89 protein-coding genes, 2 pseudogenes and 1 riboswitch (2 of these 92 running past the window's edge) are annotated in these 115343 nt (G+C 49.6%); of the genes and pseudogenes, 71 read left to right on the top strand and 20 right to left on the bottom strand.

The genetic code is table 11. The features are described 5' to 3' along the window. Both AC6RNO_RS09710 and gtfA read left to right on the top strand, forming a co-directional pair. Positions 1-704 carry the 3' portion of a PfkB family carbohydrate kinase gene (locus tag AC6RNO_RS09710; protein WP_497105392.1) on the top strand. It extends 253 nt beyond the left edge of the window, so only the last 704 of its 957 coding nucleotides appear in the window; the start codon falls outside the window, past its left edge; the stop codon is at positions 702-704. Positions 705-715: 11 nt separating this feature from the next. Continuing rightward, on the top strand, positions 716-2185 hold the full coding sequence (gene gtfA / locus AC6RNO_RS09715; RefSeq protein WP_497105316.1) for a sucrose phosphorylase: 1470 nt from the start codon (positions 716-718) through the stop codon (positions 2183-2185). A gap of 153 nt (positions 2186-2338) precedes the next feature. Here the strand turns inward: gtfA and AC6RNO_RS09720 are convergent, their stop codons facing one another. Continuing rightward, positions 2339-3922, bottom strand: coding sequence for a nucleotidyltransferase family protein (locus tag AC6RNO_RS09720; protein ID WP_497105317.1), 1584 nt, complete (start codon positions 3920-3922; stop codon positions 2339-2341). 357 nt (positions 3923-4279) lie between these two features. Here AC6RNO_RS09720 and AC6RNO_RS09725 point away from each other — a divergent pair, with 357 nt between their 5' ends. From AC6RNO_RS09725 to AC6RNO_RS09775, 11 genes are all read left to right on the top strand, one after another. Continuing rightward, on the top strand, positions 4280-5071 hold the full coding sequence (locus AC6RNO_RS09725; RefSeq protein ID WP_488434164.1) for an ABC transporter permease: 792 nt from the start codon (positions 4280-4282) through the stop codon (positions 5069-5071). Positions 5072-5074: 3 nt separating this feature from the next. Next, positions 5075-5878, top strand: a complete 804-nt coding sequence (locus tag AC6RNO_RS09730; protein ID WP_488434165.1) for an ABC transporter permease — start codon at positions 5075-5077, stop codon at positions 5876-5878. Positions 5879-5888: 10 nt separating this feature from the next. Continuing rightward, positions 5889-6872: an ATP-binding cassette domain-containing protein gene (locus tag AC6RNO_RS09735; RefSeq protein WP_497105318.1), complete on the top strand. Its 984-nt coding sequence runs from the start codon at positions 5889-5891 to the stop codon at positions 6870-6872. A gap of 200 nt (positions 6873-7072) precedes the next feature. After that, the gene (locus AC6RNO_RS09740) at positions 7073-8287 is read left to right on the top strand and encodes an aminotransferase class III-fold pyridoxal phosphate-dependent enzyme (RefSeq protein WP_497105393.1); all 1215 of its coding nucleotides are present in this window, start codon (positions 7073-7075) and stop codon (positions 8285-8287) included. Between the two features lie 20 nt (positions 8288-8307). Next, positions 8308-9540, top strand: coding sequence for an FAD/NAD(P)-binding protein (locus AC6RNO_RS09745; protein WP_497105319.1), 1233 nt, complete (start codon positions 8308-8310; stop codon positions 9538-9540). Beyond that, on the top strand, positions 9537-10217 hold the full coding sequence (locus AC6RNO_RS09750) for a nucleoside/nucleotide kinase family protein (RefSeq protein WP_474682105.1): 681 nt from the start codon (positions 9537-9539) through the stop codon (positions 10215-10217). The genes AC6RNO_RS09745 and AC6RNO_RS09750 overlap by 4 nt, the downstream gene beginning before the upstream one ends. A gap of 9 nt (positions 10218-10226) precedes the next feature. Continuing rightward, the gene (locus AC6RNO_RS09755; protein ID WP_488434167.1) at positions 10227-10904 is read left to right on the top strand and encodes an HAD family hydrolase; all 678 of its coding nucleotides are present in this window, start codon (positions 10227-10229) and stop codon (positions 10902-10904) included. 22 nt (positions 10905-10926) lie between these two features. Further along, positions 10927-12156: an ATP-grasp domain-containing protein gene (locus AC6RNO_RS09760; RefSeq protein ID WP_497105320.1), complete on the top strand. Its 1230-nt coding sequence runs from the start codon at positions 10927-10929 to the stop codon at positions 12154-12156. 34 nt (positions 12157-12190) lie between these two features. Beyond that, a complete protein-coding gene (locus tag AC6RNO_RS09765; protein ID WP_497105321.1) occupies positions 12191-13756 on the top strand; it encodes a class I tRNA ligase family protein in 1566 nt (521 codons plus the stop codon). A gap of 61 nt (positions 13757-13817) precedes the next feature. Then, the gene (locus AC6RNO_RS09770) at positions 13818-14693 is read left to right on the top strand and encodes an ATP-dependent Clp protease adaptor ClpS (RefSeq protein ID WP_474682109.1); all 876 of its coding nucleotides are present in this window, start codon (positions 13818-13820) and stop codon (positions 14691-14693) included. 173 nt (positions 14694-14866) lie between these two features. Then, positions 14867-16099 carry an aminopeptidase gene (locus AC6RNO_RS09775; protein WP_488434170.1) on the top strand — a complete coding sequence of 411 codons (1233 nt, stop codon included), beginning with the start codon at positions 14867-14869 and terminating at the stop codon, positions 16097-16099. Positions 16100-16326: 227 nt separating this feature from the next. Here AC6RNO_RS09775 and AC6RNO_RS09780 read toward each other — a convergent pair whose 3' ends face one another. Next, entirely contained in the window at positions 16327-16635 is a 309-nt protein-coding gene (locus AC6RNO_RS09780; RefSeq protein ID WP_497105322.1) for a hypothetical protein, read from the bottom strand. Between the two features lie 159 nt (positions 16636-16794). Between AC6RNO_RS09780 and AC6RNO_RS09785 the strand changes: the two genes are divergently transcribed. The 6 genes from AC6RNO_RS09785 to AC6RNO_RS09810 all read left to right on the top strand — a co-directional run bounded on the left by AC6RNO_RS09785 (position 16795) and on the right by AC6RNO_RS09810 (position 23204). After that, a complete protein-coding gene (locus AC6RNO_RS09785; protein WP_474682112.1) occupies positions 16795-17403 on the top strand; it encodes a DedA family protein in 609 nt (202 codons plus the stop codon). An 89-nt stretch (positions 17404-17492) separates the two neighbouring features. Continuing rightward, positions 17493-18719: a histidine kinase gene (locus tag AC6RNO_RS09790; protein ID WP_497105323.1), complete on the top strand. Its 1227-nt coding sequence runs from the start codon at positions 17493-17495 to the stop codon at positions 18717-18719. Next, positions 18716-19363, top strand: a complete 648-nt coding sequence (locus tag AC6RNO_RS09795; RefSeq protein WP_497105324.1) for a response regulator — start codon at positions 18716-18718, stop codon at positions 19361-19363. Before AC6RNO_RS09790 ends, AC6RNO_RS09795 begins: the two co-directional genes overlap by 4 nt. A gap of 147 nt (positions 19364-19510) precedes the next feature. Next, positions 19511-22615 (top strand): efflux RND transporter permease subunit, encoded by a 3105-nt coding sequence (locus AC6RNO_RS09800; protein WP_497105325.1) that lies wholly within the window; start codon positions 19511-19513, stop codon positions 22613-22615. 24 nt (positions 22616-22639) lie between these two features. Next, complete coding sequence (locus AC6RNO_RS09805) at positions 22640-22909, top strand: hypothetical protein (protein ID WP_497105326.1); 270 nt, start codon at positions 22640-22642, stop codon at positions 22907-22909. Positions 22910-22970: 61 nt separating this feature from the next. Then, entirely contained in the window at positions 22971-23204 is a 234-nt protein-coding gene (locus AC6RNO_RS09810; RefSeq protein WP_497105327.1) for a hypothetical protein, read from the top strand. A 35-nt stretch (positions 23205-23239) separates the two neighbouring features. Here the strand turns inward: AC6RNO_RS09810 and AC6RNO_RS09815 are convergent, their stop codons facing one another. Beyond that, on the bottom strand, positions 23240-24847 hold the full coding sequence (locus tag AC6RNO_RS09815) for a response regulator (protein WP_497105328.1): 1608 nt from the start codon (positions 24845-24847) through the stop codon (positions 23240-23242). 3 nt (positions 24848-24850) lie between these two features. Beyond that, positions 24851-26527, bottom strand: a complete 1677-nt coding sequence (locus tag AC6RNO_RS09820; RefSeq protein WP_497105329.1) for a histidine kinase — start codon at positions 26525-26527, stop codon at positions 24851-24853. Between the two features lie 188 nt (positions 26528-26715). Between AC6RNO_RS09820 and AC6RNO_RS09825 the strand changes: the two genes are divergently transcribed. The 12 genes from AC6RNO_RS09825 to AC6RNO_RS09880 all read left to right on the top strand — a co-directional run bounded on the left by AC6RNO_RS09825 (position 26716) and on the right by AC6RNO_RS09880 (position 41698). Further along, positions 26716-28362: an extracellular solute-binding protein gene (locus AC6RNO_RS09825; protein ID WP_497105330.1), complete on the top strand. Its 1647-nt coding sequence runs from the start codon at positions 26716-26718 to the stop codon at positions 28360-28362. A gap of 16 nt (positions 28363-28378) precedes the next feature. Then, positions 28379-29479, top strand: coding sequence for a cellulase family glycosylhydrolase (locus tag AC6RNO_RS09830; RefSeq protein ID WP_497105331.1), 1101 nt, complete (start codon positions 28379-28381; stop codon positions 29477-29479). Positions 29480-29558: 79 nt separating this feature from the next. Further along, a complete protein-coding gene (locus AC6RNO_RS09835; protein ID WP_474682122.1) occupies positions 29559-30473 on the top strand; it encodes an ABC transporter permease in 915 nt (304 codons plus the stop codon). A gap of 18 nt (positions 30474-30491) precedes the next feature. After that, complete coding sequence (locus tag AC6RNO_RS09840; protein ID WP_474682123.1) at positions 30492-31367, top strand: carbohydrate ABC transporter permease; 876 nt, start codon at positions 30492-30494, stop codon at positions 31365-31367. A gap of 110 nt (positions 31368-31477) precedes the next feature. Further along, positions 31478-31615 (top strand): hypothetical protein, encoded by a 138-nt coding sequence (locus AC6RNO_RS09845; protein WP_497105332.1) that lies wholly within the window; start codon positions 31478-31480, stop codon positions 31613-31615. Continuing rightward, positions 31612-32265: an MFS transporter gene (locus AC6RNO_RS09850; protein WP_497105333.1), complete on the top strand. Its 654-nt coding sequence runs from the start codon at positions 31612-31614 to the stop codon at positions 32263-32265. Before AC6RNO_RS09845 ends, AC6RNO_RS09850 begins: the two co-directional genes overlap by 4 nt. 56 nt (positions 32266-32321) lie before the next feature. Then, positions 32322-33155, top strand: a complete 834-nt coding sequence (locus AC6RNO_RS09855; RefSeq protein ID WP_497105334.1) for a helix-turn-helix domain-containing protein — start codon at positions 32322-32324, stop codon at positions 33153-33155. Positions 33156-33243: 88 nt separating this feature from the next. Continuing rightward, a complete protein-coding gene (locus tag AC6RNO_RS09860; RefSeq protein WP_497105335.1) occupies positions 33244-36078 on the top strand; it encodes a family 78 glycoside hydrolase catalytic domain in 2835 nt (944 codons plus the stop codon). Between the two features lie 30 nt (positions 36079-36108). Continuing rightward, positions 36109-37110, top strand: a complete 1002-nt coding sequence (locus tag AC6RNO_RS09865; RefSeq protein WP_474682127.1) for an alpha/beta hydrolase — start codon at positions 36109-36111, stop codon at positions 37108-37110. A gap of 12 nt (positions 37111-37122) precedes the next feature. Then, positions 37123-39399 (top strand): glycoside hydrolase family 3 C-terminal domain-containing protein, encoded by a 2277-nt coding sequence (locus AC6RNO_RS09870; RefSeq protein WP_497105336.1) that lies wholly within the window; start codon positions 37123-37125, stop codon positions 39397-39399. Positions 39400-39428: 29 nt separating this feature from the next. Next, the gene (locus AC6RNO_RS09875) at positions 39429-40625 is read left to right on the top strand and encodes a cytochrome P450 (RefSeq protein ID WP_497105337.1); all 1197 of its coding nucleotides are present in this window, start codon (positions 39429-39431) and stop codon (positions 40623-40625) included. Between the two features lie 302 nt (positions 40626-40927). Further along, the gene (locus AC6RNO_RS09880; RefSeq protein ID WP_497105394.1) at positions 40928-41698 is read left to right on the top strand and encodes a glucose 1-dehydrogenase; all 771 of its coding nucleotides are present in this window, start codon (positions 40928-40930) and stop codon (positions 41696-41698) included. 73 nt (positions 41699-41771) lie between these two features. On the opposite strand, the gene AC6RNO_RS09885 is transcribed toward AC6RNO_RS09880, so the two are convergent. Next, on the bottom strand, positions 41772-42995 hold the full coding sequence (locus tag AC6RNO_RS09885) for a cytochrome P450 (protein WP_497105338.1): 1224 nt from the start codon (positions 42993-42995) through the stop codon (positions 41772-41774). A gap of 275 nt (positions 42996-43270) precedes the next feature. Between AC6RNO_RS09885 and AC6RNO_RS09890 the strand changes: the two genes are divergently transcribed. The 5 genes from AC6RNO_RS09890 to AC6RNO_RS09910 all read left to right on the top strand — a co-directional run bounded on the left by AC6RNO_RS09890 (position 43271) and on the right by AC6RNO_RS09910 (position 48874). After that, positions 43271-44296, top strand: coding sequence for a substrate-binding domain-containing protein (locus AC6RNO_RS09890; RefSeq protein WP_497105339.1), 1026 nt, complete (start codon positions 43271-43273; stop codon positions 44294-44296). Positions 44297-44707: 411 nt separating this feature from the next. Continuing rightward, the gene (locus AC6RNO_RS09895; protein ID WP_497105340.1) at positions 44708-46024 is read left to right on the top strand and encodes an extracellular solute-binding protein; all 1317 of its coding nucleotides are present in this window, start codon (positions 44708-44710) and stop codon (positions 46022-46024) included. Between the two features lie 11 nt (positions 46025-46035). Further along, positions 46036-46902, top strand: coding sequence for an ABC transporter permease subunit (locus AC6RNO_RS09900; RefSeq protein ID WP_497105341.1), 867 nt, complete (start codon positions 46036-46038; stop codon positions 46900-46902). Between the two features lie 17 nt (positions 46903-46919). Continuing rightward, positions 46920-47741, top strand: coding sequence for a carbohydrate ABC transporter permease (locus AC6RNO_RS09905; protein ID WP_474682134.1), 822 nt, complete (start codon positions 46920-46922; stop codon positions 47739-47741). Between the two features lie 44 nt (positions 47742-47785). Further along, positions 47786-48874: a Gfo/Idh/MocA family oxidoreductase gene (locus AC6RNO_RS09910; protein WP_497105342.1), complete on the top strand. Its 1089-nt coding sequence runs from the start codon at positions 47786-47788 to the stop codon at positions 48872-48874. A gap of 43 nt (positions 48875-48917) precedes the next feature. On the opposite strand, the gene cntE is transcribed toward AC6RNO_RS09910, so the two are convergent. Then, positions 48918-50135, bottom strand: coding sequence for a staphylopine family metallophore export MFS transporter CntE (gene cntE / locus AC6RNO_RS09915; protein WP_474682136.1), 1218 nt, complete (start codon positions 50133-50135; stop codon positions 48918-48920). A gap of 196 nt (positions 50136-50331) precedes the next feature. Here cntE and nikA point away from each other — a divergent pair, with 196 nt between their 5' ends. The 12 genes from nikA to AC6RNO_RS09975 all read left to right on the top strand — a co-directional run bounded on the left by nikA (position 50332) and on the right by AC6RNO_RS09975 (position 63055). Further along, positions 50332-51951: a nickel ABC transporter substrate-binding protein gene (gene nikA / locus AC6RNO_RS09920; RefSeq protein ID WP_497105343.1), complete on the top strand. Its 1620-nt coding sequence runs from the start codon at positions 50332-50334 to the stop codon at positions 51949-51951. A 19-nt stretch (positions 51952-51970) separates the two neighbouring features. Further along, on the top strand, positions 51971-52915 hold the full coding sequence (gene nikB, locus AC6RNO_RS09925; protein WP_497105344.1) for a nickel ABC transporter permease subunit NikB: 945 nt from the start codon (positions 51971-51973) through the stop codon (positions 52913-52915). Further along, positions 52912-53754 (top strand): nickel ABC transporter permease subunit NikC, encoded by an 843-nt coding sequence (gene nikC, locus AC6RNO_RS09930; protein WP_488434189.1) that lies wholly within the window; start codon positions 52912-52914, stop codon positions 53752-53754. The genes nikB and nikC overlap by 4 nt, the downstream gene beginning before the upstream one ends. A 5-nt stretch (positions 53755-53759) precedes the next feature. Further along, a complete protein-coding gene (locus tag AC6RNO_RS09935; protein WP_497105345.1) occupies positions 53760-54590 on the top strand; it encodes an ATP-binding cassette domain-containing protein in 831 nt (276 codons plus the stop codon). Positions 54591-54638: 48 nt separating this feature from the next. Then, a complete protein-coding gene (gene nikE, locus AC6RNO_RS09940; RefSeq protein WP_497105346.1) occupies positions 54639-55448 on the top strand; it encodes a nickel import ATP-binding protein NikE in 810 nt (269 codons plus the stop codon). A gap of 164 nt (positions 55449-55612) precedes the next feature. Further along, positions 55613-58048 carry a nitrite reductase large subunit NirB gene (nirB, locus tag AC6RNO_RS09945; protein WP_497105347.1) on the top strand — a complete coding sequence of 812 codons (2436 nt, stop codon included), beginning with the start codon at positions 55613-55615 and terminating at the stop codon, positions 58046-58048. A 13-nt stretch (positions 58049-58061) separates the two neighbouring features. After that, positions 58062-58400: a nitrite reductase small subunit NirD gene (gene nirD / locus AC6RNO_RS09950; RefSeq protein ID WP_474682143.1), complete on the top strand. Its 339-nt coding sequence runs from the start codon at positions 58062-58064 to the stop codon at positions 58398-58400. Between the two features lie 157 nt (positions 58401-58557). Further along, complete coding sequence (locus tag AC6RNO_RS09955; RefSeq protein ID WP_497105348.1) at positions 58558-59598, top strand: hypothetical protein; 1041 nt, start codon at positions 58558-58560, stop codon at positions 59596-59598. Next, entirely contained in the window at positions 59585-61774 is a 2190-nt protein-coding gene (locus AC6RNO_RS09960; protein WP_474682145.1) for a molybdopterin oxidoreductase family protein, read from the top strand. Before AC6RNO_RS09955 ends, AC6RNO_RS09960 begins: the two co-directional genes overlap by 14 nt. Next, entirely contained in the window at positions 61752-62315 is a 564-nt protein-coding gene (locus AC6RNO_RS09965; protein ID WP_488434194.1) for a 4Fe-4S dicluster domain-containing protein, read from the top strand. The genes AC6RNO_RS09960 and AC6RNO_RS09965 overlap by 23 nt, the downstream gene beginning before the upstream one ends. A gap of 25 nt (positions 62316-62340) precedes the next feature. Then, on the top strand, positions 62341-62877 hold the full coding sequence (locus AC6RNO_RS09970) for a Rieske 2Fe-2S domain-containing protein (RefSeq protein ID WP_488434195.1): 537 nt from the start codon (positions 62341-62343) through the stop codon (positions 62875-62877). Continuing rightward, complete coding sequence (locus tag AC6RNO_RS09975) at positions 62867-63055, top strand: hypothetical protein (protein WP_497105349.1); 189 nt, start codon at positions 62867-62869, stop codon at positions 63053-63055. Before AC6RNO_RS09970 ends, AC6RNO_RS09975 begins: the two co-directional genes overlap by 11 nt. A 167-nt stretch (positions 63056-63222) precedes the next feature. On the opposite strand, the gene AC6RNO_RS09980 is transcribed toward AC6RNO_RS09975, so the two are convergent. From AC6RNO_RS09980 to hemG, 3 genes are all read right to left on the bottom strand, one after another. After that, a complete protein-coding gene (locus AC6RNO_RS09980; RefSeq protein ID WP_497105350.1) occupies positions 63223-64956 on the bottom strand; it encodes a polysaccharide lyase family protein in 1734 nt (577 codons plus the stop codon). Positions 64957-65482: 526 nt separating this feature from the next. Then, the gene (locus AC6RNO_RS09985) at positions 65483-66796 is read right to left on the bottom strand and encodes a NarK family nitrate/nitrite MFS transporter (RefSeq protein ID WP_497105351.1); all 1314 of its coding nucleotides are present in this window, start codon (positions 66794-66796) and stop codon (positions 65483-65485) included. A gap of 91 nt (positions 66797-66887) precedes the next feature. Further along, positions 66888-68342 (bottom strand): protoporphyrinogen oxidase, encoded by a 1455-nt coding sequence (hemG, locus tag AC6RNO_RS09990; RefSeq protein WP_497105352.1) that lies wholly within the window; start codon positions 68340-68342, stop codon positions 66888-66890. A 195-nt stretch (positions 68343-68537) separates the two neighbouring features. Between hemG and lpdD the strand changes: the two genes are divergently transcribed. Continuing rightward, complete coding sequence (gene lpdD, locus AC6RNO_RS09995; protein ID WP_497105353.1) at positions 68538-68882, top strand: prenylated flavin chaperone LpdD; 345 nt, start codon at positions 68538-68540, stop codon at positions 68880-68882. Positions 68883-69454: 572 nt separating this feature from the next. On the opposite strand, the gene hcp is transcribed toward lpdD, so the two are convergent. Beyond that, on the bottom strand, positions 69455-70747 hold the full coding sequence (gene hcp / locus AC6RNO_RS10000) for a hydroxylamine reductase (protein ID WP_488434200.1): 1293 nt from the start codon (positions 70745-70747) through the stop codon (positions 69455-69457). A 219-nt stretch (positions 70748-70966) separates the two neighbouring features. Next, positions 70967-71809 (bottom strand): helix-turn-helix domain-containing protein, encoded by an 843-nt coding sequence (locus AC6RNO_RS10005; protein ID WP_497105354.1) that lies wholly within the window; start codon positions 71807-71809, stop codon positions 70967-70969. A 120-nt stretch (positions 71810-71929) separates the two neighbouring features. On the opposite strand from AC6RNO_RS10005, the gene AC6RNO_RS10010 reads away from it, so the two are divergent. The 4 genes from AC6RNO_RS10010 to AC6RNO_RS10025 all read left to right on the top strand — a co-directional run bounded on the left by AC6RNO_RS10010 (position 71930) and on the right by AC6RNO_RS10025 (position 75601). Next, positions 71930-72955 carry an acetylxylan esterase gene (locus AC6RNO_RS10010; RefSeq protein WP_497105355.1) on the top strand — a complete coding sequence of 342 codons (1026 nt, stop codon included), beginning with the start codon at positions 71930-71932 and terminating at the stop codon, positions 72953-72955. A gap of 24 nt (positions 72956-72979) precedes the next feature. After that, positions 72980-73912, top strand: coding sequence for a pectinesterase family protein (locus AC6RNO_RS10015; protein ID WP_497105356.1), 933 nt, complete (start codon positions 72980-72982; stop codon positions 73910-73912). Positions 73913-73975: 63 nt separating this feature from the next. Further along, positions 73976-74053, top strand: a riboswitch (ZMP/ZTP riboswitch). A 68-nt stretch (positions 74054-74121) separates the two neighbouring features. Next, positions 74122-74991, top strand: coding sequence for a tetrahydrofolate dehydrogenase/cyclohydrolase catalytic domain-containing protein (locus tag AC6RNO_RS10020; protein ID WP_497105357.1), 870 nt, complete (start codon positions 74122-74124; stop codon positions 74989-74991). Next, positions 74978-75601, top strand: a complete 624-nt coding sequence (locus tag AC6RNO_RS10025; protein WP_497105358.1) for a cyclodeaminase/cyclohydrolase family protein — start codon at positions 74978-74980, stop codon at positions 75599-75601. The genes AC6RNO_RS10020 and AC6RNO_RS10025 overlap by 14 nt, the downstream gene beginning before the upstream one ends. Before the next feature lie 124 nt (positions 75602-75725). On the opposite strand, the gene AC6RNO_RS10030 is transcribed toward AC6RNO_RS10025, so the two are convergent. The 3 genes from AC6RNO_RS10030 to AC6RNO_RS10040 all read right to left on the bottom strand — a co-directional run bounded on the left by AC6RNO_RS10030 (position 75726) and on the right by AC6RNO_RS10040 (position 80358). Further along, complete coding sequence (locus AC6RNO_RS10030; protein WP_497105359.1) at positions 75726-78047, bottom strand: ATP-binding protein; 2322 nt, start codon at positions 78045-78047, stop codon at positions 75726-75728. A 445-nt stretch (positions 78048-78492) separates the two neighbouring features. After that, the gene (locus tag AC6RNO_RS10035; protein WP_474683836.1) at positions 78493-78816 is read right to left on the bottom strand and encodes a helix-turn-helix domain-containing protein; all 324 of its coding nucleotides are present in this window, start codon (positions 78814-78816) and stop codon (positions 78493-78495) included. A gap of 441 nt (positions 78817-79257) precedes the next feature. Continuing rightward, positions 79258-80358 carry a DNA-binding protein gene (locus AC6RNO_RS10040; protein ID WP_497105360.1) on the bottom strand — a complete coding sequence of 367 codons (1101 nt, stop codon included), beginning with the start codon at positions 80356-80358 and terminating at the stop codon, positions 79258-79260. A 310-nt stretch (positions 80359-80668) separates the two neighbouring features. Between AC6RNO_RS10040 and AC6RNO_RS10045 the strand changes: the two genes are divergently transcribed. Further along, positions 80669-81946, top strand: a complete 1278-nt coding sequence (locus AC6RNO_RS10045) for a hypothetical protein (protein ID WP_497105361.1) — start codon at positions 80669-80671, stop codon at positions 81944-81946. 114 nt (positions 81947-82060) lie between these two features. Continuing rightward, complete coding sequence (locus AC6RNO_RS10050; protein ID WP_497105362.1) at positions 82061-82636, top strand: stalk domain-containing protein; 576 nt, start codon at positions 82061-82063, stop codon at positions 82634-82636. 141 nt (positions 82637-82777) lie between these two features. Here AC6RNO_RS10050 and AC6RNO_RS10055 read toward each other — a convergent pair. After that, positions 82778-82939: pseudogene (locus tag AC6RNO_RS10055) on the bottom strand (Replication termination protein); the annotation flags it as partial. Positions 82940-83799: 860 nt separating this feature from the next. Next, positions 83800-84012 (bottom strand): annotated as a pseudogene (locus tag AC6RNO_RS10060) (geobacillin-26 family protein); the annotation flags it as partial. A gap of 155 nt (positions 84013-84167) precedes the next feature. On the opposite strand from AC6RNO_RS10060, the gene AC6RNO_RS10065 reads away from it, so the two are divergent. Beyond that, on the top strand, positions 84168-84833 hold the full coding sequence (locus AC6RNO_RS10065) for a hypothetical protein (RefSeq protein WP_497105363.1): 666 nt from the start codon (positions 84168-84170) through the stop codon (positions 84831-84833). Positions 84834-85359: 526 nt separating this feature from the next. Here the strand turns inward: AC6RNO_RS10065 and AC6RNO_RS10070 are convergent. The 4 genes from AC6RNO_RS10070 to AC6RNO_RS10085 all read right to left on the bottom strand — a co-directional run bounded on the left by AC6RNO_RS10070 (position 85360) and on the right by AC6RNO_RS10085 (position 90301). After that, a complete protein-coding gene (locus tag AC6RNO_RS10070) occupies positions 85360-87492 on the bottom strand; it encodes a stalk domain-containing protein (RefSeq protein ID WP_497105364.1) in 2133 nt (710 codons plus the stop codon). 198 nt (positions 87493-87690) lie between these two features. After that, positions 87691-88014: a DUF6262 family protein gene (locus tag AC6RNO_RS10075; RefSeq protein ID WP_497105365.1), complete on the bottom strand. Its 324-nt coding sequence runs from the start codon at positions 88012-88014 to the stop codon at positions 87691-87693. A gap of 670 nt (positions 88015-88684) precedes the next feature. Then, positions 88685-89776, bottom strand: a complete 1092-nt coding sequence (locus AC6RNO_RS10080; protein ID WP_497105366.1) for a DNA-binding protein — start codon at positions 89774-89776, stop codon at positions 88685-88687. Between the two features lie 270 nt (positions 89777-90046). After that, a complete protein-coding gene (locus AC6RNO_RS10085) occupies positions 90047-90301 on the bottom strand; it encodes a hypothetical protein (RefSeq protein WP_474682165.1) in 255 nt (84 codons plus the stop codon). A 259-nt stretch (positions 90302-90560) separates the two neighbouring features. Between AC6RNO_RS10085 and AC6RNO_RS10090 the strand changes: the two genes are divergently transcribed. The 15 genes from AC6RNO_RS10090 to helD form a co-directional block, all read left to right on the top strand. After that, positions 90561-91943 (top strand): MATE family efflux transporter, encoded by a 1383-nt coding sequence (locus AC6RNO_RS10090; protein ID WP_497105367.1) that lies wholly within the window; start codon positions 90561-90563, stop codon positions 91941-91943. A gap of 1320 nt (positions 91944-93263) precedes the next feature. Then, a complete protein-coding gene (locus tag AC6RNO_RS10095) occupies positions 93264-96266 on the top strand; it encodes a DUF2252 family protein (RefSeq protein WP_497105368.1) in 3003 nt (1000 codons plus the stop codon). Positions 96267-96738: 472 nt separating this feature from the next. Continuing rightward, positions 96739-98031: an extracellular solute-binding protein gene (locus AC6RNO_RS10100; RefSeq protein ID WP_497105369.1), complete on the top strand. Its 1293-nt coding sequence runs from the start codon at positions 96739-96741 to the stop codon at positions 98029-98031. Positions 98032-98140: 109 nt separating this feature from the next. Continuing rightward, entirely contained in the window at positions 98141-99007 is an 867-nt protein-coding gene (locus AC6RNO_RS10105; RefSeq protein ID WP_488434209.1) for a helix-turn-helix transcriptional regulator, read from the top strand. A 37-nt stretch (positions 99008-99044) separates the two neighbouring features. Continuing rightward, complete coding sequence (locus AC6RNO_RS10110) at positions 99045-99962, top strand: carbohydrate ABC transporter permease (RefSeq protein ID WP_488434210.1); 918 nt, start codon at positions 99045-99047, stop codon at positions 99960-99962. Continuing rightward, on the top strand, positions 99962-100777 hold the full coding sequence (locus tag AC6RNO_RS10115) for a carbohydrate ABC transporter permease (RefSeq protein ID WP_488434211.1): 816 nt from the start codon (positions 99962-99964) through the stop codon (positions 100775-100777). The genes AC6RNO_RS10110 and AC6RNO_RS10115 overlap by 1 nt, the downstream gene beginning before the upstream one ends. A gap of 8 nt (positions 100778-100785) precedes the next feature. Further along, positions 100786-103323, top strand: coding sequence for a hypothetical protein (locus AC6RNO_RS10120; protein ID WP_497105370.1), 2538 nt, complete (start codon positions 100786-100788; stop codon positions 103321-103323). Beyond that, on the top strand, positions 103314-104399 hold the full coding sequence (gene bglB / locus AC6RNO_RS10125; RefSeq protein ID WP_497105371.1) for a beta-galactosidase BglB: 1086 nt from the start codon (positions 103314-103316) through the stop codon (positions 104397-104399). The genes AC6RNO_RS10120 and bglB overlap by 10 nt, the downstream gene beginning before the upstream one ends. Positions 104400-104638: 239 nt before the next feature. Next, a complete protein-coding gene (arfA, locus tag AC6RNO_RS10130; protein WP_497105372.1) occupies positions 104639-106153 on the top strand; it encodes an arabinosylfuranosidase ArfA in 1515 nt (504 codons plus the stop codon). Between the two features lie 2313 nt (positions 106154-108466). Further along, complete coding sequence (locus tag AC6RNO_RS10135) at positions 108467-108784, top strand: c-type cytochrome (protein ID WP_488434215.1); 318 nt, start codon at positions 108467-108469, stop codon at positions 108782-108784. 64 nt (positions 108785-108848) lie between these two features. Continuing rightward, the gene (locus tag AC6RNO_RS10140; RefSeq protein WP_497105395.1) at positions 108849-110846 is read left to right on the top strand and encodes a sulfatase-like hydrolase/transferase; all 1998 of its coding nucleotides are present in this window, start codon (positions 108849-108851) and stop codon (positions 110844-110846) included. A gap of 139 nt (positions 110847-110985) precedes the next feature. Next, the gene (locus AC6RNO_RS10145) at positions 110986-111762 is read left to right on the top strand and encodes an ABC transporter permease (RefSeq protein WP_488434216.1); all 777 of its coding nucleotides are present in this window, start codon (positions 110986-110988) and stop codon (positions 111760-111762) included. Further along, positions 111759-112550 carry an ABC transporter permease gene (locus AC6RNO_RS10150; protein WP_474682179.1) on the top strand — a complete coding sequence of 264 codons (792 nt, stop codon included), beginning with the start codon at positions 111759-111761 and terminating at the stop codon, positions 112548-112550. The genes AC6RNO_RS10145 and AC6RNO_RS10150 overlap by 4 nt, the downstream gene beginning before the upstream one ends. Before the next feature lie 68 nt (positions 112551-112618). After that, positions 112619-113590, top strand: a complete 972-nt coding sequence (locus AC6RNO_RS10155; RefSeq protein WP_474682180.1) for an ABC transporter ATP-binding protein — start codon at positions 112619-112621, stop codon at positions 113588-113590. A gap of 53 nt (positions 113591-113643) precedes the next feature. Then, positions 113644-115343 carry the 5' portion of an RNA polymerase recycling motor HelD gene (helD, locus tag AC6RNO_RS10160; RefSeq protein ID WP_497105373.1) on the top strand. Its footprint extends 574 nt past the window's final position, so only the first 1700 of its 2274 coding nucleotides appear in the window; its start codon is at positions 113644-113646; the stop codon falls past the right edge of the window.

Below are 115343 nucleotides of genomic sequence, written 5' to 3' on the forward strand. Positions count from 1 at the left end.
CGGATATCGATACGGATCTGATCCAGCGGGTCGATGATTCAACGAGTATGGTCGTCTTAACTAAGAGTGTATCTACGCCGATTCCGATATTTTATCGAGGTGCGGATTATCAATTAGCTTATACATCAGGGCTGGAGGATATCGTGATCAACTCCAAAATCGTCCACTTCTCCTGTTGGCCCATATCGAGAGTGCCGTCCCGTTATGCGATCGAAAGCGTGATGGATACGGTAAGAAAGCACGGTATTTTGATCGGTTTCGACCCTAACTATCATCCGATGATATGGCAAAAGGGCGAGAATGGAATCGACTATGTAAAATCAATGATCGGAAAAGTTGATATTGTCAAGCCTTCGGAGGATGATGCAGAGAGATTGTTTGGGAAAGCGTCTCCTGAGCGTTATCTCGAACATTTCTTAGAGCTGGGTGCTAAGCTGGTTATTTTGACATTAGGGAAGGAAGGCGCCATCGTTTCTAACGGAAAAGAGACGATTGTATTCGACTCTTTGGCTACTCAGGTTGTGGATACTACGGGAGCTGGCGATGCATTCTGGTCAGGATTTTATGCGGCGCTCGTCAAAGGTTATCCGTTGAAACAAGCTCTTTTCCTGGGATTTGCCGTCAGTGCCTATAAATTGGAGTATACCGGAGCCATCGTGGATTTACCGCATCTCGAGGTTATCAAAGAAAAATACGGATTATAGGGGACTATTGTATGCCAGTAAAAAACCAAGTGCAGCTAATCACGTATCCCGATTCTTTGGGGGGCGATCTAAAGGTGCTGAAACAGGTGCTCTTTCAACATTTTTCCGATGTATTTAAGGGGGGCGTTCATATTTTGCCTCCTTTCCCGTCTTCCGGAGACAGAGGATTTGCCCCGCTTACCTATCTGGAAATTGAACCGAGCTTCGGCACATGGGATGATATTAGAGCTATTGGAGAACACTTTGATATATTGGTCGATGTGATGGTCAACCATATTTCGAGGCAGTCCGAATATTTCCGGGATTTCCTCAAAAAGGGTCGTCAATCGGCATATGCCGACTTTTTTCTAACTTTGGATAAAATATGGGCGGACGGCAAGCCGGTTCAAGAAGACATTGCCGGCATGTTTCTGCGCAGACCAGTTCCTTATTCGACTTTTACCATTGAAGAAACTGGTGAGGAAGAGAAAGTATGGACGACGTTCGGCAAACAGGACCCATCCGAACAGATTGATCTGGATATCTGTTCGGATCAAGTAAAGCAATTGCTGAGCGATATTTTTAATAATTTCAAGCAGCAGAATGTCAAGATCGTACGTTTGGATGCAGTCGGATACATCATAAAGAAACTGGGAACAAGCTGTTTTTTTGTCGAGCCGGACATCTACGAATTCCTGGATTGGATTATGGATGTTGCGAAATCGATGGATATCGAATTGCTGCCTGAGGTTCACGCACATTATTCCATTCAGTACAAGCTTGCAGAACATGGCTGCTGGATTTACGATTTTATACTGCCGTACACCGTGCTTGATGCTTTGATCAATAAATCAAATGTGCATCTTTACAGCTATCTGAAGACTCGGCCTGAGAAGCAGTTTACTATGCTGGATTGTCATGATGGTATACCTGTTAAGCCTGACCTGGACGATTTGATCGATACGAAAGAAGCTAGAAAATTGGTTGAGCTGTGCGTGGAAAGAGGCTCGAATCTTAGTCTCATCGTATCGGAAAAACATAAGGCCGCGGACGGCTTCGATGTCCATCAAATCAGATGTTCTTATTATTCTGTGCTCGGTTGTAACGACGACGCCTATTTAGCGGCAAGAGCCATTCAATTTTTCGTGCCGGGAATCCCCCAAGTCTACTATGTCGGCCTGCTGGCGGGAGAAAACGATTTGGAGAGTGTAAAAAGAACCGGTGAAGGCAGGGAAATCAACCGCCATAACTTCAGCCTGGAGGAAATCGAGCAGTCTCTTCAAAAAGATGTAGTTCAAAGACTGATTAAACTCATTAGATTTAGAAACGAATATGCTGCTTTCAATGGACAATTCACCGTTTTACCCTCGGCGATAAACGAAATTCGGCTTGCCTGGGAAAAGGATAATCAAAATTGCCGGCTTTCGATCGATCTGAAGACCTATAGGACTATTATTGAATTCACTGGGGAAAGCGGCGAGGCAGTTCAATATGTCGTATAAAAACCAAGGGCCGTGCTCGCGCAGAAATGCCGAGGCCGTTTATCAAAATCGCGACTGACTAAATGAAGCAGCCTGGATAAATCAAAGTCTTGATTTGTCCAGGTTTTTCGCTGTCCACGTATGGTTTAGCGCGGTACCATGGATATATGCCTTTTAAACGATTTCGAGGATCGGAGGATGATTCCAAAACTCTTTTTCGTACGGATTTAATGTGACCCAATGATATACAGAATCGAGAATCTCATGTTTAATAGCAATGCCGTAGCCAACCATACGTGTCCCGTTACTGCAAACCTCAGTTGGCAACATGTGGAACGGAAAAGCTACTTCGACTTCGTTCGTTTTATGAAATACCCTGATGGACATCCCGCTGTCTTCCTGGACGGCTAAGATCCCGTCAATGCTTTTAAATGCAACATAATATTTAACTAATTGCTCATTGTTGTTAGCATCATTATCTACTAAGAATAATGCAACTTCATGATTGTCGAGTTGAGAATACAAATCTTCTCCGATACGGATTTTAAAAATTAACTGATCTGAAGCGTGTGCAATATTGTAGCTTAAATCATAGTTCTTATTGTTGGGTACAGGCGATGGCGAACCAAATTGTCCGTATTTTACTCGATACGGATCGGTAAAGTTTATGTTCTTAGTGCTGAAACAGCGGCTCCGCGTTATAGAAACAAGTTCTTTCGCTCGTGAATTGTAATCGAGGAAAAGTCTCGTTTTGAAGTCGGTTAGCCAATCAATTCTATATCTCTTGGCGGAGGCAAATTCATCCGAAAATAAGCCGGCAACCTGAGCAAGTGTTTTGCTTTCAAAGATGGCAGACAGGTATTTTAATATAGTTTGAACTTCAACAAACATGTCGTAATGGATTGCCGATTGTTTAACATGTTCCCAGTCGAGTTGAGGATACTTCTCTATAAACAAGAACACGTCGACGCAATTTTTTAAAGACGGTTTATCAGAATACCACTCTTCGGCATCGTCGTAGAGATTTTCACAAAGGCCAAGAAAAGTATGTTCCAGATCAAAGGTTGCACACTCAAAATTATCAAGAACTATGTTTCGAGAGCTTTCAATAAAACTCATGATATGAGGGGAACGCACGGTTTTGTGGAGATACCTTCCTAATTCAACTTCAAGTGTTTTCGTCAGATTACCTGAAGAGATGTTCTTAAAATAACCGTAAAATTCGTGATGGTTATCGTCCTTTAATAAAGGAAAAGGTAAATAGCGGTAGTCGTTATCGTCAACTATTTCCCAGTAATTTTTCAGTCCGCATGCAGGCAGATAACCTAAATTTCTTAAGAGTGCGTCTGCTTTTTCAACATCGGTTTCACGAATAATGAAATCTAAATCTCCAACCTGCCTAGCGTATAGATCATTATAAACCAACTTCGATACTGCAAACCCTTTCTGGAGCACTATTGTTAAGTTCTCTGCTTTAGCCACTTGCGTGATCAAAGATAACTCTTTAAGATAAATGTCTATCTCCTCTTGATGTTTACTGTATTCTACCTGCCACTCTTCAGGAGCTACTTGGCACACAAGATTGTAAACTAGCGGGAATACCTTCTGGTCCTTAGATTCTTGTAAAAGAAGCGCCCAATCAATTCCGCTGAAAGGATCCGCTTTTTTAAAAAAAGCCTCGTTCCGAACATTACAAATGATGTCCAAAAGTAAGACATGTTCTTTCTTTGCAAGGAACTTACGCCCAAATTCTAACATGTTAATTCTCCTCCTATCTATTTATGAAATTCGTAAAAGTGCTTAGTTGTTGACTCCTTATTTAAATGGATTTATTACGTTTTACAATACAATTACCCTGAATGAAATGTCAATATTTGATTTACATGGATTTAAATGCGATTTCATTTAAGTAAGAATATATAATTTTTAGGGATAATTCTATAGTATTGTGGGTTTCAATTGATAACCATTTTTAATACAATTAAAGCGTTTCCAAATGATGGTAATACTTCAAGAGTGAATAATGATTATTTATGATACCGCTGTCATTTGGGTTTTAACTGGATTGGGGAAAGTTAAAACTCGGTTTTGAAATTTATAGAGTGAGGTATTGAGATGGCACTGTATATTGAATTTTTCAAGAAGGCTTTTCAAGAACGGTATGCTTTTCGTTTTAATTTTTACATCACAATTTTCGCAAGCATTTTGCTAATGGTAATTCAAATTAACGTATGGACTGCATTGTATGACGATAAGGAAAATATAAACAATATAAACTTTGGTGAAATGGTTAGTTACATCATTATTGCAGCAATCGTTGTAACATTAACGAGATCGGGCGCAGGGAAGAAAATAGCGGAGAGAGTCGAGAACGGTAGCATAATACTGGATTTAATGAAACCTGTTAACTTCAAGAGATACTTATTCTCTGAGGATTTGGGGACGAATGTTTTCCAGACAGTTTTCGTTACAGTACCGGCTATAGTGGTTACGTGGTTATTTTTTGATATTTCTCTATCCGGGATTATCGAGAATACGATATTGTTCCTAGTCAGCCTCATGTTAGGGATAGTTATAGCATTTCATATTCATTACATCTTTGGCCTGTTTGCTTTTTGGCTTGAAACTTCTTGGTACATTCCATTTTTTATAGGCGCTTTGTTCGAGTTGTTCTCAGGATCGATTGTGCCGTTGTGGTTTTATCCGGAGTGGTTATTCAACATTTGCCAGGTGCTGCCATTTCGGTTCATTTTTTTTGAACCAATATCGATTTTTTTAGGGAAGTACGGGATACATCAAACGTTTACCATTCTTCTTATGCAATTGGGGGTGATAGCGGTCACTACTCTCATCGAGAAATATGTGTGGTTCAAGGTGCAAAAAAAATTGGTAATTCACGGGGGATGACATATGCATTATGCCCATTTATATCTTGAATACATTAAATTAAGGGTAATGGGGGTAGCCGAATACCGAAAGGCATTTATTATGGGGGGACTTGCCCAATTTGCATCATATGGGGCGGAATTTCTGATCATTTGGATCTTGGTCGACAAATTCCAATCCATCAATGGTTGGGGGGCATACGAAGTTTTGTTATTGTTTTCCTTAAATTTATGTTCATACTCGCTAGCCGGTTTTTTCTTCTTCAATCCTACAACCCAGTTAAGCAATATGGTAAAAAACGGTTCGTTCGATGAAGTGTTAACAAAGCCGCTGAATAGTTTCGTATATCTGGTGTGTCGGGAGTTCAATAGTGCATATGTTAGTCACTTTATACTCTCCGTCGGTGTGATCATCATCTGTTTCAATAATATGGAGCGTACATTAACGGGAGGAGATTTACTCTTCTTAACCGTTGTTATTTTGAGCGGTGCTTTGATTCAAGGAGCCGGGTTAATTGTAACTTCGGTGCCATCGTTTTGGATTGTCGAGACGCAAGGTTTGCGAGAAGTTCTTTTCTTTCAACTAAAGAATTTTATTCGCTATCCTATCACCATTTACAACAAGACAGTTCAGGTGATTCTAACCTTTATCCTGCCTTACGCATTTATTAATTTTTATCCGGCGCAATACTTTATTTCTAAAGGCGATTATCTTTTTTTTAATCCATACATCCAATATTTATCACCTATAGTAGGGATTGTATGTTTCGTGCTGGCTTATAAATTTTGGTTTATTGGGGTCAATCATTATAAAAGTACAGGTTCTTAGGGGGAAAATCATGATAGAAGTCAGCAATGTGACAAGGGAATTCAGAGTATTCAAACGTGATAAGGGGTTTGTTTCATCCATAAGATCTATCATATCCAGGAATTATGAAGTGAAGAAGGCTGTAAACAATATTAGCTTTAATATCCAAGAGGGCGAGCTGGTTGGATATATCGGAGCAAACGGTGCGGGAAAATCGACTACGATTAAAATGCTTGCTGGAATTCTCGTTCCTACTTCGGGTTTGGTCAAAGTCAATGGCAAGGAGCCGCACCAGAACCGGAAGGAAAACGCAATGAATGTCGGGGTCGTTTTTGGCCAACGATCGCAATTATACTGGAATCTCCCAATGGAAGAAACATTCGATCTGTTTGCGAAAATATACAAAATCAATCCGAAAGTGTTCCGGAACAATATTGCGTATTATGTGGATTTACTGGAGATGGAAGAATTCTTAAGAACGCCGGTGCGACAATTGAGTCTTGGTCAAAGAATGCGTGCCGAGCTAGCGGTAGCCTTATTGCACGAACCAAAAGTACTTTATTTAGATGAACCTACGATCGGTTTGGATGTAGCTGTTAAGGCTAAAATTAGAACCTTTATTAGGCAAATCAACAAAACAAAGAAAACGACGGTTATTCTAACCACACACGATATGAAGGATATCGAAGAAGTATGCAACCGAATCATTACGATCAATAAAGGCGAAGTCATATTCGACGGGACTGTCACCGGATTCAAGAATAATTTTAACCCGGGCCATGTGCTTACGGTCGACCTGGACGATCAACGCAATAAGTTGAACGACGATAGACTAAAGCTGCTCCAAGATGAGGGATTAAGGAAAAGTTTCTTGTTCAGTAAAAATGAATTGTCGGTTGCCCAGGCGATCTCGATTATCTCGAGCAGTTACGAAATTAAGGATATGCAACTGAAAGAACCGGACATTGAGGAGGCGGTAAAATTCCTCTATGCTGCAGCAGCCAAAGAAAACTAATTATAAAATCGAATCTTGCTCTCATTAGCGGAAAGAGGTGTGCTTTGTGAGCGAGCGGCACCATATCCAATTCATGCAAAGGGAGGAAACCAATAATGGATACCCATACAATGGAGCTGTTGGAATCTAACGGAGAAGCGGCAGAGAATGGTTTGTTGGAGTTAAACGAGTATTTCTTTACTCCAACCGATGATGTAATTATGGTGGAAGGTCGTGGAATTTATTTAACGGACAATAACGGTAAATCGTATATCGACTGCGCGTCCGCGACATTTAACTTAAGCCTCGGGTACAGCCACCCTGAAGTCATTGAAGCGGTAAAGAATCAGGCTGATAAGTTGATTCATGTGACATCCAGTTACATGACGAAACCTGTCGGTGAGTTAGTAAAAAAATTAATCGATGTTAGTCCGGAGGGATTGACGAAGGTACATTTAAAGGTGTCGGGAGGGTCCACCGCCAATGAGGGCGCGATCAAGATGGCTCAACACTATTCTGGAAAAACAGATGTGATCTCCTTGTTTCGCTCTCATGTAGGGCAAACCATTTATACCATGTATGCATCTGGGAACTCATTCCGGAAAGAGCCTTTTAGGCTGGGTCAACCCGGTATCGTACATGTTCCGCCGGCCTATTGTTATCGTTGCTTTTATAACCAAAGACCGGAAACTTGTGGAATGTTGTGCGTTGAGAGAATTAATGACTTTATTGATTATGCGAGTTCAGGGCAGGTATCTTCCATCATCGTTGAACCGATTTTAGGGAATGGAGACAATATTACACCGCCGCCGGAATATTTCCCAGCGTTGCGCAAGCTGTGCGATGAAAGAGGAATTGCTTTAATCTTTGACGAGATTCAAACGGGAATCGGGAGAACGGGGTATATGTTTGCAGCCCAATACTATGGTGTAGTCCCGGATATTATTACTGTAGCGAAAGGTCTTGGCGGGACAGGCTTTCAGGTAGCAGCGATTATCTCGAAACCAGAGTACTCTACAATGGAAGGACACCATCATTCCTTCACTTATGGTTCAAACTTGATATCGGCGACTGCTGCGCTAAAAACTTTAGAAATTATCGATAATGCCGAGTTCCTCCGGAACGTCACCAAGACCGGTGAATATATTATGGGACGCCTCATGAGGTTAAAAGAGAGATATTCCGCTATTGGCGATGTTCGTGGTGTCGGGCTCATGATCGGGATCGAAATCGTCGGCGACGATGGCATTCCTGATGAGAAGCTTACAAATTACCTTAAGAAAAAAGCTTTTCATCATGGATTAATCATGAGAACGTCTAGGTATGGTTTCGGAAACGTATTGAAAATTCGCCCGCCGTTAACAATTACCATGCAAGAAGCGGAAGAGTTGTGCGATCGATTTGAAAGCTGCTTATACGAGGTTCTGGGCACTTAGTAGCCGAAAAGGAGAAGAATATGAATTCGACAATTCCAAATTTCGATCTAGCCATCGTTGGAGGGGGATTTCGGACATCGACATTTCTCGCATCCGCCCCAGAATTATTGAATTACCGTATTTCTATAGTAGAGAAGGAGCGCTCCCTTGGACCAGGTGCATTCGGTAATTATATGGTTACAACTTCTTCAATTGGCGCAAGCCTTTTTAAAGAATTAAGTTACCGGGGACCCTTTAAAGTACTCTCCGATAATTTACAAGTCAGGTCTGTTGCTCAAGCTACGAAACCCGTCAATACGGATGTGTTGGCTGCTGCACTTCATGAGATCGGACGAGTGATTAACGATAGCTTAGGAGGTTCACCCGCTGTTCGACTAGGGACGCTTGTGAAAAAAATCGAAATGGATCAGCTCGATGGCCCCGTAAGATTACACACAGACAGTGGGGAAATACTTGAAGCCTCGCATGTGCTATTGGCGACGGGTAGAACGGAGCGGCCCCATGCAGAACTAGAAACGTGGCGTCATAAAGTTTGGTCCTCAAGCATAGTGATTAGCGCTGCATATCAAGAGAACCTAAGTAAGGTACTGCTGCGTCTGCGCGACGAACCGATTGTTATTGCGGGAAGTTCTCACAGCGCAATGTCTGCGACACGGGTGTTACTAGATCTCGCCATGAAGCTGGAAAATGAGCACAAGGAGTATCGCCGCCCTCCGATTGTTGTCCTGCAACGGAGTTTAGCTCGACTTATGTACCAATCCGTGGAAGAAGCGATCAAAGAACAGGTGTCAGGGCGCGAATACCTTTTTAATTCGTCCAGTGATGTATGTCCAGTTACCGGAATCGTCTTCAGGGACTCCGGATTACGTCACGGGTCGAAGGAACTGTATTGCGATTTGTGGAACGACAATATTCCGGGGGCAAGAATCCAGCAAATCAATAAATTAAGCGATGCATCCGACGTACTGGACGGAGCTGGGATCATTGTTCAAGCGCTTGGTTATCATGGTACGGCACCTGATATTTATGTTTCAAACGAATTGGTACGTTCTACGGATTCAGTCAAACGGCTGGAAGCCGATGAAGAGGGGGCAGCCGTAATTGGACAAAGGAAGTTTGGCAACCTATCTGTGTTGAGAGTTGAACCCACGCCCCGCAACCGTCGCGACAATGCCGCATACGGCAACGGATTGTACAGTCGATTGGCCAATCGTTTAGAGCTAGCCATTCATGACGGGGGGAGTCTTGGGTGATTACCGACAGCCGAAGGAGATTCCTTGGAGAGCTGAGTGATATCATTCGTAAGAATCGGATGCCTGGGAAACCATTGATTGTTGGAATTACGGGCGTTGATACAGCTGGGAAAACTCAACTAGTGAAAGAACTGGCGGAGGTATTGGGGAAGGGACATAAAGTACAAGTTGTACACGTAGACAATTTCCATAATGAAAAGTCCGTTCGTTACAACCCCACTTTATCGGAACCGGAACAATATTTTAGAAACAGTATTGACTTTAAACGTTTGGCTCAAGAAGTGTTAGATCCAATCCGTAGGTTAGGAAGGTTGGAAACGACTTTAATCCATTTGGATCTCCCCACGGATACATGGACGTTGCAATGTAAGTACTCGGTGTCCCCTGATACCATCGTACTCTTGGAAGGGGTATTCCTCTTCCGTCCGGAAACCAGATCGTATATTGATTTTTTTGTATACCTGGACATCCCTGAGGATGTCGTAATGAAGAGGGCACGGTTACGGGATGTACCGGTACAGGGAGAGGAAGTTCTTCGGAAGTATGACAGTAAATACTTTCCGGCTCAACGTTGCTATATAAATAAATATCGTCCTTACGAAAATGCTGATGTGGTTGTCGATAATTCGGATTGGAGAAATCCACGATTCAAGCTCCGGTTAAGAATTGACGATTAGGGGGCTAATATGCAAAACAGACGTATTCATGCCGTTGTGTTTGACTTATGGAAAACCTTAATTCCGCTCCCCGAACCAATTAAAACCTATGCTTTCTTAGAGACTTCGCGAGTTCTTGGCATCGCTCCCGATGTATTCAGCAAAAATTGGGAGGAAACCCGAAATCGGCGCGAGACGGGGGATCTGCTCGAGTATCTTCATTGGCTCAATGAACAAATGGGGGCAAAGTGGAGTAAAGATAAGATCATGGAGGCCATTCGCGTACGAAAACAAGTCCACGGTTTATCGTTTCAAACACCGGATGTCGACGCGTTCACGGTTCTAAGCACATTGCGTTCGCAGGGCGTAAAAACGGCTGTTGTGTCCAACTGTAGCAGTGATGTCAAAGAATTATTAGCCGATTCGAAGTTGGCCCCGTTACTTCATCAAGTGGTATTGTCCGCTGAAATCGGGATTATGAAGCCTGATGTTAAAATTTTCTCGTATGCAGCCAACCGGCTCGGAGTAGAAAATGCCCATTGCTTGTATATAGGCGATGGGCACGATAAAGAGCTTGAAGGAGCTGCTCGGGCAGGGATGCATCCAATATTGCTGGACAGGAACGACGGGAATCAATGGGACGGTGATCGAATTACATCTTTATTATCGGTACTTGAGATTGTTGATGGAGTCAGAACGAGCAACTAAGAAAATTATGAGGTGATGTCCAATGAAATCGATTTTGGTTACTAACACCAGTAATAAAGTCCAATCGGAGGTACTTCTTGCTCGACCGGACCTACAAGTGACATTCGTGACGGAAGGGCGCTTTGTTGATATGTACCCTTCGGGTATTGATGTTGTTGTTGTAGAGGATCTAAACAACCCCTCCGGAACCATGGAAGCTCTCATGAAGCAGAGGGAGTGTTCTCAATATTCTGCCGTAGTTTCTCTTTCTGAACGTGCAGCGCCCGCCGGAGCATATATGCGAACTTATCTTGGGTTGGCAGGACCATCATTTGAAACGGTTCTCAACTGTACGAACAAATATACAATGAAGCGCCGATTTGCTGCGGCCGGATTGCCTACGGCGGATTACTTCCTTGCAAGCACTCCTAGTGGTGTGGCCGAAGCCGGCAAGAAGATTGGTTGGCCGATTATAGTTAAACCGGTAATCGGGGGAGGAGCCGATCAGACGTTCGTTTTTGCAACAGAAGAAGAGCTGTTATCTTCATCCGGACAAGAGTATCTCAATCGGCTACATGCTCCCTCATCGACTTCAGCTAAGAGGTTTCCTGTAATCGTTGAACGTTTTTTGCAGCTTGAGGAAGAGTATCATTGCGATGGATATGTTGAGGATGGCTGCGTAGTATACGTCCAAATATCGCGTTATGTTCGACCGGTTCTTGATTACGCTTCCGAAATTCACGGTTCCTACACGATTGAGAGCAGTGATCCGATGTTTTCTTTTCTCCAAGACATGCATGCACGTACAGTTGCTGCGGTGGGGTTGACGAACGGAGTGACACATTTTGAAGTACTCAAAGCGGCAGATGGGGTATTTGCCGGGGAAATTGCATGTCGTCCCGGCGGCGCCGGAATTCGTAGAATGCTTCAGCTCCATAGCGGATTTGACTCATGGGCGGCACATATCACTGCTTCTCTCGGCGAGAAGTACACGTGGGAGTCAAACGATCTTCGATATGCCGGAAAGCAAATTGCCGAACTGCTGCTGCCGACCCAATTGGGGACTATAGCATCAATCAGTACGCCGGAAGACTTTGCATCCGTACCCGGATTAATCGAGGTCGACATGAAAGTAAAACCGGGTGATGTGGTAACCGGTTTAATAGATTCTTCTGCCATATGCGGATTAGTGTTTGCTCAGATATCCGGTCAGCAAGATCTTGATCTGGTCATAAAGAAAATAAGTGAGTCCTTTCATATACAAACTTGCTAGAGTTAAATTATGTGAAAGACAGGAGGGGAAATAAGTGAATCGTAACGTATTAATTGTCCCCATGCAGCCGACCCCAAACGGGCGGCTGCATATTGGTCATGGAGCGGGAACGTATTTACGTGCGGATACCCTTGCTCGTTCACTTCGATTGCAAGGGTATAGCGTGCGGGTCATTACCGGAAGCGACGTTTTCGAAAATTGGGTGCTGGCTGAAACCCTTCGAGACGGGAAAGATCCGGATACGGTTTGTGATCTATATCATAAAGGAATTCAGCAAGATCTTAAGCTCTTGAATATTCGGTTAGATACTTGGATCGATCCTCGCGCGGAGTCGCACTTTGCCGGCTATTTGGACACGCACGAGAAGACGCTTCTTACATTGCAGAACACGGGCAATGCCACTCTCGTAAGCGAACGAGTGCCATACTCGGCAGAAACGGGAGACGCGATCATCGGGACATGGATTGCAGGGAGTTGTCCTTATTGCAACAAGCCTTGTGGAGGAAGTTCATGCGTGTACTGTGGCGCACACTTCCAACCTGAAGAGATCGTTCAACCAAGATCTAGGTTAGACAATAGTACATTGGAATGGAGAACGATAGAAAGTTGGTTCGTAACGCCAAATGAGCAAACAAATATCATTGAATCGCTGAAGCGTTCCGGCGTTCGACCGATTTGGATGCAAGCCGCCGAACGTTATCTTTCCCTCAGGAAGGGGCGTATCAGACTAACCGGCCCCGGAACATGGGGAATTCGCAGCAATTTAGTTCCCGAAGGTTTCGTTCTGTCCAATCCGTATTATTTATACAGTGTATACTGCGGGGAAGTTTACAAATTGCTCGAAGGAACGGAGGTAAACCCGTTCATGTCCAATAGCAACGTGACTACGATCGGCGTTTTCGGTAACGATAACTCTACTCCGGGCCTTATCGCCCCGCACGTGATTTCCCAAGGAACAGAAGGTTTGTATAAACCTTTCGATTATACGCTTGTAAATGGAATGCTCTTTCTTGAAGGGGAGAAATGTTCGACGAGTAAACGCCACGGTATTTGGATTAAGGAAATTCTTGATCCTGAAACGGAGATTTCTTCCGATGAAATTCGATATTTTTTGTCGCATACTTCGCTCGATACTGGCGCGGCCGATATTAAAATTACCGATTTTATCGATTCGGTAATGTCATTCCGACAGTGGTGCGTTCACCGTCTCGATGCTGCGCTTGAGACTGTCCGTCATTCTGAATCGTTTATGTATAGCGACCGGATTGCGAATGCAGTGGCCGAGCAATCCGAATCACTTTTTCCCGGCAAATTTGATTTAAAAGCAGCAACTGTGATTCTGGATAACTGGATGCAAGACGGAAGCATGGACCGACGCGAATGGCTTCTTGGCTTACCGCTATTAGGAGCCCCCATTATTCCAACCATCTCAAGCCAAGTTTGGAGACAGCTAGGCCTGGACGGGGAGCCGTGTGTTGAAGTGGCCAAGGGGCGAGCGATTCGACTCGAAGCGTCGCGATTGGTAGAATTCCCCGATAAAAAGGAATTAACCGAAACTTCGTTGCGCCCGTTCATCCATCTCGCGGGGATCCATACATAAAGGTGTCTTGTCCGGCGTGATAACTTTTTACAAATAACCATAATTATGTGGGGTGAAGATAATGGCAGTGAACGAGAATAATGGGGACCAATCCGATAGAATTCCCCTTCTTGATAGCGTGTCATTTATTTTGATTAAGCCTGACGGATTAGACAACCCTCTATTACTTGAAGAATTGGAGCTGCAAATTAAAGATGCTGAACTAGAAGCAATTCGAAAATTCGATGTCAAGTTCACGAGAGGCGATTTAGATATGCTTTGGCCTAACTATGCAAATTATCCAATAACAATGCAGTTATTGCATAAGTACCTGGCCGAGAAGCTGCTAACCATGAGAATCCTTATTGGTGCTGATGCAATCCAAAAAACCAAGAAGATTAAAGATATTATCAGAAAAAAGTTTTCGCTTGGTGCCTTTGCAAATTGCATCCATACCCCCGCGGATCTGGAAGAACTTAAATTTCAACTAACGTTCATCGCGCAAAAACCAAACGTAAGCTTGGAGCTGGCCTCGGACATCCTAATCTTCGATCCTCCCAAACAAGAAATCCTACCTGGTCTCTGGGGGCGTATGACAAAGTTAGGCGAAAGTGAATTCGAACGAGTAGTCTTGAGTGTATGGAAAACGATTTCAACAAAGCGTTGGGCGGAAATAGCTGTACCAAGCAATGGTGAGTTTAATGTGATGCTAGTAGACGATGACTGCAATGGTATCGATTACGTTACATCTTGTCTCTGTGAGGTTTTTCCGGAATTGCCTCCCGAGAAGGCGATCGTCACTGTCCTGGAGGTCGATCGAACCGGTGGGGTGACGGTGTATTCAGGCAACAAAGAAGATGCGGATTTTATTGCCGGGAAGTTAAAAGATCATAAGCTTGAGACGAAAATAAGGAGAAACGTGAAAGGGAGCTTCAGGTCGGATGTATTAAACATTTAAATCAAAAATCATTGAGTTAAACAATTTTTTACCACATAAGAATGTTTAAGTTCTTTACAGCACTAAAGCGTGAAGAACAGCCTTCTTATTGGCGAATAAACCTACCTCTAAACGCGGTCGCTCATCTTCGAAAGGCCTCGATAGAGGTTTATCTCATAGAAGGTTGGGTGTATATGTCTGCTTTTTACAATAAATTAAAATCGTATGCGGAAATCGTTATACGTCTAGGGATAAATGTTCAATATGGCCAAAAGGTAGTAATAGATGCGCCAATAGTGGCGGCTGAATTTGTCCGTCTCCTGGTTGAATGCGCATATGATTTCGGTGCCGAATCGGTCGATGTTGAGTGGAGCGATAGCGTGGTCCACCGTACCAAATTGTTGCGTTCCTCTACTGCATCATTGGAAGACTATCCAATTTGGAAATCACAAGGTTATACGGATAGGGCAAGACAGGGGGCGGCCTTTATCACGGTTCAAGCGCCACAACCCGGAATGATGAAGAACGTACCTACTGAGCGCGTCGCTTTATTTCAACGCACGAGCGGTCGCGCTCTTCAGGAATATCGGCACTATCGCATGACCAATAAAGTAAGTTGGGTTGTGGTTGCTTTGCCGACCCAAGAATGGGCGAAGCAGGTATTTCCCGCTTTACCTGAGGAGTTAGGCTTGTCGAAGCTATGGGAAATCGTCTTCCGAGTTACCCGTGCGGATCAAATTGATCCCATAGGGGCTTGGAATGCGCGGATTAAGGAGATCCAGGGGAAATTACTGCAATTGAATAATGCAAAATACCGCCAGTTGCATTTTACCTCACCCGGGACTGATCTTACAATTGAACTGCCGATGGATCATATGTGGATCGGTGGAGGAAGTACGACAGAGAAGGGGAATTACTTTATGCCTAACGTTCCGACGGAGGAATGCTTCACAGCGCCTTTACGTACAGGAGTGAATGGTAAAGTGCGGGGCACGAAAACGCTGTATCATGGCGGCAAACTTATCAAGGATTTCGAGATAACGTTTAAGCAAGGTAAAGTATGCGATTTTCGCGCCAATTATGGAGAGGATACCCTTCAATATCTCTTTCAAACGGATGAGGGTTCGCAATATTTGGGAGAGGTCGCGCTTGTACCCAATAGTACGCTGCTAGCTAAGGAAGGAATTAACTTTTTCAACACACTTTACGATGAAAACTCATCTTGTCACATCGCATTTGGTTCCGCCTATCCTTTTAATCTAAAGGGCGGGGAGAAAATGACAAAGGAGCAATTATCGGAGCGCGGCATAAATCAGAGTATCGTTCACGTTGATTTTATGTTTGGCTCTTCGGAGATGGACGTGAGTGCCGAATTGCCCTCGGGCGGATGGGTGAAGCTAATGAAACAGGGAGAATGGGTAACATAAAATTACGAAAGTGTAGAGGTAGTAGCTGTTAAATATCAAAACGTGAGAGTGCCGCGGGATCACGCGAGATAACATAATAAGATATTTCGATTAGTGCGAGGGGGCCATCTTATGGACATGTTGAGGAAATAGATCGCATATTTGAGGCATACCGGCAGGCCTCGTATAAGCTTTTTTGAGGCCATCCCCAATTGCGGGGATGGCCTCATGCTATCGTTTCCGCCGGATTATCCTTCCAGCACATCCGCGTCCAATTCGCCGGCAATCTCCATCATTTTGGGGATGACCGCTTCACTTCCGCCGGACACATAAATATCCCCCTGATAATGCCGGAAAGGGATCTTGCTTTCGCCGCAGCTCCACATGAAAAAATCCCCCTCAATAGACATGGTGGTAGACCCTGTCACCGTAAATACCGAAGTATAGGCAAAGTCGGGTTTGGACGAAAAATACCGTTTGCACTCTTCCAAAGAGATGCCTTGCTCCGGAGTTCCATTTTCCTTAAATTCTCTTGTAATCCGATAACGTTTGCTCATTGAAATCCTCCCATTAGCGAATTTTTTAGTTCCATCATAATGAAAATACTGAGAAGTATCAACAGGTCCGGTATCGAGATATATATTCGGGGTTATGACATTGCGGGTTTTGGAAAAACTAAAAAGAAAAACCACAACCTGAGAAGGAGAAACACTTCCATGTTTCAGCATAAGCTTTTATGGTTCATTGCCCACTATGGCTATATAGGCATTTTCGGTGCCTTGGTACTTGGTATTATTGGCTTGCCGGTGCCGGACGAGATTTTAATGACGTTTTCGGGATTTTTAATTTCGAAAGGCAAGCTTCATTATGTTCCGACATTGATTGTTTCGGTACTAGGCAGCTTTACCGGCATGTCCGTCAGCTATTTGATTGGATATAAATTCGGGTATCCGCTTTTGGAGAAATATGGGCGTAAAATTCATATCACAAAAGAGAAGTTAGATAAAACACAGCACTGGTTCAAGCGTTTTGGAAAGTTTGCCCTCACCATCGGGTACTTCATTCCAGGAGTCCGTCATTTAACGGCGTACAGCGCTGGAATCAGCAAATGGTCGTATCGAAGCTTTAGTCTTTATGCAGCGCCTGGAGCCATGATCTGGGCTGTCACATTTATCACTTTAGGTACGTATTTAGGCGAGCATTGGCGTACCGTTACCGAAACGATACATCGATATTTAGTAATCGGGTTAGTTGTTTTGATTGCCTCCGCTTTAGTGATCTGGTTCGTAAGAAAGGCGAAAAGAGAAAAAGTAAAATCGACATAAGCGGCTTATGATGTACGAACGGGTATGCACGAAAGTACAATTGAAACGGCCAATTTCTTGTTATAATAATATGCAGAAAGGGGTGCATAATGGATCGCGATAAAAATACTCGTTATATACCAAGCAGTTTCAATCATCAAGATGAGAGTAACGGGTTGCTGGTTTCCAGGGTTCCAATCGTCATATGGGTAGCTTTAGTTTATATTACAACCGTCATATTGCAAACGACTGCAGCATTTATTCCGCTCAAACTTCTTCTTTTTACTGTCATCATTTTCATTCATATTGTCTTGCATTGGTTCTCAAGTTCCATTGTAGCCTTCAGGCCATGGATTTATTTTATCGCGCAGGGGCTGCTGATCTTTGTCAGCGCGTTTGTGATGCCCAACGGCTTTTCTGCTGCTCTAACCGGCTTATTTCCAATTCTGATCGGGCAAAGCGTCGGCGTGTATTATCATTATTTAAAAGTGGGATTCGTTTCACTCTTTCTGTTCGGCTTGCACGATATGGCCTTTGTGCTTTTAAACGTTACAAAAGAATTACTGCTATTTGTGCCGTTATTGATCTTATTTACCATTGCGGTTGTCGCTTATGCGATGCTTTTTTTCAAGCAAATACATGCCAGGATTCGCACGCAAATGTTTCTTAGCGAACTGGAACAGGCCCATCGCCAAGTGGAGGAGTTGACGCTGGTGAACGAACGCCAACGGATGGCGCGCGATTTGCACGATACGTTGGCGCAAGGGCTTGCCGGGCTTATTATGCAGTTGGAAGCAGTGGATGCCCATTTATCAAATGGAAATACGAACAGGGCGCAAGAAATTGTTCTGCAGTCCATGGTTGGAGCGAGAAAAACGCTGTCAGCTGCGCGGCATGCCATTGACGATCTAAGAGCGAAATCGGCGTCAGGGATCGATTTTGCCGATGCGGTCCACGGTGAAACCTTGCGTTTTACGAATGCAACAGGCATTCAAGTTTCTTTTGATATGGGGATTAGAACTCCGTTATCCGGATTATTAATGGAACATGGGCTGCACATCATTAGCGAATGTTTGACGAATGTGGCCCGTCATGCTCAGGCCGAGCATGTTTCATTAACTGTAAGGGAAGACGCGGATAATCTGCACATTCGGATTAAGGATGACGGGAAGGGTTTTCATACGAATATGATCGGCAAACAATCAGGCCATTACGGTTTGCTCGGCATTTATGAGCGGGTACGTTTAATTGGGGGAAAGGTCCATATTCAAAGCGGCGCTCAGGAAGGAACGAGTATTGACATTGAGGCGCCTTTATTCAAAGGAGATTCGGTATGAGTCATAAAGTGTTGATTGTAGACGATCATTTAGTTGTCAGAGAAGGTCTGAAGCTTATTCTTGAAACCAACGATAAATTTCAAGTCATTGGCGAAGCGGAGAATGGAAAGGTTGCTTTGACTTTGCTAGAAGAGCTTAAGCCTGATGTCATTTTGATGGACTTGAATATGCCTGTTATGAGCGGGATGGAAACCATGAAGCTCATGAAAGAGAGGCGGATTGAAACGCCTGTCATTATTCTTACAACTTATAATGAAGATGATTTGATGATTAAAGGTTTGGCATTGGGAGCGAAGGGGTATCTATTAAAAGATACGGGCCGCGAGCATTTGTTTCGGACAATTGAATCGGCCATAAGAGGAGAGACGCTGCTCCAGCCTGAAATAACGGCAAGAGTGTTCTCCTATAAAGAACATACCCCCGTTCCGGAGAACCGGCAGGAGAAGCCGGTCATGACTGAAAAAGAGCTGATGATTTTACAGGCGATCGCACGCGGTTTTCGAAGTAAAGAAATAGCTTTCGATATGGGAATCTCGGAAAGGACGGTAAAGGCGCATCTGACGAATATTTACAACAAGCTTGGCGTGGATTCCAGATCGGAAGCGGTAGCCGTATCGGTAGAGCGGGGGATTCTCCATCTCTGAACTATGCAGCATATAAAGTCGTATATATGTATTGCCCTATCGTACATGAGGTACATGCCCTTATGTACGATTTTTTTATTTGTCCGGCATACTAAAATTGTACATACAGAACAAAAAGATAAAGAAACATCGCGAAGGGTGTGCAGAATGAATCGATTAACCCAGTTTTCCATGAAAAACGTCTCAGCGTTGTTCATCATTATGATTATGCTTTTTGCAGTCGGATTTTATTCAACGTCAAAGCTGCAGGTGGAGAACATGCCGAATGTTTCATTTCCTGTTTTGGCTGTTACTACGACCTACACAGGATCGCCTAAAGATGTTATGGATGAAATTACGGATCCGATCGAAAAGAAGCTGGCCAATTTGGAAGATCTGGATTCCATGTCCTCGACATCGAGCGACAATTATTCCACGATTATTCTTAAGTTCAAACAGGGTGTAGACATGGACAAGAAAAAGGTGGATGTCCAGGATCTGCTCGCTGAAGTTTCGCTGCCGCAAACAGCAGGTACGCCCAAAGCCTCTACTTTTGGCGCGGCATCGTCGCCGTCCAACTATTTGGTCGCATATGCGGACAACGGCATGAGCCAGACGGAGCTGGACAAACATTTCAAAGACACGATTAAACCCGGACTTGAAGGCATCAGCGGCATTGATCACATGGACGTTATCGGTGCCCGCGATACGTCGCTCGATATCGAGCTGGATGCGGATGCTCTCAGTGTATATGGCCTTAATCCATCGCAAGTAAGCAATGCGATTAAAGCGGCTACGGCCCAAAGTCCGATCGGCAGCGTCGAGATTAACGGCAACGGTAAGATGGCCCATGTAACAGGGAATATTCAGAGCCTTTACGATTTGGAGCATGTTGAAATGACAACCTCCAAAGGGGACATTGTTAATCTCAATCAAGTAGCGAAGGTAAAGGCGATATCGGAATCCAAATTTAACGGCAGACTCGATGGCAAGCCTGCGATCGGGTTGGTTTTATACAAGGCCGGCAGCGCCAATGCGGTAGAATTCTCAAACGCTCTCGAAAAAAAGATTCATGAATGGCAAACCGCACTGCCGAACATTACGTTTAAAAACACGTTTGACAGCTCGGAAGAAATTAAGCACTCGATTACCGGCCTGGTACGCGAAGGCGTCGTTGGCGCACTGCTCGCTGCGCTGATGATTATGATCTTTTTACGCAATGTTCGAATGACACTTATTGTGCTTGTATCGCTGCCGCTCTCCATTCTCATTACGCTCATGCTCATGTACAAATTGGGGATTACGCTTAACGCGATGTCGCTCGGCGGCATATTTATGGCGATCGGGCGCGTAGTCGACGATTCCATTGTCGTCATCGAGAACATTTACGCTTCCCTGGAGAAAGCGCAGGAACGGAAAGAATCGGTCATTGCGCTAGCTGCAAGTCAAGTTTCGTCGGCGATCACTTCGTCAACTTTGGCGACAGCCGGTGTGTTTGCTCCCCTGGCTCTGGTATCCGGGTTCATAGGAGAGTTTATCAAACCGTTTGCTATAACGATATCATGTGCGTTGTTAGCCTCATTACTTGTAGCTTTGACCGTCATTCCTATGCTCGCTAAACTATTGGTCTTGCGCGGCAAACAAGGGAAAAAACATCATGACGATTCCGAGCCGACCAAATTGACATCGATGTATGAGCGGGTATTGTCATGGAGTTTAAACAACCGCATAAAAACATTGCTTGTATCCGCCCTGCTCTTGGTCGTCACTATAGCGGTTACGCTTCCTACGTTATCCGTTTCGCTATTGCCCAGTCCCAAAAATTCGCAAACGATGTCTTTTCAACTAAAGCTGCCTTATGAGACTTCCTTCGAATCGACGGACGCCAAGACGAAAGAAATTGAAACCATCTTTTTGAACGAAAAGGATTCCAAGGGTGAACCTGTTTTTAAATTCGTGGAGGCTTTGGCAGGTTATGCAGGCGACGATAAAGAACGGGCTCCCTATGCATCGCAAATCATCGTTGAAGTTAACGGCAATGTCGATGCGAGGACAGTGAAAGAACAAGCGAAAACATTTATTCTCTCCGAGCTGCCCCCCGGGTCAACGGTAGAGCCAAAGTCTATCGGCGAAGACATGACGGCATTATCCACCGATTTTGCGTACTCCTTGAAAGGAGATGACCAAAGTCAATTGGAGAAAGCGGCGGCCCTTGTGAAAGCCAAGTTAAATACATTCCCTGAACTCACTGAAATTGAAGATAATCTCAGCGACGCCAAGACCGGAATTGAAATTACCGTTGATCAGAAAAAAGCCAGGGCTTTCGGATTAACCCCTTCTTCGGTTCGGGATACGGCGCGTGTCTGGGTTCAAAAAGAGGAATTGGGGGATATGAAATTCGACAACGTCACTTACACGACAACGATTTCCATGAATAAATCGGCTAAAGATACGCTTGAGAAGCTTGGAAATATCCCTTTAGCAAGTTCAAACGGTTCGGCAGTTTTATTGAAAGAGGTTGCCAAAATCAATGAAATCAAGAGCGCAGCTTCGCTTACGCGCGAAGACCAGCAGCAGCTTGTCAAGGTAACCGCCAAGATCATCGGGAACGATAAAAGCGGCGTTAGCGCCAAGGTCGCCGCCGCGCTTAAAAGCATCGAGCTGCCTGATGGCGTCACTACGAAAGCCGGAGGGGTGACGGACGATATCAACGACAGCTTCTCTCAATTATTTGTAGCCATGGCCGCTGCGATACTCATTGTCTACTTGATTATGGTTCTGGCCTTCGGCAACGCAAGCGCGCCGTTTGCCATCCTTTTCTCGCTGCCGCTCGCCGTAATCGGAGGATTGCTTGGATTGTTTTTAACAAAAGAAGCTTTAAATGCAACTTCAATGATCGGCTTCCTTATGCTTATCGGTATTGTCGTTACGAATGCCATCGTTTTGGTAGACCGTGCGCAGCAGTTGAGAGAAGAAGGAAAATCTGTCCGCCATGCCTTAATTGAAGCAGGGAAAGTACGCTTGCGTCCGATTATTATGACAGCCGGAGCAACGATTGCGGCTTTGCTTCCCCTTGCATTGGGAATGTCCGGCGAAGGTCTTTTGATCGGCAAAGGACTCGGGGTAGTCGTTATAGGAGGTCTCATTACCTCGACGGTCTTGACGCTTGTTGTTGTTCCGATTGTGTACGAAATGCTGGAGAATGCGAAAGAACGTTTGAGCAAAAGATTCCGGCGGAAACCGCGCAACGAGTCTAATGCTTTGGAAATTTAAGATTGCGTATAAGGAGACCCGAAGATGATATTCAGAAACCGATCGTTAGCTATTATCGTTTTACTCGCCGCCGCTTCGGTCATGGCCGTTGGCTGCTCAGTTTCGGGAGGAACCGGGGCGGCAACCGTGCAATTGGCGCCAAGGGCGGTTAAAACGGAAGTGATTGCGAGGCAAACCATCAGCGCTCCAATCGAACAGGTCGCAGATGTACTTCTATGCAGCAAAAATTTTGGCAAACCGGATTCATTGCTTTGGCGCTCGACACGGAGAGCGGAAGCGCCAAACGGTTGCTGAAAACTTTTAAATAAGAATCGGCATGGTGGGCTAACTTCAATTTAAAGAAGCGAGGGTAAGTATGGATAGTATGAAACAGTCGCTTATCACGGAGCTTATTCGAACGATACAATTGACCAGGAAAATAAAGTGGGAACAAGGAGATGATGAAGCCGATCATGTTGAAATTGCTTTTGCAGACCAAATAAGAGGGTTAGTTGATTTTCTGGGGGAAGAGCAGAGCTACCGGTTGACCTATCTGCTGGATCAGGTGGTCGTGTATTTCAATGATTTGAACGAAGATGGGAATATGTAAAGAAAAGCATCCGCCGGGAGGCGGATGCTTTAGTTTCACGAATCGAATCGATATTCTTGTGGCGTGCATCCATAATGCTTTTTAAAGATCTTGATGAAATGAGGCGGAGCCAGAAAACCCAGCTTGGAGCTGATGTCGGAAATTTTGAGATCGGTGCTTTTGAGCAAATAGGCCGCTTTTTCCATGCGCAAAGCGTATAAATAATCGCCAATCGTTTCTCCGGTAACGGTTTTATACACTTTGGACAGGTACACAGGGTGGAGGCCGATGTGATCGGCAACCAGCTGCAGGGAAACACCTTCGGAAAGATGCTCTTGAATATAAGCGCGTACTTTGGCCGTGATGAGATTCTGAGCGCTTTCCATATGAGTGCTTGAGCTGTCTTTTAGTATGCCGATCACTCGGGCTGCCCAATCATACAAACGCTGCTTGGACAGGAAATTGGTTTTCCTCAGAAACCATTCGAAATCATCGCTGAGCTGCTCCTTCAGCTCGCCGCCGTTCTTGAGAATACCGATCGCAAGAGAAGAAGACAGGTACAGGAAGATGCTGTACAACTGATCATAGGTGAATTCGAACTCATGATCGGACAGATGAAGGGTACGTTCCAATTTCATCAGGGCTTCGTCCCAACTGCCGGATTCGAGCAATTGAGGAAGAAGCGGAGGCTCGAACAAGTTGATCGGCGAAGACTCCGGCTGACCGTTCGTATCTTCATCGGGGAGCGTAATGAAATAACTTTTATTCGTTCCTACATGGCGGTTAATCCATGCCACGGAACGCTGATACAGTTCAGCGATACTATCGGGGAACGAATGAACGGGACTGAGACAAATGGAAATATTCCCCTTCAGGAAGGTCTGGACATGACTTTGCAGTTTGACCGCGAAAGAATCCGCGAGCTTCATCGCTTCCGCCCGTTTCTTGGCTTTAACGAGAAAGACCAGATATCCCTGCTCGGAAATGCAGTGCCATAATTCAAATACGTCCTGAAATACTTCTTCGGCAATGTTTGTTACGGCATACTCAAGCAGGGAAAGCGAGTGAAGATCATACCCCGAGAAGTCCTCTTCCAAACGTACAAGCATGAGAATAAAAGGGTCGCCATGATGGAAGGATAACCCTAAAAGAAAAAGACGTTCCTGAAATACGGAAGCAGGCATCGGCTTCTTCTTGAGCAGGTCGCCGAGCAGTTGATCCTTGAGCAAGGGCAAGTTGGACTGAAGGGTATATTGAATACTCTGGTAGGAGCTGACTTCTTGCCATTCCGCCTGAAGGGCCTCTAATGCTTTTTGGACGGAAGCTACCAGTTCTTCGATGACGACAGGCTTCAGCAAATAATTGAATGCGTTCTGCTGCATCGCTGTTTGGGCATATTGAAAATCGTCGTACCCCGATAAAATAATACATTTGATCTTGCGGGACAACTGGTTTATGTTCGCCAGTAATTCGAGTCCGTCCATTTCCGGCATCCGTATGTCGGTAATCAGAACGTCAATCACATGCTCTCCTGCAATTTTCAGCGCCTCCGCAGCGGAATAGGCTTGATATACGGCCTCGATGCCGTAATCGGACCAAGGAATGGTCAGAGCCAGGCTGTCTACAACGGTTCTTTCATCATCCACGATTAATAACTGATACATCTGCTATCCCTCTTTCGTCTCAGACTTGCTCCAAAATAAAGTGACGCACAATCCCCCGAGCGGGCTTTGGCTAAACTCCATGCCCGAGCATGTATGAAAATGAATGCTCAAACGCTGCTGAATATTCCACAGCGCACATCCCATCGCATCGTCAAGCGGTTGTTTCATTTTCAGCTTGATGGTTCTTATCTCTTCCTCCGTCATACCCTGTCCGTCGTCTTCCACGCTGATCCTGTAATCCGTGTGGGTCTCGGCACCGGTGATGATGATCCTGCCGGCTGACTGTTTCTTCTCGATCCCGTGGATGACCGCATTCTCGACTAACGGCTGAATCAACAGTTTCGGAATCGTCAACCGGTTCATGGAGTCGGGAATGCGGATTTCGTAGCGAAGCCTGTCCATCCGCAGCTTTTGGATAGCGAGATATTTGTCAACGACGGACATTTCTTTTTGAACCGTTGTCATGGGTTCTTCCAGCCGGGTCGTATAACGGAAATATTCGGCCAAATTCTGGGTCATCGCCGTAACCGCTTCTTCGTTGCCGAGGCGAACCGAGTTGTTGATGAAAAACAGGCAATTATATAAGAAATGAGGATTGATTTGGGCTTGCAGCTGCTTCAGCAATGCTTCCCTGGATACGATTTTCTCTTTGTATACCTTTTCGATCAGCTCTTCTATTTGCGCAGCCATTTCATTGAAGTTGGCGTATAGACTGTCGAATTCGTTATTGCTGCGGCGCCGGATTCTTGCGGAGAATTCGCCGTTTTTGAGAAGGCGTACTCCCTTCAGCAATTCAAGAATCGGGATTTGAACTTTTCGGTATAAGGAAAATGCTATTGCGATGCCGGCGACGAAGAGGACGGCGCATGCGAGATAGAACCGGTTTTTGGTTGTGATTATAGGCTTCAGGGCCACATCAAGCGGCGTGTAATCGATCATATACATGCCGAGATTTTGCGATTTCATATAATTCACGAGATATTTGTTGTCGTTCAGAACGACGATTTCCGTGTCGGAATCGGCCTTAAGGCGTTCGGATAGAGCCTGCATCAATTGCTCGGATCTAGTGCCGTCGGAGGTTGAATTCAACAGCAGCGGCATTCCCGCTTGATAGAAAAAGGGATCGTTTTTGCCCACATGCTTGGCGCCATCCAAAATTTTCGTCAAATTGTCTGTCGGGAACGTAACTTGTATAGTGAAGCCCTTTCCAGCCATTTCTTTGACAAAAATGTAGGAGGCAGGGTCCAGATTCCACTTCCGGTCAGTTCCGGCAGGGGGCGTCTTCAAAGCGGTTAACGATGTGCCGATCCAGCTATGAATGATGGGAGACCAGATGGCGATTTTGTTGGTCCAGCCGAGCGATAGGCTTTGATAGCTAAGTTTGGACGACAGATCCCTGATAAGCTGAACCCGACCGTAGGAATCCATGATATCCAGCGACGGCAGCAAAGCGACAAGTTTGTCTTGATCAATGGAAACCGCAAGCATATCCAATTGCTCTACACTGCGGTCAAGGTTATTTACGGCAAATTGAACCTGGCTCAAATTGCTGCTTTGGATATCGGATTGGACGACCTGTAGACTTGTATTTATGGAATAGGTATACATACCCAGAATACATAAAGTGGAACATAAGAGCAGCACATTGATCATCATGAATGTTTTATAGTTGTTGAGCATCCGCTTGCTCCTTTCGGTCGGGATAGCCCCATTGTAGTCTTGGCTGGTGGCAATTACAACTTGGAAATGCCGCATATTGCACGTATGTTTGGAATGCGTTATCACAGGTTTGTTTAGAGATATATCGGGGCGTATAGCGCCGTTCTATAATAAGGTGAAAAATAAAGAGCATGAGAGGGGTTACATCAATGACGAAGACACTTAGATTTGCTGCATCTTCACTTGCGGTTCTCGTCAGCCTGGGATCGATTACGGCCTGCAGCTCCCAGTCTTCCGAACCGTCGCCGTCCGCTTCTGCACCGGCGAGCGCGTCCGGCTCCAAACTTCATACTGTGAACGGAAAGATTGATCCGCCGGTCACGATTACCACAGTAAGAGGTACCGATCCGACGGCAAGGTTCAAAAGCGGAGAGACTTACGAAAACAACGTCCACACCAAATGGGCGAAGGAAGCGCTCGGGGTGGATATGAAAACGCTTTGGTCGGCCCCGCAGGCTGATGGTTCTTACGATACAAAGCTGAAATTGATGCTCTCTTCCGGAGATAAGCTCCCGGATATTATTTACACTACAAATAAAGATACCCTAAATATGTTTATTGATTCGGGCAAAGTCATGCCGATCGATAGCGTCTTTGACAAGTACGCCGGGAAAGCGTGGAAAGCCGGAGCGGCGGAACAGCCGGACGCATGGCTGCCGTTCGGGCGCGGGAAGCAGAAGATGGCGATCCCAAGGCTCCAACCGACGCTGTCATCCGAGCCGGTTCTTTGGATCCGCAAGGATTGGATGGACAAGCTTGGTCTGCAGGCCCCGAAATCGCTGGCCGATCTGGAGACGATTATGGACGCTTTTGCGAATCGGGATCCGGACGGCAATGGGAAAAAAGATACGATACCGCTTGATTTTGGCATGAAGGATCAAATGATCGGTTATGCGGTCGGGGATATTTCCTGGCTGTTCGGAGCTTACGGCAGCATCCCGGGTCAATGGAACAAAGATGCCGACGGGAAGCTTGCGTTCGGCTCCGTTCAGCCCGGTATCAAACCTGCTCTTGCCAAGCTCAAGGAATGGAAGGACAAAGGGTATATCGCCGAAGATATCGGACTTCACGATTGGAATAAAGTCGTGGAGGACGTCGCCTCCGGCAAGGTGGGAATTGTAGCCGGGCAATACTGGTTCCCGTCATATCCGGGTTCCATGGCATACGCGAAGGATCCGAAAGCCGATTATGAACCGTATGCTCTCCCGCCCGGACCTGACGGTAAAAAAGGGAATGTGGTAAACGAGCCTTTCCTTGGCGGCGTTGTAATCAACAAAGATATTTCCCAGGAGGCGTTAGAGGCATTCTTCCACTATATGAATACATTATGGGATGCCGGCGCATCGGGCGATCCGCTCGCGTTGAAAGGATTTCAAGAGCACTATGATTATGAGATTCAAGACGGTCAACAAGTGAATAACGTCGATGATAAAGCTTTTAATACTGAAAAATATACGCTCTTAAGCTGGCTGCCGTATCCGCTGTCTAAAGTTGACGGAGATGCCAAGAAAGACGCCGCCGATCCTAATCCGCTTACAGCCAGACAAGGGAAAGCAAAATTGATTGCCATCGATCAAAAAGGTTCGGATATGCCCGATCTGTTTACCGGTCCGACGACATCCACGCAAAGCACCCGAGGGGAATTCTTGAGGAAATTGGAGCTTGATACGTTCACGCAAATTATTTACGGAAAAGCTCCGGTCGATGAATTCGATAACTTTGTCAAACAGTGGAAAGCTTCCGGCGGCGACCAGGTCACGAAAGAAGTTAACGATTGGTTCAATTCCGTAAAATAAAATGGGGGGATTTGCTATGACAGTTCTGCATGCCTTTGAGCAAAATAGAAAACTTGGACGCGGCATCAATCTGGGCGATGCGCTTGATACGCCCCAAGAGGGGGTGAGCGGGAGCAGGATCGAAGACAGGTATTTCAAAATGATCAAAGAAGCCGGTTTCGATTCCGTCAGGATTCCGGTCAAGTGGTCGAACAAAGCCGAAACCGCAGCCCCTTTCCCGGTCAGTTCTTCGTTTTTCGGACGGGTGGACGAAGTCGTCGACTCCGCTCTTTCTTATGGTCTAAATACCGTCATTAACATTCATCACTATGATGAAATCATGCAGGACGCTGACGGACATCATGACCGCTTCATCGCCTTATGGAAACAGATCGCTGAGCGATATAAGGATCGGCCAAGCTCGCTTTATTTTGAATTGCTGAACGAACCGTTCGGAGCCGTCACCGCAGAGAAGTGGAACCAGCTTCTTGCCGAGGCAATTGCAGAAATCAGAAAGATTGACCCCGTGCACACCCTGATCGTCGGCGGTGTCGACTGGAATATGATTTCCGGCCTCCAAAAGCTGCAATTACCGGCGGGCGAACAAAATCTGATCGCTACATTTCATTATTACAATCCTGCATTCTTCACGCATCAGGGGGCTACCTGGATGCCGCCGGAAGTGAACGGCGCATTCCAGACACTGGGAGTCAGCTGGCCGGGGCCTCCTGAATCTCCCGTAGTCTTGTCGGAAGCTGTGAAGGCATACGACTTTGCCGTACAATTCTTCGAATCGTACAATAACGAACCGTCGGCCGCAAACCCGGCGGGCCCGCATCAAATCGCGAAAGAATTGGAAGCGGCGGCGGCCTGGAGCAAACAGAATAATCGTCCGCTTTGGATGGGAGAGTTTGGCGCGATAGCGCTGGCAGATATGGAATCTCGGGCAAGATGGGCGGCGTTTGTTCGCCAAGAAGCCGAACGGCTGAACATGTCATGGGCCTACTGGGCGTTCGAAGCCGGATTCGGCGTATATAACCGTGAAGCCAATGATTGGCACAAGGGCTTACTGGACGCCCTGATTCCGATATCCTCAACGAGTTTACCGGAAGGCATCGGCTCAAAGCTCCCTGGGTAAAACGGTACAATTCGGTTAGTTCAAGGGCGGGACAGGCTCATGCCTGTCCTTCCTCATTAAGCAGGCAGGAGTGAAAGATATGGAAGTCATTCAAAAGGGGACAAGGCGGCGTGACAGATGGCAGTTATATCTGATGCTGCTGCCGGCCGTCATCTTGACGCTGATTTTTGTTTACGTTCCGATGGGCGGAATCGTCATGGCTTTTCAGGACTATAAGCCTTATTCGGGGATACTGCATTCCAGGTGGGTCGGGATGGACAATTTCAAGTTCTTGTTTACCTACCCGGACAGCACGCAGGTCATTTGGAACACGTTCATCATTGCCGTGCTGAAAATCGTCTTCGGTACAATTGCAACATTCTCCTTCGCGCTTTTGTTGAATGAGGCTCGTCATAAATTCATGAGAAATACGATTCAGACGGTCGTTTTTCTTCCGCACTTTTTATCGTGGGTTGTTTTGGGCGGCGTGTTTATGGAAATTTTGGCCCCGAACGGCGGTATAGTGAATCAATTTCTCCAGCATGTATTCGGAATCAAGCCGATTTTCTTCCTCGGCGATAACCAATATTTTCGGGTGACGATGGTAGTTACTGAAATTTGGAAGGAATTCGGATACGGTTCGATTCTGTTTTTAGCAGCGCTTGCGGGCATTAATCCTGCGTTATACGAGGCGGCGGAAATCGATGGCGCGGGACGGTGGAAGCAGACGCTGTACGTTACGATCCCATCGCTCGTACCGACGCTCGTCGTGGTCGTTACGTTGTCGCTCAGCCAAGTCTTGAATGCCGGCTTTGATCAAATCTTCAATTTGTACAATCCGCTCGTTTACCAAACCGGCGATATCATAGATACGTTCGTATACCGAATGGGTCTGATCAGCGGGAACTTTAGTATTTCAACAGCGATGGGTCTGTTCAAATCCGTAGTCGGATTGGCGCTGATTGTAACTTCGTACAGGCTGGCCGGGAAATTTGCGGGCTACAAAATTTTTTAAGAGCGAGGAGGGTCCGCCTTGCAGGCAATAAGCAAAGGCTACCGCATGTTTCTAGGCGTCAACTATGTATGTTTAAGTGTGCTTGCCTTACTTTGTCTCATCCCGATGGTGCATGTCGTTTCCGTTTCCTTCAGTTCCGCGCCGGCGGTTGCCGCACATGATGTAACTTTCTGGCCCATCGGGCCCACTTTGTTTTCCTACAAGAAGGCTCTGGGCAACCCGGAGTTGTACCAATCCTTAATCGTCTCAGTGGAGCGGGTAATCTTCAGTTTTGTGATCGGCTTGAGCGTTACTTGCTCGGCCGCTTATGTGATGTCCAAGGGCGGAGGCCGCGACGGAATCGGAGGGTATCGCTTTTTTGTCGGTTTCTTTGTTGCAGCGATGCTGTTTAACGGCGGCATGATTCCGACTTATCTGGTAGTGACGAAGATCGGGCTCTACGACTCCATCTGGGCTCTGGTGCTCCCGGGAGCCGTCAACATTTTCAACCTGATTCTCATCATGAACTTTTTTAAAGCCTTGCCCAAAGAGCTGGAAGAAGCGGCGTTCATGGACGGGGCCAATCATTGGATCGTATTCAGCAAGATTTTCTTGCCTTTATCGCTTCCCGTATTGGCAACAGTCGGATTGTTCATGATCGTGAACGACTGGAACGCCTGGCTGGACGGCAGCATTTATATGAAATCCAACCATGTGCCGCTGGCTACGTATCTGAAGTCTATCATCGCCATGCCCGATGTGAACTCCAACAATGCCAAGGAACTGGCGCAGACCAATTTCCAAGCGCTCATGTCCGCTCAAATTGTGATCGGAGCACTCCCTATTCTTGTCATTTATCCGGTGCTGCAGCGGTTCTTTACCGCAGGGATCGTCATTGGGGCCGTTAAGGAATAGGAGAAGCTAAGATTCCGTTATTTAACCTTTAGATCGAGTTATATAACGCAGCATCATAGTTTTGTACACTGGGATAGTACAACCTAGAAGGCTTCTATGGAGGAATGACTATGGAGAGAGAACTGTCTAATAAAGCTTTGGCGGGAGATGCATTGGGGCAATTCTCGCTTAATATCTCAACCGGCTTGCTAGGGATGATCACCTATTACTATACGGATGTCGTCGGGGTTTCCGCAGGGCTGGCGTGATCATCGCTGTTGCCGGCATGTTAGCCAGCATCTTGTTTGCAATGGCCGGTACTGCAGGGATGTATTATGCCAAATATGTTTGGAACGATGTCAACCTGGTCAGCATCATGGGCGGCATCGGTCTTATTCCGGTCATTGTCGTTTTCTTGCTCTCCGGACCGGCCATCAAGCGAATCGGCAGACGAAATATGGCGATCCTTGGGCTTATAATAGGGATCTTTGGTTTGCTTTTGCGCATTATCGATCCGGCGAGTATCACGCTCGGCCTCATCGGTTCGCTGATTCAGACATTCGGGATGATTCCGCTTATGATTGTGCTCTCGCCGCTCATGGCCGATACGATCGAATACGGGGAGTGGAAGCACGGACAGCGCATCGTAGGACTGACGAATAGCGTGAGCGGCTTCTTTGGCAAAATGGGTACTGCGTTGGGGACGGCATTAATCGGCTGGCTGCTGGCCTGGGGCCATTACCAGGAGGGAGCGGCGGTTCAGGCGGAGTCGGCCAAGCATATGATCATCATATTTAATATTTATATTCCGCTGGCTATTTATGCGGGTATTGCCATACTGATGTTCTTTTATTCTCTGGAAAAACAATACACGCGTATTTTGGACGACCTGGAACGCCGCAAGGATCTCATCGTTTAGCAGGGTTCGAGGGTCCACGCTTCCGACTTGCCGATTGAAAGGAGGCCGATGCCGGAATGGATTGGGATTACCCGGTATTTCCCGGAAGTTATTTCTTCAAGGACGACGTGCCGATCCATGCGGCATTGACCGAAGAGTCCCTTTATTTGATGAGGCATCAGCATGATTGTATCGAAATCGCTTATGTACAAGAGGGAGAGGGACTGCATTATATCGGAGAAAGCATCCTGCGCGTGTCCGAAGGCGATTTGTTTCTCATTCCGGCATACGTCTCGCACGTATTCCAGCCGCAGGAGCTGACGGGCGAACAGCCGCTCAGGATCATCAATTGCTTGTTTCGCTCGGACATGCTGGAAGCGGCGGAATCCCATAAGCTTAAGCACCCGCGGGTATACCGCGAGCATGACGGCGAATTCAGGCGGCTTCTGGACCGTATATTAGTCGAACAGCAGAAACCGACTGAAGCCCCTGCGGGACTCTTCTCTTTATGGAAGCAACTGGTGATGCTGCTTCAATCCAAACCTGAGAAGACCGATGTACAGTACGTTGAAAACGATGAAGCGCCGATTCACCAGGCGGTTCAACATATGGGCTTCCGGTTTGTGAACCCGCTTCCTATATCGGAAATCAGCCGGTTCGTGTTCATGAGCACCCGGCATTTTCAACGTTTGTTTAAGTCTCTTACCGGACGTTCCTATGTGCAGATGCTGCAAGAAATTCGCATGCGCCACAGCTGTGGGATGCTTCAATATACGAATTGGAGCGTTCAGGCGATTGCGGAGAAGGTCGGCATATGCGATATGAATTATTTTTACCGCTTGTTCCGTGAGCATTACGGTACGACGCCGGCAGCGTTCCGGCTGCTTTACAACCGCATGGGAGCCTTCTGAAAAATGGCGCGATTCCACATAGTTTTTCGGACTGAGGCTCTGTTATCTTTAGAGGGGAAAAACGTGACTGCATGAGAGGGAGATGACTATGAGGATCATTCGTTTAAAAACAAACCGTATCGTCAATCCGTTGGGATTCGCGCTGGATAAGCCGAGGTTATCCTATGTGGTGACGGAGACGGACGCGAAAAAACAGACCGCCGCCCGTTACGAGGTCGCCTTGGATGATACATTTACCGGCGTTGTTTACGACAGCGGCAGGAGGGAAGATATCGATAGCCTCGTCTTCGAGCTTCCGATCGAGCTGAAGCCGCGAACCCGCTACTATTGGCGCGTGGAGGTGTGGGCGGACAACGGCGACCATGCGGTGAGCGAGCCCGCCTGGTTCGAGACCGCGAAGCTGGACGAGCCATGGGCCGGCAAATGGATCGTTCCTGACATGGACAAGGACTTTCACCCGGTCCTGAAGAGGACGTTCGAGTTGGACAGGCCGATCGCGTCGGCACGCGCTTATGTTTGCGGTTTGGGATTGTATGAGCTGGAAGTCAATGGCGTGAAAGCCGGCGACGAGTACTTTGCGCCGCATTTTAACGCGTATCAGAAGTGGCTGCAGTACCAGACCTACGATGTGACAGAGCTGCTCGGGCAAGGGGAGAACCGGGTTGAAGTCAGTCTCGGCAACGGGCTGTATAAAGGGCGGTTCGGCTTCGAAGGACATACGGCCGAGATATACGGCAAGGAGTTCGCTCTCTTGTGTGAAATTGCCGTAACGTACGCCGACGGCACGACGGCCGTTATTGCGTCCGACACGGACTGGACAGCTTCCAGAAGTAAGATTATGGACGGTAATCTGTATGACGGAGAAGTGTACGACGCGACCTTTGAGACGCCCGGGACGTTCGCGGTTCGCGAAGGCGAACTCGGCTATGACCGGCTGAAAGCGCGGCTCAGCTTGCCTGTCGTGGTAAAGGAGGAGCGCAAGCCGGTAGAGGTTATTCATACGCCGGCGGGCGAGACGGTGCTCGATATGGGGCAGAACATGGTCGGTTGGATGCGATTCCGGACGAATGCTCCCAAGGGAACCGTCATTTCGCTGTATCATGGCGAAGTGCTTCAGGACGGCAGCTTCTATCGGGACAACCTGCGTACGGCGAAGGCGGAATATCGTTATACAGCTGACGGTTCGGAGGCGATCGTGCGTCCGTATTTCACGTTCTACGGCTTCCGGTATGTGAAGGTCGAAGGCTGGCCGGGCGAGCTGAACCCGGATGATTTCACCGGCTGCGTCCTCTACTCCGACCTTGAGGAAACCGGCAGTTTCGAGACGAGCAACCCGCTCGTAAACCGGCTGTTCCTCAATGCCGTGTGGGGACAGAAGGGCAACTTCCTCGATGTTCCGACAGACTGCCCGCAGCGGGACGAACGCATGGGCTGGACGGGCGATGCGCAGGTATTCTCCGGCGCCGCTTGCTTTAACATGGATTCGTACGCATTCTTCGGCAAGTACGGATATGACATGGGCAAGGAACAGGAAGAGCGCGGCGGTATGGTGCCGATGGTCGTTCCCGCCGCCAATGTGCAGGGCGGCGGCTCCAGCGCCTGGGCGGATGCGGCGACGATTATTCCATGGAACGTGTATCTCCATTACGGCGATAAAGCTATCTTGGAGCAGCAGTTCGAGAGTATGAAGAGCTGGGTCGATTTTATCATCCGTACGGATGAGGAATCGGGCGGACGGCGGCTGTGGACGGTCGGCTTCCACTTCGGCGACTGGCTGGCGCTTGACGGCAGCAACCCCGATTCCCCGATGGGCGGAACGGACACGGATTTTATCGCCTCGGCGTATTACCGGTATTCTGCACAGCTGCTGGCGAAGGCCGCGAGGGTGCTCGGGAAGGAAGATTTGGCCGCCTATTACGGACGAATATCGGACGAGGTGAAGGCCGCAATCGAGGATGAATTTTTCTCGAAGAACGGCCGGATTGCGATCGATACGCAAACTGCCTACGCGGTGGCTTTGTTCATGGATTTGGTGCCGGATGCTTACAAGGAAAGAGCGGTAGAGGGACTTCGCAAGCGGCTGAAGATCGACCGCAACCATCTGAAGACCGGCTTCGTCGGCACCCCTTACTTGAATCGGGTGCTTTCGGATAACGGATGCAGCGATCTTGCCTATACGCTGCTGCTCAACGATGATTATCCGAGCTGGCTCTATGCTGTCAAGATGGGGGCGACGACCATATGGGAGCGCTGGAATTCGATTATGCCGGACGGCAGCATGAGCAGCACGGGCATGAACTCGCTCAACCACTATGCGTACGGGGCGATTGCAGAATGGATGTACCGAACGGTTGCGGGAATCAATCCGCTCGAAGAGGCGCCGGGCTTCCGCCGCGTAGAACTGGCGCCGCAGCCGGATTTCCGCCTCAAATGGGCCAAGGCGCAAGTGGATTCGTCGGCCGGAACCTATAAAAGCGAGTGGGCATTCAGCGATGAAGGGCAGCTTACGTTCCATTTCGTCATTCCGTTCAACGCGTCGGCTTCCGTCCGGTTGCCTTATGCGGATGTGAAGGCTTTCAAGGTAAACGGCCAGCTCGTAAGCGAGAGCGGGATCACCGGCGTTCAGCAAGGCGAAGACACGCTGCTGGAACTGTCCAGCGGCAGCTATATCATTCACTATACGCCGACTAAGAGTTATATCAGGCAGTTTAACACCAAGACACCGCTGGTCGAGCTGCTTCGTCATGAAGGTGCCAAAGCGGTTATTCAAAGCATTCTTCCCCCTGGCATGGAGTCGCTCAATCCCGATACGCTTAGCGTTTCGGTCGGGGACGCATCGCTTAGGGATCTGTCCGCCTATTATCCGATGGAAGCCGGTGTGCTGGACCAGTTGGACGAACGGCTGATGGCGGTGCCAGTCTGATAAAGCCTATTACGTTTGCGAGGGGAAAACATGATGAGGACTTTTACCCGGCAGCTTGCCAATGAAAATGTTACGTTAACGGCCTATCTCCTGGATCAGTCGCATGAGATGCCGAACACCCGCATCCGGCCGGCCATTCTTATTTTTCCCGGCGGCGGGTATCGGGGATGTTCGGACAGAGAAGCCGAGCCGGTCGCGATGGCGTTCCTGGCGGAAGGATATCAGGCGTTCGTGCTGAGATACTCTGTCAATCAGAACGCAGCGTTCCCGAAACCGCTCCATGATGCGGAAGAAGCGCTCACGCTGATTCGGGAACACAGCGGGGAGTGGGGAATCGACCCGGACAAGGTTGCGGTGTGCGGCTTCTCGGCAGGAGGGCATTTGGCCGCCGCTTTAGGCACTATGGGAAGAGTAAGGCCTAATGCCATGATACTCGGTTATCCTTGCATCTTGGCGTCGATGGGCGCCATCTTCCCAGCGCCTGTGCCGGGCGTGGACGAAGCCGTCGATGCTTCCACGCCGCCGGCGTTTATTTTTCATACGTTCGCGGATACGCTCGTGCCCGTTAGCAATGCGATCGCTTTCGCGGCGGCGCTGGATCGCGCGAAGGTGCCGTTCGAGCTGCATATTTTTCGCAATGGCGTGCATGGCCTATCCCTTGCGAAGCCGGTCACCTCAGGCGGTCTGCGGTCCATGGCCGATGCCGACGCGGCCCGATGGTTCGGTCTGTGCACGGCTTGGATCGAGAACGTATTCGGCGGCTTTGCGGCGGATCAAGAGGTGTTGTGGAACGAGACAGTCCATGAATACAATGTGGACGTCCGTCTGGGGGCATTATGGAACAATCCGGCTTGCAGACAAGTCATACAGACCGCGCTGCCTATCCTTGCGGAAAGTCCGCAATTGCAGGATGCAATGGGCGTGCCGCTGCGAACCATCATCGAATTCGGCGGCGGGCTGCTGTCGGAAGAGGGTATAGACCGGTTGAATCGGGAACTCCGGGCGATACCGGTCGATCAGATTGTTAGCTGAGGAGAGTGCCAAATGGAAAGAAACATTCATGAATTGATAGCCGCCATGACGCTGGAGGAGAAAGCGGGCCTCTGCTCGGGCGCATCTTTCTGGAAGACGAAGGCGATTGACCGCCTCGGGATTCCGTCCGTCATGATGGTGGACGGACCGCACGGCCTGCGCAAGCAAAACGGGCAAGAGGATCATCTGGGCTTGCACGAGAGCGTCCCGTCGACCTGCTTTCCGACGGCGGCGGGACTTGCAAGCTCATGGAACCGCGAGCTGATCGGCCGCGTCGGCGAAGCGCTGGGCAAGGAAAGCCAGGCGGAGGACGTCGCTATTTTGCTCGGTCCGGGCGCGAATATCAAACGGTCGCCGCTGTGCGGCCGGAACTTCGAATATTTCTCGGAAGACCCGTTTCTGACGGGAGAACTGGCCGCCGCTCATATCGCGGGCGTGCAAAGCCAGGGTGTGGGGACATCGCTTAAGCATTTTGCCGTGAATAACCAGGAGCATCGGCGGATGACTGTCGATGCCGTAGTGGATGAGCGCACGCTGCGCGAAATTTACCTGACCGGCTTCGAAATTGCCGTCAAAAAAGCACAGCCTTGGACAGTCATGTCTTCATACAACCGCCTGAACGGGACGTACTGCTCCGAGAACGAGAGACTGCTCACGGACATTCTGAAAGAAGAATGGGGACATGAAGGGTTTGTCGTTTCCGACTGGGGAGGTGTGAATGAGGCGGCGGATAGTGTAGCGGCCGGCATGGAGCTGGAGATGCCGAGCAGCAACGGCATCGGTCAAGAGAAGATCGTGGCGGCGGTGAAGAGCGGGCAATTGTCTGTGGAGGCGCTCGATAGAGCGGTGGCGCGGCTGTTGAATGTTATTTTCAAAGCCGCAGACAATAAGAAAACCGATGCCGTCTACGACCAAGAAGCACATCACCGGTTTGCGCGCGAAACCGCCAGGGAGACGATTGTGCTTCTGAAGAATGACGGCAGCCTGCTTCCTCTGCCGAAAGCCGGCAAGATCGCGGTTATCGGCGGTATGGCGGAGCAGGTTCGTTATCAGGGCGGCGGCAGCTCCCATATTAAGCCGACGAAGCTGGATAACATTTACGATGAAATCGGGAAATCGGCCGGCAATGGGGTGGAAATCCGCTATGCGCAAGGCTACGATCCGGACATCGATGATACCGTCGACGCCATACTGGAGGAGGCCAAAAGGTTGGCTGCAGATTGTGACACAGCCGTCCTGGTCGTCGGTCTGCCCGACCGCTACGAATCGGAAGGCTATGACCGGACGCACCTCGATTTGCCGCCGAACCAGGTGCGCCTGATCGAACAAATCGCGTCGGTCCAACCGAATACCGTCGTGGTGCTGAGCAACGGCGCGCCGGTTGTCATGCCTTGGCTCGGCAGGGTCAAAGCTGTGCTGGAGGCGTATTTGGGCGGCCAGGCGGTCGGGGGAGCCGTGGCCGATTTATTGTTCGGCGACGCCAATCCGAGCGGCAAGCTGGCGGAGACGTTCCCCCGGAGCTTGAAGCAGAATCCGTCGCACCCGTATTTCCCCGGCGAAGGCGACCGGGTGGAATACCGCGAGGGGATATTCGTCGGGTACCGGTACTACGAAGCAAAGGATATCGAACCGCTCTTTCCATTCGGCTACGGACTAAGCTACACTACGTTCGCTTATTCCGGCCTTTCGATGGACAAGAGCGATATCACAGACCAGGATACCGTTCACGTAAGCATGAATGTGAAGAATACGGGCAGCCGATCGGGTCAAGAAATTGTTCAGCTGTACGTTCGCTGCGCAGCTTCAAGCGTGATCCGTCCGGAGAAGGAGTTGAAAGGCTTCGCCAAGGTTGCGCTGGAGCCGGGTGAAGAGAAACAGGTTTCATTCACACTGGATAAGCGAAGCTTCGCTTATTACAGCACCGAGCTTAACGATTGGCATGTAGAATCGGGTGCGTACGAAGTCTTGATCGGCAGCTCTTCCCGCGATATCGTGCTTAGGTCAACCTTGAACGTACAGTCCACGATTGAGCTCGTGCCGGCGTTCCATCGCAACACAACAATGGGCGAACTTATGGAGAATCCGAAGACGCGCCCCGTCTTGGAACAGATGCAAGGGATGTTCTCTCAATCGACAGAGCCTTCCGACGCCGTTTCCTCGGATATGATGATGGCGGTGATGCGTTACATGCCGCTGCGCGGGCTGCTTCCTTGGTCCGGCGGAGCGATGACGGAGGAAACGCTAGGCCTGCTTTTGGAACAATTTAATGGCGCGGTTAAAAACGGTTAAAACAGATCGGATAGAGGAGTGAAATTCTGATGTCGAAAATTGATTTTCTGAATGAACCATTTATTCGCAATCCGTATCCTGCCTACAGCGAAGTTCGCGCTCAAGATCCGGTGTACCGCTTTCTCATGCCGAACGGACATCACGCATGGATTGTCACCCGATACGATGACGCCGTGGAAGTGTTGAATGATGCGCGTTTCGTGACGAATTCTCCATATATGGCGGCCGAAAACGGCGGAGCGGCTGTTCCGCCGCACAAGGAGATTATTTCCCGCAACCTGATAAGCGTGAATCCTTCCGATCATCGCCGCTTGCGGCGTCTGATTCAGAAGGCGTTTACGCCGCAGATGATCGAACGGCTCAGAGGGCGTATCGAGGAGATCGGCAATGAGCTTCTCGATAAGGTGCAGGCCAAGAGGGAAATGAATCTGATCGAAGATTTCGCATTCCCGCTGCCTATTATTGTCATCTGCGAAATGCTGGGCGTGCCGATCGAAGACCAGGATAAATTTCGCGACTGGTCGAACGTGATTATGGAAGGGGTTAACAATTCCCGATTCGAAGAGGAAAGCGATGCCGTGATGCTCGCATTCGTCGAGTACTTGCAGGACTTGATTGCCAAAAGACGCGGCCATCTGCAAAATGATTTGATCAGCGATCTGATTCGCGTCGAGGACGATGGGGATGTTCTGTCCGAGCATGAGATGTATGCGCTCGTATTCGTGCTTATTATCGCCGGTCATGAGACGACGGTGAACTTGATCGGGAACGGCGTGCTTGCTTTATTGGAGCATCCGGAACAGAAGGAGAAGCTGCAAAGCAAGCCTGAGCTTATTCATTCGGCGATCGAAGAAATTTTACGCTTCAACGGGCCCGCCGAGGTCAGCAACATCCGATGGGCGACGGAGGACGTGGAGCTCGGAGGCAAACATATTCGCAAGGGCGAGATGCTGTTTATTTCTTTCGCATCGGCCGACCGCGACGCTGAGCAGTTCCCGGAGCCGGATACCTTCGACATTACCCGGGAGGCGAACAACCATATCGCCTTCGGCAAAGGGATTCATTACTGCCTCGGCGCTCCTCTGGCCCGGTTGGAAGGCGAAATCGCCATTGGCACGCTGCTTAGCAGAATGCCCGAATTGCGTTTGAAGACGGCCGGCAGCGACCTGGAATGGCGTCCAGGAATGATTATACGAGGCCTTAAGGAGATTCCTGTCTTGTTCTAACTTTAACGATAACAGCAAGATCATCATACAGGAGGTAGAGTATTATGACGTACAACGCGAACATCAAAATCGGAGAACTGCTGAATCATGAGGAAGCGGTAGCGGTATTAACCAGACATTTGCCTGAGTTTGTCAAGGAGCCTGCCTTTCAAATGGCTTCTTCCTTCACTCTCGATCAACTGGCGGCATTGCCTCAAGTCAACATTCCGGCAGAAGTGCTGCAAGCGCTGAAAGACGACTTGTCGAAGCTCTCCTTTGACCGCCCGTCTTCCGAAGCAGCGCCGAAAACCGAAGTGCCGGCCTTGTCTGCCACTCCCAGCCTTGAAGGCAAGGTTATCATTGTGACCGGGGCCGGGAGCGGGATCGGCCGGGCGAGCAGCTTGAAGCTTGCCGCGGGCGGCGCCAAGGTGGTTCTCGTCGATTATAATGAGAACACCGGACTGGAAACGCTTGAGCTCGTCAAACGCATGGGTGGAGAAGGCATCTTCGTTCAGGCGGATGTATCCAAAAGTTCGGACGTCCAGAACTATGTGCGAACAACCGTAGATACGTATGGCAAAATCGACGTTCTGTTCAACAATGCCGGTATGCTGCAGAAATTCGGCCGGTTCCAGGATATATCCGAAGAGGAATTCAGCCGGGTGCTGGATGTCAATCTGAAAGGGGTTTTCCTTGGCATGAAATACGCCCTTCAGGTCATGGATCAGCAAGGATACGGCAATATTATCAACACGGCTTCGACGACAGCCATACGCGCGGAGCATAGTCTTGCCTCCTACACGGCAAGCAAGCACGGAGTGGCCGGCTTAACCAAAGCCGCCGCCATCGAATACGTGCGGAAAGGAATACGGGTAAATGCAATCTGTCCGGGCGGAGTTGCGACAACTTTGACGGATTCGGTGCCGGCACAGCTTAAAGAAAGCGGATATGTGCCGGAGGAATTCCCGAACATGAGAATCGGGCGTTACGCCAAATCGGAGGAACTGGCAGAGGTTGTCGCTTTCATGGCTTCCGACAGTTCCAGTTATATGACCGGCTCGATCGTAGTCGTCGATGGCGGATTGACGTTATAATTCATAAGCGAACCAGGGGTGCCCAGGTAAGGGGCACCCCTGATTGCTTTTTTGGGAGCTGCCGGCTGTTTGCCTACAAGGCTGGATCTCGCTCGATCCGGATCATGAGCTTTCCCAGATTCTGCGTTCCTTTTACCAAATCGCGCTGCGCATCAAACTCGCCCGTTTTGCCGATGGCGGCGAAGGTTTGCGCAAATAAGGTCAAGGCGATCTCAGCTTCCATACGCGCCAGTGGCGCTCCCAGGCAAAAATGCGGTCCTTTGCCAAAGGCCAAATGCTTGCTGCTATCCGGCCGGTGGATATCAAATGTCAACGGATCGGGGAAGCGCAAGGGATCGACATTCGCGGCGCCTATCCAGATCAGCACGATATCCCCGGCCTTCATAGGCACGCCCAGCACATCCGTATCCGCGACGACCTGACGGTCGATAGTTATAGGAAAGCGATAACGCAGCGCTTCCTCTATGGCATTCGGAATAAGGGAGGGGGTTTCCCGCAGCTCCCGATAGGTTCCGGGCCGATCGTACAAAAAGCTGTAGAAGCAGTTGGCGATAAGATTGGTTGTCGTTTCGTTGCCGGCAGCCAGCAGCCCGAGGCTGAAGACGACAATCTCCTCGTCCGAAAGTCTGTCTCCCTCATATTCGGCAAGGGTTAAATCGGAGATGATATCATTGGCGGGATGCTTGCGCTTTTCCTGAACGATAGGGTGTAAGTACGCGTGGAAGGCCTGCATCGCTTCGTATTTTTGTTTTTGCTGATCCATTTTTTCTTCTTCCGAGTTAGGGATAAAGAGAATATCGGACCATTCTTTGATATAGTGCCGGTCTTGATAAGGAACCCCCAGCAGGTCCGCAATGACCGTAACCGGAAGGGGAATGGCGAATTCGTTAACAATATCGACCTGATCTTTAGTCTCGAAGTTTTGAATCAACTCCTTTACGATCGCTGCGATTCGCGGTTTCCAATCCTGCAGGCTTTTCGGCGTGAACGCTTTGGAGACTAATCCGCGAATATCGCGATGAACGGGAGGATCGGTTGAGTTAATATTTACGCGCGTATCGATAGGGGGGATCGGGCTGGTGCTGCGGTCTCTTCGGTTGGAAAAAATAGACCAGTCTGACAAGACTCTGTTCACATCGTCATAGCGAAACACGTTCCAAACGTTCTGCTTCTCGTCAAAGTAAACGGGATGGGACATCAGCATTTCCTGATACCAGGGGTATGGATCCCACAATTGCTCAGGAGTGCGCAGCTTTGAGACATCATGAATAACAATGGATGGGCTAAAGCTTTTCATCAAATCATTCCTCCTTTAGTGATAAGTGATGAAAGATTGGCGCAGATAGAGCCTCCTTCTTTTGAATGTCATGACCGCTTGCGATCATGTTTTTACCATATTATAACAGCGGATGATATGCTTTCAAGCCGAAGCTTATATAACGTTATACGATGTTTGAAAATCGTTATTCGCTTTGAATGCCGGTTCGGTCACCGGGTCTCATAAATGGAATTGACATCAAGAATGTTTCATGTAAAATTGAATTTAAACGTTTTCACTGGAGTGTAAGGTAAATGACAATTACGATCAAAGATGTGGCCAGAGAAGCAAATGTCTCGATTGCAACGGTTTCCCGGGTCATTAACGGGAAGGATAAGGTCAAAAAGGAAACGAGAGAAAAGATTCAACGCGCCGTTGAAAAGTTGAACTTCACGCCCGACCAAGCAGCCAGGACGATGATCAATAAAAAAACAAAAACAGTCGGTATGATCATACCGCTGCTTTCCAATGAATATTGGGCCAATTTGGCCGAATTGATTCAAGGAGAACTGCTGAAAAAGGGGTATACCCTCATTATCGGCACAAGTTTTAGCGGACAACATGCTATTGGGCAGATGCTCGGGACGTTTCTTGAGCGCCGGGTGGACGGCTTGATTGTCGGCGGTTTTTTTCATTTGCGCGAAGAGCATCATTTGTTGAAGCAATTCACGGATCAGGGGATTCCTTTAGTTTCGTTTGATTCTTTTTTGCCCGGCGTTACCGCTGTATGCGGCGACCATCTAAAAGGAGCGATGGACGCCGTTGAGCATCTCATTGGGCTGGGCCATACTAAAATTGCATATATCGGCGCTGAGTCAAACGGCATCGATCGGGAACTCGGCTGCCGAAATGCGTTAATGCTGAGCCGCATTGCGGTGGATGAAAGCATTATTCTGGGAGGCAGAGGGAGCCTCATTCATCATTTTAGCCAGTACGGATATCAATGCGCCAAACAACTGCTGGAAAGCAAAAAAGATTTTACCGCGCTATTTTGTGGAAACGATTTGATTGCGATCGGGGCAATTAAAGCTATGGAGGAATTCGGCCTGGAAGTCCCCCGGCATGTTGCAGTCGTCGGGTTTGACGATATTAGTATGGCAAGTTTGTACCGGCCGACATTAACTACCGTCAAACAGCCTGTCGACGAGATGGTGGATGCCGCTGTGCAGATGCTGCTGGAACAAATAGAAGGCCCGGAAAAAAACTTTTCAACAAGGAAAGTCACATTTCCTATGCAGGTGATCGTCCGTCAAAGCTGCGGTTCAAAAATTCCATCTTGACAAAGAGAGAGAACTCGGGGTATTCTCTCTTTATAAAATCTAAACGTTTACATTAAATTTTGGATTTTAAGTGTTTGTAATTTGGTTTTTGCAGTTTATTTTTAATCATATTAATGATTTTGTTATTTTTAAAGATTAAATTTTTTCTAAACAATGAAATGAAAACGGTTACTTTCAGCTGGAGGCAGCACAATTAGGGCTGTTATTATCGTGAAAGGAGAACTAAAAGCTTCGGATTTAAAGGGCAAGATGGCACTAAAAATCTAAACGCTTACAATTTAGGTTTGAAGAAAGAGGTTGATTATGGGTTTTAATAATTGGGGAGGTGAGACGAGGATCGCTTTAGGCGCTTTATGTTAAGGATAGCTGAATGGAATCGGTGTGTTTAAAAATCAGAAGGGGTGAACATGCATGATGAAACAAAGCTTGAACATTGCAATGATAGCCGCACTAAGTGTATCGCTTGCCGCTTGCGGCGGTAATAAAGGAACTTCGACAGCGAGTCCGGGCGCGACGGCGCAGCAATCCGGCGGCTCTTCCAAGCCGGTAGAAATCACGTTCTGGGATATGGGTTGGGGACCGGCGAAGTATGTGGATACGGCCAAGAAGCTGGTCGAACAATTCAATACCGAGCATCCGAATATGAAAGTCAGTTATCAGTCGATTCCCTGGAACGCGAGCTGGTACCAGACGTTTGCCAATGCGATTGCATCGGGGTCTCCGCCGGATATCAGCACGGGAGCGGGCTATCAAGCTTTCCAATTTTCCGATACCGATCAAATTCTCCCGATCGACGACGTGATCGAAGATTTGAAAAAATCCGGCAAGCTGGATGATTTTACTTCGGGCAGCGTGGAAGCGCTTAAATATAACGGCCACTATGTAGCGCTTCCCTGGATGATCGACGTGCGGGTGCCTTTTTACCGCAAAGATCTGTTTGAAAAAGCGGGCATCACCGCTCAGCCGAAAAACTGGGATGAATTAAGAGCCGACCTGAAGAAGCTGACGGGCGATGGCAAATACGGCATGGATGTCGCCGGCAACGATACCCTTGGTATTCATACGTTGATTAATGTGATTTTGAATAATGGCGGCGGCTTGTTCACGGCGGACAAAAAAGTCAATCTGCTGAGCGACCGCAACGTCGAAGCGGTTCAATATTTGGCCGATTTGGTCAAAGACGGCGTCATCAATCCTGCATCCACCGGATTTAACAAAGACAACATCACAAAAGATTTTGCTAACGGAACGACCGCATTTACTTATAATTCCCTGAATTTAAAAGGTTCGGTGCCGGAAATAGCCGACAAAATCGGCGTTCTCGAGCCTATTGCCGGGCCTCACGGCGAGAAGCAGGCGCTGGGTTGGGTCAACAACATTATGATCTACAAGCAGAGCAAGCATCCGAACGAAGCCAAGGAGTTCCTGAAATGGTGGTCGGACAACAACAAAGTGTTGTTCACCGAAGGATCGGCAGGATTGCCGGCGCGCAAATCTTTTGCTCAAGATCCGTACTTCCAGAACGATCCGATCCTGAAGGTCATCGCCAACAGCTACCTGCCGATTGTGAAAACAACGGGCAATCTTTACCCCAGCGGCTTCCCGGAGCTGAATCAAATTGAGGGCGACGGCTCGATGACGCAGTTGGTTCAAAAGATTTTAACCGGCAAACCGGTGCGGGATTCGCTCAAAGAAGCGGATCAGAAGCTGCGGGAAATCATGAAATAAGGGGCGGTTTCATGAACAATGAACAAGGAGTTAGATGGCTGCAAGTTCGATTCTTGTTCCCGGCGATTTTATTTATTTTGCTAGTTAACATTTACCCGTTTCTATCCGGAATTATGTACAGCTTCAAGAACGGCTCGCTGCTGAAAGCGGGTACGTTCATCGGGTTTGACAACTACATCAAAATTTTGCAGATGAGCGAGTTTTGGCAGGCTTTCGTGTTTAGCGCCTATTTTACCGTATTTTGCGTGCTCGGAAGTTATGTTGTTGGACTCGTCTTGGCGCTGCTGCTGAATATGGACATACCGGGGAGAGGCGTTTTCCGGGTCGCATTGATCGTTCCGTGGGTGCTGTCCTCCGTCGTATCGATGGTCGGCTGGCGCTGGATGATCGGGGACCAGACCGGGATCGTCAATCTATTTCTGAAATCGCTCGGATTTGAGCCGATTCTGTTCTTAAGCACCGAAAAGTGGGCGATTTTCTCCGTCATTATCGTGAAAATTTGGCGCAGCTTCCCTTTCATGATGGTTTCGCTGCTCGCCACTTTGCAGACGATCAACAAAGATTTGTACGAAGCCGCCAGCATCGACGGCGCAGGGAAATGGCGCAGCTTTTTCAGCATTACGCTACCCCAGCTCAAAACCGTGACGTTCGTCTGCTGGATTCTGATGAGCATTTGGAGCTTTAACGACTTCGATGTGCTGTGGCTGTTGACCGGAGGCGGGCCGCTGAACGCAACGCAAAATTTAATGATTATCAGCTACAAATATGCGTTCGTTAAAGATTCGTTAGGCATCGGCTCCAGCTTGGCCATTTTCAGTTTGATCGTCTTGATGGGTCTTGCATGGCTGTTGATGCGCGTAGAAAAGAAAGGCCAATAAAGGGGGTTGACGTCCGCGTGAATAAAGTGGTTCGCAGCATCGTGTTCCTGTTCCTGCTTGTTGCCGCTCTGCTGGTCAATCTCCCGATCCTTGTCATGATGTTGAATTCGTTCAAGTCCAACACGGAGATTATGGCTTCGCAGCAGTTGTTTCCCCAGCATTTTACGATGGAAAACTATATTTTCGTCAATGAGAAATCCCAATTTTGGAGCCAATTCGGCAACAGTGTGACCGTATCCGGCATCTCGCTGCTGTTCACGATTGTCGTCGGTTCCTTGGCCGGGTATGCGATTTCCAGATTCCAAACGAAGCTGTCGGGCGGTTTTTCCACGGTGCTTCTGCTGCTGCAGATGTTTCCGATCATTTTGGTGCTGCTGCCGCTGTTTCTAACTTTCCGGTCGTTGCATCTGATCAATACGCTGACGGCGCTCGTGATCATCAATACGGCGGCGCAGCTCCCGTTCTCGACATTGATGTTCAAAGGCTTCTTCGACACGATTCCGAAAGAAATCGAGGAGGCCGCCTGGATTGACGGCTGCAGCCGGTTAAGCACCTTTACCCGGATTGTCGCGCCGATTTCGGGAGCGGGCATTGCGGCGGTGTCGATTTTCTCCCTGCTGTTCACCTGGAACGATTACTTGATTGCGAGCGTGTTTATTAAAAAAGAGAGCCTCATGACCGTGCCGCTTGGGCTGCAGACGTTCATGCAGCAAAATTCGACGGATTGGGGCGGTCTGACCGCATCCGCTACGCTGTCGGCGCTGCCGGTGCTCATTTTCTTATTTTTCGTGCAGAAATATATGGCTTACGGTTCGGCCGCAGGCTCGGTCAAAGGCTAACGGCTCCTTCAGAACATACAAAAATAAAAAGGAGAGAAACGGACATGGAACAAAAAATTTTAAATGTTGGGATTATCGGGCTTGGGGAGGTTGCGCAGACGGTTCATCTTCCCGTGCTGGAGGCGCTGCCGCAGAAGTTCCGCATTGCCGCGCTTTGCGATATTTCCCCCAAGCTCGCTAAATATGCCGGCGAAAAATATAGAGTGCAAAACTTGTACACGGACTCTTCAGAGCTTGTCAAACAAGAAGATCTTGACGTCGTGTTCGTATTAAACAGCGATGAATACCATGCCGAATGCGCCATTGCTGCGGCCGATCATAAGAAGCACGTGCTGATCGAAAAGCCGATGTGCCTCACCGAGGCGGAGGCCGACGCGATCATCGCCGCTCAACAGAGAAACAACGTGAAAATTCTCGTAGGCTATATGAGACGCTATGCGGCATCTTTCGTAGAGGCTGTCAAAGAAATCGGCGGCCTGGACAAAATCCAGTACGCACGGGTTCGCGACATTATCGGGCCGAACAGCTATTTCGTCAAGCAGGCGCACCATGTCGCCGCCTTCGATGATTTTCCGCAGGGAGCGGCGGACGATAAAAAAGCGAGGGCGCTGAAGCTCGTCAAGGAAGCTACCGGACTGGAGCCGGAATCCCCTTACTTCGGGTTCTACCGCTTTCTGTGCGGCTTGTCCAGCCATGATCTGTCGGCCATGCGGGAAGCGATCGGCATGCCGAAAGGCGTCGCAGGAGCGAAGCTGACGAACAACGGCAGCATGTTTCTGAGCGTTATTTTCGACTATGATCAATTTTCCGTCACTTTTGAAACCGGGGTCGACCAGCAGGGCCGCTTCGATGCGCATGTGGAAGTGTATGGGGGCAACAAAACGGTGAGAGTCCAATACGATACGCCGTACATCCGCCATCTGCCGACGACGCTGCATGTGCGCGAAACGGAAGGCGAAGCGTACAAGGAATCCGTCATTCGCCCGACTTACACCGATCCGTATACGTTGGAGCTTAACTACTTTTACGATGTCATCACACAAAATTTAACGCCAAAAACGACGCCGGAAGACTATAAAAACGACCTGATTATTTTCAAAATGATCATTGACGCTTTGGTGAAAAACAGCTAAAAGAGGGGCCGATCGGTATGGCCCCAATCATTTGGGAAACTATTTATTGTCGATCTGTTTCGGCCAGTCCCGGTTTGCTGTGGTTCGGTCCGATCATCCTATTCCTGTTGCCGATAACGATTAGAAGAGCGACAACACTTAGCCAGGCACAGCAAGTATACATTTGGGAATAGGAGAACCGCTCTGCGAGCGGCCCCATCATGAGTCCGCCCAGCGAAAAGCCAAGATCGTATGATGAAATGAAAAGGCCGATCAATACATGGCGGGACTGCGCCGGCAGTACGAAAGTGAGATAAGTCAACAGCGTCGGATAAATCAAGGCAACGGCAATACCGTTGCAGATGGCCGACAGGTATAAAAGAAAGCTTGCTGTCTGAAGAATAGCCAGTATTTGCGAACCCGCTGCGGCGGATAACAGCAGCCCGGCTATCAGCCCGGTATTCCAGCGGCCGTCGGACGGAATTTTTTTGCGAAGGGCGAACCGGCAAGCGACAACTACGGCGGCTTGAATCATTAAATAAAGTCCGGCGTCGCCTGTTCCGATGGTTTGCATATAGAGCGGCAAAAAAGTCATAGTTGCGCCATAGGTGATGGAACCGGCGAGCATGACGACGGAGCAAACGAGCAGAGCACGATTGCTCCACAGTTGGGAAGCCGACTTCACCATATCCGTAAAAGTTAGCGCAGCACCTTTCGCCGGTGAGGCGGGAAGGGGGATGAACGCGCCGCAAAGCCACGTCAGAAGGCCGATCGCAACCAGGGCGATGCCTATTATGGACATCTGATCGTGTTCCCATAAGTATAAAGCCGCGATCGGACCGAATAACTGGGGCAGCATGGTGGACAAGGCATAGAGCGATACCCCCTGAGCCCGGTCCCGGTCCGAAAGCGCTTCTACGATGCCCATTTGCATCGCCATTGAAAAGAAAGCCGTAACGGCTCCTTGCAGCGCCCGAAGCGGAAGATAGCTTTCCGCGCCGAAAACCGTAAACAGTACAAGTCCGCAGGCATGTACAATCAGAAGTACGCGCATGGTCCGCAGCGATCCGAATCTGGCAACGGTCTGGCCGGCCCATGGACGAAGGAACAGGCAGAAAAGCATGTATGCGCCCATCATAACGCCGATTTCCGCCTGTCCGATCCCCTCCTTTTCGCTTTTAAGCGGGAGAATGACGGTAAGAACGGCATTGGCCGTAAAGAAAAGACAAGCAAGTATGTAGATTCGAACAAAACCTGCCGATAACGGACGCAGTGTCCCCATTGATTATTGTCTTCCTTCCCCTTAACGGCTATCGAGCCGTTTGTCTGCAGCTTCTAACAAACAGCCCTTTTTTTGCATTATAGATGATCCCGCTAAAGTAAACCATCTTGACACGAGAAAATTTTTCCTGTAACATACTATCGATAGTGATAATCATTATCACCAATTTACATCGAGAGGGGAACCATTTTTTCATATGTTTGCTTCTAAGAGCAGGACTCTACTTCTTATGATGCTTATATTAACAACTGCGCTTCTTGGCTGCTCCAAACAGAATTCCGCGCCGAACTCCGAAGCGGGAGAGGTCCGGGCCGACAAAACGATATCGGTATCATGGCCAAGAGATATAGGCACGATGAATCCCCATGTGTACAATCCTTCGCAATTAATCGCGCAATCGATGATTTACGAGCCGCTGGTCAGCTACAAAGAAGGAGGCAAACTAGAGCCTCAACTGGCGGAATCGTGGGATATATCGAAGGATGGGAAAGAATATACCTTCAAGCTTCGCAAAAATGTCAAGTTTTCAGACGGAACACCGTTTAATGCCGCTATTGTCAAGAAAAATTTCGATGCGATCGTGAAAAACATTAAAAATCATAACTGGCTCGGTTTTATGAACGTACTCGACAAGACCGAGGCGGCAGATGAGTTCACATTCAAAATGACGCTGAAGCAGCCCTACTATCCGACCATCCAGGAGCTGTCGGTCGTTCGCCCGGTGCGTTTTCTCGGCGAAGCCGGTTTTCCGGACGACGGGGATACTTCCAAGGGTGTGAAAAAGCCGGTCGGCACCGGACCATGGATGCTGTCGGACTATAAAAAAGACGAATATGCGGAATTTATCCCCAATCCGAATTACTGGGGAGACAAGCCGAAAATCAATAAATTGGTCATCAAGGTTATTCCTGACGGAGAAACCCGCGTGCTTGCTTTTGAGAAAAAAGAGCTCGACCTGATCTACGGAGAGGGCCTTATCAGCATGGATGCATTCAAGCAGCTCAAAGCTTCCGGCAAGTATGACACAAGTATTTCCGAACCTATCGCAACAAGAGAGCTGGTTATGAATACGACCAAGGATATTCTGTCGGATTTGCGCGTGCGTCTTGCTCTGCAGCACGGCTTTAACAAGCAGGCGATGGTGGACGGGATTACGGACGGCTTGGAGGAGAAGGCGGACAATATTTTAGCCAAAAACTTGCCGTATACCAATATCGACGTTAAGCCGTTCGAATACGATGTGGAGAAAGCGAAAGCTTATCTGGAAGAAGCGGGATGGAAGCTGCCTTCCGGGAAAACTGTCCGCGAGAAAGACGGAAAACCGCTTGAGCTGGAATTGCTGTATGAAAAGTCGGATCAGATCCAAAAGCCGATGGCGGAAACGCTGCAAGCCGAATGGGGAGCCATCGGAGTCAAGCTGAACATTAAGAGCCTGGAGCTCACTGAACAAATAAAGCGCCTGCGGGCGGCGGATTTTGATTTGTACTTCTGGAGCAACTACGGCGCGCCGTATGATCCGCACTCTTTCATTAATATCGCAGCTACAAATGGCTTCGGCATCTCGGAGTCGCTCTCGAGTTTGCCGATGAAAAAAGAGCTGGATCAGCAAATTAGCGAAGCTTTCCTCTCGACCGATGAGAGCAAGCGCCAACAGCTGTACAGTTCTATTTTGAAGACGCTGCAGGAGCAGGCATCATTTCTGCCGATCTCTTATATCAAGAAAACGGCTGTGTATCAAAAAGACGTGAAGGGCTTCGCTTTCCCGGCCAATCGGGATGACAATCCGTTCCTCGGGCTCGACATCGCGAACAAATAAACGGCAGGGAGGTTATGATTTGCGAAGCTATATCGGGAAGCGGCTCCTTGGTGTCATTCCCATTTTTCTCTTTGCCACGCTTCTTTCTTTTGTGCTGATCCATCTTTCACCCGTCGATCCGGCTGAAGTCTATCTCACTGTAGCCCACATTCATCCGACGGAAGAGCTGCTGGCCCAGGTCAGACATGAATTCGGTCTGGACCGGCCGCTGCTTGTTCAATATGCGGATTCCCTTATGAAGATGTGCCGACTTGATTTCGGCACATCTTATGTTACGAAGGAGCCGGTTTGGCAGGAGGTCGCGCACCGGATGCCCGCTACGCTCCAGCTTGCTTTCAGCAGCATTTGTCTGGCCGTGCTCATCAGCGTGCCAATCGGCTTTTTATCGGCCGTTTACAAGAACAGTGTGATCGACCATTTCAGCCGGCTGCTTGCTTTCTTCGGCGCCTCCATCCCGCAGTTTTGGCTCGGGTACTTATTGGTTTTTTTCTTATCCGTCAAGCTGGATTTGCTGCCTGTGCAGGGAAAAGGGACATGGGCGCACCTGATTCTGCCTTCGTTAACGCTGGCTTTGGGACTGGTTGCTATTTATACCCGGCTGCTGCGCAGCAGCATGCTGGAGCAGATGCAGGAGCCGTACGTGTTATACGCCAGAACCAGAGGCATCAAAGAAAAAATCATCATGGGCAAATACGCGCTGAAAATCGCGATTTCGCCGATGATAACGGGTCTGGGCATGAACATAGGCAAACTGCTTTCCGGCACTATTATTGTAGAGGTCGTTTTTTCCTGGCCCGGCTTCGGCCGTTATTTTGTCGACTCGATTTTAAACAGGGATATACCGGTCATTCAATGCTACGTGCTGCTTAGCGCTTGTCTGTTCATCGTATGCAATCTCATTGTGGACATTCTGCAGATGATGATGGACCCGCGAATTTCACAGAAAGGGAGAACCGGCCTATGATTGCAAGTATACGCAACGGCCTTAGAAATCAGAAGACCGCTCTGGTATGCCTGGGTCTCTTGCTTGTTCTCGCTATTGTTACCATTCTGGCTCCATGGATCTCTCCGCATGATCCGGTTCAGGTCAATTTGGCGCTCAAGCTCAAGCCGCCTTCGCTTGACTATCCCTTGGGCACTGACCAATTGGGCCGCTGCATTCTGTCTCGCCTTCTATACGGCGCCCGCATCTCGCTGGGCTTTGCGTCATTGATCTTTATCGCATCGCTGGGAATCGGCCTGTTCATCGGAGCGATCGCCGGCTATAAAGGCGGTTTGGTCGATTATGTGCTGATGCGGTTCTGCGAAGGGGTGATGGCGTTTCCGAATCTCGTGCTCATTCTGGGGCTGGTCGGAATTTTCGGGCCCGGGCTTCCGCAGGTCGTTTTGGCGATGATGCTGGTGCAGTGGGTGTATTACGCGCGAATGTTCCGGGGCATGGTGCTCAGCTTGAAGGAGCGGAATTTCATCACTGCGGCCCAAATAAGCGGGTCCTCGCAATGGAAAATTATAAGACGGCACATTATCCCCAACATACTTCCCCCAATTGTCGTTGTGGGAACGCTCGAAATGGGGTGGGCGATCATGGATATTTCGGCACTCTCCTTCCTGGGGCTTGGCATTCAGCCGCCTGCACCGGAGTGGGGAGCGATGATTCATGAAGGAAAATCGTTTATACGCAGCAATCCGGAATTAATGCTGTACCCGGGGATCATGATTCTGCTTGTCGTCGTTTCGTTCAATTTGTTGGGCGAAGCTCTGTCGGATCGGTTTGGTGTCAAGCGACGTTTTGAAAAGGAATGAGATCATTGAAAGCATCGGACCATGTATTGCAGGTAAGCGGCCTGCATGTAAAAATTGCGACGGCGCAAGGGACGCTTCCCCTTGTCCGCAACATTGAATTCGAGCTGCGGCCGGGCCGCGTCCTCGGGCTTGTCGGAGAAAGCGGAAGCGGCAAATCGCTTACCAGTTTGTCTGTTTTGCAGCTGCTGGACCGGAAAACAACGATTGTGGAAGGCAGTATTCAATTAAACGGCCGTGAGTTGAACGGGCTCAAAGAGGAAGAGATGCGGCGTATCCGCGGGAGCGAGATTGCTCTTATTATGCAGAATCCGATGAGCGCCTTTTCACCCGTGTTTACGATCGGCGACCAATTTGTGCAAACGATCCGCACCCACACCGATTTCAGCAAAAAGCAAGCGTTCGATCTGGCTGTCTCCTCCTTGCAGGACGTGAATTTGCCGGACCCTGCCCTGCTTATGAGGCGGTATCCCTTTCAATTGAGCGGAGGCATGCTGCAGCGTGTTATGATTGCCGTCGCGATGTGCTTGCGGCCATCCGTGCTTATAGCCGACGAGCCGACTACTGCGCTGGATACAGTCAATCAAATGCAGGTGCTGCGCCAATTGGATCGCATCCGCGCGGAATACGGCACGGCCATTCTTTTGATCTCCCACGATCTGGGGGTTATATCGGAAATGGCCGACGAGGTAGCCGTTATGCGGCAAGGACGGATCGTAGAAAAGGCGGACGTGTTCGAACTGTTCGATCACCCGAAGAATGATTATACGAAACTGCTGCTTGATGCCAGACTGACGCTGCCAATCAACGAGAATAACAAGGAGTTTGTCTTGTCATGAATGCGGAAGCGGGGACTTAAGGTCATTTGAAAGGGAAGGGGTGACGAAGTGAGTTTGCTGCAAGTGAAGGACATTACTCATACTTATGCCGAATCCAAGCTGTTCCGGTGGAGCAAGCGGCAGGCGCCGGTTCTTTCCGGCATCTCCCTTGCTATCGAAGAAGGGAATTGTCTGGGGCTTCTTGGAACGAGCGGGGCGGGGAAAAGTACGCTGGGCAAAGTGATTCTGGGGCTGGAAAAGCCGCAGAAGGGGCAGGTTCTGTTTCAAGGAATCGATCTCTATAACACGGACGCAGCTACCCGCAGACGGCTTCGCCGTGATCTTCAAGCGGTGTTTCAAGACTGCTATTCTTCCGTAAATCCGCGGATGACTGCGGAACAAATTATCGGCGAACCGCTTGATAATTATGAAGCCTTATCGCCAAAGGAGTACAAACGAACCATTGGAGAATTGCTCGAAAGAGTCGGGCTAAGCCCGAACGATATGCAGAAATGCCCTCATCAATTTAGCGGAGGCCAACTGCAGAGAATCAATATTGCCAGAGCGATTGCCTTAAAACCGAAGCTGATTGTATTTGACGAAGCGATAAGCAGCTTGGATAAGGTGACTCAATCGCACATACTGGCACTTTTGAGCGATTTAAAGTCGACGTTCGGCCTTTCTTATCTATTTATCACGCATGACGTTAAAGCCGCGTTCTTCATTTCCGATGCCATTGCCGTTATGGATAAAGGGGCGCTTGTTGAACACAGCGAGGATAAAGCGCAGCTCTTGCAGTCGCCGCACCCCGGCGTGACGCAATTGTTTCAGTCGGTTCTTTCCGAGCACCCGCGTTATCGATCGCTCTCCAAAATTTGAGAAGCCCGGACAATTAAAGCCTTGATTTGTCAGGGCTTTTTGTTGTTTTTCCGATGTATGTGATTAATTTCACATCGCTCCGGCCGTCCGGTGTTCTATGATTGGTCCATAGAAACGGCTATGTTTTGAACAGAAAGGGAGTAAATCGCGAGGAGGCAGATACGATGGACGGTGTAACAAATCGGCTGAAACTGGTGCTTGTAGGAAACGGGATGGCAGGCATTAACACGATTGAGCAAATCGTCAAATTAGCGCCGGACATGTATGACATCACGGTCATTGGCAAGGAACCGCACCCCAATTATAACCGGATACAGCTTTCTTACCTGCTGGAGGGAAGCAAAACATTCGACGACATGATTCTTAACGATTACGAGTGGTATGAACAAAACCATATTCAACTGTACACGGGAGTTGAGGTGACGGGAATCAATACGTCGGCCAAATATCTCTATACGAGCGACGGGCATATTAAGCCCTACGACAAGCTCATCCTGGCTACCGGATCGAATCCGGTGATGCTCCCGCTGCCTGGCATTGAAAAGCAAGGGATTGTCGGTTTCCGCGACGTCCAGGATTGCAACAGGATGATGGAAGCGGCGCAAATGTTCAAAAAGGCGGCGGTCATCGGCGGCGGTCTGCTCGGTCTCGAAGCGGCCAAAGGGCTGCTTAAACTGGGCATGCACGTGACGGTCGTTCATTTGTTCGAGGATTTGATGGAGAGACAGCTGGATGCCGCGGCGGCGGCTATGCTCAAAGCGGAGCTCGAAGAGCAAGGGCTTCATTTTATGATGAAGAAAAAGACCGCGGAGATTTTGGGCGACGCCCGCATAGAGGGGCTTATGTTCGACGACGGCTCGATACTGGAAGCCGAATTCTTGGTCATGGCCGCGGGAATCGTGCCCAATACGGTGCTGGCCCGTAATGGCGGCATCCAGGTTGGACGGGGCATTGTGGTCGACGATTACATGCGGACTAGTGTCGCGGATGTGTACGCCGTCGGCGAATGCAACGAGCATCGCGGCATCTGCTACGGTCTGGTGGCGCCGTTGTTTGAGCAGGGTGCTGTTCTGGCAAAACATTTGTGCGGGGTAGCGGTAGAGCCTTACAACGGATCGACCGTATCGACCAAGCTGAAAATTTCCGGAGTGGACGTATTTTCCGCCGGGGAATTTCAAGACGGTCCCGGACTGGGCATCATCCGTTCGCAGGATCATTGGAAGAAAACGTACAAGAAAGTGCTGCTTCGGGACAACCGGATCGTTGGCGGCGTATTGTTCGGCGATGTGAGCCTGTCCGCTCAGCTGTTGAAATGGGTAAAAGACCGGGAGCCCATGACACAGGACATTCATGCGCTATTGCTGGGCGCGCCGGCTGCCGCCGCAGCGGACCCGCTTGCTTTCGCTGCCGCGATGCCCGCGGACGAGATCGTATGCGGGTGCAACGGGGTTACCAAAGGCATGATCGTGCAGGCTATCGTGGAACAAGGGCTAAACACGGTGGACGAAATCAAGGCGTGCACCGGAGCCAGCCGGTCCTGCGGGGGCTGCAAGCCGATGGTGGAAAACATCCTCGCTCTGACACTGGGGGATCGCTATGAAGGCAGCACCGCCAAGGAAACGATATGTCCTTGCACGTCCCATACCCGTGACGAGGTGGTCGCGGCGATCAGGGATAAAGGGCTGACCCACGTCAGAGAAGTGATGAGCGTACTGGACTGGAGCAATCCGGAAGGATGCCCGAAATGCCGCCCTGCGATCAACTATTACATCGGCATGATATGGCCCGAAGCTTTTGAGGACGAGCGGGATTCGCGATTCGTGAACGAAAGACTGCATGCCAATATTCAGAAAGACGGCACCTACTCCGTTGTCCCCAGAATGTATGGGGGCGTCACGACGCCGGACCAGCTGCGCAAAATAGCTGAAGTCGCGGACAAATATGCCGTGAAAATGGTCAAGGTGACCGGCGGCCAGCGCCTCGATCTGCTGGGCGTGAAGAAAGAGGATCTCCCGCTCGTATGGGGAGAGCTGGATATGCCGTCCGGGTACGCTTACGCCAAGTCGATTCGAACCGTAAAAACATGCGTAGGCTCGACGTTTTGCCGCTTTGGCACCCAGGATTCCCTCGGCATGGGGATTTTGCTGGAGAAAAAATTCGAGCGGCTGTGGATGCCGGCCAAATTCAAAATGGCCGTCAACGGCTGTCCTCGCAATTGTGCCGAGCCGGAAATTAAAGATTTCGGCATTATCGGGAATGACGGCGGTTGGGAGATTTATGTCGGCGGCAACGGCGGCGTGAAATTAAGGGGCGCGGACCTGCTCTGCAAGGTGAAGACGGACGAAGAGCTGATTGAGCTTGCGGGAGCTTTCATTCAATATTACCGGGAAACGGGAAATTACGGGGAGCGCACGTCCGATTGGATCGAACGGATCGGCCTGGATACGGTTGTCCGGGAAATTGTCGAGAACAAGGAAAACCGCCGGAAGCTTGTGGACCGCATCGAACTGGCGCTGGCCGGGCTGCAAGATCCGTGGAAGGAAGTTATCGACGGGGAAGAGCTCAGGCACCAGCTGTACGAACAAATTTTGGCGAAATAAGGGAGGAACCGATATGAAAGCCACATCTGATATAGAGGCTGCCGTCTATCATCCGGTCGGGGAACTGGAGGAGTTCCCCCTGCACCTCGGCAAGGTTGTGCGGATAGGGGATGTTGAAATCGCAGTGTTTCACGTCTCCGGCGGCACTTTGCATGCGCTTGAAAACAAAACCGCCCATAAGAAAGGCGGTCCGCTGGCCGAAGGCATCGTAAGCGGGCAGTACGTCTACTGTCCCTTGCGCGATTGCAAGATCAGTCTCCTCACCGGAGAAGTGCAGCTGCCCGACACGGGACAAGTCAAGACATATCCCGTTCAGCTCAAGGGGAATACGGTTTATATCGGTATAAGCTAGATAGGATTATTGGAATATCAGGCGGCCGATAGCCTCCGGAACCGTTTGTATAACGGAATCGGAGGTTTTTTGGCGCGAAGTGATATCCCTCACAGTGTCGGCAGAAAGAATGTGTTTTAATGAATTAGGAGTTTACAGCGAAGGAGCATGATAAGACATGGATCGAGCGTTCGCGTCCAAATTTGCCAAATACGTTTTTTTCGTTGTATGTGGACTAATCGTCCTCATGTGGTTCGGTTCGAGATTTTTTACCCATATTGACTTGGCTTTGTACGGTTATATGGTCGGGACGGTCGTATTTGTCTGCGGTTTCTTTTACCGGTTTCTGTCATGGGGGGAGCGGCCGCCTACGAAGGTGATTTTAAAGAAAGGAATCAAACTGTTGTTCCGCAAAAGCACGCCGGCGACGGCGGTGGACCATCTGGCCACGTACCGGTTTGTCTGGAATCGCGGCTGGTACCGCTGGACGCAGCACATTCTTTTGGGTTGGGGCTGCATCATTTCGGCTTTCGTCACGTTTCCCCTGGTGTTCGGCTGGATGTACTTCACGATGGGAGAGAACGGGACGTACACCGTCGTTGGTTTCGGCATCGATATTATGCGCATTAAGGCGGACGGAATTATCGGATACCTTTTTTATAATGCGTTGAATATTACGGCTTTCATGGTCATCGGCGGAGGCTGCATGGCTTTATACCGCAGATTGAAAAACATGCAGGCTGTCGCAGAGCAATCTTTTGTCTATGATTTTCTCCCGCTGTACATGCTGCTGTTCGTCAGTTTGACAGGGCTGACGCTCACTTTCTGCAATATGTTTTTGCACGGGTACGGGCAGCCTGTCGTATCTATGGTGCATCAATGGTCGGTCATCGTCACGCTCATTTATATTCCGTTCGGCAAGCTGGCGCATATTCCGTTCCGTCCGATGAGCGTCTTCGCCCGAAATTACCGGGAGCATTACGCCGGGCAGGCGATGAAAAGCTGCCGGGTTTGCGGGACCGGCTTTGTGTCCGAGGAGCAATCCGGCGACGTGATCGCCGTGCTGCAGACAAGCGGCATCGAATTCAAGACGGAGGAAGGTTATCACTTGGCCGAGCTTTGCTTGCCCTGCCGCCGCAAATACCGGATGTCCCGGTTTGCCGGCATTCCGACCCATCGGATCAAGTTTAAGGAGGCGAATCAGAATGCCAAAGGATAAGTTTTTTAAACAAATCGCCAATAAAACGCATCCGAACGAAAAGCTGGTGGCAACCCATTGCTCCTACTGCGGGATGCAGTGCGGCATGAACTTGAGAGTCAATACGTCCACAAACAAAATTATCGGCGTCGAGCCCCGCTACGATTGGCCGGTAACGCTTGGCAAAATGTGTCCCAAAGGCGTGACCGCCTACCAGCAGACGAATCATGATGACCGGCTGCTGCTTCCGCTGATCCGCGATGACGCTTCTTTAAAGGGAACGAAAGAAGGCTTCCGCGAAGCGAGCTGGGACGAGGCTTACGATCTGATCGCAAGGCGATTCCGGGAAATGCAGGACCAGTACGGCAAAGATTCGCTTTCCGTATTCAGCGGCGTATCGATGACGAATGAGAAATGCTACTTGACCGGCAAGTTTGCCCGGGTTGGGCTTCAGACGCGCTATATCGACTATAACGGGCGCTTTTGCATGTCGAGCGCAGCGGCGGGTTTCTTGCGCAGCTTTGGCGTGGACCGGGGATCGACGCTGCCGTGGACCGATCTGCATGAAACGGATTGCTTGTTCATTGCGGGAAGCAATACGGCGGAATGCCACCCGACGTCGATGTTCCGCGTCTGGGAAGTGCAGAACCGCGGCGGCTATTTGATCGTAGCGGACCCCCGGGAAACGCCGATCGCCCGGCGCGCGGACGTTCATCTGGATTTGCGCCCGGGGACGGATCTGGCGCTCGCCAATTGCATGATCCATCTGCTTATACGGAATGGCCATGTAGACACTGAATTCGTCAGCAAGCATACGAACGGATTTGAAGAGCTGCAGGCGGTTGTCGAACCGTTCACGCCTGAATATACGAGCGAGATCACGGGAGTCGCTCCCGACAAGTTGATCCGCGCCGCCGACATATACGGCAGGGCGCCCAACGCCGTCGTCATGTTCGCTCGCGGCATCGAACAGCAGCATAAGGGCACCGACAATGTCTCGGCCTACACGAACATGTGTCTGATCACAGGCAAAATCGGCCGGCCCAAATCGGGCGTAGCGACCTTTACGGGACAAGGCAACGGCCAGGGCGGAAGGGAGCACGGCCAAAAAGCCGATGCGCTGCCGGGCTACCGCAAAATTACAAACCCGAAGCATGTGGCAGAGGTTTGCAGCGTCTGGGGAATCAAGCCGGAAGAGATGCCGCAGCCAGGCGTATCGGCTTACGAAATGTTTGAGCTTATGCAAAACAAAACGATTCGGGGGTTGTACCTGCTCTGCTCCAATCCCGCCGTCTCGGCGCCGAACTTGAATTATGTGCGCGAGGCGCTGAAGGGGCTCGATTTTATGGTTTGCGCGGACATGTATTTGTCGGAATCCGCCGAATTCGCCGATGTCGTGCTGCCGTCCGTAACCTGGTCGGAGGACGAGGGGACGGTCACGAACCTGGAAGGGCGTATCATCAAAATAAATAAAGCCCAGGAGCCCGTAGGCGAGTCCAAGCCGGATTGGCTGATCCAGGTCGAGCTTGCGGAACGGCTGGGCAGGGGGCAATATTTCCGCCATCTGAAAACGGCCAGAGACGTCAATGACGAATTCCGCCTCGCCTCCAAAGGCGGGTATGCCGATTATTACGGCGCCACCTGGGAAAAAATCAACGAAAACGACGGCGTCTTCTGGCCTTGCCGCGATGAAGACGACCCGGGCACGCCGCATATGTTTTTGGACCATCAGTTTTATCATCCCGACGGCAAAGCCAAGCTGTGCGCGCTCCCGTACAGGCCGCCGGCGGAGGAGCCGTGCGAGCAGTACCCGCTGCGGCTTACGACAGGCCGGGTTGTGTACCACTACCTGTCGGGCAACCAGACCCGGCGCATTCCGTTCCTGCGGGCCATGTGCCCGGAGCCCTTCGTGGAGGTGCATCCGGAGACGGCCGAGCGGTACGGAATCGTCCACGATGAAGTGGTCCGCTTATACACTCGCCGCGGCGAAGCCTTTTACAAGGTGAAAGTCATCGAGGCGATCCGCAAGGATACCGTGTTCGTTCCGTATCATTTCGGCCACGAGCAGTCGATTAATTTGCTGACGATTCCGGCGCTTGACCCGATGTCGAAAATGCCGGAGTTTAAAGCTTGCGCCGCACAGATTGCCAAGCAGACCGAGAGGGTGAGCATCGATGAAACAGCATCTTTACATTGAAATGGATAACTGCATCGGCTGCCGGAGCTGCCTTGCCGCCTGTACGCAGTGCGGTGGACACGATGAAAGAAACCGCAACTACGTCTACGAGGTAGACCCGTTTGTCAGCCGTCAAACGATCCCGTTAATGTGCCTGCACTGTGTAAATCCGGCCTGTGCCCGAAGCTGTCCGGCCCAGGCCATTCAGATCACGCAAGAGGGGGCCGTCCTGTCGGCATTGGTGGAGAAATGCATCGGCTGTCAAAACTGCACGATTGCCTGCCCGTACGGGATTCCCAAGTTCGATGAAGCGCAGAACCTGATGTATAAATGCGACCTTTGCTACGATCGGACCAAAGAGGGAATACCGCCGATGTGCGCCTCGGTTTGTCCGACCCAAACGCTGCAATGGCTTACCGCAGAGGAGATCGCGGCGAAAAAAGAGCAGCACAGGCTGGGCAATTGGACGGCAAGTCATCAGCCGTTCGACCCCCTTGAAGGGGAGACGAATGTGAAGATCAGTCTTCCGGGCATTTTGCAAGGTAAGGCCAAGCTGTTTTAACTAACTTGTACTGGGGTGAGCCCGTATGGAACAGAACGGCAAACGTGATAATGACCATTTTCCTTTGAATGAGGATAACTATACGCACAATATCAGCAAGGACAACGAAAGAAAGCTTGATCGCCGGAACTTCATGAAAACACTGGCCGGCGCAGCCGGCGTGTTCGCGATATCCACGCTGCCTTGGGGGGCGCTGGCGGCTAAGGAGCTTGCGGGAATGCAAAAGAAAAGCCATCCGCAGCAAAAAATTGCCGATATTCATGCGCTGAAAATCGGGGATGCCGTCGAATTCGCCTATCCGAGCGAGCACGATTCCGCGCTGCTGATCCGCCTCGGCGAGAATGAGTACAAAGCGTATCAAAACGCATGCACCCATCTGAAATGCCCCGTCTTCTGGAGCAAGGAGAAGGAAGAGATGGTATGCCCTTGCCATCACGGGCTGTTTGACGTTCGAACGGGCTCGCCGGTGGCCGGGCCTCCGCGAAGACCGCTGCCGGAAATCCTGCTGAAGCAGGAGCAAGGCGCCATTTATGCGACGGGGGTGAAACGTTATGAAACGTAGCTATCGCGGGATCGTCTTGCTGTGTATCATCCTGTTTCTGAACATCCTCTGCACGCAAAAAGCCGTAAATGCTTACTTTTTCGAGCATTATCTTTCCGTGCTTGTCTACGCGGCGGTCAACATCGTTTTATTTCCGCTGGCTGTTTGGATTTATCGCCGGGAGCGTGCGGTCGCCTGATAGAACGATTCAAAAACACGTGAATACAAGCCTCACGGTCAGATAAGTACGTGACTCAGTTTGTGGCGATGCCACGAAAGAGGGACATCCCCTTTGTTGGAAATGGTTGTCGTGATCAACCATTTCTCATCCAGGGAGGATGTCCCTTTTTCAGTTCCTGATGCGATTCAATCTGTCTCCAATTTGATCGTATCGTACATAATGCCGCCGCCGCTGGTGACGCTTGTCATTTTGAAGGTGATTGTATTGGAGCCTGCCGCAAGCTGTGATGCAGGAAAATCGATTTGAACCATTTTGTATCTTCCGCTTTGCAATGCATCCCGGTAGATGGTTTGATCGTTCAATGCCGAGTAATCCAGCGTTGTTACGGCTACTCCGTTTACATCCACTTCTACGATCGGAAAGCGGGAGATCGCAGCCATGGCAACGGTGAGATGGGCATTTCCGCTGTACGTTTTAGCCAGATTAAAATTGACATTCCATTGTCCCGCCTGCGTCTGTGCGTAATACCAGTTGGTTGAAGGCGAGCTTGTGCCAATCGTATAGGTCAGGTTGGCCGGCACGTTATTGTAGATACCGAACTGCCTTGGGAAATTGCCCAAGTTGAATTCCCCTGATTTCCGGTCGGCAGTTCCGATCTGCCAAAGCTTATTCGGATAATTAGGCGGCGTCCAGGTAATAGTACCCAAGTTGGCGGCAGTGCCGCTAATTGCAATATTGTCCTTCTGGAGCTGATCCGTAATACTGCCGCCGGTCTGATAGGCATACAGCGAATAGGTGCCTGGCCGCACGTTTGGAATGTTGAACTTGCCGGAGGAATCCGTTTGGGCCCAATACATATAGTTCGTGCCCTGGTACAGAAATTCACCGCCGGGCTGAGCAAGAACAATCGTCGAACCTGCGGCCGAACGCCCATCGGCAACCTTCAACGTGCCGGTAACTGTGGAACGATTTAAAGGGTAATTTTGGTTTGACAGCCAAGAGTAAGGCCAGGACGCTTCCTCGGCAGCGGCTCTTGTTTTTGCGTCGCTGATATCGCCATTATTGACATATACCAACCACGGTCCATACATTTTTCCTGAAGGGATCGTTGTGGAAGTTTTCCCTAAGTGAGTTCCTTGCATCATGTTAAGCACGGTGCCGTCGCCCGTTGAGCTCTCGACGTGAACCATCAGTTCCTGATTCAGCGGTCCGCCGTTGTCGGCTTCATGGCTTACAGGGATCATCCAGACGCCGTAGTTGTTTCCATTCGAAGCTGTTCCATATACACCGTGTACATGATCTTGTGCCATATAGCTTGCCCAATCGTACTTGGAGTAGTACGAGCCGTTTGGCAGCTTCCAGGTTTCGTTCTGAACGAGCGTTCCGTTCTGAATATCGGAGACAGCGGGGAGAGCCCCTTGCTTTTCAGCGTTATAACCGTTGCGGAAGATCGATCCGTCAACGCGATAAACCGTCCGCATTTCTTGGACCGTTCCGACATTCGCGGCAACAAAATAGGAATAAATGCCGCTAACGCCGCTGCGGACGACATAGTGCAGCTCGCCGGCGCCGCCGATATAGGCGATGTCCGCCATGGTGCCGGTATTGCTTACGATTTTGAGTTGGGTCGGGCTGAGACCGCTATTTGTTCCGCTGTTATTGGTATTGTCCCAATAAAAGCCTTTAGCTGTCCCAATCAGCTCCTGGCTGCCATAGACAAGTGAGTATCCCTTGCCCGTGTTGTTAAACTTGACGGTCAAATATTCATTGGATATTGTGGCAGTCATTGCGGTTGTATCAGCAGTCAAAGTCACTCCGCCGGCCATATGTGCGACGGGCATTTGAATGAAAGAAAGCGTTAAACAGAATAATGCTGCAAACATTACAAAAGGTTTCATCATGTTGGCCATCAGCTTCATCTTTTCAACTCCTATTCTTAACACTGAGAATAATTCATCATGTTCTTCTCTTGCAACATTTACGGTGATAAGGGCGAGGCTCCTGTCTTCCGTCTAAAGGGTGGGGGAGCGGCAGCACCTCCTGCATGACGGGTTGGTAATCGGTCTTTCGGATAATCACCTGCTTTGCTATAGGATTGATAACGAAATGTAAGCGCTATCGTTTTGGATGATACCATTTCATTTTATTTCAAACAATTGGATTTTTTTGATTTATTGGACTCAAATTGACTTGATTATTATGCAAAAAAGTGCAAACGACTTTCATAAGCCCTGTCCCGGAATCGTTAGCTTATCGTAAAAGAGAGAGCTTCGGAACGGCGCCATTCGCGCGATTCCGAAGCTCTTTTCGTTGTTTTGCGGCAGGCAGGGCCGCTGTGGAGGAACTGTTGGCAATAAAAGATAAAGCGTGCAAAAATGTGCATTCGCATCCGAAGTCTGTTCGCGAGTTTCTTGCTCCTGCGAGCCGCTCCCGCAAGCAGCCGCCTCACGCCTTTTTCGTTTTGGATATGACGAACGAGGTGACTTCGGCTTTTTTGCTTTGATAGAAATGCCAGTTCAAAATAATCGAGATGATGTAGAATGCGATGAAAAAATAGAACGCTGCGACCGGGCTGCCTGTCGTATTCGTAGCCCATCCGAAAAGCTTCGGTATAAAGAAAGAGCCATAAGCCGCGAAAGCTGCCGTGAAACCTAATACGGGTGCGGCCTCTCTTGGCGGGAAGATGAAAGGGATCATTTGGAACGTAGATCCGGAACCGGTGCCCGCCGCCAGAAAAAGGAGGAGGAACGATGCCAGAAATCCGCCGAACTGATGCGCATCAATATAGTAAATAACTCCGATCGCTCCGATCCCCATCATAACGAGTACAACAGCCGTAACGTTGGACCCGCCGAGCTTATCCGCCAGCCATCCGCCTACAGGCCGGGCTGCCGCTGCGACGAAAGCTCCGAGGAACGCCAGCGACACATGTTCGGGGAACTGGGCTTTCAGCAGCAGCGGAAACGCAGCGGAATATCCGATAAATGAGCCGAAGGTGGCCACGTAGAGCCAGGTCATAATCCAGGTGTGCTTGCGCTTGACGATGACGAATTGTTCGGATACCGATTGTTTGGTTCCGGGCAAATTGTTCATGCCGAAAAATGCGATGACGGTCATGATCAGAATAGGCACGACCCAAATAAAGGCGGCATTTTGCAGCCAGACATGCTGCCCGCTCTTAAGCAACTGGCCTTCTCCGCCGACCAATGCGAAAGTTCCGGTTGTAATAATCAGAGGCGTCACGAACTGCACGACGGATACGCCCATATTGCCGAGACCGCCATTGATGCCGAGGGCTGTGCCTTTTTCCTTTTTAGGATAAAAGAAGCTGATGTTGGACAAAGACGAGGAGAAATTTCCGCCGCCTAGGCCGCAAAGCGCTGCCAAAAGGAGCATGACCGAATAAGGCGTGTCCGGGTTCTGCACGGCCATTCCGATGCCAACGGCAGGGATAGCGAGAATGCCCGTGGACAGCACGGTCCAGTTGCGTCCGCCAAACGTTCCGACCGCAAAGGTGTACACAAAGCGTAAAGTTGCGCCTACCAGTCCGGGAATAGCAGCCAGCGTGAACAGTTGGTCCTGTGTAAAATGAAATCCGATGTCGTTCAACCGGACAGCGACAACAGACCAGATCTGCCATACGATAAAGGCCAGCATGAGAGAAGGAACGGAAATCCACAAATTTCGGGTAGCGTGCCGCTTGCCTTCGCTTTTCCAAAATTGCGGGTCTTCAGGATTCCAAACTTGAATTTTAGCCATAAACATCCTACCTCCTTCATATGTGGCTTCATTGTAGCAAAGCGGACGGACCGCCCACTGTAACAAAAATCATAGTATAAAGCCGCACATTTTAAGAATTTGTGAGCAGTTGTTGAAACAATCGTTCGGCCGCTTGCCGGCCCTGCGCAATGCAGTCCGGAATTCCGACGCCGCGATACGATCTCCCGGCCACGACCAGATGCGGAAATTGCTCCTGAAGCTGCCGCTCGATATGTTGGAGCCGATCCATATGGCCTACCGAATATTGGGACATGGCCCCGGTATGTCTTATAATTTCCGTGAACAGGGGCGCTGCCGCCAGTCCGAGGATGGCGCCTAATTCTTTCTTCACTCGTTTTTCCAGCTCGGAGTCGTCCAATTCCTCATGAGACTGATCCCCCCAATGGCCTGTATACGCCCGGATCAGCACTTTCCCGGGCGGGGCGGTGTGGGTCCATTTCGACGAAGTCCAGGTGCAGGCCGTGATGAGCAGCCCCTCTTGCCTGGGAACGACAAACCCCGATCCCTGCAGAGACCGATCGAGCGCAGCTTGATCGAAAGCCATAACGATGTTGGCAACGGACGCGCTGGGGATTTGCCCCAACCGTTCCGTCAGCGGCTGCGGCGCGCCTTGAATGAGTTTGGCCGCTTGCTCGGCCGGCGCAGCCAGGACGATGCCGTCGACTTTCAGCGCCGAATGGCCGGAAAATACAATTTTATAGTTTTCCTGCTGGCGCAAGATGCTCTGAACGGGACTATTCATGCTGATGAAGGTTCCGCTTTTCGTCAGGACGGCCGCCAGCCGGTCGACCAGCGTGCGTAGTCCGCTTTTGTAGGTCAGGAACATGCTGCTGCGAAGATGGGGAGGCAGCTGGCTAACGGCAGCGTCCGGAGCCGGTGACGGCTTTTTGCTGCGGGAGGAAAGCATGCCGAGAATGAGGCTGCGGTGTTCTTTTTCCATATGAAGCAGCTGCGGAAAAGTTGCGGCGGTGCTCAGCATGTGCAAATCTCCCGCATAGATGCCGCCCAAAATAGGTCCGACCAATCGGTCGGCGACCTCCGCGCCCAGCCTTCGTTCAATCAAGCTCCCGATGGATTCGTCACCGGGGGTGCTTTTTCTAGGCAAAAGAAAATCCAATGACGCCCGGACTTTGCCGGGAAAAGAAAGCAAACGGGTGCCTATGAACGGCTTCACTCGCGTGGGGATGCCCATGGACAAGCCTGCAGGCACGGGGTGAAGCTTTCCTTTCAGGCAGATAAAGCTTTTGGAAGCGGTCGGGGCCAGTCCGGTCAAGTCGCCGGTCAAGCCGAGTTCATCGGACAAATGCAGCACGGCAGTCTTGCGGGACAAAAAGGCATCCGGGCCTTGTTCGATAATAAAGCCGTCCCGATGCAGCGTTTGAATGACGCCGCCGAGCCTGTCGCTTTTTTCCAGGAGCGTGATTTGAACCGGCTGCCCCGAAGATTCGAACTGTTTGTGCAGCTCGTAGGCTGCGGTCAGCCCCGTAATGCCCCCGCCGATTACCGCTATATGTTTGATTTTCATGGCCGCCACTCCTGACTCATTTTTCCCATAATGTATCATGGGCCGAAATCGCCGGATATGAGATAGATCACTTTCAACATTTTTGGACGCGGCAAAAGCTGCATCGTGATCTTCATCACATGCAGTTGGCCGGGCATTTTCGTATAATGAAGCGGTTTTGTAATGGAGAATCAGGAATGGAGGCGTTTGGGCGGCATGAAAAGTGAACCCGTACCCTATAACATCCATATTCATACGTATTCACTGGGAAAAGACAAAGTATTTCTTATCGGCGGCGGCCAGGCTCATATCGGGGCTGTGGCGGTCGCGTATCCCGACGGGCATCGGATCTGCGAAGAAGCCGTCACACTGCCGGGACATAGAGAAAAACCGCTAGCGGCAGAGCTCGCAAGGCTGGCAGCCTCACGGCTCAATCAGGCCGTAACGGTTATTATGGGCATCCATATCGATCAAGCAACAAAGCAGGACATCGACGAGATCGTCCGCTGCGTACGCGAAGCCATGGCGGAGGAGCTTAAGCGAGCGCAGGAGGTATTTTAGTTGCTATTTTTCTTTTTGTGTCTTCGAGTAAAAATGAACAAAATAGCGGTTGTGAATAATATAATCGCTAACAACCATCCTATCGTCGGTGCGTAATTCGTTATATTTTTGCCGCCAACCGTAAATAACAATGAAACGGAAGCCAATATACAAAGGGGCACAATGATTCTATTCACTCGGTTCCACTCCTTTTGGAAAATGATTCACATTACAGCGCAACCAATGTAACGATGTATGCTGAGCAGATGATCCTAATTGGCCAACATTTTCGTTATTTATAAATGGGTTCTGTAAATATATACCACTATTTGTCAACGCAATCAACGGTTAGTCGAAAAGGAACAGAAAACCCGTTAATGTCCATTAATAAAAGGGACGAGTCATCAGCTGTGAAATAGGCATCAAAAAGCTTGATGCAGGAAAACGAACGCATATGAAAAGGCTACCCGCTTGGGTAGCCCGATTCTGTTATGCGCCGGTAGACCCGGCTCTTTACCCTGTTATCGATCAAGCGACGCCGCAGGACATCGACGAGATCGTCCGATGCGTACGCAAAGCCATGGCGGAGGAGCTTAAGCAAGTGCAAGCATCGTTGCCATGTCCTCTTGAGCATTCCCGATCAGTTTAAGTCCGAAAGTTTGCACCAGTACGTCCAGAACGCCCGGGGTAATGAATTCCGGCGGTTTGGGACCGATGCGAATATCTTGAATGCCGAGGCTGAACAAGCCGAGCAGGATGGCGACGGCTTTTTGCTCGAACCAGGAGAGGACGATGCTGACCGGCAAATCGTTGACACTGCAGCCGAAAGCGTCGGCCAAAGCGAGCGCGATTTTGACGGTGGAGCCGGAATTGTTGCACTGCCCAAGGTCGATGTACCGCGGGATGCCGGTATCGGCGACAGTTCCGTATTCCACGTCGTTGAAGCGGAATTTGCCGCAGGACGTCGTGAGAATGACGGTATCGTTAGGAAGCGATGTAGCGAGCTCGCGGTAATACTCGCCGCCAGGGCCGGGCGCATCGCAGCCGGCGATGACGAAGAAACGTTTTATTTTGCCTGCTTTGACGGCTTGAATGATTTCGGGAGCGAGCCCGATCACCGTTTCGTGATGGTATCCGGTCGTAAGCTGCTGCTCGGAATCAATGCTGACGGCGGGCAGCGACAAAGCTTTGTCGATCAGAGGGGTGAAATCATCGCCGATGATTTTGGTGACACCTTCCAGACCGGCGATATCGTAGGAGAAAAAGCGGTCGGCATACGTGCCTTTTATAGGCATGACGCAGTTGGTCGTCGCCAGGATGGCTCCCGGGAATTTTTCGAAAAGCCGCCGCTGGTCATACCACGCTTTGCCGATATTTCCTTTCAGATGCGCGTATTGCTTCAATTTCGGGTAGCCGTGGGCCGGGAGCATTTCGGAATGTGTGTAGATGTTGATTCCTTTGCCCTCGGTCTGTTTGAGCAGTTCCTCCAGCGCATAAAGGTTGTGCCCGGTTACGACGATCGCATGGCCCTCGATTTTGTTCTGGGACACCGTGACGGGCTGGGGAATTCCAAAATGCGTCGTATGCGCGCGATCCAGAACGTCCATGATCCTTACGGCCGCGGAACCGACTTTCATCGCCATGTCGATATGCTCCTGGAGGTTGAAATTGGAGTTGGTCAAAGTCATGTAGAGCGCTTCATGTGTGATGCGGTCTACCTCGGGGTCGCTGTAGCCCAATTGGCGTGCGTGCGTGGCATAAGCGGCGATACCTTTTAACGCAAAAATCATCGTGTCCTGCAGGCTGGCGATATTTTCATCTTTTCCGCAGACGCCGACTACTTTGCAGCCGCCTGTCGGGGTTTGCTCGCATTGGTAACAAAACATAGATGAATCCCTCCGTTTCATTGTCCAGTTTTCATACACAGATTAACAGGTCTGCGGAAAAAGGTATGTGATCGCAATCACAGACAGTTAAAATGCTCACACTCAGCCGAATCAAACACGAAGGACAAAAATATTCAATTTCAGACAAAATAGACAAGAGCATGCAAGAAATCTGGCAATTGCATGCTCTATAATAGGGACATTCACCGGGGATGGCCGTTATTTCCCCGCAAGCTCGCGGTAGCGCAGGGGCGGCATGCCCGCAATGGATTTGAACGTTTTGTTAAAATGGGAAATGTGCTCAAACCCGACCTGCTCCGCAATCGTCTGGACTTTGCTCCGGGTCGTCTGCAGCAGCTTTTGCGCTTCGCGGATGCGCACAACCCGGACGTATTCGCTAAAATGGAAGCCCGTCAGTTTCAGAAAAATGCGGCTTAAATATGCGGGGCTAATATAAAATTGTTTTGCGGCAAGCTCCAGGGTAATCGGCTCTTTGTAATGGGTATTGATGTAGGAGGCGATCTCCGTCACCTTCTGGTGCATCGGATGGCCGCCGCCCGGAGGCTCGCTGCCTGACCCGCAGGAGCGGTGAATCCGGATCAGCAGTTCGGTCAGCAGCTGCCGCACACAGGAAACGTAAAGCGCCGGCCGCTCCCTGCATTCGGCCAACATTTGCTGGAGCAAGCGCTCGACGGCCTGCTGCTCTTTGAGCGGCAAGCGGATTAAAGCGGACTCGCAAAAAGGCGGCAGTTCGAGCAGCGGAGGTTCGGTCGGAGCTATGAAATCGGGCGCGAATTCGATCAGCACCCGCTCGAATTTTTCGACGCTTGAGCTTGACGTAGCGTGAAGGTCGTTCGGCACGACAACGATCAAGTCCCCTTTTTGCACGGTGTATACTTTGCCGTTTATAAAATAGACGCGCTGGCCGTCCAACAAGTAATATAATTCGTAAAACGGATGAGCATGAGGGCGGGGCATGGCGAAATAGCCTTTGCGCTGCAGCTGCTGAATGGCAAAGGATGAATCGCCGATATGGTATTTCGGTTCGGTCCGGCTGCTCATGGAAGTCCCTCTCTTTGCAGGAAGCGTATATGCAAATTTTAGCATATTTTGAAAGCGGAAGGCGCGAAATCGAAAAGCGGAAGGCCGAATCCGGCCTTGGATAAAGGAGATGGCTGCGGAATGTGGAGCCCTGACGATTTTTTGGCAAAGCTTTATGCGCAAACGGTGGAAAACAGCCTGGACCGCGCCGGCGGGACTATGCCCGACGGGGCCGGGCGCGAGGAGCTCAGGCGCCGGCTCGCCGATGCGCTGGGGGCCTGGCCCGAGCGCCGGGCGGCGCTGGAGCCCGAACTGCTCGACACGTTCGAGCATGAAGGACTTACCGTCGAGAAGCTCGCTTACTCGACGTACGAAGGGCTGCGGATACCGGCGTATGCGCTGTATCCGTCAGGCGGGGGCGGCAAGCTGCCGGCGGTGCTTGCCTGCCACGGACACGGCCCGGGCCATCGGGCCGCGCTCGGCATGAATCCCGACGGCAGCTTCGCTGACGATCCCGGGATTCACAACAAGTTCGCCGTCCGGCTGGCCCGCCGGGGGCTGTTCGTGCTCGTCCCCGAAATCATCGGCTTCGGGGACCGGAGATTGCAGGCCGGCGTGGAGGCCGATCCGTCGGCCAAAGATTCCAGCTGCCTGCCGATTGCGCTGCAGCTGCTCATGTGCGGGATGACCATCGCCGGATTCCGCGCATTCGAAGCGACGCGCGCGCTCGACTATTTGGCCGCGCGGGAGGAAGTCGACCCGGAGCGGATCGGGGTCATCGGCTTTTCCGGCGGCGGCCTGGTCGCATCTTTGACCGCTGCTTTGGATGAGCGCATCCGCGCCGCCGTAATTTGCGGATATGCGAATACGTACCTGGGGAGCATTTTGGATCGGCCGCACTGCATCGACAACTATATTCCCGGCATCCTGCGGATTGCCGAGCAGCCGGAATTGCTCGGGTTGATCGCTCCGAGGCCTTTGTTTATCGAGTCCGGGGATCAGGACCGGGTATTTCCGGTTGGAACGACGGAAGAAGCCATTGTGCGGCTGACCCGGATTTACCGCAGTCTTGGAGCGGAGGACCGGCTCGCTGCCGACATATTCCCGGGCAAGCATGAAATTTCCGGAAGAACATCATTCGACTGGCTGAAGGCGCAGCTTTCCTGAGCGGAGAGGAGACAAACCTTTTTTATGAGACATATCACGGTTTCGCAAGACGGCAGCGGGGACTTCACCGGCATTCAGGAGGCGATAGACGCCGTCCGCGTGCTTCCTCTGGAGCCTGTTACGATCTATGTCAAAAATGGAACTTATCGCGAAAAATTGCTCATTCCCGACAATAAGCCGGACATCGCACTGATCGGCGAGAGCCGCGAAGGGACGATTATCGCTTACGGCGATTACGCCAGGATGACGGGGCCGGACGGCAAAGAAATAGGAACGTTCCGCACCGCCGTTTTGAAGGTGGAGGCCGACGATTTTCGCATGGAAAATTTGACGGTGCAAAACACCGCGGGCTATGGCCCGGAAATCGCGCAGGCCGTTGCTTTGTACGCTTCCGGCGACCGTCAGGTTTACCGCAGCGTCAGGCTGCTCGGCAATCAGGACACTTTGTATACGAGCCGGGGGCGGCATTATTTTGCCGGTTGCTATATCGAAGGGCATGTCGACTTTATTTTCGGATCGGCTGCGGCATGTTTCGAATCGTGTGAAATCCGCAGTTTGCGCGGAGGCTATATCACGGCCGCTTCGACGCCGCGGGGCGCGGAGTTCGGCTACGTCTTTTTGAACTGCCGTCTGACCGGAGCGCAGGAGGAAGAGTCGGTCTACCTCGGCAGGCCCTGGAGAGCGTGGGCGCATACCGCGTTTATCAACACATGGATGGGGCCGCACATCTATTCGGCGGGTTGGGACAATTGGGACAATCCCGACAATGAAAGCACGGCCCGCTATACGGAGTACGGCAGCACCGGCCCCGGTGCGCGCGATGCCGCCGGCCGCGCCGGCTGGGCGAAGGCTTTAACGGAAGCGGAAGCGCTGCAGCTTGATGCACGGAGCGTTCTGGCCGGCCATGACGGCTGGGACCCGACGGAGAGCGGAGAAGGCGCTGCAAGGCGGGCGTGAAACATTCTCGCGCGGCCGTCTATGCGGAACGCGAATCCGTGTGATAAACTGTACGTAGCAGTAATCGTCATGTGTGACTGGCGTAACGTGGGCAACCACGAGGGAGCACATGGCTTATAGCCGTACGCCTGGGCAAAGTATTTGGTGAGCAATGGACCAAGTACTTTTTTTGCATGTTCATCCGATTATGGAGAGGGGAACGAACGTAAATGGGTTTGCTGCTTAAATCGAAGCCGTTAGCCGATCAAATCTCGCACTCTATCGCCGCCGAAGTCGGCAACTGGAAGGAGCGGGGCGTTCAACCGGCGATAGCCGCCATTTTGGTGCAGGGCGATCCGGCTTCCGCGTACTACGCCAAAGCAAAGGAAAAGCTGGCTGCCAAACTCGGGGTTGCCTTTCATTTGATGGAATTTGAGGCGCAAGTGAGCGAACAGCGCCTTCTTGAGGAGATCGAGCGGTTAAACGGGGACCCGGCCGTGCACGGAATCATGCTCGAGCTCCCCGTTCCCGGGCACATCCGCGTGCAAAAGCTGTCCGATGCCATCGCTCCGGCCAAAGATGTCGACGGCATATCTTCGGCGAACAAATTGGCGTGCATGACGGGAGAAAGCGGGTTGTACCCGGCGACGCCCCAGTCGTGCATCCGCATTTTGAAACATTACGGATACCGGCTTCAGGGGGCGCATGTCGTTCTGATCGGGCGGGGAGAAACGGTAGGGCGGCCGCTGATGCAGCTGCTGCTACGCGAAAATGCCACCGTAACCGTCTGTCATTCCTATACCGCGAATTTATCCGGCCATATCGCTCAAGCCGACATTTTGATTACGGCCGCAGGCAAAGCAGGCCTGGTGACCCCGGGCATGGTGCATGACGAATTGGTCGTCATCGATGCGGGAATCAATGAAACGGAGGCTGGAATTGCAGGCGACGCCAGCCCCGGCATTTGGGAAGCGGTGAAAGCCGCGACACCGGTTCCGGGCGGAGTAGGCACGCTGACGACCGTCATTTTGTTCGAAAATTTATTAAAAGCAATGGAACTGCAGTCCATCGGGCGGGGGGATGCAAATGAAAGTTTTTGACCGGAAGATTCGCCAATTTCTGGAGGAAGCAGGCTCAAGCTCGCCTGTGCCGGGCGGTGGCAGCGTTGCGGCGCTGTCCGCGGCTTTGGGCGCTTCCATGGGGTCCATGGTAGCCAATCTTACGGCAGGACCCAAATATGAAGCGGTCCGGGAATCGATGACGGCGGCCGTGGAGCGGATGAAATCGGCGATAGCCGAGTTCGAAACTCTGCTGGAACAAGACATGGACGCATTTCACGGATTCATGGCGGCACTCGCGCTGCCCAAAGGGACCGGCGCCGAGAAGGAAGCACGCTCGCTTGCCGTGCAGGATGCCGCGGCCCAGGCCGCCGCTGTGCCGCTCGCTCTTTTGAGACGGAGCTATGACATGATGGTTGCCTTGGACGAGATCATTCATCTGGCAAACAAAAATGTCATATCCGACCTCGGCATTGCCCTCATTATGCTGGAAGCGGCCATTCAATCCGCCTGGATTACGGCAGAAATCAATCTGGGCAGCATGCAAACCGGGCTCGAGCAGGTTTATCGGGCCGAGGGCCTGGAACTGCTGGACAAAGCCGGGCAGTTGAAGCTGAACGCTTTGCGGAAAGTAAGGGAAAGAATGAGTTAGGCAAGCCAGGCGGCCGTATGGCAGAGAAAAAGAGTTACCCCTGAGCGGGATGAAGCGCCCGGGGGTAACTCTTTGTGTTATGTCAGGTCAAGGAGGAAATCGCCGATGCTGCTTGATCTTTGATTCACGCAGAAATAGCCTCCTCGTTTGGTATCGTAATGATGAATTTCGTTCCGAACCCTTTTTGCGTGGTGACCTCCAATTGTCCGCCCGCATGCAAGATTCTGCTCCTCATTTGTTCGATTCCCAATCCCGATGAGTCGATCTCCTTCCGACGCACTTTGTTGTCTTCAAACCCCACACCATCATCCTCATAGATCAAATAAAAGCTATTGTGCGCTTCCGTTATCAGAAAAGTGACTTTGGAAGCCTGGGAATGCTTTTTCGCATTGTTGAGCAGCTCCTGAGCGATTCGGAAAATATGCCGTTTCGTCGGCAAATCTTTGGCTTCAATGGCAGCAGCCTGCTCAGCAATGAATTCAAGTTGAAAAGGAGCGGTAAAAGCTTCCTTCTTCATGTACATCGTCAGCGTTTGAATCAAACCAATCTCTTTAAGCAAATGGGGATTTAACTCAAAACAGCTTTGGCGCAAACTGGCATTGATCAATTCCACGAAATTAATCATATTGTCGAGCTGTTCCCGATCTTCTTCGGGCGTAGTATACTTTTCCGACAGGATGGTTAACTTTCTTTTCAGAAAGAAAAGGTCCTGCATCGTCGTATCATGAAGATCGGCAGCAATCCGAATCCGTTCCTCCTCCTGCAATTCGAACATGATCTTACGAAACCATTGAATGTCTTGCGCCGTTTCCTCCTGTGGAAGTTGGGAAGCCAATTGCTGCAACCTCGCGGTCAGCTTGCGGACCAAGTGGACATTCTCCAAGCTAACCTCCAAATAGGAGGTAATCAAGCGCAGCCATTGGATTTCTTCCTTTCCAAGCAGCGTATTCGCCTTTTTGCGTGTCATTACCAAATAACTCGTATACTCTTCATGATCATTCATCTCAATGCAAGTATAAAGCGGATGATCGAGCGGGGATGACGAGTTGACAAGCAGCCGAATCTCCGCAGTATTTATATCACCCTCGCTAATGATTTCAGTATCGTCCTTATACCGGAACACAATGGCTCCCCCCATCACCTGAAGCGTATCCACGATATCGACAAGTATAATATCTTTCAATTCACGGAAACTGGAAATGGTTCCAAGGTTTTTGGAAATCTTCTTCAAAGCTGTTTGCAAGACGTATTTTCTCGGGAATAAAAATGGTTCAAACCGGGTTGTCCAATATTCCGCCGCGTAGAGCACCCATGTAATAATAATCAAGGAACTAATGAAAATGAATAAAATTTGTTTATCATCCACAACTTGGCTGAATAAGAATACATATGACCCCGTAAGCAGGCTGACCGGAACGATAGCCAGCAAGCCGGCGAACAAAATCCGCCGAATAATATTACCAAAATCATATAACTGGTTGGAAGCAATCAAGTATGCAAAAGAGATGGGAAAAAATAAAATAATCCAGCTTGTGTACACAGCATCAATAATCCAATACCCAACAATTACTTTTGGAAGAAAAGAGAGGCATGTCACAGGTAAAAATGAAACCAACAATGATAACCAAACGCTCTTAATGATGCTCGAAACGTAGGATTGTTGTTTCTTAACTTTGACATACAAGAAAGTTAAAACGCACATATTGAAAATGAAACCAATAATGAAAAAGCCCAAGGTAACTGAACCATTATAACGATAAATCGTATATGTCAAGGAAGGATAGAAGGACAATAGTCTAAATAAAAATCCTGTAATAGGAATTAAATATAGATATTTGAACTTTATTTCCGGAAATTTCAAATCTCCTTTTTCCTTAAAAAAGACTACCAGAAAATGAAAAAAAACAATTGGCAACGCCGTCATAAAGCTAGTAATTGCTATCTTCCCTATGACGTCTCCCCGCACGGAAGCACCCAGGCTTATATAAATGATGGAAATGGTTAGAAAAACAGCCGCGAGTAGCCTCGCTGATTGGGAACGGTTCATTTTTCTAAAGAGCATAACACCCATGAACAGACATACAGATCCCTCTACGAGCGGAATTATGTCATAAATGGTGGTACTATTGACGTGTAGGTTGATTTCGTATTCATGCCCGTCTCTTGAAATCAATAACGTATGAGCTTGTTCTATGGTTTGCCATTTTTGAACGAATGGTGATTCGTCGGGATGCTTTCCATCAACTTGCTTGACAATATCTCCGATCTTTAAGTCAAGCTTAGCGCTGGCACCTTCCCGATCCACATCCATAATCACCCATTGTTGTTGTGGAGTCACCTTCAGGAAAATCCCAATATAAGGATAATGGAATGTAATGAACGAGCACCAAATTTGTAAGACGACAAAAATCGACACGACCAGACATAAAAAATACTTTTTTCTCATCTTAAACATCCTCCATGCTTCATTTATTTGTTATTATACTTATGTAGTACAATTGTCCGGGAAGGGGGTGATCTCTATGCCTACAATCCAGCTAACCCCCCATTTAAATCGGGCCGTACATATGTTGAAAAGCGCCGAGGTGCGCAAAAATGAAATTCCTCCAATAGCTGAACTATCTTTGTCGAAAGAAGAATCTTCCGCACTGAGGAATACTTTCAATCGTTCTGCAGCAAGTAGGAAGAAAGACCTGTCAGAAGTTAGTATCAATTGGGATTGATCCTTCAAGTAATATTTTACCAGACGAAAGAAGGATTGTAATTAGCCGCGGCTAATCATGCAATTTTTTTGTTGTCACTCTCGCGTCGATCGCAACGCGAAACGACAACTAGAAGCCTCTCCTCGGGGATACGAAAAAGAGCCTCAGCTATAGGAGGCTCTTTTTCACTTATTTGAACAATTGCTGTAATACAATGACTGCTCTTTTCAAGTCCTCGTCACTTTTCCCATCCAGGATATTTACGGCTTCCAAAAATTTTTTATTGTGATTAGGAAGTCCATGATAATCAAATAGTTCTCTAAAATCAACATCAAGTGCTTCGGAAATCTTTTCCAATGTATTCAAGGTAATATTTTGTTCGCCGCGTTCAACGAATCCGATGTAAGAATGTTGCGTATTTACTAATTCTGCAAGCTGCTCTTGGGTAATGCCTTTTAATTTTCTAACCGATCTGATTTTTGCTCCAACGGATTTTAACACAGAACTATCCACATTATTCACGCCCCTTCTTGAAGTTTAAACTGGTTGTCGTAGCGTAATAAGAGTGACAAAAATTCAAAATATGATAAAATGGAATATATAATATCAATTTTGGATTCTCATTGATGGATTTATTATAAAAGGAGCTAACGGTTAGTATATGTCAAAAATGGATATTATATTTTTTATTGTATGGATTATTTTGGCAATTATCGGGTTTGCAAGCATAGAATATACGAGATTGAAAGAAAAGAAAAAAGAAGAAGTTGATAAAAAATAGCCAATCAAAATCCGCTCTACTATAAGAGTGAATTTGATTGGCTATGATAAAGTCGTATTCAGTCGGATCGGTAATCCTTTCAGCCACCGGAGCCGTCATATATAAGGGGCCGATATATTGGAGGGTTCTTTGGAACTTCTTTGTTTGTTGCATTTTCGGCATGAACTACAGTGTTAGTTATTCCTATTCCTATTACTGTTACTAGAACCAGCAGCAACTTCTTCATTAAAAGCACCTCCCATGATTTTTGAAAATTTTTCTTCTTGGTCTTTGGATGCATGTTGCCTGTTCTTCCAGTAGAGTGAAGTACAACGCCTAAAGTCAAGATCATTGTTATGAGAAACAGCATAAGAAAGACAAAGAACAATTAAGTCTATTCCTGCGCTGACATAACCTTTTCTACAAAAATAAATAGCTTTTTGATAGTTAAATTGTATGTAATGACTTTTCCAAACAGGATTCTCGGAGTCTTTATATTGGTCAATCTCTTCCGAAAATTTATCCAAAATGTGGTCAATATCATAATGGTGTAAGTTAGCTGATTCAATTATAGCTCTCATACCAGTTATAAGTATGGAAGAAGAATTTGAGGCAATGAAGTCTGCATATTCGTTATATACGTCTTTGCCGAGAAATAAATCTATTGTATACATGTTTCCTTTTGCGAAAATGCCAAATTTTTCAATTTCTTTTCTGTCATCATCATCCAATACTTCGAACCAGCTTAAATCGGCATATGATTGTACATACTTTTTAGCTTCTTCATAATTCCCGGCTAGACTTAGAGACAGCCCTTTTAATAAAAACCCTTGTCCATAATAAACAACTAAAGGTCTTTCTGTCTCCAATGATATATTTGGGCCGTTCATTCCTGTTAACATGCTGTAGACATACATCGCGCATGTTCTTAATTCATCTGCATATTGGCCGGCCTCATTCCACTTTTGCAAAGTACAGCAGGATTGCGATATCTTCAGAAGGGCATCTAATTGTATATGATCTGGCAAATTTTTTATGAAAGGACTGAATTGTTGAATTGCTTTCCAATCTTCTTCAGAACCATTTCCCAGGGACGCAAGAAAGATTCGATATTGAGCAATGCTCACTTTTTCTGACAATCGAATCTGCTCCTGATCGCAGAAATACTTAAAATAACGAATAGACTCCTTTCTTCTACCTTGTTTAAATAACGTTTCGGCCAGGTCAAATAAGATAGATGGAGTTTCAGCGTCATCCAAACAGGAGTCAAGTTCACCTTTTGCATCCTCCAGCATAGAAAAATCCCCTTTGCATTAATTACTATCATTTCAAATTTAAACCATAATACAAGAGGAATTTACCATATATTTCTATGATGGTCAATAGAATTATCCAATGGTTAATTATATATTTCGATGTACAATTCGCACATTTTGTTAAGTTCATCAATTGCTTTTATAACTATATGAAATTGTAGAATAATGTAGAATTTGATAGGAAATGGCTCATTGTGCTCATTACAATATATGGAATTAAATAGTATTATATGGAACGAAAGGTTTTGATGGCCACAAAATCTTTCTAAAAATTCCACGGAGGTTTTTTATGAAAGTAAAACTCAAAAAATGTATCTTTTCTCTCACACTGGCAATTGCAGTGGTCGCATCTGGCGGCTCCGTTTACGCAAATGATCCGAATAATGCGCTAAAGGAGGCCGAACAAACTTCCTTAAAGCAGCAAGTAGAACAAAAGAAAAAACAGGATAAACTGACATTAAAACAACGTGGAATTAAAGATGATGTGATTACGAAACTCGGTGACAACACCGATATTGTTGCGTCCCTAATTGAGCCGGAAGGTGAAGCACTGAATTTTGCATCTCAAACCGGCTTAAGTGATGAACAATTGAAAAATTTGATTGAAGGGTTAACGACCCAGCATAAACAGGATCAAGGTAAGACGTATCTTGTGACGGATGGTTATGTTACAAAAGACAATGGCGAAATTATTCCGGTGCCTAATCTGAGCCCAAATAAAAAACAAAAGTCTATCACAGAATCTCCTACTCCAAATCTAGCAGGCATTCCAACTCTAGCAAGTATCCCAAACCATAAATATACTCAGGACACTGATACTGGTGCTCATAGAGTCACAAAGACAATACCAGGATTTATAAAAGCTTCTGGTTGGTATCAACTGCCTGACGTGTACATTAACAAAGCCAGTTATTATGCCGATGCCGTCTATGGAATGGGCAATATATTTTCGGATCGTGCTGGTTCCGATATTGGAGTTTATACAAATGACTCAAATGGGGAGAACTGGTATATTGCCATGAATGTAACAAAAGCATGGTACGCTACTTGCACACAAACGGATATGCAAAATGGTGTATGCGGTTGGCGGAGTAGTAATACAGCAATTAAAAAATCTCAACATCCAAAACTTTATATGATTTGGCGTATACTAGATCCTAACGCATCAGATAATCCTAATCATAACACAATTGATATCCAGGTTTATGACGGCAATTCCTATCAATGGCTAGCTTCTATGGGATGGTACGCTCCAGATAGAGGATTTAATCTGGATGGTTCAGGTGTCAAGATATATCGGGAACATGCTCTTGCGTGTACTAACGAGAAAGACGACTCCACTGGACAAAAAAAGAGAACATGCGATTTAAGCAATGGATCATATATGCATAATTCCAAATGGGGAGGGGTAAATATTTACAGCCCAAGCTTAACGACTCCTTGGTATTCACAATATACTTCCTCCAGAACAAATGGGGATACTGAATCTGAGAAAAGAACAATTACTATACTGTCTGAAACTCAGGATACTGATAACGCAGTAAATATCGATTTTAATTTGAAATAACATCCAAAATGGGGCAATTAATTTGCCCCATTTGGATTTTTTATTATTTTTGAAACAAATTGTAAGAATAAACCGTCAAAGATAACGATAAAGATGAAATAAGGAGTTGATACTTTGAAAAAAATAATAATTGGAATGCTAATTGGATCGTCATTGACAATGGCTACGGCTGTAACGGCTTCAAGTAACATCCAAGCACTCTTATTTCCAGTTAAGTACAAAATCAATGATCAATCAAAAGAAATCGGAAGCGAGTATGCCACTCTCAATTATGAAGGTCATGTTTACGTTCCCATTCGTTTTGTTGCTGAAAGCTTAGGAGCTGGTGTTGGCTATAACGGAGAATCAAAAGAAGTCATTGTCAAACAAGGGCAGCCAGATATTGTTGACCCAAATCCTAATTCAAAAGATCTTATGCAGGTGGGGAATCTAATACTTGTTAAAGAAGGCAATCAAACCAAAGTTTCAGGGGTTTTCAAAATACCAAGACAGGCACAGATCGGTGCTAACTTGGCATTTTTGAATGATAAGGGGGAGCAATTAGGTTTTGTTATGTTTAATGATACTTATGAGGCAGGGACCCATAGCTTTGAGCTACTAGGCGATGGGGATTTTGTGAACTATTCTTCTGTTAAATTTCACGTAGGTTACTTTAATGGCATCCGAGATGGAGGTCCCGTACCAAAGTAATTAGCAGGAAGATGTCAGGTGTTGAATGCTGGTGTTTCGTAACTTAATTAATTCAACCAACAAGAACCTTGCGGCAATACTTTGGATAAAACGCAATGAAACCACTAAGTTAAGTGGTTTCATTGCGTTTTATCTTACATATCAAAAATTATCCAAGACTGCTTTATGCAGAAGACTTTGGCAGCGATCGAGGTCTTCCTTCACCTGCTTCTTGTATAGTTGTGCCTTTTCATATCCGTCTTCGGTGAAATGGTATATGATGACCTCTTGGTATTCCACACTATCTTTGCGATGCCGTGTTCGGGTAAGTTGGAGCATCTTGGCTGGTCAGGGGCATCGATCCAGAAACAACTGTTCGAGATGCGTGCGGCGGCGAAGGAACTGGATGCGCGGGGAAATTCGGATTAAGCAACTAGCAATGCGCGGCGCAGATTTGACGAGGTGGCAACGTCGGCGGGCTCAAGAAACTGCTTCAGACCGCCGACGTGATCGACACACGCCTCTATCATGTAATAAGTATAAATGCTTGACCTTTGACCATGAAGTGTTTTTTCTTTTGCCTGCAATAAAGGATTTAAGCAGCACATTTAAATCCTTAACAATACGATACATATACTGCTTGATTTCAGATTCATGCAGAAATCGCCTCCATGCTTCAATCTTAGCGTAAGTATTCGCCTTGACAATGTGCCTCGTGGAAGCCGATGCTCATAGAGGTTAATATTTTTCCTAAACGAGAAAGAGCCGCTTGATGGCGACTCAATCTTCTCCGGGGCTTCCCATTGACCCATCGACCGCTACGAATGATTTTTTAGCAGCGGACCATTTCCTTTCCTGAATGAAATGCATTTGGTTCCGATTTTTATTCTGCAAGTGTTATCCAAAATAGCCAAGCAACAAGAACGGTATTGACAATTATAAGCGAAATTAGAATAGTATTGATCAAGACTGGAAATTTCTTTTTAGGCTTTTTTAATAAATATCCCCAGCAGAATACTACTACAACATAGAAGAGCAGAAAAAACAAATGAATGGGCTTCAGAACTTCAACTCCCTTTAGAATAATGTAGTTGATCCATATTTATTCAACTAATCAGCAAAAACCACCTTTAGTTTTCATAAAAAAGAAAACCAAAGGTGGTGGTTGGTTCAGTTAATCATAATTAAATTCTATTATAGTAATACAAAACATCCTTATGATTAGTATAAGCTCCCCATGCATTATTTATTGCTGTCCAAGTACCACCCGCTGAAAGAATTAAGCCAGCAATTGCTCCTATTCCAATCGTTTCCGCGCCTGTAAAAAGTGCGATAAGTGCGCCTACTACTACTGAATCCAGAGCATTTACAACTGCTTGTTCGCTAGTAATTGTAGATTCTACTGCTTTCTAAAACTATTTAAAACGCTGTCGTTGGATGAACTAAGATTGCTCCATTTCTATTCACTACTACTTTTACGAGTGTACTAATATTCAGGAGAATTTTTTTATTACACTTAAAAATAAGCTGAAACGAGAGGACGACGATACCTATGAGTTGGATTAAAGAGGTTAACCGAAGTGAAGTTTACGCTCAAAATAATGACCCGTATGATAACGAGGATTTTACTATTGAAACAATTCAAAGTGGTATCCCAAGCAATGAAATTTCTATTTTAGCTCAATTTTTTTTGGCACCTATAGTTTTTAGTGAGCCTAAGACTGTAATCTCAATCCCTATTGCGAGTAGCTCTCTATACGATCTGATAATGCATGAAATAGCAGTTCATTTTAATAAAATTCAAGTGTTCATGATAGAATCCAAGCCCAGGTCATTAAATCTGAGGGATGTAAAGGTTGATTCGATTTATAGAATGAATAGTTTAAGAGAGAATAGTAAATTGAATCCTATTGTTAACGAATTATTCGGATTGGTAGGAAATAGACCTAGAGGATTTATGAATAAAACGGTTTATATGAAAATAGACAGTGCTACTGTAGAAGGCTTGGATCTGGATTCTTTTGATTCCACATGGGAATTTTTGAGGAAAAGCTTTGAAAAAGATGGAGTAATTTCGTTAGTTCCAACGAATTGGTTTTTAAGAGATGAGATAAAATCATTAACTTCAATAAGATACTTTAGTGAAAGGTGCAAAGAATTATTTTTGGCAGTTGATTCTCCAACAGAAACAATTATCGGCCTTGATTTGAAAATATAGATTTTTTTCAAATTCATTTTCATTGTAAGTTAGAAAGGGGTACTACCAACGAAACTGTCGCCAAGTGCCAACTTCGTCGGTAGTACCCCTTTATGTTGAAATTGGCGGCAATGATGAAACGAGCGGTCAGCAAAGAAGTCATTAGATTTAGAATTTAGAACTGACGCCATTTACATCTTCCATAGCACTTGCACAAAACAAGCCGGATTACCTTAGCGTACGGAATTTCCGGCTTGTTTAAGATATTTTCGCTTAGCGTACGTTTTACGCGGTTATCTAAACGAGTGTGTGAAAAAACCTTGAAATATCAGGATCTGCACATTGTTTACATGTATTCAATGTATTCTTGTGGGAGCATCACAAAAAGCGGGCCAAAACTGGAACAATCCGGTCTTGGCCTGCTTATTTCTGTTATTCAACTCGTCTTCCGTTAACGAGGCTGCCGATCATTCCGGCATCCCCATAAATTGCTATCGTTACCCCGTCCCCTCAATCAGGGGGCCGACAAACATTCGTTTTCTCTACCTTATTTAACTTTTACATCCATCATGATGTTAACAGTTCGAGTGGCGTCAATCCAATTCACCTTTGCACCTAGCGTCTCCGATATAAAACGCAATGGGACAAAAGTCCGTTCACCGTTTTTCTCTGCTGGAGCCTCAACTTCCACGTCTTTGTTATCCACCTGCATTGTTTTGTTGCCGATACTGAAGGAGATTGTCTTGGAACCCATTTTTACGATGACTGTTTGAGAGGCAGCTATCCAATCTACTTTTGCACCAAGAGCTTCGGAAATGAACCGAACAGGAACATAAGTTAATCCGATCTCGGACTTAATATAGGCTGGCTCGTCGCTCTGAATTGCTTTGCTGTTAACATAAACTCTAACGTCATCGACATACTTTGGGCTAGTATTTGGTAATGCCAAAGCGTTTTCTGTTGTTGTGGCTGAAACAACAGTTGACGTCGACCCTCCAGCCACACTTACCTTATAGTAGTAAATCGTATTAGGACTTAATCCGGTACTGCTATAAGATGTTTCCGTAATTGGCGCACTGTTCATCTTTGTAAAAACTCCATCCGCTGCTGTGGAGCTATATATGTTATAACCCAGTGCTCCTGATACTTCCGTCCAACTCAAGCTGATTGTATCCGAGCCTGCCGCCCTGGCTGTCAAGTCCGTTATTCCGCCTAAAATTTTTCGATTGCTCAAGCCAACAGCCTTTGCTGCATCCGGTGTATACAATAAAGTAGCAAGCGGATAATCTTTTCCTGCAACTTCCGGCATCCTTGTTTCATATGCATAGGCCAAGTATTTGTACTTTTCTTGAGTCATATCCCGTTGTTCGAAATATTTATAATAGTTATATAAAATGCTGTAGCAAGCATCGATCCTGCCCCTGGCGCCTGGATTGATCGTATCAAAATATTGTGTATTCCTTGCTTGGTCAGCCCATGCAGGCGTCCATAACTCATCATATCCCAGATGATACTTTAGAATATAGGTCGTGCCTGCGAGCAATCGGTCATCCAGGAAGTTGAATACATTTACAGCGTTAGCAGCCGTAGACATCGTTCCATTTACCGGGTCAACTTTCGTACCTTGGGCAAAGATGGTCTGCGCTAATGTAGATAGTCCGGCGACATCGTCGTAAGAATGCCCTACATCCCGCCCCATTTCCATTTCCTGCACGTGATAATCCGACGGAGCTAGCGGTGCTCCTGTTTCCTCATTTTGCGTCATCATACGCATTTCATACTTAATCGAACCGTTTCTACCTCCTTGTTCACCTGCAGAATTCACCGTCGTTGTTTCAACGGCCTCCGCATAAAGCTTCAAGTCATTGGTAAAGATAGCTCTTCCGATAGTTCCCATAACATTAAACTGATGCTGATTCATAAAAAAAGTATGCGGATTATAAGTAACCATAACAAGGTTCATCGCATTGGTAAGATTCTGTGTATCCTTATCCGTCCATTTCAGACTCTGCGTTGGAGTGTCGGAATTGCGTAAAATTTCTGCCGCTGCCGCCAGCAAATAAGTCATCGTTGCAAAACGGAAATTTACATGTGGAACAACAGACTGGATAGCAGAATAATCTCTGATGATCGACATGGCATTGGAACGATACGTTTCATCGCCGGTAATATACCACATAATGGCTTGCTTGAAGGCAGTTAAAGAATCCGTATTCGCACGCGTTCCTACATAGTCGCTGGGATTAGGCCAATACTTCCCATTTGCGTCGGTAAACGCCCAAGGACCACGAATATTTACGAATAAGTCATTTCCATTATCGTAATATATTCTTGGATTTTTTCTGGATTGAGGGTCGCTGGAAAATGCATTAAATGCCGTATTCCAGGGCTCGTCCCCCGCTCGTACATGATCACGCATATTATCCAAATCTGCCTGTCTCATGGCAATGCCCGGATGGTGAAAAGTTCCTGATATCGTGCTCCCGAAAGAATCCGTATAGGAAACACTTGCATCGGTATTTATTACCTGCGGTTTATAAGAAGTAATCAGCGATGAAATCGTCGCCGCTTTCGCTGTATTGCTGCTCCCACAACCAGCCAAGCTTGTCATTGCCAGCACAAAACAAAGTACACTGGGAAGAAACCTATGAAACCGATTTTTCTTCTTAAACAGATTCATTTAATTATCCTTCCTTTTTTTATACCTGATTATCGCCTCAGTTGGTTTACCGGCGTTCACCTAATTGTTATTCCCTTTGCAAAGTATCAATGGGATTATGAAAAGTATATCGTTCTTTTATGACTTTTGCATGACAAAATCCGAGTTGCTTCCGTTAGTATCCTAGCGATCCAAGAGCATTCTTTTACTTACGGCAGATCAGCCTTTAATCCGTAGCAGCTTCAATTCATCCTTCAGTTGTTTGTTTTCAGTTTCAAGTTCTTTTATCCGCTTGTTTTTAGAAGAGGGGATACCTTCTTGCTGTTTACGCAGCGATTCTATTCGTTCGCGAATCTCCGAATGATTATAAAGATAGGCTTTAGAGACGCCAGACTCTGTGGAAACGCTATTGAATTTTATCTTACCTTGTTGCTTGATAAGTCGTTGGATTGCCTCATCGACCTTTACCGCGGCGGCGGATAGCTTCTTTTGCTGGGCATATTGCCGTACACCTTCTGTGTTTCTCGTATGTTTACCGGACATGGACACGTTCCTCCTCGATATACTCACGGCCTTTCTTTCCGGCACATACCGTCTTGATTTCAGCGAAGTTGGAAAGTTCGCCGCGATCGCGGATATGTATCTTTCGGGCGCTTCTCCGATCCGCATCGAGTCTTCCCATAGCAACTGAATCAATCCGGATCACTCACATTTTCACACGCATTAAGCAGTATTGCGATATGTTCTTTCGATATGATCTTTGGTTTTTGCTTAGGCACTTTGAGTTTAAGGATATGGGTACTGAAGGCTTTATCCTTATTAATGTGGTACAGAAAATCCTTAAAGCCTCTGCGTGAACCCAACATTACCAGTTGTTCCTGGGTTACCCCCTTTTCCTTGCGAATCAATCTGATTTTTTGCTCCAACGGATTTTAACACAGAACTATCATCCACATTCATCGCGCCTTTTTGTTTGATGGACTCTACTTGCAATTGGTGGGCTTGCGAATATAGAGTATACGAGGTTGATAAAAAATAGCCAATCAAATCCACTCAACTATAAGAGTGAATTTGATTGGCTATGATTAAGTCGTCCTCTGTCGATCGGTAATCCTTTCAGCCACCGGAACCGTCATGCACAAGATGCTGATATATTGGAGGGTTCTTTGAAACTTCTTTGTTATTCGATTTTTCCGCATGAACGGATACAGTATTAGTTATTCCTATTCCTATTACTAGAATCAACAGCAGCTTCTTCATTGTGAATCCCTCCCATGATTTGTGAGAATTTTTCTTCCTGCTCTTTGGATGCATGGTGTCTGTGCATCCAAAACAATGAGGCACAATTTTTAAAATCAACATCATTGTTATGAGAAACAGCATAAGAGAGACAAAGAAGAATTAAGTCTATTCCTACGCTGACATAACCTTTTCTACAAAAATAAATAGCTTTTTGATAGTTAAATTGTATGTAATGGCTTTTCCAAACAGGATTTTCGGAGTCTTTATATTGGTCAATCTCTTTCGAAAATTTATCCAAAATGTGGTCAATATCATAATGGTGTAAGTTAGCTGCTTCAGCAATTGTTCTCATGCCTGTGATCAATATGGAAGAAGAATTTGAGGCAATGAACTCTGCATATTCGTTGCATACGTCTTTGCCAAGAAGTAAATCGATCGAATAAGTGTTTCCTTTCGCAAAAACACTAAACTTTTCGACTTCTTTTCTTCCTTCATCATCTAAAATTTCGAACCAGCTTAAATCGGCGTATGATTGTACATACTTTTTAGCTTCTTCATATTTCCCGGTTAAACTTAGAGACAGCCCCTTTAGTAGAAAACCTTGCCCGTAATAAACGACTAACGGCCTTTCTGTTTCCAATGTTTTTGATCCGTTCATTCCTGTTAACATGCTGTAGACATACATCGCGCATGTTCTTAATTCATCTGCATATTGGCCGACCTCACTCCATTTTTGCAAAGAGTAGCAGGTTTGCGATATTTTCAGGAATGCGTCTAATTGTATATGATCTGGCAAATTTTTTATGAAAGGATTGAATCGTTGAATTGCTTTCCAATCTTCTTCAGAACCATTTCCCAGGGACGCAAGAAAGATTCGATATTGGGCAATGCTCACTTTTTCTGACAATCGAATCTGTTCATGATCGCAGAAATATTTATAATAATGAATAGACTCTTTTCTTCTGCCTTGTTTAAATAACGTTTCGGCCAGGTCAAATAAGATAGATGGAGTTTCAGTGTCATCCAAACAGGAGTCAAGGTCACCTTTTGCATCCTCCAGCATAGAAAAATCCCCTTTGCATTAATTACTATCATTTCAAATTTAAACCATAATACAAAAGGAATTTACCATATATTTCTAGGATGGTCAATAAAGAATTATCCGATGATTAGTTCGATTTTTAATTCGTGAATATTCACTTATACATTTTTTCGGATGATAGCCTGGCCGAGGGCCTGGAACTGCTGGACACAAGCCGGGCGGCCGTATTTCAGAGAAAAAGAGTTACCCTTGAGCGGGATGAAGCGCCCGGGGGTAACTCTTTGTGTTATGTCATTTCAAGGAGGAAATCGTCGCGCCGAATATGATGACTCCGAAAATGATGTACAGCACGATGCCAATCGCCAACCAGATCAGGCTGGCTTTTGCATAATTGGCTTTCGTCTGATTCGTTCCGCTGCTAAACGCCCATACGAACAGCATGATGATGTTAACGACCGGAATGGCCAGCAGCAGGATGGTCAGCATCCACTCTTTCACGCTAATGACGGGGTTCGGTTGCTCGATCGGGTTTGGAAATTCCAACATGCTCAGCTCCTTTAACTTGTCTGTAGTATTCATCACACAAAATAGGTTGACGGCCGACTGCATCAGGCTTCAACCCCAGTGATAAATGTATTAGGAATTGTAGGAGGTTATGACAAAATAAGCCGGAACGCAGCTTTGTACGCAGGCGGCGGTCTTCTTTTGAGGTTGGAATATTGATAATTTGAGTTGCGAAAATGGAACATGGCTCACAGCGGAAGAACTATAATTTGAGCAGACTATATAACGGTGGTGGAGAAGCGTGACTGTAGAGAAAAACAAATTTACACTGTGGGTTCTCGCCTGGCCCATTTTTATCGAATTGATGCTGCAACTGCTGCTTGGAACGGTGGATACGTTGATGGTCAGCCGGATTTCCGACGATGCGGTCGCGGTGGTCGGTCTGGCGAACCAGCTGTTTCAAGCTTTGACGACGTTATTTATGACCGTTGCCAGCGGAGCGGGAATCGTCATCGCCCAAAAGCTGGGAGCGCGCAAAAACGAAGACGCGCGGACGGTCGCGATCATGGCCGTGATGGTCAGCGCGGCGATCGGCCTTGTGCTGAGCGTTGTGCTGTACCTCGAAGCGCGCCCTTTGGCGAAGCTGTTCCAATTGGAGGAAAGGCTGCTTCCCATGGCGGACACATATATTTCAATCGTCGGCGGGGGAATGGTTTTGACGGCGTTGATGGCCTCGCTCAGCACGGTCATCAGGAACACGGGCAATACCAAGGGGCCGATGATTACGGCGCTGGGCATGAACGTGATTCACGTCTTTTTCAACTACGGCTTCATATTCGGAGCTTACGGATTCCCGCAGTTGGGTTTAACCGGGGTTGCTATTTCTACACTTGTTAGCCGTCTGTTGGCGACTTTCCTGCTCCTGTTTATGTTCGTCCCGGCGTTTGAACGCAGAATCCAGCTCAGGGACTGGCTGCTTTTTCACCGCAAGCTGTTCGGTGAAGTGCTGCGGATCGGCTGGCCGCTCGGCGTGAACATGTCCTCTTACGTATTCACGCAATTGGCGATGTATACGTTCCTGGCGATGATGGGGGCAAAAGAGCTTGCCGCCAGAACCTATATGAATACGTTGGAATCCACCTGCTCGATGCTCGGATACGCGATTGCGCTGGCGATGCAGATTCAGATTGCGCACCTGTACGGCGCGGGGAGAACCCGCGAGGCTTATCGAAGCTCATATCGGGGACTCTGGATCGGGCTGGCGCTCGTGAGCTTCAACTCGGTGATTTTACTGATCGTCGGAAAGCCGTTTCTCGGTCTTTTTACGGCCGATCCCGAAATTTTGGCCCTCGGTCTTTCCTGCATCGCGCTGAATCTGATTTTGCAGCCGGGCAAAATGCTGAATATGGGCATGGGCAGCGCCCTGAATGCGGTCGGCGACACCCGGTACAGCATGTTCGTATCGCTGGGCTCCATGTGGCTCGTCGCAGCAGGCCTTTCCTATGTGCTGGGCATCAGCTTGGGCTGGGGCCTGGCGGGCATTTATGCGGCGATGATCTGCGACGAGTATTTGCGCGGCGCTCTCGTTTTGCGAAGGTGGCGCAGGCAAAAATATTTGCGCCAGGCGGAGCGGCAGCACGCCGCCGTCCAGGCGCAGGCGGCCGGCGCAGCAGCGCAAGGCTAGCGGCGGTGGCGGGTGCGGCTGGCGGAGCCCTCGGCGCGACGTGGGCGCAAGGCTGGCGGGCCGGTGGCGGGCGCAGGCCCGGTAGGGAGCGGCGGGGATGAGCCCTCGGCGCGGCGTGGGCGCACGGCTGGCGAGCCGGTGGCGGGCACAGGCCCGGTAGGGAGCGGGTGGCGGAGCCCTCGGCGCGGCGTGGGCGCACGGCTGGCGAGCCGGTGGCGGGCACAGGCCCGGTAGGGAGCGGGTGGCGGAGCCCTCGGCGCGGCGTGGGTGCAAGGCTGGCGGGCCGACGACGGGCGCAGGCCCGTCGGAAGACTCGCTCGCCGGAACTGGTGGGGCTGCTTGGCAATGAGCCATGCCGCTAGGCAGCACCCATAAAGATGAAAATAATGCATCGCTAGTTATTTTCAGGGTAGAGCAGCTTTTTGATCCTTCGAACGCTCGCTCGCCGCGACAAATCCCAGGCTGTCCGGAAACCTCTACACGCCAGAACTGGCCGCACAAACCTGGTTGCTCGAAGAAAACCTGCAAAAGTGCAGCTTTTTCTCGATGGATGCGCCGGCTACGACATATTCCTGCAAAAGTGCAGGCTTTTCGCCGCGAACATGGACTCAGAGGCATTTTCAGCGAAAATTCCTGCACAATCGCAGGCTTTTCGCCAAAATGAGCTACTTTTACAGAAAAAGCCTGCACTTTCGCAGGTTTTTTCCTTGCCAGCCGCCTTACCCCCAGTCCCAGCACCGCAAACCGTGCAGGAGAGACGAGGGGGGACGAGCTGGGGAAGAGCGGCTGGGTCCCTCCAGTTCCTCAACCCTGCCATGCTCGGAAATTCCCGCACAATCGCAGATTTTACAGGCGTTGGAGGCGTCTGGGGGCGCGAAGATTGTGCTGTTGCGGAGCTTTTCGGCGGTATCCAAAACGTCGCAGCATATGTGGTCGGCCGACCGCTGGCTTGCAGCGCAGCACCGCGTGTAGGGAGCTGCAAGCGCTGCCGTCATGCAGCACAGCACCGCGTGTAGGGAGCTGCAAGCACTGCCGTCATGCAACGCAGCACCGCCCGCAGCTTCCTTGCGTGTGGTGCCGGCAGCGCTCCCCGGAGGCGCGTTCGTTTCCCTCAGTCCTCGCCTTTCCCCGCAATGAAGCGACTCTCCCCCGACTGATATACCGCTCTCCGATCGGAGGCAAGTTCAACGAAGCGTCCCTCCTTTTTTCGTCCCATTATTTTAATTTAATATGCATCTTACATATGCCGAACACTCAGATAACAATTCAACATTAGAGTAATGGTATTTGAATAATTTGCAAACATGGGGGGAATGCGGCGTGTTCAGTAAGAGGAGGATTAAAAAAGCGTTAGTATGGACGATGACGGCTGCACTGGCTTGCGGCGGCAGTCTCGGTTATTTGGATCCCGGCAAGGGAACGGGTTTGGCGATCGGACAAGCTTCGTTTGCCATCCAATTGCAGGATACGGCTCATATTCGGACCAACACCGGAACAGTTCCTTTGGCTGAAAATACGGACTTCACCGTGACCGGGCTCCCGAGCGGGCTGGTCGTTAGCGCTGCGGCGGATACCGCCCAAAACCGCATCGTGTTCACCGTTGCCAATCCGCATGCCGTTTCCGTTTTGGAAGATGCCAAGCTGTCCGTTGTCATCAAAGGGAACGCTGTTCAGGAAGCCGGAGCTATTGATTCGGATGCGATCGCAGGCATAGCGCTGCAGCGTTACCGGACGGCAGTCGATACTAGCGAAAGCCGCAAAGCTTATGTCGAGCAGCAAATCGTAGCCGACAACAGCTTTTTCCAGGACCCGGTTACGAAAATATACAAGTACAGCAGCAAGGCGCTTGGGCACGATCCGTTCACGTTTTTTAGAGGTACGAACGCCGTATTCCTGCAGGATTTCGGCAAGGCGGCCCTGCCGGTGCCTGCGGGTCTTACCCAATTTGCCAATGTAAAAACGTACAGCCAAGGCGATGCGCACATACAGAATGTCGGCATTTTTAACGATAAGACGGGTACCGCCGTTTTTGACCTGAATGATGTGGACAGCGCGCACGTCGATACTTTTTACAATGATTTGGTACGTTTTGTAACCAGTCTGTACGTCATTAAATACGATGCCGACAGCACCGGAATCAGCACGATGACCGACGAAGAGATCCGGCCTGTCGCCCAATTGTTCCTTAACACATACAAAGATACTTTGCTGCAAGTAAGCGGCAACGATACGGAAACGACAACCAAGCTTACGGCTGGTCAACTTCAAACCTATACGGCGGCTGTTATGAATAAAATCGTTGGTACCAACGGTTATTTGGCAGCCCGGAAGAAACAGGCCGATAAATGGCGCAATGATATCCTCTCGGATACATCCAAATATCAGACGGCGACGGATGCGGAAAAAGCCGTGATTGAAGCGGGCTGGGGCAGCTATAAGCAAAGTTTGCGAAGCGCTTTTCCTTCTCTGACGGATGAACAGTTTGACAGCTATTTTACGATTAAGTCCGATTCCAATTCTTCCAAACTTATCGTTCGCCGCATTAATCAAGGTCTGGGCAGCATTGGCGTTATGCGGTATAACGTGTTGATTGAGGGGCCTTCTTCCAGCGGCGATGACGATATTGTGCTGGATGTGAAGGAACAGCGCCAGCCGGCGAGCTTGTCGATGCAAGCCTACAAGGCGATGTCGATAGATACGGATGCTCACTTGGGCGTGCTGGCGGGCGTGGACAAGCAGTACCTGGTTCGGGAAATTTCTCCGTACAAAGGCGACTATACGAAGAAAACTTTTGCGAACGCAAATGAGTTCAGCCAATACGTGATCGATTCGGCCAAAGCATACGCTTATGCGCATGCGCGGTCCGACCGGGACTCGGCTATCGGCGGGTTGACGAACAGTTTTGACGATGAATTTGCGGTGGGCATTGCAGGACAGTGGGATACGCTCTCCAAGCTCATTCTCAATGCGGGCGAAGATTATGCTCACCAGGCCGTGGCAGACTACAATCTGGTCAAAGACGACATGGCTTCGGGCAAAATGATCGACATTGCTGCACTCAGCGGGCTTTCGCTCAGCGGTGTGACGTTGAGCCCGGCATTTTCCGGCGGGACTTTCACGTATACGGCTTCCGTGGCTGCGGACGTGACGAGCACGACGGTTACCGCTGTGGCGGCTGACCCGGCGGCTGTAATTTCGGCGGCTGATTTGGGCGTCAAGTCGCTGACAGTCGGTTCTAACACGATAACGGTTCATGTAACCGCCCAAGACGGAAAAACGACGGCAACCTATTCCGTTGTTGTGACAAGAGCGTCATCGGGAGGCGGCAGCAGCAGCTCCGGCGGTGGCAGCGGCAGCAGCGCTCCAGCGAGCTCGGGAACGATTCAAGCGGCGGACGGAGGAACATTGACGCTGAACGGCGTCAAAATCGAAGTGCCGTCAGGAGCGGTAAGCAGCAATATACAAGTTAGCGTCGATAAAATCGCCGACACTTCCAAATTGCCCGCAGATAAGGCGTTGACATTGGTCAGCGACGTGTATGAGATTAAAAAAGACAGGGACGGCGACTTCAGCAAGCCCGTCGTGATCACGCTGCCTTACGACCGGACAAAAGCAGACCTGGATAAGTTCACGTTGGCCTTGTACGGGTTGAACGAACAGTCCGGAAAATGGGAAAAACTGGGCGATTCCAAGGTGGACCAAACCGGAGCAGCGGTGTCGGGAACGGTGCGGCATTTTGCCAAATTCGCTGTACAGGCATCTGCAAAAACAGAGACCGTCAAACCTCCGGCAAACGAGGCGAATCTCGGCGATTTGAAAGGTCACTGGGCAGAAGCAAGCGTGCGGGAGCTGGTGAAGCTCGGCGCCATTAGCGGCTACCCGGACAATACGTTTAAACCGAACGGCAGCATCACAAGAGCGGAGTTCGTGACGATCATCGTTCAAGCGCTCCAGCTTAAATCGCAGGGCGGCAGCAGCTTTGCCGATACGGCTAGCCATTGGGCGAAAAATGCGATCGGTACAGCCGCAGCGCTCGGAGTGGTCTCAGGGTATAGCGAGCAGTCGTTCGGTCCCGACGATCTGATCACCCGCGAGCAGATGGCGGCAATCGTCATTCGCGCGGCGAAAATTCAATCCGCGGACACCGGCTTGACATTTTCCGACAGCGGCGAAGTTTCGGATTGGGCTCGCGCCGCTCTGGGAACAGCGGTTGACAAGGGTCTCCTGAACGGTTACGAAGACGGCACCGTGAAGCCCAAAACGAACACGACGCGCGCCGAAGCGGCGGCATTCATTTTAAGAGCGCTCCAACTGAAAAAATAAACTCGCACCGGTTCGACCGCCACGTTTGTTGTGGCGGTCTTTTTTTGGTATACGTGGGGTACAGGAAAGCTTAATGACAGGATGAAAACCGGTCTGGCAACCGCTACAACTTGCGCATCGTGGAAATCAGCACGAAATTTCATACAGAAATTGTACTGATTTCGTAAAATCGAAAAATAAGTATGAAAAATCGAACAGAATCGTGCCTACAGCGGAAAAAATGGCTTTTGTATGCGAAAAATCGAACAGAAAAGCGCAAAAGGGACTGCATTAGGCCGTCTCATGGCAAGCAGTTACAGCATCCGCCCGGTGCAGTCCGATTGGAGATCGTGGCTGTACTGCTTACAGCTTTGTAACAGCCGCGCAAACAGCAATATCCGTTAAATAGCAAGCAATAATCGATATTAAGCAAATCGTTTTCTATGGTATGATAATCATGAAAGCGCTGACAATCAGAAAAGGGAGTGTCAAAATGAAGAGAACTTTAAAATCGATTATGCTGCTACTGCTTGCAGCAGTATTTATTTTCAGCTTGGCCGCATGTTCCGGAGGAAGCCCGAAATCGGGCGCTCAAGACGCCGCCGCGGCAAAGGACGTGACCCTCGATTATCTGTGGTTTACCGACGGAATCGAAGGCGATGTGATGAAAGGAATTGTCGCCGATTATCAGAAGCAAAATCCTCATGTGAAGATCAATCTGGTTGAGGTTGCCTTTAAAGATTTGCAGACGAAGCTGAAAACGATGATCTCCGGCGGCAAACCGCCCGCATTAGCCCGCATGACCGATACCGGCGCTTTCGCCAATCAGGCGCTGGATTTGACTCCATACGTCGGCAGCGGGGACAGCTTTACTTCACAGTTTATCGATTCCATCAAACCTTATTATGTGGTGGACAATAAAATTATTGCCGCTCCGATGGATGTTACGGCCAACGGCATGATTTACAACAAAACGTTGTTCCAAAAAGCCGGCGTGAAGGTGCCTTCCTCCCCGGATCAGGTATGGACATGGGACGAGTTCGCCGCAGCCGTTAAGCAGGTCATGGATAAAGGCGGAGCCAAGTACGGCCTTGTCTGGGACTTTTCGCCCCACAGATGGTCTACCCTGCTGTATCAGTTCGGCGGCAATATGATCAGCGCGGACGGCAAAAAAGCGGCTATCAACAGCCCGGAAGGCGTGCAAGCGCTGGAATACTTCGCCAAGCTTCATAAAGACGGCATCATTCCGCAATCCGTCTGGTTAGGTTCGGAAAATCCGAACAACCTGTTCCGCTCGGGCACGGTAGCCGTTCATATGGCAGGCAACTGGATGCTCAGCAACTATAAAGACATTAACAACTTTGAGTGGGGCGTCACTTACATGCCTAAGCAAAAAATCCGTTCTTCCGTTCCGGGCGGCAAATACGTCATGGCATTCAAAGGATCGGGAGTAGAGAAAGAGGCCGCCGAGTTTATCAAATATTTGTCATCCAAGGAAGTCAATTCGAAGTACACCAAAGATTCGCTCTTTATGAGCCCGCGCAAGGACAGCGCCAAGCTGGACTACTCTTTCGGCAAGGAAATGTTCGAAGTGTTCGCGAACGAATTGGCCAATACGACTCCGCTTGCGGCTAACGACTGGTCCAGACAAGAGATTGTGCCCAAATTCAGCACCGATTTGAAAAATAACATCGTTGACACGATTTCCGGCAAAACAACGGCCAAAGACGCGCTGGATAAAACCGCTAAACTGATCGACAAAGCCATTAGCGAGCAGGGAAAATAAAGCAGCAGCCATATGTTCATACAGTGGGGCTACCTGGGGGTAGCTCCTCCCTTTTAGGGGGAAATGCTGATTCACAACAAAATCATTGGACCGGAGGTGGCAGCAATCCATGGCACATCACGCCCATTTTCCCACCAATAAGGCATTGAAGCAGGAGCGTATATACATTCGCCACCATGTCACGGAGTGGCAGAACAGTTGGCCGCTTCATACGCATGACGGCTATGAAATTTATTTTTTCCTTCAAGGCAACGCCCATTTCATTATCGGGAACGAGGTTTATCAGCTTCAGCCCGGCGATATGCTGCTAATTAGCGGCGACGTGCTCCATCGTCCGAATCCTTCGAAGGATACTCCGTATATCAGGAGCTATATTAATTTTACGGCAGACTACATTCAGGAATTGGCCGGGGACGATTTGCAGGCGAAGCTTTTGAATTTGTTCGCTCACCCGAACGGCTTGCTGATCCGGTGGGACGAACGCGGCGTGGAAGAAGTGGACGGCCTCTTTTCGATGATTTTGAGCGAGAGGGAGAAGGAAGCGATCGGGCATCAATTTATGATGCAGAGCCTGATGGTGCAGCTTTTGCTCAAAATTTACCGCAAATCGAAAGACGTATACTCGCTCCTCACGGCCCCGGCGCAATCGCAGAAGGAGACGAATGTGCGGCGGATTTTAATGTATCTTAACCAGAATTACAAAAAGACCGTCACTTTGGAAGACCTAGCCGGAGCGATGCATCTGAACAAGTATTATATGTGCCACTGTTTTAAAGAAGTGACAGGGATCTCCATCAACAACTACATCACGCGCAAGCGGATTGACGAGGCCAAGAAGCGGCTGCGGTTATCGGATGAACCGGTCGGGATTATGTCGGAGTTTCTCGGTTTCAACAATCCCATCCATTTCAGCCGTATGTTCAAGCAGTATGCGGGCGTATCCCCGCAGACGTACCGCAAGACGCACCAAGACTAATTCAACATCAAGCCGATTAGGGAAAGGAGAGGATAGGGTGTCTCCGGCATTGACCAAGCAAAGGAACAATCCGCGCTCCTCGTGGAAAAAGGAAAAGTTGAAAAGGCTGCTTGCCCCGTATTTTTTCATTTTGCCCAATTTCGTTATTTTCTTAACGTTTATTGTGATTCCGGCTATCGTAGGCTTTATTTATTCCTTTCATAAGTATGACGGATTAAATGAAATGAAATTTTTGGGCTTTGAAAATTACGCGGAGGTTCTTGCCGACAGCGAATTTTGGGCGGCGCTTGGCCGCACCGGGCTTTATGCGGCGATTGTCGTTCCCGGAATCTATGTCGCAGCCCTTGGGATTGCCGTGCTTCTTATTCGCAAAGTAAAGATGATGGGATTTTTTCGCGCAAGCATTTATTGGCCGACGATGATTTCGTTTATTATTGTCGGTTTGACGTGGAAATGGATTTTTGGAGATTCGTTCGGGATTTTGAATTACCTGCTGACTGCAATGGGATTCGACCCGGTATCGTGGCTGACTTCTCCGCTGTATGCGAATTTGTCGGTCATCATCGCCACATTATGGTCCAGGGTCGGGTTTTTCATGGTTATTTTTATTGCCGGACTTCAAGCGATTCCCGTGGATATGTATGAGGCCGCCAACCTGGACGGAGCTTCCAGATGGAGAGTATTCCGGAATATTACTTTGCCGCTGCTCAAGCCGACGAGCGTACTTGTGTTGATGATCTCGCTCATCGACGCCTTCAAGTCGTATCCGCTCATGTATGCTCTTACGGGCGGGGGCCCCGGCAAGTCAACGACATTTATCGTGCAGTACATTTATGAAATCGGTTTTACGAAGCAGGAGCTGGGGATGGCGAGCGCCATGTCGGTCGTTCTTTTTGCCATTATCGGGATTTTCTCGGCGCTGCAATTCCGTCTTTCCAAAGGAGGGGTCAACTAGTGAGAAAAGCCGGCATTGGAACTTATGCGATTTTAATCGCATTAGCTTTGTTTTGGATATTTCCCGTCCTTTGGACCGTGTTGTCTTCCTTCAAAACGAAAACCGATTTGTACAGCTGGCCGCCGGCTTTAATTCCTCCGACTTTTTCGTTGGAGCACTTTGTCAGCGCTTTCGATAAAGGGCATTTCGGAACGTATTTTCTCAACAGCACGATTGTGACAATTGCGTCTACGCTGCTGCTGCTGTTGATCAATACGATGGCGGGATTCGCGCTGGCCAAATATCGCTTTAAAGGCGATACGATCCTACTGGTCGGATTTATTTCCACGTTAATGATACCGCTTGAGGTTATCATGATTCCGATCTTTAAAGTCATTTCTTTTCTGGGGCTGTACAACAATCTGCTCGGCATCATCATTCCGCCCGCCGCTACGCCCACCGGGGTATTTCTGGTTCGCCAGTACTTGTTGTCCGTCCCGGATGAACTGCTGGAGGCTGCGCGCATTGACGGTGCGGGGGAATGGAAAATATTTTGGCGCATCATACTGCCGATGGCCAAGCCGATTATTGCGGTTCTGGCGATATTCTCGTTCATGTGGCGTTGGGATGACTTCTTGTGGCCTCTCATCGTGATTAGCGATCCTGCCAAATATACGATCCAACTCGCCATATCGAACTTTATCGGAGAATACAACGTCGACTGGGGAAGCTTGCTGGCCATGTCCACGATCACGATGATTCCCGTGCTTGCGGTTTTCCTGATTTTCCAGCGGCAATTTGTACAAGGCATCGCCACATCTGGCATGAAAGGATGATTTCATAAATGACAACCGGCAGTAACTATTTGGCTTATGCCCCGCTGCAGCTGCGGCACCGCGTTATCAACCGTTGGCTGATCACCGGCATTTTAACCCGTAACGTGCGGTTCGAACCGATGACGATGGAAGGGGATATCAACGATTGGCTGATTAAAGGCTTTTCCATCCATGAAAATCCTTGCCGCAAGGAATTTGTAAACGAGAGACGGGCGTCCGAGCCGAAGCTTCCGTTCGCCGCTCCGCCTGCGCTGGGAGAACATTTTGCCCTTTGGAATTCGGAAGCGCAGTGGAGCGTTTATTTCCCGTGGGGGAACTCGCGTGTAGAAGAGTCCGGCTTTTATTACGTGCCGACCCATATGCTGAGATATGGCTATACGGTAGTTGTCAGTCCCTCTGCGCATAAAGCCGTGTTCAACTTGAAAACGTGCGGCGGAGTTGCGTTATGGGTGAACGGACGTCTGGTCTGCGATTTCACGCCTTTCACAAGAAATATCGAACAAAAGACGCAGGTGGAAGTGGAGCTTGAAGCCGGGGAGAACACGTTTTTCGTCTGCCATGAGGATCTGGCGGAGCGGGATACGCTGTACCATTTTACGCTGGAATATACGGGAGACGCTTCGCTTGAGCTTCGAATCCCGCTTGCGGATTCGGAAACGGCGGAGGCTGTGCAGGGCATCGAGGATGCGTTAGGCCGGGCTTATTTCCCGAAAGACAGCGTTACGGATGAGGAGATTCGGATTGTTTTCGAACAGCCGTTCAGCCAAAAGTTTACTTTTGACGTGAATTACGTCAGCTTCTTTGACGGCCGGCATTCGATGCAGCGGGATCTGGAGCCCGGGGAGCGGAATCTGGTTCTCGGCCATACGGACGATTTCGGAATCGACTACAAGTACTTTGAACTGGTCGCTCATGTCGGCAAAGCTGCGGTACGCAAGCTGTTCGGCATCGAGCTGCACAACAACCGGTTCCAGCCCCTGCTTAGCCAGGACATGACTGTGGAAGAACGCAAACGGGCGGCGCTGGCGTGTGTGGCCGAGCTTGGTATCCCCAACATCCATTCCGCCATTGCCAAGCTGAAAACCGGCGGCGCTCCCGAACAATCCCGGGAGATGATTCTTCAAGGACTCGTCGGCATTCAGGAGAGGCGGGATTGCGCCGACTTCTATTTAATCGCCTTGTTCCGGTTTTGGCGGGACTACCGCAAAAGCGGATTGTACGACGACCGTTTCTGGTCGCAGATTAAGGAAACGATTCTCGGCTTCCGGTACTGGATCGATGAGCCGGGCGACGATGTCATGTGGTTTTTCAGCGAAAACCACGCGCTGCTGTTCCACAGCTGCCAGCTGTTGGCAGGCCAGCTGTTCCCTGACGACAAGTTTGCCAGCAGTGGCGAGACAGGCCGTCAAAGGCAGAAGAAAGCGGAACAACAGCTGCAGGGCTGGTTCGAGCGCTTCTTCGACGAAGGGTTGGCCGAGTGGAATTCTAACGCCTACATTCCTATCGATTTCCTCGGACTGATCCAGCTCTATGATCTGGCCGAGCTGCCGGTACTGCGGGAGAAGGCCAAGCAGGCAATGGATCTCTTGTATTACTACATGGCTGCCGAAGCCCATCAAGGTTATTTGACCTCGACGTTCGGCCGCAGCTACGAGAAGGAGCTGTTCGGCAACCATGCTGCCGGTACGACCTCGTTGATCTGGGTCGGCTACGGTATAGGCAATGTGAACAGCACGACCTTTAATGTGTCGGTGTACTTGTCGGATTATACGCCGCCGCAGGAATTTGCCGGTCTGACTTTGCTGCAGCCGGAGGAGGAGATGGAGTTTCAGCTCGAACAAGGAAAAGACGGCTACGCCAAGCTCAGCCACTACCGGACAAGCTCGTTCGCGATGTCGAGCATTTCCGATTTTCGCCCCGGCTTGAAAGGATATCAGGAACATGTGCTGAATCTGGCATTTTCTCCAGTGGTTCAGGTTTGGGTGAACCATCCGGGTGAGATCTACCCTCACGGCTCAGGCCGGCCATGCTTCTGGGCAGGGAACGGCTACTTGCCGAAAGTCGGGCAGTACAAGGGACTGGGAATTCTGCTGTTCGATATCGGCGAGGAGCACGACGCGGATTATACGCATGCTTACTTCCCGACTTATGCGTTTGCCCGCACAGAGCGCCGAGGCTCCTGGTTTTTCGGCGAGACCGATGGCGCCTATTGCGCCGTGTATGCCGCAGGCGGTCTTGAGCTTACGCAGGAGGGCACGAACCGGGGACGCGAGCTCATTTCCAAAGGGCGGCGCAATATTTGGCTGGTAAGGGCGGCGGATCGCGGGGAATTCGGATATTTCGAGCAGTTCGTCGACAGCATGATCAAGACGCCTGTAGAAGTGTCGACAGAGCTGCTGCAAATTCGCTGGGACGATGCCGTATACGGGGAAGCCCGTTTCGGTTGGCGGGAGCCACTGGTTGTGAACAGTGAGGCCGTGCAAATCAAGGACTGCGGAGTACAAGGCCGATTGGTGCGAAAAGGAAGGGTGGCTTCATGCAATTGAATCAAGACATGATGATCAGCGCGATACAACGCGTCTCCAATGCGATGAAATTCATGAAAAACGAAGGAATGGACGAGATTTATCCCATCGGGCTTATTGATATTCATCTGTGGGAATGGCCTCAAGGCGTCGGGCTTTACGGCATGTATCAATATTACGAAGAAACGAAGGATGCGGACACTCTTCAGTTTTTGCAGGAGTGGTTCGACGCCCGCCTGCGCGAAGGCTTGCCCGAGAAAAACGTGAACACTTGCTCGCCGCTTTTAACGCTTATTGCTTTATGCGAGCTGACGGGCAACGAGGAATATATCCGGGTATGCGAAGAGTGGAGCGGCTGGATTATGGACCGCGATAACGGATTGATCAGGACCGGGGACGGCGCGTTTCAGCATATGATCAGCGGGGACCCGAACGACGGGCAAATACTCATCGATACCTTGTTCATGACCGTGCTTTTCCTGACGAAGGCCGGCGTATATTTTAAGCGCCCGGAATATATCGAAGAAGCGAAAAAACAGCTTCTCGTCCACATCAAATATTTGTACGACCGCCATTCCGGACTATTTTTTCACGGCTGGGACTTCAATGGAAGGCACAATTACGGGGCTGTGCGCTGGGGGCGCGGCAACGGTTGGTATACTTGCGGCATCGTAGATTTCCTGGACATGGCGGAGCTGGAGGACGGAATCAAGCAGTATTTGCTCGACACGCTGCGCAGTCAGGTTCAAGCTTTGGGCGCGCTTCAGGAAAAGGGCGGCATGTGGCATACGGTTCTGGACGATCCGTCGTCCTATGCGGAAACGTCGTGCACGGCCGCTTTCGGCTACGGGATTTTGAAGGCTGTCCGCAAAGGCTATTTGCAGCAGGATGATTTGCCGGCCGGACTTAAGGCGCTGCAGGCTGTGCTGGATCGAATCGACGTGAACGGGGTAGTTCAGGAGGTTTCCTACGGCACGCCGGTCGGCAATGACGCCCAATTTTACAAGAACATTCCGATTTCTCCCATGACTTACGGTCAAGCGCTAACGCTTTTGATTTTGATGGAAGGCTTGCGTTACGCCAATAGTTCCAGCTGACGGCAAATATTAGGGGGCTCATGCCCCGATGGCCCTTGATGCGTTCAATTGGCCTCAGTTGTAAAAAGAGCGGCTCTTAAGTCTTATTGAAGACTTAGGCCGCTTTTTTATTGTTTGTTTAGTTCGGTTTGCCGTATAAAGAAAAAGCTTGAAAACGATAACAAATTGTTGTTTAATACATTTATATCATATTTTTATTAATCGATTTATGTTTTTATTAACTAAATGGAGAGGTGTTCATGATGTCCCAGAAAGCGAAAATGATTGTAGACAAAGATTTTACGATCGGGGAAGTCGATTCGCGCATTTATGGATCGTTTATCGAACATTTGGGCCGGGCTGTCTATGGCGGCATTTACGAGCCGGGGCACCCGCAGGCGGATGAGCAGGGTTTTCGTGCGGACGTACTGGAATTGGTGAAAGGCCTGGACGTGCCGATTGTCCGTTATCCGGGCGGCAACTTTGTCTCCGGTTACAACTGGGAGGACGGCGTGGGACCGGTCGCACAGCGCAAAAAGCGCCTGGAGCTGGCCTGGCGGACCGTTGAGCCGAACTTGTTCGGCTTGAACGAGTTTATGGATTGGTGCCGCAAAGCGAACACGCAGGCGATGATGGCTGTCAATCTGGGCACTCGCGGACCGGATCAAGCGCGGGAGATCATGGAATACTCGAACCATAAGTCGGGAAGCTACTGGAGCGATCTGCGCATCGAGCACGGCTACAAAGACCCGCATAACATCAAAACGTGGTGTCTGGGCAACGAAATGGACGGACCTTGGCAAATCGGGAGTAAGACAGCTGTAGAATACGGCCGCATCGCGAATGAAACGGCCAAGGTGATGAAGTGGGTCGATCCGACGATCGAGCTCGTCGCCTGTGGCAGCTCTTCGCTGAAGATGCCGACTTTCCCGGAATGGGAATCGACCGTTCTGGACCATACTTACGATCATGTCGACTACATTTCCCTGCACCAGTATTACGGCAACCACGACAACGATACGGCGAACTTCCTCGCCCAATCGCTCGGCATGGATAAATTTATTCATACGGTCATCGCCACATGCGATTATGTACAGGCGAAAAAGCGCGGCAAAAAGAAAATCAACCTTTCCTTCGACGAGTGGAACGTCTGGTATCATTCCCATGACGCGGACCGCAAAATCGAGCCCTGGAGCATCGCGCCGCCGCAGCTCGAAGATGTTTATAACCACGAAGACGCCCTGCTCGTAGGCTGCATGCTGATCAGCATGCTCAAACGCGCGGACCGCGTGAAAATGGCCTGCATGGCCCAACTGGTCAACGTCATTGCGCCGATTATGACGGCTAACGGCGGGCCGGCGTGGAAGCAGACCATTTACTACCCGTACATGCATGCGAGCGTATTCGGCCGCGGAACGGCGCTCGTTCCATTGATTCAATCGCCGAAGTACGACGCGAAGGACTATACCGATGTGCCGTACCTGGAGGCGGTTGCGGTGCATAACGAAGAGCGCTCCGAAGTGACGGTATTCGCAGTCAACCGCCATCTGCAGGAGGCGCTGCCGCTGGAGCTGGATTTGCGCAGCTTTGGCTCCAGCCAAGTGACCGAGCATATCGTGCTTGAGCACGACGACATTAAAGCGGCCAATACCCAAGACGCGCCGGACCGCGTGAAGCCGCATGGCGGAGGCGACGCCGCCGTCGCGGGCGGCGGCCAAGTGCAGGCGACGCTGGCCAAAGCGTCCTGGAACGTCATCCGCTTGAAATTGGCGTAACCGGCGGTCGGTTTTAGGCAGCCCTTATCCTCTGACGAGGATGAGGGCTGTTTTGCTTTGGCGGGAGCCGGGGAGGGAGTCCGCCGGGCATTCGTGCGGATGGAGGGGCGCGCCGAAATCCGGCGAAAATGCACCGGCTTTTATGCCGGGCGTGCTGGGGTCTTGCCCTGCGCTGTGTGGCGCCGCAAAGCGCGCCGCCGGTCGAGGCGCAGCGTGGATGGAACGGTTGCACAGCGGAGCCGCATGAGGCGGCTTGGCGGGCACCGGGCCAGTGGAAAACCTGCAAAAGTGCAGGAATTTTCCGTGGAAATGGCCCGTTTCGGCGAAAAGCCTGCGAAAGTACAGGGATTTTCGCCGAAAATGAGCCTTGAGTCCATGCGCGGGTGAAAAGCCTGCACAATTGCAGGAATTTTTCGCTCTCGGCGTATCGGCAAGCAAAAAACTGCACTTTTGCAGGCTTTCTTCACGCAAAGCGAGGTAACCATGCGGATGGGGGAGCGCCGAAATCCGGCGAAAATGCACCGGCTTTTATGCCGGGCGTGCTGGGGTCTTGCCCTGCGCCGTGTGGCGCCGCAAAGCGCGCCGCCGGTCGAGGCGCAGCGTGGATGGAACGGCAGCACAGCGGAGAGGCGTGAGGCGGCTTGGCGGGCACCGGGCCAGTGGAAAACCTGCAAAAGTGCAGGAATTTTCCGTGGAAATGGCCCGTTTCGGCGAAAAGCCTGCGAAAGTACAGGAATTTTCGCCGAAAATGAGCCTTGAGCCCATGCGCGGAAGAAAAGCCTGCACAATTGCAGGAATTTTTCGCTCTCGGCGTATCGGCAAGCAAAAAACTGCACTTTTGCAGGCTTTCTTCACGCAAAGCCAGGTAACCATGCGGATGGGGGGGCGCCGAAATCCGGCGAAAATGCACCGGCTTTTATGCCGGGCGTGGGGTCTGGACCTGCGCCGTGTGGCGCCGCAAAGCGCGCCGCCGGTTGAGGCGCAGCGTGGATGGAACGGCTGCACAGCGGAGCCGCATGAGGCGGCTTGGCGGCCACCGGGCCAGTGGAAAACCTGCAAAAGTGCAGGAATTTTCCGTGGAAATGGCCCGTTTTGGCGAAAAGCCTGCGAAAGTACAGGAATTTTCGACGAAAATGACCCCTTGAGTCCATACGCGGGTGAAAAGCCTGCACAATTGCAGGAATTTTTCGCTCTCGGCGTATCGACAAGCAAAAAACTGCACTTTTGCAGGCTTTTTCCGTGCAAAGCCAGGCAGCATTGTGCTATCGGTCCCGTCGCGCGGGATTCTTTTTGCAGGCTTTCTCCGCGCAAAGCTAGGCAGCGTTGTGCTACTGAGGCCCCGGCGTGCGGGTGTCTTTCTCGCAAACTTTCTCCGCACAAAACCAGGCAGCATAGGCTATCGGCCCTGACGTGCGGGATTCTTTTTGCAGGCTTTCTCCGCACAAAGCTAGGCAGCGTTGTGCTACTGAGGCCCCGTCGTGCGGGTGTCTTTCTCGCAAACTTTCTCCGCACAAAGCCAGGCAGCATTGTGCTATCGGCCCCGTCGCGCGGGATTCTTTTTGCAGGCTTTCTCCGCACAAAGCTAGGCAGCGTTGTGCTACTGAGGCCCCGTCGTGCGGGTGTCTTTCTCGCAAACTTTCTCCGCACAAAGCCAGGCAGCATTGTGCTATCGGCCCTGACGTGCGGGATTCTTTTTGCAGGCTTTTTCCGCGCAAAGCTAGGCAGCGTTGTGCTACTGAGGCCCCGGCGTGCGGGTGTCTTTCTCGCAAACTTTCTCCGCACAAAACCAGGCAGCATTGTGCTATCGGCCCCGTCGCGCGGGATTCTTTTTGCAGGCTTTCTCCGCACAAAACCAGGCAACATTGTGCTATAGACCCCGACGTGCGGGTGTCTTTCTCGCAGGCTTTCTTCACGCAAAGCCAGGCAGCATAGGCTATCGGCCCCGACGTGCGGGATTCTTTTTGCAGGCTTCCTCTGCGCAAAGCCAGGCAGCATTGTTCTACCGGCCCCAACCGTGCGGGTTTCTCCAGCCCTGCCTATGAGCGGCGGAGCCTCATACCGCGCGCGGCTCCCAGTGCGCGGTGCGAGCTGCATGACGGCGGTCGGCCACCCAAGCCGCCAACCTCCGAGCGCCCCCGCTCATCTTCGAAAGACTCTCAACAATTCTGCTCTCTCAATCGCCAAGAATAAAAATTGGAATTTCGATGCACCATAAACTTGTGCGGGGCTTAGGCAGCTCTTGCCGGGCGATCCCTTTATTTTACACCGCGTGGTTTGGTATCATGGTGGAAAAAAGACAGGGAGTTATCGCTTATGAAATTTTTGCCGATTTGCTTGATCGGGCTGACGGTATTTCTTTCCGCCTGCGGCCAGCAAGGGGGACAGGCCCCCGCGGCGGAGTCCGTCAAGGCGGATGCACCGACTTTGTACAAAAATTACTGCATGTCCTGTCACGGCGGCAATCTGCAGGGCGCCAAGGGGCCAAGCTTGCAAAAGATCGGAGACAGACTGGATGAAGAAGATTTGATTCTCCGCATCCAAAAGGGCGGGGGCGGTATGCCTCCTTTTCAGGTAAGCATGACGGATGAAGATGTAAAAGCGCTCGCGGCCTGGCTGGCAGCGATGAAGTAACTTTCACAAAGCCTTCACAATTTCTTCATAAATATCATTTACAATAGGGGGCTGAAGGAGAGTGATGAAAATGCGCTTGACCTTTCGGCCCCAAAACTTCGTATACACGACGCTGAAGCAAAACCGTATTAGCGCTTACAGCCTTATTATTTGTATGCTGATAGTTGCGCCGTTGTTGTCCATACTGGGAATCGAGTATTTGGTGCGCGGTTCGATCCATCAAACGCTGGATTGGGTCATGTCCAATAAAGTGTATTTTGCGCTGAATGTGTTTTTGGCATTTTGCGTGTACAGTTTGATTTATGCCATTCTCGGTTCGCTGATCGTATCCATGGGAATAAGCACGCTGCTGCTGGGTACCGTATCGTTAATCAGTTATATGAAAACAAGATTGATCGGCGAGCCCTTTTTTCCGTGGGACATCCTGCTGAATAAAGAAAGCATGAGCATCGCCTCACTTGTGACAGGCAAAGCCGCTTTGATCCGGATCGTATCCGTCGCGCTGCTGTTCGTCGTCATTTTGCTGCTGCGCTTTATCGTTCCGCGTTTGTCGCTGCCCATCTTCGGGCGCATCGCCTTAGGTCTGTTTTCCTTCTACGCTTTATACGCGTTCGGCGTGAAAACGGCGATGGCCGGGAACATTCTCGATCGCGCAGGCGTCAATGAAATCACCTGGAACCAGAGCGAAAACTACACCGATAACGGGCTGGCGCTCGCTTTTACGATGAATGTCAAAAACTCGATCGTGCAAAAACCGCCGACCTACAGCAGCGAAGCCATGGCGACTGTAGCCGGCCATATTCAGAACGCCTCGCTGAAGTCTTCGACCGGTGACGGGCTCATTAACGGCAAACAGCCGAACGTCATTTTTGTCATGAATGAAGCGTTTTGGGACCCGACGCTGCTGACGAACGTCAATTTCAGCGAAGATCCCGTTCCGACCATCCACCGTCTGCAAAAGGAATCGTCCTCCGGCTTTTTGCTGTCCCCGCAATTCGGCGGCGGCACGAGCAACGTGGAGTTCGAGGTGCTTACGGGGAATTCCATGAGCTTTTTGCCGGGCGGCTCCATTCCGTACCAGCAATACGTCACGAAACCGGTGCCGAGCCTGGCCAGCTACTTCGAAGGCAAAGGCTACAAAAGCCTGGCCATCCATTCCTACGAAGGCTGGTTCTGGGACCGCAACAACGTCTATAAGCAATTTGGCTTCGAAGGCTTCAAAAGCAGCGAGAACTTTGTCAATCCCGAGGTCAAAGGCTATTACATCTCCGATGACGAAGTATCCCGCTCCATCATGCAGGAAGTCGATAAGTCGGACCGGCCGATGTTCATTTATGCGGTAACGATGCAAAATCACGGTCCTTACGACGAGAACCGCTACGGAGACAATCCGATCAAGGTGCAGGGACCTTTGTCCGACTCGGCCAAATCGATTCTGGAAACGTACACGCACGGCGCCCACGATGCCGATCAGAGCTTGCAGCTTTTGATCGACCATTTTCAGAAATCGGATAAACCGACTTTGATTGTGTTCTACGGCGACCACCTTCCGATGCTGGGCTACGATTACCAAGTGTATCACGAGTCCGGCTTCATCCAGTCAGGCAACGATTCGCAGTGGTCGCTGGAAGAGTTGAAAAAAATGCACAGCGTCCCAATGGTCATGTGGTCGAATTTCGATATGCCGAAAGAACAAATTCCGGTGCTCAGCAACTCTTTCCTGGGCGCCCACGTACTCGACCGGCTGAATATGGAAAAACCGGCCAACTTCTCGATGGATGCCCAGCTTTCCGCGCAAATCCCGGGCATGCTGAGCAATCTGGTTGTCGACAGCAACCAGCAGCTGCATGCGAAAGCCCCCGATTCGGCCAAACAGATGATTGACGATTATCGGAACATGCAGTACGATTTGCTGTTCGGCAAGCAATATTTAGCCGATTATATCGACCATGATTATTTGACCAAAGCCGCAATCCCGAGCTACAGTACCGATCCTGACAAAGAAACGGTTTTGGCGGAGGAAGCCGCACATACTCCGGCGGCCGCAGGCAAATCGCAGTAATCAAGAGAAACATCCTCGTCACATTAAAGTGAGGGGATGTTTTTTTGCTTGCCATTTCCAGGGTAATTTTGATAATATAGAAAACGCTCTCTCTACGCGGCGGCTGCAATGAATACCAATTGTTACCAGGAGGTGTTACATGCTCTTCACGGTGCTGGCACGCAAGGCGTACGCGAGAAATTTGCAGTATCGCGGCTCGCACTTGCTGCACAATTTGGTCAGCATGGCTTTCGGCTTCATTTACGTGAGCATCTGGACCGGACTGGGCCAAGATGCATCGCTCGGCGCTTACGGCCGGCAAGGAATGGTCGGTTACATCGCTTTTAACCAGTCCATACTATGGCTCACCCTGTTTCTTACCAATGGGCTCGGCCTCGAACAATCGGTGCGAACCGGTCAAATTGCGCTCGATCTCATGCGCCCCGTTCATTTGTTTTATCAGGCAATGAGCCGGGAATGGGGACAGATAGTCTACCAGTTTTTGTACAAATTTTTACCGATCTACATCCTCTACTTCTTCATCTTCTCCCTGAAGCTTCCGGATCGCGGCTCCGTCTATGTTTGGACCGCGGCAGCACTCGTTTTTGCAGCTTACATCTCCATTTGCATCAATTACTTGATCGGCGTCGCCGCTCTCTGGACAACCGAATCCCGCTGGCTGTACTGGGTCAATTATGCGCTGAGCATGTTGTTATCCGGTTTTTTTATCCCTTTGGAGTGGCTTCCGGCATGGCTGCGCACGGTCAGCTCGCTGTCGCCCTATCCCTATTTGATCTACGTTCCGACCCGAATCTATATGCAGCTTGAGCAAGGAACTGACGCACTCGGCGCCCTCTTATGGTGCATCGGGTTTACTTGTGCCTGTCTGGCGCTTACACGCTGGGCCCGCAAAAAGCTGGAGGTGCAGGGAGGATGAACGCTTTGAAGCTATATTTGCTGCTCGTCCGCTCCAGCTTTCGAGGGCAGATGCAGTACAAATTCAACTTTATTTTTTCAATGCTCATGGCTTCCATGGTACATATTTCCGAATTTTTGATGGTCGCGCTGGTCATGATGCGGTTCGGCAATGTCAAAGGCTGGAGCCTCTATGAAGTGTGCTACTTGTACGGCGTAATGATGATGTCCAAAGCGATTTACCGCTCTTTTGCCTCGGACGTGCACCATCTGGAAAAATATCTCGTCAGTGGAGATCTTGACGCGCTTTTGACCCGGCCCGTTCCGGTGCTGCTCGCGCTCATGACGCAGAACGTAAAGCTTTTGCTTGCCGAAACGGGGCAAGGGCTGCTGCTGCTCGCGATATCCATGCGGGCGCTGATGGCCTCCGGGCAGATCGGATGGGCTTCCGTTCCGCTCACTGCGCTGATCATCCTGACCGGCGCGGTTCTATTATTTGCCATCGGGCTTGCCACGGCGGCGGCCGGTTTTTGGCTGACGCGCATCGAAGCGCTGCAAAACATGACGGAGGACGCGGCCCAGACCGCCTCGCGCTATCCGCTCGCTTTATATCCGAAATGGCTGCAAGGCATGCTGCTCGTACTCATTCCGGTCGGTTTTGTCAACTACATCCCTTCACTGTATATTTTGCGGCAGCAGGGCGGGATGTGGCTTATCGCCGTCACGGCGGCCGCAGCATGCGCTGCGCTGCTGATAGCGCTACGAGTGTGGAAAATAGGCATGTCCCACTACCAAAGCACCGGAAGCTGACGCAGCGGACCGGAAGCCGTTCGCGGGTAACGCTGTGCGGTGAGGAAACGATAAAAGGAGCGATCTCTTTGATTACCGTAACGAATCTGCGCAAAACATTCAAAACCCCGCTCGTCCAAGAAGGAAAATTTGCCGGGCTGCGGAGCTTGTTCTCTAGAAAGTACCGGGAAAAAGAAGCGGTGCGCGACGTGAGCTTTACCGTGGAATCCGGGGAATTCGTCGGGTACATCGGCCCGAACGGAGCGGGCAAATCGACGACGATCAAAATGCTCTCCGGCATCCTTCACCCGACATCGGGGGAGGTGCTGATTCACGGGCTGAGCCCGCAAAAGCACCGAAGGCGCGTCGTCCGCCGCCTGGGCGTCGTTTTCGGGCAGCGCAGCCAGCTGTGGTGGGATTTGCCTGTCAAAGATTCCTACGAAATATTGACGGCGATGTACCGGGTCGAGGAAGCGGACGCCCGCCGCAGGCTCGGAGAGCTGGAGGAACTGCTCGGACTTGGCGAGTTCCTGCACACGCCCGTGCGCAAGCTCTCGCTCGGTCAGCGGATGCGGGCCGATTTGGCCGCGGCGATGCTGCACGATCCGGATATTTTGTTTCTGGATGAGCCTACTATCGGCCTCGATGTCGTGGCCAAGCGCAGCATACGCGGCTTTTTGGAGGCGCTGAACCGCGATTTCGGCAAAACGATTCTGCTCACGACGCACGACATGGACGATATCGAGCAGCTTTGTAAGCGGGTTATCGTCATCAACCACGGCCAGATCGGTTACGACGGCTCGATCGGCGAGTTGCGAGAGAGAATCGGCCTGCCGACGATGATAAAGATTACGTTTCGCGGCGGCTACCGGGTTCCGGCCGGCCGCGAGCTTCCGTTCCGCATCGAGGGGCAGGGAGACCGCACGCTTACGCTGGCCTGCAACCGCCGGGAGCTGAAAGCGATGGAGGTGCTGAACACGGTCAGCGAGTGGGGCGAGATCGACGACGTGCACATGGAAGAGCCCGAATTTGAAGAATTGATCCATGGGGTGTATAAGTAAAGTAAGCATATCTTCATAAAACGATCAAGCTTTGAGGAAAGGAACATTATCGCATGGCTATAGACAAACAGGAGCGGCAGCAGGAAGCAAGCCGGCTGGCCGGAGTCCGGGAACGGATGGTAACGCGCATCGCAGAGCTTGCCCAAACCGTGGATACCCGCCAGTCGGACGTATCGGCGATCCGCCGCAACTTCTGGGACGATATTTCGGTGAACGCCGATAACGACGACGATGTCATTGAAACGGCGGCCAGCATTACGCAGCAAAGCATTGCGCTATCTCGCCAGGAGCGCAGCTACAGGCTGGCGGCAGACGCACTCCGCAAGCTGACGCGCGTAGTGGACGCGCCTTATTTTTGCCGCATCGACTTTGCAGAGGAAGGGGAGAGCCGCCCGGAGCGAATTTATATCGGGCTGACCTCCTTCGTCGATCCGCAAACCGATGAGATTTTGATTTATGACTGGCGCGCCCCGATATCCGGTCTGTTTTACGATTTTCCGCCGGGGCCGGCCGGTTACCGGACGCCGGAGATGGACGTAAGCGGCGAACTGCTGCTGAAGCGGCAGTACATCATCAAAGGCGGCGAACTGCAGGATCTGTTCGACACCGGGATCAGCATCGGCGACGACATGCTGAAGCAGATGCTCAGCCGCAGCGCCGACGAGAAGATGCACAGCATCGTCACGACGATCCAGCGCGAGCAGAACCGGATCATCCGCGACGACCGGCACAAAGTGCTCGTCGTGCAGGGCGCCGCGGGCAGCGGCAAGACGTCCGTCGCGCTGCAGCGCATCGCGTACTTGCTGTACAAATACCGGACGACGCTCAGCGCCGATAATATGATTTTGTTTTCTCCGAACTCGCTGTTCAGCGATTACGTGTCCAACGTCCTGCCGGAGCTCGGCGAAACGAACATGCAGCAGACGACTTTTCAGGACTATTTGACGTACAAGCTTGAAGGGACAGGCCTGTCGGCCGAAGACCCGTACGACCAGCTTGAATATTTGCTGACCGGGAGCGAGCGGGACCCGGACTATGCGGCCCGGCTGGAAAGCATCCGCTACAAAACGTCGGCGGCTTTTCTCGGAGTTATCGAAGCGTACGGCGAAAAGTTGAAAACCGCCGGCATCCGCTTCCGCGACTTCGCGGTCGGCCGCAAAGTTTTGCTCTCCGCAGAGGAGCTCAGCGGCCGCTTTTACGGCAAAGCTTCGAATCAGTCGCTCGGCGACCGGATGGAGCACCTTACCGAGTGGATTGTGGAGAGGCTGAACGGCATTCAGGCCGACGCGGAAAAGCGGTTTTACCGCAAAATGACCAAAGAGCCGACTTACCTGGGCACCGAGCAGGAAATGAAGCGAATGAGCCGCGCCAAGGCGCACCGGGCGATCGAGCCGCTCAAGGAGCGGGCCCGCAATCTGGCGTACATCGATGTGCTCGGCATGTACCGCGAGTTGTACGAAAATGCTGCGCTCCACGCGCAGTTGACTGGGGCCGCCGGGCAAGCGGTCCCTGCGGCCTGGGAGACGATTCGCGCATTCGCCGCCGCCCGGCTCGGGCAGGAGCGGATTTTGTACGAAGACGCCACGCCGCTCGTGTACCTGAAAGGCTTGATCGAAGGCCAGCAGACGGTCAACACGATCCGCTACGTCGTTGTTGACGAGGCGCAGGATTACTCGCCTTTTCATTACGCGTATTTGAAAAAACTGTTCCCCCGCGCGCGCTTTACCCTGCTGGGGGACTGGAACCAGGGCAT

This window comes from Paenibacillus sp. sgz302190, from assembly GCF_059820445.1.

What these genes read in the sequence shown, in the direction of transcription:
- gtfA (WP_497105316.1), top strand. Translation starts at nt 716, where the DNA reads ATGCCAGTAAAAAACCAAGTGCAGCTAATCACGTATCCCGATTCTTTG.
- AC6RNO_RS09720 (WP_497105317.1), bottom strand. Translation starts at nt 3,922, where the DNA reads ATGTTAGAATTTGGGCGTAAGTTCCTTGCAAAGAAAGAACATGTCTTA.
- AC6RNO_RS09725 (WP_488434164.1), top strand. Translation starts at nt 4,280, where the DNA reads ATGGCACTGTATATTGAATTTTTCAAGAAGGCTTTTCAAGAACGGTAT.
- AC6RNO_RS09730 (WP_488434165.1), top strand. Translation starts at nt 5,075, where the DNA reads ATGCATTATGCCCATTTATATCTTGAATACATTAAATTAAGGGTAATG.
- AC6RNO_RS09735 (WP_497105318.1), top strand. Translation starts at nt 5,889, where the DNA reads ATGATAGAAGTCAGCAATGTGACAAGGGAATTCAGAGTATTCAAACGT.
- AC6RNO_RS09740 (WP_497105393.1), top strand. Translation starts at nt 7,073, where the DNA reads ATGGTGGAAGGTCGTGGAATTTATTTAACGGACAATAACGGTAAATCG.
- AC6RNO_RS09745 (WP_497105319.1), top strand. Translation starts at nt 8,308, where the DNA reads ATGAATTCGACAATTCCAAATTTCGATCTAGCCATCGTTGGAGGGGGA.
- AC6RNO_RS09755 (WP_488434167.1), top strand. Translation starts at nt 10,227, where the DNA reads ATGCAAAACAGACGTATTCATGCCGTTGTGTTTGACTTATGGAAAACC.
- AC6RNO_RS09760 (WP_497105320.1), top strand. Translation starts at nt 10,927, where the DNA reads ATGAAATCGATTTTGGTTACTAACACCAGTAATAAAGTCCAATCGGAG.
- AC6RNO_RS09770 (WP_474682109.1), top strand. Translation starts at nt 13,818, where the DNA reads ATGGCAGTGAACGAGAATAATGGGGACCAATCCGATAGAATTCCCCTT.
- AC6RNO_RS09775 (WP_488434170.1), top strand. Translation starts at nt 14,867, where the DNA reads ATGTCTGCTTTTTACAATAAATTAAAATCGTATGCGGAAATCGTTATA.
- AC6RNO_RS09780 (WP_497105322.1), bottom strand. Translation starts at nt 16,635, where the DNA reads ATGAGCAAACGTTATCGGATTACAAGAGAATTTAAGGAAAATGGAACT.
- AC6RNO_RS09785 (WP_474682112.1), top strand. Translation starts at nt 16,795, where the DNA reads ATGTTTCAGCATAAGCTTTTATGGTTCATTGCCCACTATGGCTATATA.
- AC6RNO_RS09790 (WP_497105323.1), top strand. Translation starts at nt 17,493, where the DNA reads ATGGATCGCGATAAAAATACTCGTTATATACCAAGCAGTTTCAATCAT.
- AC6RNO_RS09795 (WP_497105324.1), top strand. Translation starts at nt 18,716, where the DNA reads ATGAGTCATAAAGTGTTGATTGTAGACGATCATTTAGTTGTCAGAGAA.
- AC6RNO_RS09800 (WP_497105325.1), top strand. Translation starts at nt 19,511, where the DNA reads ATGAATCGATTAACCCAGTTTTCCATGAAAAACGTCTCAGCGTTGTTC.
- AC6RNO_RS09805 (WP_497105326.1), top strand. Translation starts at nt 22,640, where the DNA reads ATGATATTCAGAAACCGATCGTTAGCTATTATCGTTTTACTCGCCGCC.
- AC6RNO_RS09810 (WP_497105327.1), top strand. Translation starts at nt 22,971, where the DNA reads ATGGATAGTATGAAACAGTCGCTTATCACGGAGCTTATTCGAACGATA.
- AC6RNO_RS09815 (WP_497105328.1), bottom strand. Translation starts at nt 24,847, where the DNA reads ATGTATCAGTTATTAATCGTGGATGATGAAAGAACCGTTGTAGACAGC.
- AC6RNO_RS09820 (WP_497105329.1), bottom strand. Translation starts at nt 26,527, where the DNA reads ATGCTCAACAACTATAAAACATTCATGATGATCAATGTGCTGCTCTTA.
- AC6RNO_RS09825 (WP_497105330.1), top strand. Translation starts at nt 26,716, where the DNA reads ATGACGAAGACACTTAGATTTGCTGCATCTTCACTTGCGGTTCTCGTC.
- AC6RNO_RS09830 (WP_497105331.1), top strand. Translation starts at nt 28,379, where the DNA reads ATGACAGTTCTGCATGCCTTTGAGCAAAATAGAAAACTTGGACGCGGC.
- AC6RNO_RS09835 (WP_474682122.1), top strand. Translation starts at nt 29,559, where the DNA reads ATGGAAGTCATTCAAAAGGGGACAAGGCGGCGTGACAGATGGCAGTTA.
- AC6RNO_RS09845 (WP_497105332.1), top strand. Translation starts at nt 31,478, where the DNA reads ATGGAGAGAGAACTGTCTAATAAAGCTTTGGCGGGAGATGCATTGGGG.
- AC6RNO_RS09855 (WP_497105334.1), top strand. Translation starts at nt 32,322, where the DNA reads ATGGATTGGGATTACCCGGTATTTCCCGGAAGTTATTTCTTCAAGGAC.
- AC6RNO_RS09860 (WP_497105335.1), top strand. Translation starts at nt 33,244, where the DNA reads ATGAGGATCATTCGTTTAAAAACAAACCGTATCGTCAATCCGTTGGGA.
- AC6RNO_RS09865 (WP_474682127.1), top strand. Translation starts at nt 36,109, where the DNA reads ATGATGAGGACTTTTACCCGGCAGCTTGCCAATGAAAATGTTACGTTA.
- AC6RNO_RS09870 (WP_497105336.1), top strand. Translation starts at nt 37,123, where the DNA reads ATGGAAAGAAACATTCATGAATTGATAGCCGCCATGACGCTGGAGGAG.
- AC6RNO_RS09875 (WP_497105337.1), top strand. Translation starts at nt 39,429, where the DNA reads ATGTCGAAAATTGATTTTCTGAATGAACCATTTATTCGCAATCCGTAT.
- AC6RNO_RS09885 (WP_497105338.1), bottom strand. Translation starts at nt 42,995, where the DNA reads ATGAAAAGCTTTAGCCCATCCATTGTTATTCATGATGTCTCAAAGCTG.
- AC6RNO_RS09890 (WP_497105339.1), top strand. Translation starts at nt 43,271, where the DNA reads ATGACAATTACGATCAAAGATGTGGCCAGAGAAGCAAATGTCTCGATT.
- AC6RNO_RS09895 (WP_497105340.1), top strand. Translation starts at nt 44,708, where the DNA reads ATGATGAAACAAAGCTTGAACATTGCAATGATAGCCGCACTAAGTGTA.
- AC6RNO_RS09900 (WP_497105341.1), top strand. Translation starts at nt 46,036, where the DNA reads ATGAACAATGAACAAGGAGTTAGATGGCTGCAAGTTCGATTCTTGTTC.
- AC6RNO_RS09910 (WP_497105342.1), top strand. Translation starts at nt 47,786, where the DNA reads ATGGAACAAAAAATTTTAAATGTTGGGATTATCGGGCTTGGGGAGGTT.
- cntE (WP_474682136.1), bottom strand. Translation starts at nt 50,135, where the DNA reads ATGGGGACACTGCGTCCGTTATCGGCAGGTTTTGTTCGAATCTACATA.
- nikA (WP_497105343.1), top strand. Translation starts at nt 50,332, where the DNA reads ATGTTTGCTTCTAAGAGCAGGACTCTACTTCTTATGATGCTTATATTA.
- nikC (WP_488434189.1), top strand. Translation starts at nt 52,912, where the DNA reads ATGATTGCAAGTATACGCAACGGCCTTAGAAATCAGAAGACCGCTCTG.
- nirB (WP_497105347.1), top strand. Translation starts at nt 55,613, where the DNA reads ATGGACGGTGTAACAAATCGGCTGAAACTGGTGCTTGTAGGAAACGGG.
- nirD (WP_474682143.1), top strand. Translation starts at nt 58,062, where the DNA reads ATGAAAGCCACATCTGATATAGAGGCTGCCGTCTATCATCCGGTCGGG.
- AC6RNO_RS09955 (WP_497105348.1), top strand. Translation starts at nt 58,558, where the DNA reads ATGGATCGAGCGTTCGCGTCCAAATTTGCCAAATACGTTTTTTTCGTT.
- AC6RNO_RS09960 (WP_474682145.1), top strand. Translation starts at nt 59,585, where the DNA reads ATGCCAAAGGATAAGTTTTTTAAACAAATCGCCAATAAAACGCATCCG.
- AC6RNO_RS09965 (WP_488434194.1), top strand. Translation starts at nt 61,752, where the DNA reads ATGAAACAGCATCTTTACATTGAAATGGATAACTGCATCGGCTGCCGG.
- AC6RNO_RS09970 (WP_488434195.1), top strand. Translation starts at nt 62,341, where the DNA reads ATGGAACAGAACGGCAAACGTGATAATGACCATTTTCCTTTGAATGAG.
- AC6RNO_RS09975 (WP_497105349.1), top strand. Translation starts at nt 62,867, where the DNA reads ATGAAACGTAGCTATCGCGGGATCGTCTTGCTGTGTATCATCCTGTTT.
- AC6RNO_RS09980 (WP_497105350.1), bottom strand. Translation starts at nt 64,956, where the DNA reads ATGAAGCTGATGGCCAACATGATGAAACCTTTTGTAATGTTTGCAGCA.
- AC6RNO_RS09985 (WP_497105351.1), bottom strand. Translation starts at nt 66,796, where the DNA reads ATGGCTAAAATTCAAGTTTGGAATCCTGAAGACCCGCAATTTTGGAAA.
- hemG (WP_497105352.1), bottom strand. Translation starts at nt 68,342, where the DNA reads ATGAAAATCAAACATATAGCGGTAATCGGCGGGGGCATTACGGGGCTG.
- lpdD (WP_497105353.1), top strand. Translation starts at nt 68,538, where the DNA reads ATGAAAAGTGAACCCGTACCCTATAACATCCATATTCATACGTATTCA.
- hcp (WP_488434200.1), bottom strand. Translation starts at nt 70,747, where the DNA reads ATGTTTTGTTACCAATGCGAGCAAACCCCGACAGGCGGCTGCAAAGTA.
- AC6RNO_RS10005 (WP_497105354.1), bottom strand. Translation starts at nt 71,809, where the DNA reads ATGAGCAGCCGGACCGAACCGAAATACCATATCGGCGATTCATCCTTT.
- AC6RNO_RS10010 (WP_497105355.1), top strand. Translation starts at nt 71,930, where the DNA reads ATGTGGAGCCCTGACGATTTTTTGGCAAAGCTTTATGCGCAAACGGTG.
- AC6RNO_RS10015 (WP_497105356.1), top strand. Translation starts at nt 72,980, where the DNA reads ATGAGACATATCACGGTTTCGCAAGACGGCAGCGGGGACTTCACCGGC.
- AC6RNO_RS10020 (WP_497105357.1), top strand. Translation starts at nt 74,122, where the DNA reads ATGGGTTTGCTGCTTAAATCGAAGCCGTTAGCCGATCAAATCTCGCAC.
- AC6RNO_RS10025 (WP_497105358.1), top strand. Translation starts at nt 74,978, where the DNA reads ATGAAAGTTTTTGACCGGAAGATTCGCCAATTTCTGGAGGAAGCAGGC.
- AC6RNO_RS10030 (WP_497105359.1), bottom strand. Translation starts at nt 78,047, where the DNA reads ATGAGAAAAAAGTATTTTTTATGTCTGGTCGTGTCGATTTTTGTCGTC.
- AC6RNO_RS10040 (WP_497105360.1), bottom strand. Translation starts at nt 80,358, where the DNA reads ATGCTGGAGGATGCAAAAGGTGAACTTGACTCCTGTTTGGATGACGCT.
- AC6RNO_RS10045 (WP_497105361.1), top strand. Translation starts at nt 80,669, where the DNA reads ATGAAAGTAAAACTCAAAAAATGTATCTTTTCTCTCACACTGGCAATT.
- AC6RNO_RS10065 (WP_497105363.1), top strand. Translation starts at nt 84,168, where the DNA reads ATGAGTTGGATTAAAGAGGTTAACCGAAGTGAAGTTTACGCTCAAAAT.
- AC6RNO_RS10070 (WP_497105364.1), bottom strand. Translation starts at nt 87,492, where the DNA reads ATGAATCTGTTTAAGAAGAAAAATCGGTTTCATAGGTTTCTTCCCAGT.
- AC6RNO_RS10075 (WP_497105365.1), bottom strand. Translation starts at nt 88,014, where the DNA reads ATGTCCGGTAAACATACGAGAAACACAGAAGGTGTACGGCAATATGCC.
- AC6RNO_RS10080 (WP_497105366.1), bottom strand. Translation starts at nt 89,776, where the DNA reads ATGCTGGAGGATGCAAAAGGTGACCTTGACTCCTGTTTGGATGACACT.
- AC6RNO_RS10085 (WP_474682165.1), bottom strand. Translation starts at nt 90,301, where the DNA reads ATGTTGGAATTTCCAAACCCGATCGAGCAACCGAACCCCGTCATTAGC.
- AC6RNO_RS10100 (WP_497105369.1), top strand. Translation starts at nt 96,739, where the DNA reads ATGAAGAGAACTTTAAAATCGATTATGCTGCTACTGCTTGCAGCAGTA.
- AC6RNO_RS10105 (WP_488434209.1), top strand. Translation starts at nt 98,141, where the DNA reads ATGGCACATCACGCCCATTTTCCCACCAATAAGGCATTGAAGCAGGAG.
- AC6RNO_RS10120 (WP_497105370.1), top strand. Translation starts at nt 100,786, where the DNA reads ATGACAACCGGCAGTAACTATTTGGCTTATGCCCCGCTGCAGCTGCGG.
- bglB (WP_497105371.1), top strand. Translation starts at nt 103,314, where the DNA reads ATGCAATTGAATCAAGACATGATGATCAGCGCGATACAACGCGTCTCC.
- arfA (WP_497105372.1), top strand. Translation starts at nt 104,639, where the DNA reads ATGATGTCCCAGAAAGCGAAAATGATTGTAGACAAAGATTTTACGATC.
- AC6RNO_RS10135 (WP_488434215.1), top strand. Translation starts at nt 108,467, where the DNA reads ATGAAATTTTTGCCGATTTGCTTGATCGGGCTGACGGTATTTCTTTCC.
- AC6RNO_RS10140 (WP_497105395.1), top strand. Translation starts at nt 108,849, where the DNA reads ATGAAAATGCGCTTGACCTTTCGGCCCCAAAACTTCGTATACACGACG.
- AC6RNO_RS10145 (WP_488434216.1), top strand. Translation starts at nt 110,986, where the DNA reads ATGCTCTTCACGGTGCTGGCACGCAAGGCGTACGCGAGAAATTTGCAG.
- AC6RNO_RS10150 (WP_474682179.1), top strand. Translation starts at nt 111,759, where the DNA reads ATGAACGCTTTGAAGCTATATTTGCTGCTCGTCCGCTCCAGCTTTCGA.